Origin of the sequence: Colwellia chukchiensis (genome assembly GCF_002104455.1) — a bacterium.
In the GTDB taxonomy this organism is placed as follows: domain Bacteria; phylum Pseudomonadota; class Gammaproteobacteria; order Enterobacterales; family Alteromonadaceae; genus Cognaticolwellia; species Cognaticolwellia chukchiensis.
Window position 1 is genome coordinate 1 of record NZ_NBOC01000015.1, and the last position, 95310, is coordinate 95310.

A 95310-nucleotide genomic window follows, 5' to 3' on the forward strand; every position below is an offset into this window, starting at 1 on the left:
CATATTTTTGTGTGACATCATATTAAGCTGTTTTTTTGTTATGCACTTCCCGAAGAAAGGATAACTAGGTAAAATCAACATTAATGTGAGTGTCCACACAAATTGCATGATAACTAATTGTTAAAGATGCCTACTGACGTAGGTATGCCGATGCGTTCATGGATGAACGTTTTATTCGGCGCGAGCCAACAATCTCATTTGTTGCTAGACCGCTTGTTGCTTGAAGCTGGCTAATAGCCTTGCCTGAAGCGAGATGCGCATTCTACGCAACTCAGTTTTAATGTCAACGCTTTTTTGAAACTTTTTAAACATTCTTTTCAGAACATTTAAAACCCTTACTTTAAAACGTTAAGTTAACTAAATCAGCCGAAACCGTGCTAGATAACCTATTAAAACTGCCTCTTCGACTTGTCCCGAAGAAGTGGAGCGCATTTTAGAGATTTATCGCCCCGCGTCAACCGCTAAATGCAATTAAATTGCAAAAATGTGTTTGTTTGCTTTTTATTTAACCGGACGGTATTTTTATTGTGCTATCGACGATTGAAAAGCATACGCTCATGGCGAACAAAGACAGTTTAGACTCATAATAGTCCGCTAACACATTTTGTACACTCTTATGTTAACAGTATCAATAAGCTTCACTTTAAGGATGTTTACTTAGAGAAAATACTGCTTATGGTCATAATAAATACATTAGCGACATTTATCGCTACTTAACTGATTAAGCTAAATAAAGTATGCACTTATAGTTGCACATTGCAAAAAGGTGGGTAACATAGAATTGCAATTTCAGCTTTTAATACAATAATAATTAGGTATTCATTATGAAGTCTCCTCAAGCATTAACGCTAATTGTGGCGTTGATATTTTCTGTTGCTATTTATCTTTTAGCTAGCAGCAATATGTTCGAACTTACCAGTATCAGTGTTGCAGCTATCGCTTTTGTTTGTGCCTTTGTTGCTCCCTTAATTGGAAAAAGTGCACAAAACTCAAATGACTCGGACAGTAACGTTACTACGCTTTATGTAGGTAACTTGCCCTACCGAGCGAACGAAGCAGCGGTCAGAGAGCTATTTTCCGCTTATGGACAAGTCCAGTCTGTACGTTTAATGAAAGATAAACATACAGGTAAAAGGCGTGGTTTTGGCTTTGTTGAAATATCTGCATCTGATGCAGATAAAGCGATCGCATCATTAAATGACAGTGAATTTCAACAGCGAACATTAAAGGTTAGAGAGGCAAAAGAGCGACCTGAGCCTGCTGCCGTATCTGACTAATATATCCCATTTAGCCTATGGCTTTTAAAGCTCACGACGCAAATTGCTCGTGGGCTTATTAAACTCAACAATTAACTAAAATAGACGCCATGGCTTGTGTCTTTTTTACGTTCAGCGCTTTGCAGGCCGGCTGAAACAAAATTCTTCTAATATTTTGCTAGTATTTGGTAGACAAATAATCGACAGCCGCTAGAATCCACGCCAAATGATGAATTCACGATAGTCGCCAACAGCAAGGTATTTCAATGTTTAGTCACATCCACCCAGATAATTATCAACAACAGCTTGACGAAAAACAGCTCAGCATTGCCAACAACTTTGCGCAATTTGATCTACCCAGCATAGATGTATTTAGCTCTCCACCACTACATTATCGTCAACGCGCGGAATTTCGGGTCTGGCATCAAGGCGATGAGCTGTACTACATTATGTTCAACACTGAAACAAAAGAGAAGTTTAAAGTTGTTGACTTTCCCGTTGCAAGTACCTTAATTAATCAGTTTATGAGCGCACTGCTTGCTGATATCAAAGATAAACCTGTATTACGCCAACGCTTATTTCAAGTCGACTTTCTCTCAACGCTCAGTGGCGAAGTCTTGATCAGCCTGCTTTACCATAAACAGTTAGATGAACAGTGGATTGACCAGGCACAGCAACTAAAATCTCGTCTGTCTGCAATAGCAGCGGTTGATATTATCGGTCGAGCCCGCAAGCAAAAAGTGGTGCTGGATAAAGATTATGTCATGGAAGCTTTAACGGTGGCGGGCAAAACATTTCATTATCAACAAGTAGAAAATAGCTTTACGCAACCCAATGCCAAGGTAAATGAGAAAATGTTACTTTGGGCGCAACAAGCTACTAAAGCTACAGGGGGCGATTTAATTGAACTGTATTGTGGCAATGGCAACTTTAGTATTGCCTTAGCGGAAAATTTTGATCGGGTATTAGGCACAGAAATATCAAAAACCTCGGTTAGATCGGCGCAAATTAATATTGCAGCGAACCAACTAGAAAACGTTGATATTGTCAGAATGGCCAGTGAAGACTTTAGTCAGGCCATGAATGGTGAAAGAGTATTTCGTCGTTTAGAGGGCTTTGATCTTAGCAGTTATAATTATCAAACGGTTTTGGTGGATCCTCCACGCGCCGGTTTAGATCCTGAGAGCGTTGAGTTAGTCAGCCGCTTTGAACGAATAATCTATATTTCGTGTAACCCAGATACCCTAAAAGAGAACTTAGCTGAGCTGATTAAAAGCCATAAAATAGAGCACTTTGCCTTATTTGACCAATTTCCCTATACCCATCATGTCGAGGTTGGCGTTATTTTGTCTCGTCGTTAATATGCTTCGTCGTTGCGTCACCTCGATTATCATTACGCAAACTAAATTCATATGCCCCTCGAGCAATAAAGCGCAATTGCTTGATGGTGCGATCTGACAGCGCTACAAGGTCTTTTTTATCACAATCTAAGGCATCAGAGCCAGCGCTAAAAACGATAGTCACTGCAGCGTTGGCTTGCAAATAAGCCACCTCACCATCAAGCTTATTGGCTTGTTGTAAGTAATCACAAAGCTCTAAGGTGAAATAGCGAATTTCACGATTAACCGCAGCACGAAAAGCTGGGGAAGTGCCTGAACGCTCACGCAATAACAATCGAAAAATATTGCCGTTATTTTCGATAAACTCCATAAAGGTATGAACCGATATTTGGATCACTGAGCCGCCTTTTTCAATGCGTTGTCGGGCTTGACGCATTAATTGCCGCAAGGTTAAGCCAGCTTCATCCACTAAGGTGAGTCCCAGTTCATCCATATCAGAGAAGTGACGGTAAAATGAAGTTGGTGCTAGCCCTGCCACCTTTGCTACTTCGCGCAAACTTAAGCTCGAAAAGCTGCGCTCACTACTCAATTGCCCTAATGCCGCATCAATTAACTGACGACGAGTTTTTTCTTTTTGCAGTGCCCGAATGCCGCTCATCGCTCATTTACCTAATATCTTAACTTTTGCGCTGTCTTGGAGTGGCTATGATACCCAAAAATGTGAATATTACTAGCGCAATTGTGATCTGGGCCTTAACGAGTCAGTAGCATTTATATATTTTTTTATCTTGCTTTAAATGCGCATCAGCACTTGACTCAACTAAAAGGAAAGTTAAAATAGCGTACAAGTGTACACTGAAATAATCAGTGCCAAGACCTAAATGGAAGATTAATGAAAAAGCCCGCTATTCTTTGGTTAAATGTATTTGTATTTAGCATTACCTTTTTAATCGCTGCAATTGCAGTACCCTACCGCGCCTATACCCACGGCTTTGATACTACTGAAATTATTGCTGCAATTATATGCTTTATATACTGTGGCATGTCGATCACCGCAGGCTATCATCGTCTTTGGTCGCATAGAACCTATCAAGCACATTGGTCGCTCAGAATCATTTATGCGCTAGGCGGCGCATTTGCTCTACAAAATAGCGCCTTACATTGGTCTTCAGATCATCGTATACATCATAAACATGTTGATAAAAATCATGTTGATCCCTACTCCGCAAAAATGGGCTTTTGGCACTCTCATATCGGCTGGATGTTAAGGGATCACCAACCGGAGCGTTACCAAGATTATAGTAATGTTAGAGATTTACAAAAAGATGCGATTGTCATGTGGCAACATAAGCATTACTTGCTATTGACTATCTTAATGAACTTTGGTGTTCCTATACTGTTTGGTTTATGGCATGGCGATATGCTCAACAGCCTGTTGTTGCTTGGCGTGCTACGTTTAGTATTAAGCCATCACACCACTTTTTTTATTAATTCATTGGCGCATGTTTGGGGTAAACAAACTTATACCGATAAAAACACCGCCCGTGATAATGGATTTTTAGCATTTTTTACCTTTGGTGAGGGCTACCACAATTATCACCATATTTTTGAAAACGACTATCGCAATGGTATACGTTGGTGGCAGTTCGACCCGACGAAATGGTTTATTAAAGCGTGCCAGCACCTAAAGCTCACGTCAAAACTACGGGTTACACCAGAAGATAAAATTGAAAAGGCACGCCTATCTATGGTTTTATTGCGCAATCAGAAAAAAATTGCCGCACACCCCAATGCCGAGTTGCTACTGGAAAAATTGCAGCATGAATATGATGAATTGATCCACAAAGTGAACGAGTTTTATGCATTACGCAAAGCATTAATCGCCAGTAAACGCGATAAGTTAATTGCTGATGTAGAAAACTCCGACATCATGGCTCAATATCAAGAAATAAAAAGACGACTTGCTGAGCAACAACGCAGTTGGCAACATATGCTAGAAAATCTTGCATAAAAACAGTTACCTTAGATTTGATTCCTGCTAAAATTTTCCTAACCAAAGCAGGCAATAAAGGGTTTACCGTTGACTAAAAAAGCACAAGCTAACACCACGCAAGCAAATAGCGCGATTACTAGCTATGATTTCGACGCTATCATTATTGGCACCGGCCCGGGGGGGGAAGGTGCCGCCATGAATTTAGCTAAGCGCAATAAAAAAGTTGCCATCATAGAGCGTTACCACAATGTTGGCGGTGGCTGCACCCACTGGGGTACTATTCCTTCTAAAGCTTTGCGTCAATCGGTAAGCCAGCTCATTGACTATAATTCAAACCCATTATTTAATGCGGGACAAAATGCCAAGCAACTGACGTTTCAAGATATATTAAGTCATGCCTCGGCGGTTATTCGCAAGCAAGTCAATTTACGCAGCGGCTTTTATCATCGCAATGAAGTCGAGCACTTTTATGGTGAAGCTTCGTTTGTCAATGCCAATACCCTTCAGGTATTGCGCATTGATGGCTCTATTGACACCATTACCGCCAAACAAATCGTTATCGCCACGGGCTCGCGTCCATATCGTCCCGACAATATAGATTTTACACACTCTCGGGTTTACGACTCTGACAGTATTTTATCGTTAGAACATTCACCTCGTCATATTATTATTTATGGTGCGGGTGTCATTGGCAGTGAATACGCATCAATATTTCGTGGTTTAGGGGTTAAAGTTGACTTGATCAACACCCGTGATCGACTGTTATCATTTTTAGACGATGAAATGTCTGACTCGTTAAGTTATCACCTCTGGAATAACGGTGTTGTGATCCGTCACGGCGAGCAATTTGAGCGCGTCGAAACCAGCGACGATGCCGTGATCGTACATTTAGCGTCAGGGAAAAAAATGCGCGCTGATTGTTTATTGTTTGCAAATGGCCGCACCGGTAATACCGCTGACTTAAAGCTGGAAAATGCGGGCTTAGTGGCAGATGGTCGCGGACAACTTAAAGTCAATGAGTATTACCAAACCGATGTTGACAGTATATTTGCTGTCGGCGATGTCATTGGCTACCCCAGTTTAGCCAGTGCGGCATTTGACCAAGGGCGGATTTGTGCAAGTGCCATGCTTGACGGTACTGGCAAAAACAGATTAACCGTTGATATTCCGACCGGTATTTACACCATTCCCGAGATCAGCTCAGTAGGTAAAACCGAACAAGAGTTAACCGCTGCGAAAGTGCCTTACGAGGTAGGACGTGCGCAGTTTAAACACTTAGCTAGGGCGCAAATTTCTAATAACTTAGTTGGCTCATTAAAAATACTGTTTCATCGTGACAGTAAAGAAATTTTAGGCATTCATTGCTTTGGGGAAAATGCCGCGGAAATTATTCACATTGGTCAAGCCATCATGCAACAAACCAATGGCGGTAATACCATTGAATATTTTGTTGAAACCACCTTTAACTACCCAACCATGGCCGAGGCATTTAGGGTCGCAGCACTAAACGGTTTAAATCGCCTTTTTTAAATCAACACGCAGGAAAGCGAGAACGGCTTTCCCCTGAAAAATTAACCTGAAATGGCAACCATATGCGATATGTTTATCTCTTAGTCCTTAGCCTTTTTGTAGCCCCTATACAGGCACAAGAAAGTTACAGTATTTACTTAGTGCGACACGCCGAAAAGCAAACATTAGACCAAGATCCTAAATTAACCGAATGTGGTCAATTACGCGCATCACAACTGGCTAGCATGTTAGCTCAGGCAAATATTAAAAAAATTTATAGCACGCCATACCGGCGTACAGTAGCAACCGCAACGCCGCTTGCTAAACAGCAACAACTAATAATAAAGCACTATTCGCCTGCGAAACTTAATGAGTTTTCACAACAATTACTTGCACAGCAAGAGAATATCTTAGTGGTGGGGCATAGCAATACCACGCCGCAACTAGCAGCCTTACTCAGTGAGATAGAAGTAAAAGAGATAACCGAAAAACAATATCGTAATCTCTATCAAATTCAAGTAAGTGACGGTGGTAAAACATTGACCTTATTTACTCAGCCACTCACTTGCCCTTAATCTATTTTGTGTTTACATTTCATTTTTGTTTGCTTGATCACCAGGTGTGATCAGCTCGATATCTGTAATAGTAAACGGTGTCCCCCATTGCTGAATAGTCATAACATTTTTGACTTTGCCCTTAATGCGCACAATAGCACCGTGTTGGGCAAACTCTTTAGCCATGTTCATGGGTAATATCTTTTGTCCTGAATCGGTAATGATGCCGTAAAAGCCACCTTCTAAATTTAAGAACTGCACTCGACCACGTTGCCAGTTACTCATATCATCTTGTGCTTTGGTCATTTTATGGCCTTTTAATATTGCCTTAACTTGTTGCTCGCTGGCCTGTGCTGTGTTTGCCTCTGGCTGAGCAGTTTTCGTATCTGTTGCTTGTGTTGCATGGGCAGCGCTATTTTGTTCGCTATCATTAGTGCTACTACCACAGGCACTCAACCATAAGCTGATGACCAAGACATTCAAGCACTTATTATTTATCATCATGATAATATCCCTAATAATCAATTTCTGCTCCAAGCATACCTTATCGTTTAGCAATAAAATAGTAGTAAACAGAGCACTAAGTTAGAGCAATGCGTTAATCAAGTGCGTTACTGTTAGCGGCTCATATTTATCAATAAAACAGCGGAAAATAATTGCGGCATAAAAAAAGGAGCCTACGGCTCCTTTGTCATATTAACTTAGCCAAGATTGAGCTTGACTCGTGTCTGGCAGTTAATAGTGGCTTTTATTTATGAAAAGGCTTGCTTAAGCGATGTACTGACTCTATAAAGTGCTTGGCATGCTCAGGGTTAACATCTGGGTGTATACCATGTCCTAAGTTAAAGACATGGCCAGTACCACCTTCACCAAAACCCGTTAATATTTTTGACACTTCCTGCTCAATACGCGGCAGAGGCGCATACAGCATTGACGGATCCATATTTCCTTGTAGTGCTACTTTGTCGCCTACACGTGCTTTTGCGTTTTCAATATCAATAGTCCAATCAAGTCCTACTGCATCACAACCTGTCGCCGCAATATCTTCTAACCACATACCACCATTTTTGGTAAATAGCGTAACCGGTACTTGGCGGCCATCATGATGACGGGTTAAACCATCAACAATTTTTGCCATATACTGTAATGAGAACTCTTTATAATCACGTGGTGACAAAACACCACCCCAAGTATCGAATACCATCAATGACTGTGCGCCAGCAGCAACTTGGGCATTTAAGTATGAAATAACTGAGTCTGCCAGCTTATCTAATAATAAATGTAATGTTTGCGGATCAGAGAACATCATTTTCTTGATCTTGGTAAAGGCTTTCGAGCTACCGCCTTCAATCATGTAGGTTGCTAATGTCCATGGACTACCTGAAAAGCCAATAAGAGGCACATCACCATTCAAGGCTTTTTTTATGGTGCGTACGGCATTCATCACATATTGCAGTTCGCCTTCGGGATCTGGAATGCCGATTTTATCAATATCAGCTTTACAAGTGATTGGACGCTCAAACTTAGGGCCTTCACCGGTTTCAAAATAAAGCCCGAGTCCCATCGCATCAGGGATGGTTAAAATATCACTAAATAAAATGGCTGCATCAAGTGGAAAGCGACGTAATGGTTGAATTGTCACTTCACAAGCTAAATCAGCATCACGGCAAACCGACATAAAGTCGCCGGCATCTTTACGAACCTCACGATACTCAGGTAAATAACGGCCAGCTTGGCGCATCATCCACACAGGCGTATAATCAACAGGTTGGCGCAAAAGCGCACGCAAATACGTATCGTTCTTTAATTTAGTCATGAAAACTCTTCTCCGCTATAATATGCGCGCATTCTAACACTTCAAATTTTATTGTTCTATGTTCCAAATCAAATCTCGTGCTGCAAACAAGGATCTTATACTCTTTTACTAGAAGAAATCTGATAAATATCACTTTTACCTAAGCAGAATCGGTTGGTTGTTATTACGCATTCCTGTCATTGTCGTGACGCAACTATCAACATCCTCATTTTGCCACCAATGTGCAAAAACAAAATTATATTTAGTTTATTTGTATTTTTATTAAATTAAATTTTTCAACAACTGCGCGAGTAATGGCAGTAATTAATAAAAAATAGCATCACACTGGTACACCAGTTGCTGTTATTTATCTTGTGATTCGCCTCATCAAGACAACACATTAAGTGTTTAATAATTAATAACTTTATCACTTAGCTAAAAAAGGGAACATCAATAAAATAAATGCATATGATTTGCTGTTGCCCCCATAATAGCGCCCATTAACAATGCCTAGTATGAGAATGCACTTTATACGAAAAAATTCGTGGAATATATGCTCTATTAAAGTTGTTGCACAGAGAAAAACCCTTTGCTATAAATTGCTCTGAACTCGTGACAACAATAATAAAAAATAGAGAAATAACTAACAAGAAGCTAGTTTAACTAGACCATACAGCGAGCATTTCAAGCCTTACTTCGGTAAGGCTTTTTTATTGCCAAATGAAAAAGCTCAACAACTTTACCTACTGCTCTGCACAACTGGGTTTTAGTTTGCGATAACAAGCGTTAACTTTTAAACCCCTAATGCTAGACTTAAACGTCAGTTCATCAAAAGTTCCAACTGCTGAGCACTTTTAAGCTCCAACTTGCCTAACAGCCACTTAGCAACCACAATTTAACCATAAGCAGGCAAAGTTGAGGTGTAGATCATGGATAGTGTCGACGTGCTCGTAGTAGGTGCAGGTGTCGTGGGTTTAGCTATTGCTGCCAAGCTAAGTAAACACTATCCGCAGTTGCTAATTGTTGAGAAAAACCTCAGCTTCGGAGAAGAAACCAGTAGTCGTAATAGTGAGGTGATTCACGCTGGACTTTATTATCCTGAGCATAGCTTGAAAGCGCGGTTATGCGTTGAAGGTAAGCAGTTACTTTACCAATACTGCCAACAACGACATATCCCTCATAAAAAGCTTGGTAAATTACTGGTCGCTAATGGCAAAGCTGAAGAAGCCGCGCTAGCAAATATACTCAACCAAGCGCAGCGCAATGGTGTACATGACTTAATGTGGCAAACTCGTGCCCAACTCAAACGTTCAACCCCTGAGTTATCGGCTTCAATAGCGTTATTATCCCCTTCAACCGGTATTATTGACGTGCATAGCTATATGCAAAGTTTATTAGCAGAAATTGAATCGAATGGCGGCACATATGCATGTCAAAGCGAAGTGTACTCAGTACAAGCAAATCGTCAAGGCTTTACGGTGCAACTTCATAGCCAAGGGGAAGAAATAAGCATTCAGTGTGCGATATTAATTAACTGTGCCGGCTTGCATGCGACTCGCGTTGCAAAGACAATCGAGGCGATGCCAAGCCAATATATTCCAACCATACATTATTGTCGTGGTCACTATTTTAGTTATCACACTAAAAGTCCATTTCAGCAGTTAATTTACCCCATACCTTCAGCCAATGGTTTAGGTATCCATGCGTCACTCAACACGGCAGATCAGCTAAAGTTTGGTCCGGATACTCAATATATCAATCAGTTAGATTATCATGTTGACCTTGAGCTCAAGGCTAAATTTGTTGCCGCAATCCGCCAATATTTTCCAAACCTTGATGCCAGTAAATTGCAGCCAGATTACGCCGGCATTCGACCTAAATTACAAGCGGAAAATGAGGGTTTTAAAGACTTTCTCATTCAAGATAGTAACGAGCATGGTGTCAATGGCCTCATTAATTTATTTGGTATCGACTCGCCAGGACTAACGTCAAGCCTCGCGATTGCTCGCTATGTAGAGGGCTTAGTCTAGGGTCTGTTGATCTTTTAGGGTAAACATTTATTCAATGTAAAACGAATTTAATCGGACCGCGAGCTTTGAATAATCGTAAGGCTATTTAAAAGCGAGCAACAAAGCCTACGTTCGTTTTAAATGAAGCTAAAGGCGGCACTTGTTTGAAGTTTAAACGCCGTTATCATCTGTTCCTGTAGCGAGTAACACGTCACAAGCTCTGCCTTATCTAAATACCCAACAAGTCGCTGTCAAAATAATCTTACAAGGTCAACAGAACCTAAGATTTTATGACAATAAAAAACCAACCTCATGGGTTGGTTTTTAGCTTCGATTGTCTGTGGTAGCGCTTACTGATCGCCAACCTGCTCTGCCGCTTCAGGCTTTTGAATCTCTAACAATTCAATTTCAAACTCTAGCACTGAGTTACCCGGAATGCGCGGTGGATTGCCATTAGGTCCATAAGCAAGCTCTGATGGAATAGTAAATTTAAACTTAGAGCCCACTGGCATTAACTGTACACCTTCTGTCCAACCAGAGATAACGCGGTTTAAAGGAAATACCGCTGGCTGACCACGGTCATATGAACTATCAAAAGTTTCGCCATTTAAAAAAGTACCTTTATAATGCACTTTTACTGTGTCTGTCGCCGCCGGTTTTTCACCGTCAGCTGGGGTAATTATTTGATATTGAATACCTGACTCAGTAACTTGAACGCCATCTTTTTTTGCATTTTCAGCTAAATATTGCTGACCTTCTTTTAAACTAGCTTCTGCAGCCGCTGTTGCTTGTTCAGCTTGTTTCGCTTTCATTGCCTGATCTAGGTTCATCAATAGCGCTTGAATGTCTTCTTGTTCAATTTGAGACTTACCGGCCATACTGTCGGTAAAACCACGAATAATAAGCGACTTATCCAAGTTCAAGCCCATTTTATCGTGTTCTTCAAGGTTACGCTCCATATACATCCCAATTGAAGCACCTAAACCGTAGGCTTGCTTTTGTATTTCACTGTCAAGTACCACTGCCGCTTCTTCTTGCTTGGCCGATTCTTGACAACCCATGACTGATAATAGCGCGATAGCGACAACCGTCGGTTTAAAAAATTTCATCTACATCTCCGTTTGGCGACTCAGCCAGAAATTTTTGCTAAGTCATTTAAATATGTGTGAATTGTAAAACAATGCGGCTTATACTAACGATAAATGCCTTAAGAAAAAAGTATTAATATTTTGAGAAACACTAACCGCCCACTGATTAAAGCCAAGCTTTTGTTTTTATTGATTTTGCTCAGCGCTTGCCAACCTATAGCTCAACAACCTCTAGCAAGGTGGCAACATGCGGTTGAGGGGGCATATGCGGCCAATATCTCAAATGATGGCAAATATAGTGTTGTCTCGTCCATTCATCACGGCATCAGTTTGTGGGATATTGAAGCAAACGCACTAAAGTACAACTGGTCACAACAACAAAATAGTGCCGACAATTTAGTGCTCGCGGCAGATATTGCCGATAATAACAGCCACGCTTTAACAGCCAATCGCCATGAATTTTCGCTATGGAATATTGAAAATGGTCAATCAGAAGGCTTTTGGTCGATCACTGAGTCTACTATTCGTGATGTGGCGATCGCTAATAATGGTACATATATATTAATAGGCCAAAGTAACGGTAAAGTGGTGCATATAACACCAGGTACTGGTCGACGTTTGGAGTTTTTAGGTCACCAAGAAAAAATTAATGCCGTTGACATGTTGCCTAATGGCCGTGTCGCAATTTCTGGTGGCAATGACTTTGTGGCTTATGTTTGGGATACAGTGTCAGGGCAAGTGATTTATCGCTTTAATCATCCTAGCCGTATCACTATGGTCGCCTTAGATGCCAAAGGCCGCTATGCCTTTACTGCCGATAGTAAAAAAGCCGCCCATATATGGGATTTAAAAACAGGGCAACTGATCAGCAGCTTAAAATATAGCAACCGCCAAGAAGTGTTTAGTGCGGTGCAATTTTCACCCGACGGCAGCTTACTGCTTACCGGCGCGCCATCTCGTAAAGTGAGCGTATGGGCGATAGCCACAGGTGAACGTCTTACAAGTTGGCGGGTGACACCGCGGGAAGATATCCGACCCGCTGGCGCGGTTGTTTATAGTGTTGCTTTTAGAGATAATACTCAAGTGATCACCGAAAGCTCCTCAGGATATGCAGAATTATGGCAGGTAACTAACTAGTGCAATCAATTAAAGAATTAACACAAGCCATAGAAACGCTTGAAACCCGCAATGCCTTTCAAGATGATGTTATTGAACAGCTCAATCATGAGTTATCTATACATCAAGGCCAAATAGCTGAATTAAAACAACAAATCGCATTATTAGCCACACGAATTAAAGAAAGTACGCCCAATGAACAACAAAGCAAAGAAGAAGTCGAGCCACCGCCACCGCATTATTAAGCCAACTTAAAGCGAATGCGCGAAAAACGCATTGGTTTGAGTATCACACAATGATAAAAAACGCTCATGCAAAGCAACAACCATTAGCTATTACACGCTAACATGCACAGCTACTGCCTGCACCAAGCCTCTTTTGCTCACGACTTAGCTGTAACTAACTGGTTAACATATACTTTGCTCAGTAAAAAAATAAAAAATGCGTATCAGATAAATAAAATATTCCCGTGCGCAAATCAAGCTTTATGACTATGCTAAAGTACAAGTCATGACGAGTCTGAGGCGCACTAAATGCTACCAAGCAACGTTGATAAACTATTAAATCATCAATATGTTACCAACGATCCACTCCATCAGCTCTTTGATGCTGTCAAAGCCATTTCGGTGCAGGGTTACGATGAAGAGCGCCGTGTTATTTATTGGAATGAAGGCAGCACCTCGCTTTATGGCTATAGCAAGCAAGAAGCAAGCGGTAAAAAGCTTGAAGAATTAATCATTCCTGAGCCAATGCGCGACAAGGTTATTGCCGCTCATCACGACTGGATAACAAAAGGCATTGCTATTCCGGCAGCAGAGCTCTCTCTACGTCATAAAAATGGCCATGCAGTTGCTGTTTTTTCAAGCCATGTAATGTTTATCAATCAGCATAATGTCAAACAGATGTATTGCATTGATATTGACTTAACTGAGGTTAGGCAAGCGCAAGCACAGGCTCACTTTAAAGAGCAAATGCTAAAAACAATATTTGAAGCAATTCCAGATTTATTTTTCCTAATGAAACCTGATGGTACTATCTTAGATTACCATGCAAGCAATAAAAACACTCTCTACTTACCTGAGGCAGAATTTATTGGCAAACGTATGATGCAAGTACTTCCTACAGAAGTTGCCCGTAAGTTCCAGCGTCATATTGATATTGCCAAGTCGACACAACAAAAATCTATCATCAGTTTTGAGTATGAGCTGGCTATGCCTCAAGGCTTAGCCCACTTTGAAGCGCGTATTAACCACATCGAAAAATATCAACAAATCATGGTTATCATTCGCGATATTACTGAGCAGCATAAAACGGCAGAATTAATCAAACATCAAGCCTATTTTGATAGCTTAACCGACTTACCAAACCGTTTTTTGGCCTTAGACAGGCTTTCGCAGATTTTAATCAAAGCTGAGCGCAATAATGCCAAAGCTGCGGTGCTATTTCTTGACTTAGACGACTTTAAAAAAGTGAACGACTCACTTGGTCACGAAGTCGGCGATGCCATTTTAGTTGAGTCTGCGCGCCGGCTACAGCAAGTTCTGCGCAAAGAAGATACCGTTGGCCGCTTAGGGGGGGACGAATTTATTGTCTTATTGAAAGACTTCAACGCCAGTGAACATATTTTAGCTATTACGGAAAATATACTAAACGTCTTTAGAGCACCATTTAATATCAATGGCCGTGAGTTAGTATTGACGCTAAGTATCGGCGTCGCTACCTACCCTAATAACGGTAATAATGCCTCTGACTTATTGCGCAACGCGGATACCGCCATGTACCAAGCAAAAACACTAGGACGTAATACCTATTCATTTTTTACCAAAGCAATGAATACTCAGATGTTACGACGCTTTAAAGTTGAAGAACAATTGCATGGTGCACTCGAACGTGAAGAGTTTACCCTACATTATCAGCCACAAATTGAGGTGAAAACGGGTAAGATCATAGGGGCAGAAGCATTACTTCGTTGGCATAACCCTGCGCTGGGCCAAGTAACGCCAGATGAGTTTATTCCGATAGCAGAGCATTCAGGGCTTATCGTCGCGATTGGCAAGTATGTCTTTAATCAGGCTTTAAGCTTCTTAAAAACATGGCAAAGTCACACTGAAAAACCTTATACCATGGCAATTAACTTATCACCGCGGCAATTTCGCGACACTGAGTTACTAAACTTACTGCAAGATAGCCTTAATAAACTCAATATTGATGCTCAGCAAATCGAGTTGGAAATCACCGAAGGCTTATTGTTAGGCGACCAAACACACATTCAACAAGCTTTACAAACCATCAATGACTTAGGGTTTACGTTAGCAATGGATGATTTTGGCACCGGCTATTCTTCACTCAATTACCTGAGAAAATATCCGTTTAAAACCCTAAAAATTGATCGAAGTTTTATTCAAGGAATAGCCCTAAATACATCCGACTACAACCTAGTTAAAGCCACCATCGCCATGTCTCACAGTTTAGATTTAACCGTTATTGCTGAAGGGGTAGAAACACAACAACAGCTGGCCATATTAAGCAAGTTAGGTTGTAATACTGTACAAGGCTACTACTTTAGCAAGCCAATCCTAGCAGCTCAGTTACTTGAGCTTTCAACTCAACAAAGCGCAGAATAAACAAGCTTTTACCTGCACTAGCAATAAGTTAATAAAGCTATTGCCGACCATAAATGGCAGTTTGCCATGCTACTCTGGTTTAAAAATACCAATGACTTTCTCATTCGGCCTTACTTCCTGCACAACATGCTCTTCAGGTTGTGACATTTGTTCGCCGCAACTGACACAGGTAACTGTCTCGACGCCATTTTCTTTACTTAGCGCCATAGTATCCATGGCTTGACACTTAGGGCAAGTAGCCCCTGCTATAAATCGTTTTTTCACTGAATTACCTTGTAAAGTTTAAACTTGCCAGCAATTTTCATTGTTTTAGCAAGATATCGTGCCAGTTGCACTATTTTACCTTGAACTATCCCCTCAGGAAAAGCGACAATAGTGTCCAGCATTAAAAAGAGTAGCAATAAATGATCACAGCCACAGAGTTAACCTTAGCCCGAGGTGCGAAAACCCTCATAAAATCATCAAGTTTTACCATACACGCTAATCATAAGGTGGGGCTTGTTGGTGCCAACGGCTGTGGAAAGTCTTCATTATTTGCCAGCTTATTAGGTACCTTACCCGCTGATGGTGGCAATTTAACCTTGCCCAGTAGTTGGAAAATAGCCACGGTAAAGCAAGAAACACCGGCACTAGAGCAGTCGGCATTAGATTATGTTATCGATGGTGATGTTGAGTTTCGCCAGCTAGAAGCTAAATTAGCGCAAGCGCGCGCCGATGACAACGGCACGCTTGAAGCGACTATTATTAATCAAATAGATACCATTAACGGTTATAGCTTACCAGCCAGAGCAGGCGAATTACTGCACGGATTAGGCTTTTTACAAGCGCAACTTAGCAGCCCAGTAAAAGCATTTTCTGGCGGTTGGCGCATGCGCTTAAACTTAGCCCAAGCCTTGATCAGTCGCGCTGATTTATTATTGCTCGATGAGCCCACCAACCATTTAGATTTAGATGCGGTTATCTGGTTACAGCGTTGGCTAAAACGCTTCACCGGCACCTTGGTTTTGATCTCACACGATCGCGACTTTCTTGATGATGTCATTAATCAAATTCTGCACATTGAACAACAAAGTGCCAAACTCTATGCCGGTAACTATAGTGCCTTCGAACGCCAGCGCGCTGAGCATTTAGCCCAACAAGATGCACAATACCAAAAACAACAAAAAGAAGTTGCGCACTTGACTTCGTTTGTCGATCGCTTCCGCGCCAAAGCGAGTAAAGCCAAGCAAGCACAAAGTCGCTTAAAGCGGCTGCAAAAGCTGCCTGACCTAGCCCCTGCGCATGTTGATAGTCAATTTACTTTCAGTTTTGAGCAACCCGACACTTTGCCCTACCCTTTATTGTCGTTAACCGAAAGCCAGTGTGGTTATAGTCGTGACGCGATTATTTTACAAACCGTCAACCTGACCTTAGTCCCTGGTAGCCGTATTGGCTTATTGGGCCGCAATGGTGCGGGTAAATCGACACTGATAAAATCATTAGCCGGTGACTTAGCCTTGCTGCAAGGTGAACGTTATTGCGCACAAGAGCTTAAAATCGGTTACTTTTCGCAGCATCAACTCGAACAATTACATATGAGCAGCAGCGCTATTGAGCATATCACTCGTGCTAAACCAGCATTAACTGAATTACAAGCACGAAACTTTTTAGGGCGTTTTGGCTTTAGTGGTGACCAAGCCCTCGACAGCGTGAACACTATGTCGGGCGGAGAAAAAGCCCGCTTAGTTTTAGCCCTGATAGTATTAGAAAAGCCGCAATTACTTCTGCTAGATGAACCTACTAACCACCTAGATTTAGAAATGCGTCAAGCCTTGGTACTTGCACTACAAGACTTTGAAGGTGCCATTATTCTAATTGCCCACGACAGATATTTATTAGAGTCTTGTGTCGATGAATTTTATTTAGTCGCCAATGGTCAAGTCACCGACTTTGACGGTGATATCGACGACTATCAACACTGGTTGACTGATGAGAAAAAACTAAGCGTTAAAGCCAACAAAGTACTTAACGAACCTCAAGTGGATAAGAAACAGCAACGTAAAGCACAAGCCGAGTTACGCAAAAAAGCGTCTCCGCTGCGCAAACAGGCCGATAAATTTGAAAAACTGGTACAACAGTGCCAAGACGAGTTAACCGACGTTGAGGCTAAACTGGCTGATAGTGACATTTATCAAGCTGAGCACAAAACTAAACTGACCGAGTTACTCAAGCGCCAAGCTAAGCTTAAGCAAGATTTAGAGGTCAATGAAATACAATGGCTTGACCTTGAAGAGCAAATTGAAGCGATAATGTCACAAGCTTGTTAAATTTATTGCTACACTTAAGCTAACGTAGCTAAATGCTAGCCATTTTACATCGACACAAAAGGATAGGACATTATGATGAAAAAATTTGCCTTATTAACACTTAGCATTGCCCTATTTACACCAAGCTTTGCATACAGTGCCGATTTAGATCTGGGGATCTATGAGCTTAATCGCGGTGAGTTTAAAGCCGCAATTGCAGAATTTGAACCGCTAGTAGCCCAAGAGTATGCCCCCGCGCAATATCAAATGGGTATCATTTATTTAAATGGTTATGGCGTGATAAAAAATGAAAAAAAAGCGTTAGAGCTATTTAATTTAGCGGCCGCACAAAATTACCCCGATGCCCTGTTTCAGCTTTCTTTGCTATACAGTGCGGGTGATGTCGTTAAACAAGACTTGAAAACGGCTTATGCCTTAATGGAAAAGGCGGCTAATCAAGACTTACCACGAGCCCAATTTAACTTGGGCGTTATGCTTTATAATGGCGAAGGCGTAACGCGTAATTACTTACAGGCTTCACGTTGGTATCAAAAGGCGGCAGATCAAAACTATGCCTTAGCCCAATTTAACCTGGCCTTAATGTATTATGACGGCAAAGGCGTCGCTAAAAGCACAGAAATGTCTTATATCTGGAATATTATTGCCGCGAAAAATGGTTATCGTAAAGCTGAGCAAAGCCGTGATATGGATGAGCGAAATTTAAGTGTCGATCAAATTAAATCTGCACGTGAAAAAGCAGACGCGATTTATCGCAAAATAATTGAACAACGAGAGTTAAGAAACCGACGCTTATCTTAGTTTGCTTCTTGTTTAACTTAAATGACAAAGCCGCTTGGTTGAAAACGACCAAGCGGCTTTGTCAGTTTTTATGCCGTTGTATACGCCATAAACCACAACCGCCAGCCTGGGTACTTACATTGTGTATGCGCAGCGTTGCGTTATCGCCTTGTAAAGTGATCTAAATCAACATGCTGAGCAAGGTTATTATTTACAATGCTATCTAAATTATTGATTAATTCGCTACTATATTTGGAGTAAGTGATGAACATTGTAGATATGCTACTCAACGATCCGGTTGTTATATTTTCATTCGCTGGTTTAGCGATTTTATTAGGTATTTGTGCTTTTTATGTTTACTATTTTTGGGCTCGTATTAGTGAAGATGAAAAGTAACTCAGGGAGCAACTTACACCGTCTAGCTAACAAGCTTGGCAATTGTCTAACGGTTTAAGTGTGCCAGTGGGCATTGACTTGCATTAGGTGTACAATGCCCTTTTGTTTTGCTGCTAATAAGATCCTATGTTTACAAAAAGTACTTTCAGCCCGGCTTGGTGGCTGAAAAATGCTCACTGCCAAACCATAGCTGCTAAGTTTTTTCGCCGCCACCATACCATTAATACCACAACCGAAACTCTTGAGTTACCCGATGGTGACTTTATTGATTTAGCTTGGACTGAGCAAGTCAGCGCCGATTGTTCTCGCCCCATTGTTGCGGTTTTACATGGTCTAGAAGGCTCTAAAAATAGCCATTATGCTAAAGGCATGCTGTCGGCGATTAAGGCTCAAGGTTGGGTTGGTGTTTTGATGCATTTTAGAGGCTGCAGTGGCAGGCCTAATCGATTAGCAAAGTCATACCATAGTGGTCAAACTTGTGACGTGGATCATTTTAGTCAGTATCTTGCCACGCACTATCCCGCAGCAAAAAAAGCGATTGTCGGATTTTCATTAGGTGGTAACGTACTAACCCGCTATTTAGCTGAGCAAACTCAGCACATTTATCAGGCTGCTTGTGTTATTTGTGCGCCATTGGACTTATCCAGTTGTTGTGATCGTATTAATAGCGGCTTTTCAAGAGTTTACCAAAAATACCTGGTGGATATGCTCAAAGCTAGCACCCTGAAAAAAATTAATGCACAGTTAGTCAATCATATTGCGCCGCACCATTTACGCAAAATCCGCTCAATAAGAGAGTTTGATCAATTGGTTACAGCACCCGTGAATGGCTTTCGCGATGCTAACGATTATTATCAACAAGCCAGTGGCCGAGATGTACTACATCATATCCATGCCCCATGTTTAGTCATACATGCCAGTGACGATCCATTTTTATGTCATAAAAATATCACCGCCATCAATCAGTTACCGAAACAGATGACTTTTGAAGTCAGCTCGCGCGGCGGCCATGTGGGCTTTATAAGCGGCAAAAACCCGTTTAAGCCTACATATTGGCTTGAGCAACGCATACCAGAGTTTTTTGCGAGGTACTTATGATCATCCCACTTGAGCGCATTGACCATGAAACATTAATGGCCATTATTGAAAGCTTTGTATTAAGGGAAGGCACGGAATATGGCAGTGAAGATGTTACCTTAAGCGATAAAATTGCTGCGGTACATACCCAATTAAAGCAAGGCTCTGCGGTGTTAGTTTATTCTCAACTACATGAAACGGTCAATATTTTGCCCGCCGAACAGTTCATCGACGATAGCGCTGAAAACCCTTAAACAACAAAGGCACCCGTAGGTGCCAAGTTACATTTGCTTTATTGAACAAGCTAGCGGGTAAAAACAACTGAGAAGTTAACGGGCACGACATGATTAATGCTAGTTAACGACGCCAGTGCTTTTAACTTATTTATGCCTGCAACAATGCCAAAATCTAGCGCCTTAACAAATGCTGGCTTCAGGGTGTAGACTAAAAGCTTATTTTCGCTCAGCTTAATGACACTGACTTCTAATGCTAACGCTCGCTTTACGCCATGAAAGTCAAGCATACCATTGATGTTAACCGTTTGTGGCTCACCCAGTGTTAATCGTGCTATGAGTGAATTATCCAGTTGTGCGCTAAAGTTGGCGCTACTATATTTCTCTGTTTCAAATAAAAACGTTTTCATACGCTCATCACGGATCGGAATTAGCGTATTGACGCTAGCCAGATCAATACTAATATTGACTTGCGCTGTCTCATTAATCATCCCAGATATATTTGAAAAAAAGTGATTTTCAGCAATGTTGCCTTTTTTTACTGAACTAAAATTTAGTTGTGAGTTTTCCTTATCAAGCTGCCATGTTGCCATTGCAGGTACGCTGATAAATGTGGTCACTAACAAGGTAATTAAAAATAAAGCTGATTGGCGCATTATGCACTCCATAGTTTTGTCAGGCACGCACCTGAGTGTGATAATGAAATAGTCCTGCTCGCTATTCGTTAGCAGTTTAACCCGTAACACTAAGTGATTTTAACTCATTATGCCATTAATTGTGCGGCTTTGCATGGCATCAAATGCGCAGCACTGAGGGCTTTAGCCATCACCTTTTGTCAACGCGCGATAACTTACCTCAACTTAGGTTTAATAGGATGAATGAGAGCGCACACTATTGTGAGCGCTATGTCTGAGCTTATTACTTAAGTGATATCTTTGCGTGTTGCGCGGTGAGGAATAATAATATCACGCCATGGCAGTGCTTGGTTGCCTAACGATAAAAAGTCTGGTTGCATCAAAGTTTCACGCTGATTATAAGTTAACGGCTTAAATTCACTATCAATAATACGGCCGCCGGCTTGCTCAATAATGCAATGACTCGCGCCAGTGTCCCACTCACCCGTTGGTCCAACCCGCAAGTAGCAGTCAGCGCCCCCTTCGGCAATTAAGCAGTTTTTTAACGAGCAACTTCCCAAGGCAATATGCTCATAGTCATAATCAGCACTTAAATATTGCCCCATTAAGTTAATATCTTGGCGTCGACTAATCGCGACCTTGATACGGCGTTGACTATGATACTTAGCAACTTGAATTTTATGACTACCGCTATCGTTTTCTTTATATGCGCCCAAGTGGTTTTGTCCGTAGTAGGTTAAATGGTGATCAGGGGCGTGTATCACCCCTAAACTAGGCCAGCCATTTTCTACTAGGGCAACATTAACCGCAAAATCGCCACTACCCGCCATAAATTCTCCCGTACCATCGATGGGATCAAGCAGCCAGTAACGGGGCCAGTTCGCACGCTGGGCCAATGTTAACGCACCGACTTCTTCTGAAATGATAGGAATATCTGGCGTGAGCGTTTGCAACACGTCCATTAGCACATCATTAGCGGCAATATCAGCACTGGTTACCGGACTATTATCTGCTTTTATTTCCGCAGTGTAATTACCGTTTTTATAATATCGCGCCACTTCTTGGCCCGCTTTTTTGGCACTTTCAAGCGCAACAGACAGTAACATATCAGGGCTCATGCTGTTCCTCCTAAGTGATCTTTAACCATAAGCAAAGCCACTAAACTGCGGGCTTCGTTAAAGTCGTGCTGTTGCAATAATTGTTGATAATCTGCGACTCGCCAAGGTACGATCTCGAGTGCTTCAGGTTCATCACCTAGTAGTTTTTCATCGTAAAGGTCTTCGGCGAGAAAAATGGCCATTTTCGCATCAAAAAATGCCGGTGCCATGGCCACGCTATGTACTAAGGTTAAGCGATTAGCACCATAGCCGACTTCTTCTTTTAGCTCTCGGTTGGCGGCCTCTGCTGCACTTTCACCAGCATCAATTAAGCCTTTGGGAAATCCGAGCTCATAACTATGCGTGCCGGCGCAGTACTCCCGTACCAGTAGCATAGTCTCGCGATCTAACATAGGCACTATCATCACCGCCCCTCTGCCGGTGCCCGACATGCGCTCATACTCTCTTCTAACACCGTTGCTAAACGTTAAATCTATTTGTTCGATAGCAAATAAACGGCTTTTTGCCACTTGCTTGCGAGCGGTAATTTGCGGTAGTAGTTTCTTGCTTGTCATATTGCCCTTTATTGTAACAACTCAAATCAGCAATGGCTCAGTGCAAAGCTATGAATGGCTCATAATACAATAACACTGAATACATAGCATGATCTCTTGGGTATAATAATTACCATCATAACGCGAGCGCTATTATTCTGCTTACTATCACCTATTAAACGTCTTTCTTGGGGAAAAATCTATGCTAGATTGGTCAAATATTACTACTGTTTTAGTGGATATGGATGGCACTATACTCGATTTACATTATGACAATCACTTTTGGTCACAGCATTTACCACAACGCTATAGCGAACGTCATAACATAAGTTTAGCTGCCGCTAAGCAAGCGCTACTTAGTCACTATCAAAAAGTCGCTGGTACCCTCGATTGGTACTGCTTAGATTACTGGGCTGCACAAACGCAACTGCCCATTACCACGTTAAAGCGTGAAGTTCAGCATCTGATCCAATTACGCAGCGATGCTCATGACTTTCTAACCGCGCTCAAAAGAACCGGACGAGATGTGGTATTGGTGACTAATGCACATCCAGAAAGTTTGTCATTAAAAATTGAGCGTACACAATTAGATAAATACTTTCACACCCTGTATTCTACGCACGAGTTTGGTGTCACTAAAGAGTCTCAAGCGCTGTGGCACCAACTGCAAAAAAAGCATGGTTTTAATAAAGCACAAACGTTGTTTATCGATGACAGTGTCACCATTCTTGACGCTGCCAAACAATTTGGCATTAAACACTTACTTGCCGTAGCCAATCCCGATAGTAAAAAAGCGCAACAAGAGATCCATAACTACCCCGCGATAAGCAACTATGCTGACTTACTTAGTGACATTACCAATAGCCAACTAACTTAGACCTAGGCCAACATTAAGGAGCAACATTAGCACTAGTTTTTTAAGCGATATCGTCCTTGCTTGTCGGCCTGACCTAAAAAACTTAAGGCCGCTTTTAATGGCTCCGGAAACTTATCACCTGGTGTTAAATAACCACTGCCAGAAAAGTGCTGCAACGATTTTATCTGAGCTCGATAGCTTAAGCCTAAGTTATTGTTAGGTTCAATTTCGGCTACCAGCTCGCCTTGCTGGCAGCTTAATACTGCAGCTAAATCACCAAGCGCTACTTGCTCGTCTAGCGCGGTAATCTTGGCGTTTTGCCAATGCAAACTACCTTGCAATGTTTGACACAAAGGTGTTCCCATTACATAACGAGTGAGACTCAATTGCAGTTGCTCATGGGCAACAACATCTATGGCTAAATTTAATCGACTACTCACAACATTTGCGGCTAGGTTAACTTGCCCATCTTCAATGGTGATATCTGACCACAGGCCTTTAATGGCAAACTGACCTTCTGGCCCTGGCACGAGTGCGTCACCAAAGTGAACCTCAAATTTAGGATCTAGCATCAATACCGAGACAAGTGACAAGGCGGTATGCACCCGCTCTATCACAACACCGTCAATGTAGACTTGGTCAACTTTCGCGCGCCAAATAGTGCCCTCAAGCCCAGAAATTGATATATTTTTAGGGAGTTTAACTTGGGTTAGTAACCAATTTGCCGGGAGCAAAGCAATGACAAAAATACTGTACATGAGCAGAAAAATTGCAGGGTAGGCAAACTTCTTTTTCATTAATTTTTTCCTAATTGTAATCGGCGTACTCGTACCACACCCGGTTGCTCGGTAAGGCTTAAGTCGATATTTTTCACGAGTAACCCCTCTCGAGCAGCTAATTGCTCTAACCAAGACAGTAATGAGTTAAACGCTATTTCATTAATCCAAACTTGCAGGTCTTCACCTTGCGGTTGCATACGGGTAATAGTGATGTTATTAACTCGCGATGTGCGGGTAATAATACTCGATAAACTCGCGCCCGATTTGACCTTGTTGCTGCGCATAGCCACTTGGTAGTCATCAGTTTTTTCTTCAACCCAATTCAGCAAAGCTTGCTGACGCGCCACCTTCGCCTTAGTGCGTGCTATGTTTTCATTTAACGGCTGCCAAATTAGCCCGTAAAAAATAAATACGCCAATCACCGCTGACATGGCCATGACTAAGCGTTGTTCACGAAGGTTTAATTGTTGCCACCAAGTTTTCATGAGCGCCCCCTAGATGATGTATCGGTAATACTAAATGAGCCAGATATTTGCTCACCTTGGTTATTTTGAGCACCTAATGATACATTTAGACCTGCCTTTTCCAGCGCGACTTTAAGTTTTTCAAAATATTGATAACCTTTGGCTAGCGCCTGCATGCGTACTTCTTGACGTTTACCATCAAATTTTAAAGTTTGTGGTTTCAGCTCAGGTACACTTGCTAATGCTGGCTCGAGTTTAACCAATAGCGGCAAAAATCCGGCATGGCTATCTCCGGTGCCTAATTCCGCTAGCTTCTGTCGCAGCTGTGACTTAACGGTTGCAACGCGCACCCGTTTAGTGTTTGGAAACGTGCTTTGATAACGCGCAATAATTTTTTCTTCAAGCACGGTAGCCTGGTTCGCTAATTGATAAAGCTCGACACTTTTTGCGGCAACGTTAAGCAGCAAAGCAACGCCACACATTGCCGCTACCCATAACCAATTTTTACTCACTTGTGAGCGTTTTTCTTTCACTTGAAACTCACCTTGTAGCAAATTAAAGTGCCGCGAATAGTGCGTCGCTAAAATGGCTAATGGCAACTCTTCAGGTAGGTATTCTACGGGTAATGCTGTTGGTACTTGCGGCAATGGCGAATATGATAACAGCGGGTGTTCTGTCTTATGGCTCTCAGTTAAATACTTAGCGACAATAGGCCAGGCATTTTCTTCAAAAGCCATGACCTGCCATTGTCCCAACCTCAGTAACACTTGCTCACCAAGCATCACCGCACTGCTTTTTCCAGTCTCAAAGGGCAATGCTAAAGCATCAGGAATCATAATTTTGCAAAAAATGCCGGCGTCTGCCAACCATTGTCGCCACAAAACCAGTTGCTCTCGCGCCGTGGCGGCAACAAAACAATTATGCTCTTGCTGATCAGCTTTGTGGTCACTGAAGGCGAAAAAAAGTTGTTCTACATCTTGAGCTAACTCTTCTTCAAGCATATAAGGTGCGGCTAAGCGCATCGCGCGTTGTGATGAACTGGGCACCTTTAGGCGTTTAATAGCAACATCACTGGCGGGCACAAATACCACCACGTCACGCGACATAGACTGTGCGGTTAACTGTGTTAACGCGGCGGCATTTGCTAACTCGCCGCTAGCAATAATTTCGTGTTCTCCGTTGCTTTTGATCAGCCAATGAATTTTATGTTCAGCTTGACTGCCTAAACGGATAAATAAGGTTTCACCCATTACTCTCGTCCTATGGTGCGAGTGATCACACCGATATTATTTTTATTGTCTACTTTCATAATGGTATTTAAAGCAAAATAGCTATTATTAAAACTTGCCATTGTTTTGAGCTTAAAGTACTCACTTTGCACAACAAATTGTTGTTTTTTTTCTGGTGTTATTTTCGCTTTACTAAACACAGGTAATTCAAAAAACTCATCTACACTAGCAAATCCTTGCTCTGGTCGCTCCGACAATGCTTGTATCACTTCATTTTGACTTATCCCTAACAGGGCTACAAGTACTTCGGGCTTATCCGTTGCGATCGTGTTCAGGTTTATTTTATGAATATTGCTATTGGGAATAACGCAAACATGTGCTTTTAGCGCCTCGATAACGGCAACATTAAAGTGCTCGATAACGCGCAATTCACTTATGCTAGCGAGGTAATTATTGGCCGGCAAGTAAGGAAATTCTTTCGCGGCGTAGTCGTTGTCTTCTGCACCACCTGAGCCAGTAATACTCGTATTGGCATCTAGCCAGTCAATGAGTGCATCCGCCATATATTCTGCTTCAAAGCTGCCAATACCTTCAATATTAAGTGCAATAATCAATTCTTCAAATGCACTACGCACGGGTGTTTTTTTGCTACCTTGGTTATTAGCTTCTTCAGAGGCAATTCGCAGTGCATTTAAGTTTAAGCAACTGTGTAAATCGGTTATTTCGCCGGTAATTTCGCCATAATCAACGGGAAAGCTTGTTTCCCCTTGTGCCCACATCTGCCCTAAATGAGTAACGTCGGTATTATCAGTAAGCGACTGTCTTAGTACGTTTTTTGCAAACGCTTCGGCACCCATCGCATACCAATAAGCTTGTTGGTTTGACGCAATATTACTGGTGCGCTGCATTTGCAGTTGCAAGCTCGCCGTCATTTGGGTGGCTAAAATCGCAATCAAGGCCACAATCAACATGACAGTAATTAATGCCACACCCTGCTGCTGATTAAAATTGCACTTACTCATCGTCATCATCCTGAGTAGGCAACTGATCGCCAGCCACTAAAAATTGCCGACGTATGACGCCATAGTCTTGGGTATCAAGCTCTATAGCAATGGCGGTTGGTAGGCTGTTTTCTTGCAACGTATTTTGCCACTTTTTACCATCATAAAACTCAAAGTCGACTTTTTCTACTTGACTAATCAATGGCCGCACTTTCGGTGCTTCACCAACCACGGCGTCAACAAAATTAAAATGTACTCGCTGTAAAACATTATCATTGAGCTGATAAACCACAGCTTGCATTTCACTGCGCGGCAACAACAAACCTGGATTAGTCCAACCATGCCGAACAAAGCCTAGCCCCTGTTCATAGCTAGAATAACGCTCATTATTGGTATGTAAAAAACTGTCTAGTGGTGCTTCACCTTGCAAGCGCACGCTGCGTCGTGCAATTTGTAGTAGATCACGCTCAATGATCAAGAAGCCACGTTGCAATTCGTTAATGCGCTCAGTGCGCGCTTTGCTGACACTATCACTGCTGAGCACAGTTTGAAATATACTGAAACTTGCCATGCTGATCACAGAAAATATTGCCACGGCAATCAGTACTTCTAATAGCGTAAAACCACGCGTTTGCACTCTGTAAGCGCTTGACAATGCACAAGCTTCACCTAGCAAAAGCTGCGTTTTGTTCATGACTTTGGCTTCGATAAGTAGGTCATTAAACTAGATAATGGTGCCGAGCTTTTTTCATCTAAACGCACCTCCATAACAATTGCACGCAGGTCGTTATCGGTTGTTTTTAGCACTTTTTGTTGCCATAACCACTCTTGACCTGCTAACTCCACTTTGCCTTTCTTATTATTTTTGGGTGGCCAAGCTTGGTCTAGCTTTGCGGCGACTAATTGGTTTGACGCCACCCAATTAGCAATGACTTTGCTTTCTAGGTAACCTAAGTTGCGTACGTTAGTGTCGGTAGTTGCTAAAATCGCAACGCCAGCAATAGAAAACACCGCCATGGCCAGCATCACCTCTATTAAAGTGAAGCCCTTATTCGAGCGACGTTGATTTAATTTAACGCGAGCTAGCATTAACTATCGGTCCTTCTATTGTTAATGGCGTACTGTAGATACCTGAGACTTTATAACTGATATCCTCTTCATGGCCCATTGCAAATTCTGCCAAAGAAAACGTTAAACTAAACGGCGTAATATCCCCGCCGGAGAGGATATAAATTTGTGGGATAAGTTTTTTCTCAGCGTCTTCTCTAAACTCATCGTCCTCAGCTTGAGTATTTAATAACGAGCTATCAAATAATAAGGGCTCATCAATGGGTAAATCATCAAGTTGCAAGTGTAATGTTATCGCTTCAGGTAGGGTAAAAGGGTCAAATAAGGGCTTGTCTGCCACTTTTGCCCACTGCACGCCATTATAGCCGAGAAATTGATAGCTATTTTCATCGATAAATACGCCTAGTTCGATGTTATTTAATAAGCCATATTCCGCTGCCACTTCAAAGACCTGTGCAAAGCGGGCACTCGTTTGCGCCAACTGCTGCTCGGGTTTTGAACTTGAAAACGAAAACTGCACCGCTGACAGCATAACGCCAATCAACAAAATCACCAACATGACCTCAATTAAGGTAAAGCCTGTTGCGAGGTAGCGTTTGGCACTAATCGTGCGGGCAATGTTTGTCGTTTTCACTGGCATAACAATAACGTTACCTGGCTATTGATAATCAGCTAGATTCCAATTACCGATATCATCATCAGTGCCGGCTTCACCATCGGGTCCCATTGAAAACACATCCATGGCGCCATGTTCACCTGGGTTCAATAGTTGATATTCATTACCCCAAGGATCATTAGGTAAACGCTTAACATAGCCCCCTTCAGGGAATCGACGCGGTAAGGGTTCAATGTCGGTTTCACTAACAAGCGCCTCTAAGCCTTGTTCAGTGCTTGGGTACTTATAATTATCCATTTTATACATACTAAGTGATGTTTCTAAGGCGTTGATATCTGACACGGCTTTTTGTAGGTTAGCCCGCTCTTGACTACCCATAAGGTTGGGTACCACCATACTGGCTAAGATACCCAAAATAACAATCACCACCATTACTTCTAACAGGGTAAACCCTCGACTACTAGTTACTGCTTTCATTTCTAACTTCCTATTAACGTATTTAACTGGAGAATGGGCTGTAAAATGGCCATCACGATAAATAATACAATCCCCGCCATCACTACCATCAGCGCTGGCTCAAAGGCTTTGAGTGAAACATTGACGATCGCTTCAAACTCACGATCTTGGTTATCTGCGGCACGGCCTAACATGTGTTCAAGTTGACCACTTTTTTCACCACTGGCGATCATGTGCAACATCATCGGCGGAAACAATTTAGTTTGCTCTAGTGAAACGCGCAAACTTGCCCCCTCGCGCACTTTATCGGCTGCGGCTTTTATACTGTCTCGAATATAAAGATTATCAAGCACTTCTCCTGATATTTTCATACTTTCTAGCAAGGGTACGGCACTGGCAGTTAAAATACTTAAGGTGCGAGCAAACCTCGCGGTATTGATACTTTTCGCCACTTTCCCCAAACCCGGCATTGCTAAAAAACGTTGATGATAGGCAAACCTAAATCGATCTTTTTTTAACAACTGCGACCAAATCAACATCAATAGTGCCACTATCATTACTATCACTAAACCGTAAGCACGCAAAAAATCACTACTGGCGATGAGAAACTTAGTGGTTGCCGGTAAATTAGCCCCCATATGCTCAAACTGACCGACAATTTTCGGCACTACCGCAGTCAATAAAATGGCAATAACACTGGTCGCCACGACTGTCATAATAATGGGATAGACTAAGGCTTGGATCAGCTGTGAGCGCAATTGTTGTCGTTGCTCAGTATAATCTGCTAAGCGATCTAACACTTTATCAAGGTGCCCTGATTTTTCACCGGCCGCCACCATAGCGCGAAACAAACGATTAAACACGTGCGGAAATTCTGCCATGCTTTCTGCCAAGCCATAACCTTCGGTAACTTTAGTGCGCACCGCCATCACCATACTCTTAATAGCATTTTTCTCGCATTGCTCTGCTACCGCCATTAACGACTCTTCAATCGGCAAACCAGACTCTACTAAGGTGGCAAGCTGTCGGGTGATCAAGGCTAACTCAGCCGCTGATATTTTTTTGCGACGAGTAAAGATAGCGTGCTGCTTAGTATCTTGCTTTTTTTGCAAACAAGGGGTTACTGCCAACGGCATTAAGCCCTGCTCACGCAGTAAGTTTCTTACATGGCGGGGCGTATCGCCTTCAATCACGCCTTTTTTAGTTTTGCCGCGGCTATCTACGGCCTGATAATCAAATGCTGCCATAATTTACAGTTTACTTTCACCTTAGGTTGCCGCTAACTTAATCTTCACGAGTCACACGCAAGACTTCTTCAATGGTGGTTTCACCGCGCATAACTTTATCAAAACCATCGCGGCGGATACTTGGCGTAGACTGGCGAATGTACTTTTCAATGGTTTGTTCACCTTTACCGTTATGGATTAATTCTCTGACATTATCGTCGACCACGATCAACTCGTGAATACCTGTGCGGCCACGATAACCTTTAAAGTTGCACTCTTCACACCCGACGGCTCGATAGATATGATGCTGCTCGCCTTGTGGCAGCTGCAGTAACTCTCGTTCCTGTGGTGAAGGTGGACAAGCCTCCCGACAGTGTGGACATAAAGTGCGCACTAAGCGTTGCGCTAATACGCCGAGCAAACTCGACGATAACAAAAATGGTTCAACGCCCATATCTTCCATGCGCGTGATAGCACCTGCTGCGGTATTAGTATGTAAGGTTGATAACACTAGGTGGCCAGTTAAACTGGCTTGTACGCCAATTTGCGCAGTTTCTAGGTCGCGTATTTCCCCCACCATTACCACATCGGGATCTTGTCGAAGTATCGCCCGTAGACCTCGAGCAAAAGTCATGTCAACTTTAGTGTTAACTTGCGTTTGTCCTATACCTTCAATGGCATATTCAATCGGGTCTTCTACTGTCAGTATATTACGCTCTTTGCTGTCAATTTGACTTAAACCCGCGTACAAAGTGGTACTTTTACCTGAGCCTGTTGGCCCGGTTACCAACACGATACCATGAGGCTTATCTATCAGTTGTGAAAAGCGCTCTCGGTTGCCATCTGTCATGCCTAAGTCTTGTAAATCCAGTCGTGTTGAGTTTTTATCCAACAAGCGTAATACCACGCGTTCACCATGCCCAGTTGGCATAGTTGATACCCGCACGTCTACCGCACGACCAGCAATTCGTAACGAAATACGACCGTCTTGTGGGATGCGCTTTTCGGCAATATCAAGTTTTGCCATTACCTTAATGCGTGATACTAACAAGGAAGCTAGTTTACGATTTGGCTTGAGCACTTCACGCAAGATACCATCAACCCGAAAACGGATTTGCAGCGCTTGTTCAAAGGTTTCTATATGAATATCAGACGCATTTTCTTTGATGGCTTCACTTAACATGGCATTGATTAATTTAATAATCGGGGCGTCATCTTCGTTTTCTAATAAGTCTTCTGTTTCTGTCATTTCATCAGCGAGCGAATATAAATCCACTTCATTGCCAATGTCTTCCATCATTTGCTGCGCCTCTGACGAGTCACGTTGGTAAGTAATGGTTAACAGTTGCTCAAACTCATCTACACTTTTCACTTGGATGTCAAAAGGTGCTTTTAGTACCCGGCGCACTTCCAATAATATATCGGCGCTCAGTGACTCTGTACACACTAGGCTTAATTCGTGCTCTTGATGTTGTACCAACACACTGTGACGCTTAGCAAAACTAAAAGGTAAGCGAAAACGCACGTTTGCTGCCGCCAAGGCTTCTTGTGCCGGCGCGTCATTAGCAGCAGCGCTTTCACTAGCGGCTACAAACGCTTGGCTTTGTGAATCAATGTCTGTCATGGCTATTGCTTTTCATCCGACGATTTTGTTTGTTCGCGCTTTTGCATATAATCATCAAACGTTGGCGGTAAGGACAATTGATCGTTCCATTTCGGCAAAATAGGTAACTTTTCATCTGACATTAATTCTAAGCCGGCCGCTTTCTTTTCAATTTCAAGTGCACGGATAAAGTTATACTTTTCCTTACTTAAATCATTCATTAATTTGCCATCGCGTACGATAGTCGGTCGCAAAAACACCATCAAGTTACGTTTACGTTTGGTGTTACTGGTGGATTTAAATAAATGGCCAAGTAATGGTATATCGCCTAAAAGCGGCACTTTTTGCACACTTTCTTGCACGTCTTCATCAATCAAACCGCCTAAAATTACGGTTGCGCCATCGTCGGCCATGACGGTGGTTTTGATTTCACGTTTATTGATAGAAATATCAACGCCAGTGGCACCGCTGACCGACGAGACTTCTTGCTCTATGGTTAACTGCACGCCACTGCCTTCATTAATCTGCGGCGTGACTTTTAACTTAATACCGATTTCTTGACGATCAACGGTTTGGAACGGATTACTGTTATTGCTGCCCGTGGACGAGCCGGTAATAATAGGCACCTCTTGACCGACAATAAAGTAGGCTTCTTCATTATCCAGCGTGGTAATGCTTGGCGTTGATAATAAATTAGAGTTGGTATCTGAGCTTACCGCCTGCACAATGGCGCCCCAGTCATTTTTTACGATACCAAACATAGTACCGCTAACCGAGCCAAGCACTTGTGCTAATAAGCTATAATCACCTTTGATGTCGGGTTGGTCTGGATTAACCGTTACCGCACCATTTTCTGAGGTTACCGTTGAGCCCTTAGTACCAGGTGTTGAGCGCGCCGCTTCTGCTGCCACGCCTACCGCACCTATTGGCGCGATACCGTTGTTAAACTGGGTTACTGCGCCATCTTCGTGATACCATTGTACGCCTAAATTTACACCGTCACCTTCAAAAACCTCCACTATTATGGCTTCAATCAGGACTTGTGCGCGGCGTATATCCAGTTGACGAATAACCGCCTCTAATGAACGCAACATATCTGGTTGAGCGGTGATCACTAAAGTGTTGGTGTCTTCGTGGGCATCAATACTGACATTACGGCTTTTATTTTTTCTCGACGACGTGGTGCTGCTTGCGCTGTCTGCTTCAATCGACTCGCTGACCCCTTGTAGCACCTTGACCATGTCTTCAGACTTAGCGTACTTTAGATGATAAACACGGGTATTACCGTTGGTTTCAAGCTCGCTGTCTAAACGAGAGACTAGGCGTGCAACGCGCTGACGAGCTTTTATTTCACCACTGACAATCACACTATTCGTACGTTCATCTGCGACAATTTTTGGGATCAAAAACGTTGGTGTGCCTGAGCCTTTACCTTGGCTGGAATTATTCATGGCTTCAATAATGCGTACCATTTCACCTGCTGAAGCATACTCTAGGCTAATGATTTGCACGTCTTGGTCGCCGGCTTTATCAACACGCTCTATAATTTGAACTAAACGATTCACCACCGCCGCGGTACCGGTCAGCATAATGACATTTGCTGGGTCATAGTTAACCACGTTACCGCCACCAGCTTGATCCGATAACTGTCGTAACAAGGGCGTCAGTTCACGCACAGTGACGTTTTTAACTTCCACCACCCGAGTAACCATTTCGTCGCCTGCGCCAGGATTTTCGTCACCAACTACGGGAATAGATGACGTTTTCGCATCTTTATTGCGAATAATCTTAACAACATTGTTGTCCATTTCTACCGCAGAAAAACCATACACTTCTAATACGTTTAAAAAGAATTGATAATATTGTTTTTCGCTTAACAAGTCGTAACTGCGCACATTGACTTTGCCACGCACGTTGGGATCAACGATCATGGTTTTTTTCAGATTTTTGCCCACGATATTAATAAATTCTGCAATTTCAGTGCCTTTGAAATTAGGCGAATATTCCGCAGCATGGCTTTGGCTAGCCAACAAAACACTATTAAGTAAAACTGCCGTAACAACCCCAGTCAAGCGACGCTTGTACCAAGGTGCGCTAAGTAATTGGCGCATGTATGATTCCTTTTATTCTAATTATCTATACTGAAGAGTATTTCTGTCAGGGTACCACTGCGATTAAGTAACAGTGAAACTTCTCGTTGTTCTTTTAATGATTTTAGCGCTTGGGCAGCCTCTCGTGGTGCCGTTAAATCATAACCATTCATTTGCGTCGCTATATCGCCAGATTTTAGACCCGCACTTTTGAAAAATTCAGGATCTTTACCCGGCATGAGTCGATAGCCAATAATTTTGCCATTTTCTCGCCGCGGCGATATTTTAAGATAATCGGTGATCTTGCCTGGGTCACTGTTTAATGTTTTGCGCAATGATTTGGTTGTTTGGGTTAGCGCTTTATTGTTTCTTTGATCTATAACTTGTGCTGCCGATGCAGCTAAGTTGAGAGGCGTCGATGCTTGCTCACTGTTGTTACGGCCTTTAATCCGCAATGGCTTAACATTTTTATCAAATTTCAAGCCTTCAAACATCAAGGTTTCAAATCGCCCCGAGACTTTTAAAATTACCCTATCGTTATATACGCTTTCTAGCACTGCTCGTGTGCCCTTGATGTTTTCACCTATGCTGTAGGTTTCTTGTTTGCCGGCACTTTCTATAATGGCACCAGCCGTCGCTTGGTCGTTGCTGGCGACAACACCACTTAAAATTAATTTTAGCCGTGTTTCAGGGGCATCTTCAATAACAACTTGCTCTACTTTCGGGGCTTGCTTTTGATTATAACGGCCAAAAAGATTAAGTGCTTGTATGGCGCCTACACTGATGTCTTTTGCTTGCGTTTGGGTATGTGATTGTGCGCGATGCTGATTTTGCGCCAGTTTGCTATTAGGTTCAGATAAACCAAACCAAGTTAATTGCGCACACAAATAAGCAATATAGCTCAAAAGTAGCAACATAATGATCTGTGTTATGCGTTGCTGAGGCAGTTTTGCTAGAGGTTCGAGCGCTCTTGAAAAATTATTCGATAATGTCATTTATTGTATTTTGTTAATTATCTGTGAATGCCAAGTCACTTCGATGATACTTGACCCGAGGCTTGGCAACAAGACGTCATATTATTTTTTAACTATAATTAGTAAACAAATTTTTCCAACTGGCAAATAGCCATTCGCTATGATAACTTGCGCGGATTTTATCATTTGGCGAACAACAATCGTTATTACACACTAATAGCAAGACCGAATTTTGTTATTATTTCAGCTATGTCAGCAATAGCTCAGCTAGAACGTAGACGATATTTATAACACTAACATCCACCGTAAAAGAAAGAGAAAACCCTAAATGGCAAAGGCAAATAATACTGAAGCAGTTGCAACTACACGGCTAGATAAGTGGTTATGGGCGGCACGATTTTATAAAACTCGTGCGATTGCAAAACAGATGATCGATGGCGGCAAAGTATTTTATAATGGTCAACGCAGTAAATCAGGTAAAGCGGTTGCAATAGGCGATCGTATTATCGTTCGACAAGGCTATGAAGAGAAACAAGTCATCGTAGTTGCGTTAGCAGATAAACGTAGAGATGCAACCTTTGCCCAAAGCCTTTATCAAGAAACGCCCGAGAGCATAGCAACGCGGGAAAAAAACAGCCTAGCTCGCAAACAGGGGATTTTACTGAACCCCGCCAGTGATACTAAGCCCGACAAAAAGCAACGCCGACAAATTCGGCATTTAAAAGAAAGGATTTAACCAGTGACCATGCAAAAAGATACCTTACACCGCTATTTATTTGACAACCTGCATGCGCGTGGCGAGTTGGTGAATTTACAACAAACCTTCCAAGACATTATAGCGCCACACGACTACCCCGAGGCAGTGCAAAAGTTATTGGGAGAGTTAGTGGCTGCCACTTGTTTACTCACCGCGACATTAAAGTTTGAAGGTGAAATAGCCGTGCAGTTGCAGGGCGATGGCCCGATTGGTTATATGGCCGTTAATGGTAATCATCTTCAACAAATGCGTGGTATTGCGCGACTGACTGCCGACACCCAAGCAACATCATTGAAAGGCTTAATTGGTGCCGGCAATATGGTTATTACGATACGCCCAGCTAATGGCGAGCCGTATCAAGGCGTGGTCGCTTTAGAGCAAGATACTATTGCCGACTGTTTGGCACATTATTTTGAAGTGTCTGAGCAAATACCGACTAAAATTTGGCTGTATTGTGATCAAGATGTTTCACAAATCGCAGGCACCTTAATTCAGTTATTACCTGATAGTGAAGATAAAGCACAACAACAAGCCGATTTTGACCATTTATGCCAACTCACCAATACCATAAAAAGTGATGAAATTTTCTCGTTAGATAGCGAAACATTATTGTATCGCTTATATCACCAAGAAGAAGTTCGACTGTTTGAGCCGCAAGCTGTGAGCTATAAGTGCAGTTGCTCTGAAGAAAAGTGTTTAAGTGCTATTTCTCAAATAGCGGCAAGTGAACTTGAAGCGATTATTGCAGAACAAGGGAGTGTTGACATGACCTGCGACTATTGCCTGTCAACATATCAATTTAAACGCCCGCAACTTGAGGCCTTTATTAATAATAAAACACATTAACACTACCGGTTTAAAACTTCTCTTAATCAATACTGAGCCAAGGCTTGTTACTATTAATGCAAACCTTGGCACAGTGTTAGCACCGCATATTGAGCCGCCACTTATGGCCATACAGTCAGCGCAGCAATAGCGTTTAAAAAGCCAAAAATAACGAAAACAATTAATACTCAGCGGGTAAATTTGGTGCAACTTACACCATAGCCAAACCTTACCGCTATTGGCTTAGGTCGATCTAAACGACTAAAACAGCAACTAGCTAGCGTCATTAAATGCTTTAACTTCACGTTTTCTTCCAAAGCTTGAGTACAAAGCTGCCTGCCTTTGTAAAGACAAATGTCCACTTTAAACACGTCGATAAAATTTTTCGCAATGCTTCATTGATATGATATTTACATTATTTTTACATATGCTATGTTTAAGCGTCGCATGATTGCGTATCTCATTTTATAAAGTCATTTAAATACTTGATAAAAAAGATTTTATTCAATAAAAGTAATAATCAGCACAAATAACGTGCATCCAGGGGAGGTTCTTTGTGAATAACAAAGTAACAATTGCTGTTTCTACAGCGCTATTAACAATGGCTACTATGCAAGCATCCGCTAGCACTGCGCCAACACAATATTCGGCTGAATCCTTAAAGTCAGCCACTGCCATCTCAATCAACAAAGGGGGCAAATATAACAACGCACAAACGAAAAAATTTCGTGTCGAAAAAAATTTAGCAGATGGGACTTATACCTATATTGTTCGCCTTAAAGATCAACCCATCGCGACCTATGACGGCTCTATTGCTGGTTTAGCCGCTACTAACCCTCAAATTGCAAAAAAATCTTTATTTCAATCGTTAGCGAAGAGTCAAAAAACATCGCAGCAAATCCGCAAAGAGCTTCGCTTAGATCTTAACGCCCCAGATGCTGTTGCCTATGCAAAATATTTGGAAAGCAAGCAACAAAGCTTTCTTACCAAAGCCACTAGCAAGCTAGGCAGTAATGTCGACGTTGTTTATAAGTATAAAAATGCCTTTAACGGCATGGCTCTTCGTCTTACACAAGATGAAGCACAAGCCTTGTCTAAACTTGCCGATGTCGCCTATGTTGAACGCGAGCGCATGCAACATTTAGATACCGATACAGGTCCAATTCATATTGGCGCTACTCAAGTTTGGGATGGTGAAGGCCAAAGCGCAGTTAACATGGGTGAAGGCGTTATTATTGGTGTTGTAGATACTGGTATAAACTCAGATCACGCATCCTTTGCTGATATCGGTGCTGATGGTTACGATCATACCAACCCTTGGGGTGCTGGTGTTTATGTTGGTGACTGTGCCGGTGATTACGCATCTATGTGTAACGATAAACTTATCGGTGTCCGTTCTTATGCCTCTGTCGTAGATAACTATGACGATGCTGATATTTTTGGCGATACCCCACCAGCTAAAAATGGTGAAGACTACAATGGACATGGTTCACATACCGCGGGTACTTCTGGTGGTAATATTTTACGCGACGTACCGCTACTTGATGCCGAAACTGGCAAACTAGAAGGCGATGGTGTTAATACCACAGGTTTTGAATTTGGACAGATTTCTGGTGTTGCCCCTCATGCCAACATTGTTGCTTATCAAATTTGTCATCCAGGTGATAGTGGTGATACTTATTCTGGCTGTCCAGGTGCCGCAATTATTGCCGCGTTAGAAGACGCAGTATCTGACGGTGTCGACGTTATAAACTATTCTATTAGTGGTGGTGGCGATCCTTGGGCCAGCTCTACAGAGCAAGCATTTTTATCTGCGCAAGAAGCTGGTATTTTCTCATCAGTTTCCGCTGGTAACGGCGGCCCTGACGCCTTTACAACGGCAAAAAGTGCGCCTTGGTATACCGTTGTAGGTGCATCTACGCACGGCCGTGAAGTAGCTTTTGAAAAAGAAATTGGTAACTTTACAGGCGGTGACAGTGAGTTAGCTGCTATTGAAGGCAACAGTGCCTCAGGTGGTATTACCGCTAGTATAGTATGGGCTGGTGACTACACCAATGCGAATGACCCAGAAGGCGACCCTGCGCAATGTTTAGAGCCATTCCCTGAAGGTACTTTTGATGGCGAAATTGTCGTATGTGATCGTGGCGCTATCGCCCGTGTGCAAAAAGCAATTAACGTTGCTGACGGTGGTGCAGGTGGCTTTGTACTTGCCAATATCGATGGTGGCGCTAATTCTGTTGCTAATGACGTTTATGTCATCCCTGGCATACATATCGATAACGCAAATGGTAACGCTTTACGCACTTGGTTAGCCTCTGGTACAGACCATATGGCGACCATTACCGCTGCCGAAGGTGAATTGAAAATAGGCCAAGCCGATGATATGGCTGACTTTTCGTCTCGCGGCCCCAACGGTTATGTTGCTGATATCATGACACCATCGGTTACTGCGCCGGGTGTTTCTATTTATGCAGCTTATGCCGACCAACATTTTGGTCGTGACGGTACAACGCCAGCACCAAGCGATTTTGCCTTCTTGCAAGGTACATCTATGTCAGCGCCCCATGTTGCCGGTGCTGCGGCAGTATTAAAATCTGCCCATCCAACTTGGACACCTGATAACATTCGTTCTGCGTTAATGTTGACTGCTGTTACTGATGTTCGTAAAGAAGATGGTGTTACGCCTGCTGATGTATTTGATATGGGTGCAGGTAGCATTCGTGTTAATTTAGCACACCAAACTGGCTTAGTGATGAACGAAACTGCAGCTAATTATACTGCGGCTAACCCAGAAATCGGTGGTGACCCTAAAACCCTAAACATTCCTTCAGTATCTAACGCTAACTGTGTTGGTTTATGTGACTGGACTCGTACCGTAACGGCAACGGCTGCAGGTACATGGACAGTTGAAGGTGCTGCTATCTCTGATGGTCTTATCATCACAGCAACACCAGAAACCTTTACATTAGCAGAAGGTGAAAGCCAAACCATCACCATTAATGTTGATGCAGTAGCGGCTGAAAGCAATGCATGGGCCTTTGGTCATGTAGTGATGACATCTGCCGAGCACCCAACAGCGCGAATCCCTGTCAGTGTGCAAGCATCAAATGGTAATATTCCGAATAAAGTATCTTTCACAGCCAACCGTGACCAAGACAGTTTCTTAATTGAAGATGTTATGGCAGTAGAAATTACTGAGTTTACCAGTCGCTCTTATGGTTTAACTAAAGCAACACAAACCACAGCAACACTTGCTGTTGATAGCAATAACAGTGATGCTTATGATGACTTAAGCGATGGTATTAATGTTACCCTTCATACAGTTCCAGAAGGCGCAAAACGTTTTGTTGCTGAAATCTTAACCTCTGAATCGCCAGATTTAGATTTACGTGTTGGTATTGATAGCAACGGTGATGGTATTCCTCAAGAAGATGAAGAAATTGCCATTAGCGCTTCAGGCACAGCATTAGAGAAAATTGATTTAATGGAGCCAGAAGCGGGTAGCTATTGGGTAAGCGTGCAAAACTGGGCAGCTTCTGAAGAAGGTGCTGAGGATGCATACACTCTAGCAACCGCTATCGTTGACGGTGAAGCAGGTGATAACCTATCTGTTGAAGCTGATTCAGCCATTGCTGCGTTAACTGAGTTTGACCTTCGCTTTAACTGGTCATTAGACCAAGATGCTAGCCAAGGAGATATTTACTACGGCGCTATTGACTTAGGTACAAGCTTTGAAAACGCTGGTAACCTAGGTTTAGTGGCTGTAGAAGTAGCTCGCGGTATGGACGATGTGACTATCTCTAGCAATGCCGATGCGTATATGGAGCGTAAAGATCGCATTGATTACGAAGTCAGCGTGATGGCTAACTTAGCCCCAGGCGATCGTACTTACACAGTAAAAGCAACTGTGCCGGCTGGTATGAGGCTTGATGAAGCTTCAGTAACAGGTAATGCTGAAATTGTTGGCAATGAAATTACTTGGACAGTAGTACAAGAGTCGCTATTTGGTGCTGAGCCATTCTACACGAAAACAACTAATGCAGATGATGCTACCTGTGCTTTACCAGACTTTGGTCAAGGTGGAACTTACCTAGATTTAGCGGGTTTTGGTTTGACACCTGATGAGTCGTTTTCTGGCGATACACAAACCGCAAGCTATGGCGTGCCGGCAAACTTTTTAGGTACTTTATATAACTCGGTTAATATCACTGATGACGGTTTCATTTACTTTAGCGGTGCGCATGGTTCAAGCCCTTGGGTTAACCAACTACTGCCAAACGCTGCAGAAGCCAATAATCTAATTGCACCATTCTGGCGTGACTTTGAAGTTGTAGCCTCTGCCACGTCAGGTGTTACAGTTGCAACCGCTGGTCCTGGTACAACTATCATCGAATTTGACGATATGAGACATTATAACTTCCATAATGGTGACCCTAGTATCTCTGATACTGTCGACTTCGAAGTTGTCTTTGATAACAATACAGGTGATATTAAATTTGCTTACGATAATGTCGAGCATGTTTATGGTGAGGTACTGGGTGTTACCGTTGGTTTAGAAAATGCCACTGGTACTTCAGGTCGTACTGATATCTATGCACAGTCTCCATATTCAGGTGGCGAGTCTGGTTCTGTTGGCAGTATTGATGATATTACCTCTGGTTTAATCATTTGTTATGCATTAACACCAGTTGCTACGGATCCAACCGTAATGACGTTCTCAACAGAAATTGTTGAAACCTTTAAAGGGGGTCCAGCAAACGTTGTACTTACTCATAGTACTGACGCATATAATACCGTCGAAGTGGTTAATGCCACCAGTGTAGCAATTCAAGTTGAAGGTGCGCCTACCGCCGTTATTTCTGGTAACTCTGCGGTGACTGAGGAAGCAAACGTAACCTTAGACGGTTCTGCATCTTCAGATCCAAACGGTGACGCACTAACCTTTACTTGGGTACAGCTTTCAGGTACTCCGGTTAGCTTCAATGCAAGTGCAGAAACAATCAACTTTACGGCACCAAAAGTGTCAAAAGATGAAACGATTTCTTTCCAACTAACCGTGGATGACGGTAACGGCAACAAAGACTCAACAGTTGCTTCTGTCTCTATTGTTAATAAGAAAGAAAGTGGTTCGTTTGGTTGGTTAATGTTACTACTAACACCTATGTTATTTACTCGCCGTAAAAAAGCGTAATGTAATAATCAAGGTTGATAGTTAAAAACCGATAAAAACTTTAAAGCCATCAACATTAGTTGATGGCTTTTTTTTGCAACTTTAACAAGTGGTTTACGGTTTATTTTGCACTATCTATGAAGGTATTTAGCGTTTGAGTAAGATACCCAACAGGGCTTCAGGCTAACACGACAGGGTATTAATAATAGGCAGCAATATTGACTAAGTGCTTGGCTTGGCCAACTGGCCGCTGTTGTTCACTGTTAATTAATGTTGTTCCATACATAAATCAGGCATCAGTAGCCCTATAGCTTTTATCATTACGAACTGGTGAACTCAGCAGCAATGACTAGGTTGGATTAAAAGATAAACCAGTTTTAGCAAACGAAAACAACGACACTCTCCCAGAATGACAAGGCTTAGACCAAAAAAAACAGCGCTGAACACTCAGCCCTGTTTTTATTAACAAGTCTACCCTAACTAATGCTAGCGGTTAAAAATGAATGGTGGTACCTAAGAATACGCCATCAAATTCAATATTGGTATATAAGTCGCTTAAGTCTTCAAGCTCTAGCTTTACGGCACGATAACCAGCGTTAATATTGACATCAACCGCTAAGTTATCAATGAGTTCATAACTTACCCCAACCTCATAATCATATAAGGTGTGAGAATCAAAAGATAAAAAGTTACCTTGAGCGTATAGATTTAAACCGGTTAAGGGTAGACCTACATTGGTGGCAACATATAACATTGGCACAATTTCAGTCACCTCTAGCGTCCCTGATTGCGTTACAGGCCCTGAGTCTAAGTTAACTGTCGCTGCTACGGTAATGTCACCATCAAAATCTCTACCGGTTAAACCAAAGTCAAATGAGAGTAAGTCATTATCAAACAATTCGTAATACAAGGTGTAATCTACATAACTTATATTAAAGTCAGCATTGACCATACTGCCTTCTCGAAACGTTTCACCTTCAAATTCAAAGTCATTTGCCAAGGTTGTTTCGCCTTCGGTCTCTAACGACGTCGATGCTATCTTAATATTAGGAATGATAGGTAAAGGGTGCTCAAACGCTAAGAAAAAGCTATTTTGCTTTTTATCCGCCAAATTAAAATCAATTTGCGAACTGCTTTCACCAAACACTCCTGAAGCTTGATTATCCCAAACCTGTCCTCCAAGGTAGATACCTAAAGCATCGGCTTGAACGTTAGTAGATAAAATCGAAGCGAATGTTACTGCTAGTGCTATTTTTTTCATACTTTATTACCCTTGACTCAATAAGTCGTTAAGATCGATTAAAGCGGCATTTGCACGCGAAATATAATTGGCCATCACTAGTGAATGGTTAGCTAGCATACCAAAACCGTCCCCATTTAAAACCATTGGGCTCCATATTGGCTCTTGGCTTGCTTCTAGCTCGCGCATTATTTGCTGCACACTTACCTTAGCATTTTTCTTTGCTAATACATCATTAAAATCTATTTCTATCGCTTTTAAAAAGTGCAGTAACGCCCAGCATGCACCGCGCGCTTCATAAAATTCATTATCGATTTGCCACCAGCTGGTTTTTAATTGCATGCTATTGGCACTTGAAGTGGATTGTTGCGCTACACTATCGCCCGCCAACTCGATATTCATTTGCTCTCGGCCCACACTAGCGCTTAAACGTTGCGAGTAACTGCCAAGACGCTTCGTTACCTCTTGTATCCAAGCGCGTAAGTTATCCGCACGCGCATAAAACTGTGCCGACTGATTATTTACTTGGGTCAGTGCTGTACGGTATTGATAAAGCTCATTAATTGCCTTTTGATACGCTCCTTCGGCGCTCGGCATTACCCAGCTGGTGTGATCTATATTAAATTGTGGCTGTGCAATTTTTAAGTTGTTATTTTCAGCAGACTGCGACTGTGAACGACTAAAGTCTTGTCGCATCACTAACGCCATACCACGCACCATTTCTAAGACGCCAAACTCCCATGACGGAATATTATCTAAAAATACTGACGGAGGCAGAGCGTCATTTGACAAGTAACCACCGGGTTTATTAAGCAAGGTTTCAGTTACACGGATTAAGGCGGTCGTTGTGGTGTAACCGACTACTGGTGCGACACCGTCTGCATTAGCGGCTGCGGTCACTTCGGCGCGAATATCAAGCTCAGCGGGCTCAAAGCTCCAATAAACGCCCAATAAATACATTGCCAAAAAAAATGCAAAAATCGCTGAAATTACCGTTTTTGTTGAAATATTTACACTCATAACAAACTCCTAATGATGGTGATGCTTTTTTTGCTTCAGGCCTTTAATACTATATGTTACATCAACGCTAGTTTGATCATCAAAATGTAGCGTTATTGTCATCTGTTGTTGTGCTGTTAGCGACTGTTTTAGGTCAAATATCATTAAGTGCAAGCCTGATGGCTGAAATTGCACACTATCATTGGCTAAAATATCAACAAAGCGGAGTTGACGCATCCGCATCAGGCCGTCAACCATAGTATGTTGGTGAATTTCAATGCGATCACTAACGTCACTCGTCGCAGCAACTAAACGCCGATTGCTATTACTAAGGTTTTTAATTGTCATGTACGCTGATGAAATCGAGGTGCCAGGGATGCTCTCCCTAGCATAGCTATTCTCAACCTTAATCTGAGCGTTTTGACTGGCATTAGCTGCGCAAAATAATAAATTTGATACGATTAATACCAATAAAAATATAATCCTCATCTGCCGCTATACATCCCTATTTATCCATATTATGATTTGTCTTCACTATTGTAACTAAGCTTGAGCAAAATGGATAACTTAATTATATCAAATGAAGACAATGGCGTGCTTGTCATTACCATCAACCGATTCGATAAAAAAAATGCTTTAAACAATGACATGTATCTTGAATTATGTCGCTTGTTTACCTTAGCTAACGAGCGTGCCGATATACGCTGCGTACTCATACAAGGTGATGCAAAATGCTTTTGTGCTGGTAACGATTTACATGACTTTATTAAATGTAGTGAAAGTGGTGATTTAGCCGCTTTTGACCTAGTAAAAGCGCTTGCCAACCTAGAAAAACCTTTAGTTGCTGCGGTTGCAGGTCCGGCTGTTGGTATAGGCACTACTTTATTGCTACATTGTGACATGGTTTATGCTGCCGACAATGCTAAATTTAAACTCCCGTTCACTCAATTAGGATTAAGCCCTGAAGCCGGCTCTAGTTTATTACTACCTTTGCGTATCGGTCATAATCGCGCCTTTGAGTTACTGGTATTAGGTAAAATGTTTAGTGCTGAGCAGGCTCTCAACTATGGCTTAATTAATGAAATTTGCCCTGCAGATGAATTGCTAAGCACTGCCCTAAGTACTGCACAGGCAATTGCCAAACTACCTCTTGATTCTCTTTTGACTAGCCGCAAGTTAATGAAAGCTCATAGTCAAGCCTTGTTGCCACAAGTACTAGAAAATGAAGCAGAGCAATTCAAGCGTTTAGTCAATACCGACGAATGCAAAACAATTTTAGCCAGCTTTTTTAAATAGCATCTTTAACACTGCGCTTCCTGAACACTGAAGACAAATTATCTTCAGTGTTTGGCTGTATTTCGCCTTGCGCACTCTTATATAGTGAGCCGCGATAGCTTGTGCTTTGCCTGTTAATAACAAGCAACTTATTGGGGCTGCTCTTTTTCTCTGATCAGTAACCAAACAGCCCCTACCACCAACAAAATAGGCCAAAATGCGCCAACAAATAACAGCGCCCCGCCACCTAACACTAACAAGGCAACAAAAATTAGCGAGCCAAATACACTCATGACAATGGCTAGTGCCACCAAAACCAGTAACACCACAACTAACGCCGTAAGACTAATTGCTTGCAATGGCGCTATTAACTGCTCCCCCATGTAAATGTCAACGTCAAACCACTCGATAACGCTAATTCCTAGCACATAGGTAAGAAACAAGGTCGCGAAAATAGCCAAACACAAGGCTTTAAAAAATGACATAGAAACCCCTCACACTCAGTGCTAATTGATCATTACTTTTTGTTGATATTGCGTTCGCATCACGAGCCTAGCCTTTAACTGGCATTAATAGGCTAGCTACTATATAAGCAACGCCAGTCGCCACCGGAAACATCAAAAGTGCTGCTATAGCAGCCACGCGCACCGCTAACCGTGGAAATTGATAATGCTTGGCAATACCTGCACAAACTCCCGTTAATTTTTTATGACGCGTATCTTTTGCTAACGTTTTTTGAACTGAATACTCTCGATTAAAACTCATAACCTACTCCTAAAACCTACCAGACCATGCTGATGCTTAATTACACTATGCATGGCTAAATTTAAGCTACCAGGTAGTGACTCATGCATGGCAGCACAGTCACTACCTATTAACCATACAGTCAGACGAGCTTTAGCCATTCGCCGCTTTTTCTTTCATTTGAGCTAACTCTTGCTCTATGTGCTCGTCTACTTCTAAGGCACGAAATTGACTATCTAAGTCTTGCGATTCAGTCATATCAAATGCCTCAACCTGCGCTTCCACACGATCAATTTTTGCTTGGTAGCGGGCAAATTTATTCATTGCCTCATCAATATTATGCACTGCTGCTTTTTCTCGCACTTTTAGGCGCACAGTAGCTGATTGTTGGCGCATAAATAAGGCTTCTTGCTTACGTTTTGCCTCACTTAGCTTACTTTGCAAACGCTGACTATCTTGCTGTATTGCGGTTAAGTATTCGTCCAGCTGCGTTAGCACTTGCTGTATATCTTGTAGTTTTTGCCCACAAGTATGCTTTTCTTGTAAGGCAGATTTTGCTAAATCTTCCCGATCTCTACTTAAAGCAAGCTCGGCTTTTTGTTGCCAATGCTGAATACGCTTTTCTAAATCTCGAATATTACGCATCAGCGACTTTTTTTCAGCAATTTGTTTTGCTGCGGTAGAGCGCACCTCGACTAAGGTTTCTTCCATCTCTTGAATAATTAACTTGAGCATTTTCTCTGGTTGCTCTGCTTTATCTAACATGGCATTGATATTGGCGTTAATAATGTCGGTGAATCTTGAAAACATACCCATAATTTTGCTCCTAAAGTTTTTTTGCGCTTTGTGGCTTAGTTGTTATTGATTGAGGCGTAGTTGTTAGTGCTACTAGTGCTTGCGTTTTCACTGTACTGTAGCGCATTGAAAAGCGTTGCAGCTCATCATTAATTGAATTAGATAGTGTCGCCGCTAAGTTTTGTGCCACTATCTGCCCTTGTTTGTGCATACTTGCTGCTAAGTGCTGCTCTAAACTGTTTTGCTGCGCTTTCGCCGGTAAAGCCGACAACATTGCTAAAGACAACACAACCGCACCCAAACGTGTTTTATTCAATAATAGTTTCATTACATATATCCTTATGTCAGTAACATGAAAGCGACGTCAGCATCACTTCATGAAAGTATCTAAGCTGACTATTACAAGTGCTGTGCCAATTCACCCACACAAGATAAACAGTTGTTATGTAAGGATTTATTTTATTTTCAGATATCTAAGGCATTTTAGGACATAATATGTCAGGCGATTATTTGGTCAAATTTGTCACTCATTTTAGTGAATTTGACCAGTGGCGAATAACAAGGTTTATACGGCGAGAATTACCGCGAAGTGAATTGATATTTGCTATCAGGTAAGCGATGGTCAAAGCGACAAGAAAACCATGCCGCCAATCTGCTTCCTATTCTAATAGCAAGTTGTGTTAGTCAGTTACGACGTCTGTTTCTGCAAGCGCCCCCCACTCACTCCAAGAGCCATCATAGACACGCACAGCGTTATGACCAGAAAGCTCAGCCGCTAAAGCTAAAATACAAGCGGTAACACCAGAGCCACAACTCATGATCATTGGCTTATTTTTCCTATTGAGTGCAGTAAAAATTTGCGCTAACTCGGCACGCGGCTTTAATAGCCCCTGCCTGAATAGCTCGGTATAAGGTAAGTTTTTAGCATTAGGCATATGACCGCTGCGCACACCAGCTCTAGGCTCGGCTTCTTTACCACTAAACCGAGCTTGGCCTCGGGCATCAAGAATTAACTCTTGTTGGCTAAGCGTTTGTGCTTGCACCTCTTGCCAATGACAAAAATAGTCGGCTTGTGGATGTGCCTCAAAGTCTCCTGTGACAATTTTTGGCTCAGTTTCAACCGCGAGTGGCTTTTTTAACTTGATCCAATACGGCAGACCACCATCTAATACCGCAATATTTTTATGACCCATCGCCTTGAACATGTACCAAGCACGGGCCGCCGAAAATAGCCCTAAATCATCGTAGACCACAATTTGACTTCGTTGATTAATTCCTAATGCTTGCGCGGCATGTTCAAATTGCGCGGCAGTGGGCATGGTATGAGGATAATTGTTAGATAAATCTGAAAAGTGCTGATTTAAATCAAACCGGCGCGCCTTGGCGATACGGTGTTTTGGCCAGCTATAGGTTGCCGGCGCCATATTACCAACAGGTGGAATACTCGCATCTAAAACAACCAGATCTGGACTATCTAATATGGCGTGTAAATCGATGCAAGAAATTAATTGTTGAAAGTGACTCATAGCTTGTAACTCACAATGACATGATATAGCAAAGCTAACTAAGTTTAGAATAAAAGTACAGACTTGCGCCGCAAGGGCTAGTTTTAAATGATAGGAAAAGGCAAAGCGCTAATGCGTAAATATGGTGGCAAAACTGCTCATTTAGCGAAAAACATGAATTAGCTAAACATAATCGAAACAATCACGTTAAAAAATTTCTAATGTGATGAGTGCAATGCACTTTGGCTTTTTTCAATTAATGCCACAATTAACGATGTAGCAAGCAAACAAATACCAGGTAACATAAACAACGCAAATAACATGGCTAAGCTGGGCATTTTATCATTCCTTTTTTTGACAACGCATTGAGCAATATAGTTTTAGTGCTATTAAGTAAGTTGCAAAAAACTTAACAAAGGTTGTGCCAAGATCTAATAAAAAACATAAAACATTGTTTATATTAATAATTTAGTTTTTAAAATAATAAAGACGAGCACAGCTAATTTTTTAGCCTAATTGGAATATGGTTATATTTACTAAAAGATAGTGAATTTAACAGAAAAAAGCACGACTAAGTTTTGTATAAAAACAAGTAGTTGAGCTCGTTGCTAGCAACGCAGTCATTTAAAAAATATTGCAGCAGGTATTATCAATTACCGTCCAGCACTAACACTACACCTTAGCGGCTAGCACAGCGCTAGACATTCTATATTGACTCTACTTCGGGGTTGAGTTGAAGCACTTTAGCAAAGGCCTGCTGTAGCACTTCACCGCCAACATTTTTTCCGTTGGCATTTTCACTCAAGTACCGGCGAAACTGCTTAGCTCCGGCTAGGCCATTGCACAAACCTAACATATGCCTTGCCACATGCCAGGCGCGGCCACCGCTGGCAACATGCTGGTCGATATAACTCGCCATTTCATTTATCAGCTTTTGTCGAGTTTTTACCTCAACATCGGCCTGCCAAATCTCATTGTCGGCATGCGCCAGCAGATAGGGGTTTTGATAAATTTCACGGCCGATCATGACACCATCAATATACTGCAAGTGCTCATGTGTTTGGGCATAAGAGCTAATACCGCCATTAATGGAAATAGCTAACTGCGAAAAGTCTCGTTTAAGTTGATAGACCCTGTGATAATCTAGCGGCGGTATATCACGATTTTGTTTCGGACTTAGGCCACTGAGCCACGCTTTTCGGGCATGAACAATAAAGTGTTGGCACCCAGCAGCGCTGACTGTCGTTAAAAACTGCTGTAAAAACTCATAACTGTCTAAGTCATCAATACCAATACGCGACTTTACCGTCACCGGAATATTAGTGGCGTTTTGCATACTGGCAACACACTCTGCCACCAGCTCCGGCTCAGCCATTAAGCAGGCACCAAACCTGCCATTTTGCACGCGATCTGATGGGCAGCCAACATTGATATTTACTTCATCGTAGCCGTGTTGCTCAGCAATTTTTGCACACTCAGTCATCGCATGTACATCACTACCGCCAAGCTGTAAAACTAAGGGGTGCTCTTGTTCGTTGTAGGCTAAATAATTGCCTTTACCATGCAAAATAGCCCCCGTGGTAACCATTTCAGTATATAAAACAGTGTGTTTAGACATCAGGCGGTATAAATAACGACAATGCCGATCAGTCCAATCTAGCATGGGAGCAATGGAGAGCTTATGAGAAATCATATAGTTAACGAAAAAACCTTGGTCTTAAGCATGCGCAGCGAATAAAAGTACGCGGCAAAATTTTGCGCAATTATACGAGGTTTAACATCACAAAACAAAAATAAAAGCGCTCAGCAAACTGTCGCTGCTTGTGTTGCTTTATTCCGGTGATTATTAAACCTTACGTTGTTTAGCAAGACCATAAAATCACCACATTTTTAAGTCTTTGTTTACAATGCTTTCACTACGCTAATTGCGCCGCGTATTTGCCCTAGCTCGTAGCCAGTGGCAACATCCGCTGGATAGCGCTCGCTTAAACGCTTTTTTACCTGCTCAGGTATCGACTTACCGTGACAGGCTAAGCAAACCTCTGCAACCGCTTGTGCTTTCATAAAACGATAATTACCATCAATAATTTCAGCATATTCTAACGATACTGGAGACTCCCCGTTTGCTTGCCTAACGTTAAAGCGCTCAAGTACCGCTCTTTCAAAGTCATCTGGCTTAGCCTTAGCGTTTCTTGGTTTTAAACTTACCCGCTTAACCTGCCAGCCAGAACTGGTACTTAATTCATTTGCTATCCGCGGCGCGGTCTGAGCACACACATTGATGGCGTGTACTAAGCCACCACTTTGAATGCCTTGCATAAGTTGCGGCTTTAGCGCTCCGGCAAAACGCTTAACAAGTTGCTTAGCTTGCAGGTTTAAGTCAGTGTCACTTTGCACATTAGTGGCAAATACAGGCGAGGAAAATAGCACTAATATTATTGCCAGAAAAAATTGTGAGCTTTGCATCATATAACACCTCTGTTGAGCATTAAGGTTAACCACATTATCCGCTGAGCTACCTTATGATAATTACCCTTGGGTTTTAAAACGGTTTACGGTTTCTTTTTCGGTAAATATTTATAGCCATTGATCATGGCTGATACTAGCGCCGTTTTTTCGCGCCGCTCAGCCACAATGACCCCCACTATATGTAAAAATATGAGCAAAATTAAACTATAAAAACCATACACATGGGCGGTAATAAAAGGTTGGCGTAACTGACGCATTGCTTGATAGGCCTCGGCATCAACGTTGACCTTTGAGTAGGGTTTAATGGCGGCAATATTTTCCTTATCGATGGCGATACGCTCAATAAAATATTGACCAAATGGTGGATAATAAATATCAGTACCGGCAATTACCAGTCCGGAAAGCAACTGCACTGTCATCATCACTAACAACGCAAATACCATTAATTTACCAGCCGGATTATGGCCTTTATAGGCCTTATTTTTCTGCTGTTTAAATTCAATCAACTGCTGGACAAAACCTTGAGTAAAGGGTAAAACTCTACGCCACCTTGCATCGGGCTGACCAATAAAGCCTAATAGCAAGCGAAATATTAAGTTTAAAGCAAAAACATAGCCCACGCAGACATGCAAAGTTTTTAATAAGACTTTACCGTCTGAACTTAGCCCCAATAACTTGCTATTTAAAATCATCAGACCAAGTGCTATCAGTAACATAATCACGATAACATTTAGCCAGTGAAATAGCCTGATACTGCGACTGTATACAAACACTTGCTCTCGTTTCATTGTCATATTGACCTCTCAGTTTAGCCAGTTACTAAAAGTTACAATGCAACTTTAGGTATTAACGCTGATGGCTTAAAGTTAATAACGCAGCCGTTAGGCGTGGGCACAAGTAACAAAGTAAGCGCTAATATATTCCTATTATCCCCATTATTTAACGTAAGCATTTGCGCTAGAACAATGATTGAAATTAAATTTAATCTATAGTGAACAAGATTCGAACCTTGATGTGCTATGACTGTCGGCACCAGTTATTACCGAATTGACAAAACTAGATATTCATCATCAGCTTTTACGCTTATTTAATCATTAGACATAAGTGAGTTCTGTAAATTGGCATCAATATTTTTTTGCATAGTACATATGCCTATTGCCTATAGATATGACTGATAAAGTGGAGTTTTATGAGAGATAAATCGATCGCGATCATTTTGCTTATCATTATGTTTTTAAATTTTTTTGACGTGCTCACCGATATTGCCTTGGGTGTGCCGCTTTGGCATATTTTTTCTGAAAGCCTGATTGTCTTGATATCTGGCATCGGCGCTTACTTTTTAATTAACGATATACGCACACGCACTGCAGATATAAGCCGATTAAAACAAGCGATAGTAGACTACGACGATAAATTTAGTCATATTTCTGAAGAAATGAAAAACGCCCGTCACCAATACAGCAACGTTATTCATAAACAATTTTTAAAATGGTCGCTTACCCCCAGTGAGCAAGAAGTGGCGATGTTAATGCTCAAAGGCCTGAGTTTTAAAGAGATCAGCGCCGTTAGAAATACCAAAGAAAAAACCGTACGACAGCAAGCCTCTACCATATATCATAAATCTAATCTTGAGGGACGGCATGAATTGGCAGCATGGTTTTTAGAGGACTTTATGCGCTAACTTGCACTCCAACACAGCAATGACTTTTTTCGGTATGCATTCAACAAATATAAAAATATATAAACCACTACCTTATGACGCAAGTTCAACGTTATGCGCATGTACTTGCCGGCTTTACCAGCGCCAATGGTTTATAAGTAACCCTGTCACTAACACATGCATACTGCTAATTAACCGGATAAAGCGATAAAAACTAGCGTAACTTTCAACAAATCAGTTATTATGGCTGATATCGTCACTAATTATTGAGTTAGTGAGATTTACTTTTTGCCAATATGTGTGCAAAATCGAATGCCTAATTAAAAAAAAGCTTTTTTGGAAAACATTCATGAATGTAGAGTTTATTAACCCGTTTTTGTCTTCAATGCTTAACGTAATGTCCACCATGGCGCAAATGGAATTAACGCCTGAAAAGCCACGCTTAAAAAAGAATGAAGTTGCACAAGGCGATGTTTCTGGCTTAATTGGAATGGTTAGTGAACAAACCAAAGGCTCTTTGTCTATTACCTTTGAAGGTAAGTTAGCGTTAGCGACCATGAAAAACATGGTGGGTGAAGGCCCAGATGAGATCAACGAAGAAATTACCGACTTAGTCGGTGAAATTACCAATATGGTTACCGGTGGCGCGAAACGCATGCTCAGTGAGAAAGGTTTTGAGTTTGACATGGCAACACCTATGGTGGTCTCTGGGACAAAGCACACAATTACCCATAAAGCAGATGGCCCAATTGTCATCATTCCACTCGCGTCTAAATTTGGTAAAGCCTATATTGAGTTTAGCTTTGACAAATAATTGTATAGTTTTACGCTAACTAGCCTCGTTTATACGGGGCTTTTTTATATTCGCTTGCCAGCACATGATGTGCTGTTAATTTGTACGGTAGGTAATCTTAGGAGTTAACAATGTGGCAACAAACACAAATATCATTACCACCCTATCGCCGTGGCTTTCATTTGATCAGTGACGACATTCAACACGCCTTAGCAACACTTGCACCGGTGCAATGTGGTGTGTTGCACATTTTTATCAAGCACAGTTCTGCCTCATTAACAATTAATGAAAATGCCGATGCCACGGTTCGTGCTGACATGGAGCAACATTTCAACCACTATGTACCGGAAAACGCCCCTTATTATCGCCATACCTATGAAGGCCCTGACGATATGCCTGCACATATTAAAGCTAGCACCCTAGGTAGTAGTGTCAGTGTGCCAATCACCCAAGGCAAATTGAATTTAGGTCAATGGCAAGGTATTTATCTGGGTGAACACAGAGAGCATGGCGGTTCGAGAACACTGGTGCTAACCCTGATGGCGGGGTAGAACTTACTGCGCCAATTGTACTTTGACTCGGCGAGATATATTACACAATAGCTCGTAAGGTATACTGGTGGCCGCTTGTGCAATTTCTTCTATGTTTAATCCTTTACCCCATAATGTCGCAATGTCGCCAATTTTATCGGTACTGTGCTGACCTAAGTCTACCGTTATCATGTCCATTGAAACTCGCCCTATCAGCGGCACGCGTCGGCCATTAAGTAACACCGGCGTACCATTTTGTGCATGGCGAGGATAACCATCTCCGTAGCCTATCGCAATGACACCTACGGTGGTTTTTTGTTTGCTCACCCAAGCGCCACCATAACCAACCGCTTCACCAGCGGCGATCTCGCGCACGGCAATCAAACTTGATTGCAAAGTCATCACCGGCTTAACGCCATCTATTGTCTCGGCCTGCGGCAGAGGTGAAACACCATAAAGTAATAAACCCGGTCTTATCCATTGATAATGACTTTCTGGCCAACATAAAACGGCGGCAGAATTGGCCAAGCTTTTTTCTAACTTGCTATCAGCACAAAGTGCGTCGAATAGAGCCATTTGTTTAGGGGTTGTGCTTGCAGTTTTATCGTCAGCGCAGCCTAAATGACTCATTAACACCAGAGATTTTTGCACATTGGGTGATTGGCTTAACGCCTGATAAAACTGTGAAAATTGCTCAGGATTAATCCCCAGCCTATGCATGCCAGTATCAATTTTCAACCACACTTTTAGTGGTTGCTCAAGCTTAGCATTGAGTATTGCGCTAAGTTGTTGCTGATTGTGTATAACAGTCGCAAAGTTGTTAGCCGCGAGGATGGCTATATCGCTATCGGCAAAGAAACCTTCAAGTAAAACAATTGGTTGTACTATACCAGCGGCTCTCAGTGCTAAGGCTTCATCAATACGGGCAACGCCAAAGGCATCAGCATTGGGCAATGCCTTGGCGATACGCTCTAAACCATGGCCATAGCCATTGGCTTTTAATACCGCTAACACTTTGGCTTTCGGGGCAAGCGTTTTAATAGTTTGGTAATTATGCGTTAATGCGGATAAATCGATAATTGCTGTTGCTGTGTGCAATGCCATGACAGTTTAATCTTCATCCAAAACATGCGGACCCGCGTAGTTGTCAAATCGCGAGTATTGACCTTGGAATGTCAAAGGCACTCGACCAATCGGCCCGTTACGTTGTTTCCCTATAATAATTTCGGCCATGCCTTTATACTCTGAGTCGTCGTGATAGACCTCATCACGATAAATAAACATGATCAAATCAGCATCTTGCTCAATAGATCCTGACTCACGCAAATCCGAGTTAACTGGCCGTTTATCGGCGCGTTGCTCCAAGCCACGGTTAAGCTGTGACAGCGCCACTACAGGCACTTCTAACTCTTTCGCTAAGGCTTTTAATGACCGCGAAATTTCAGCAATTTCTAAGGTTCTGTTATCGGCAAATTGTGGCGCTCGCATCAATTGTAGGTAATCGATCATGATCAAGCTGATACCGCCATGATCGCGTGCTATGCGTCGAGCACGCGAGCGTACGTCTGTGGGTGTAAGCCCTGCGGCATCGTCAATAAACATTTTTCCTTTTTCTATCAACAACCCCATGGTGGATGATAAACGCGCCCAATCTTCATCTTCTAATTGGCCGGTACGGATTTTTGTTTGATCAATACGCCCCAGCGAGGCCAGCATCCGCATCATGATCTGTTCAGAGGGCATCTCTAAACTAAAGATTAATGCCGGTTTGTCTTCCGTCATGGCGGCATTTTCCGCCAAGTTCATGGCAAAGGTAGTTTTACCCATGGAAGGTCGCCCAGCCACTATGATTAAATCAGACTTTTGAAAACCTGCGGTCATTTTATCTAAATCAGCGAAGCCACTGGAAACGCCAGTAACACCATTGGTGGGTGAGGCGCATAGTTTTTCAATGCGATCAACAGTCTTTTCCAATACCGAGCTGATATTCTCAGGTCCTTCTGATTTATTGGCACGTTGTTCAGCAATAGCAAACACTTTGGTTTCGGCAAAGTCGAGTAAATCAACACTGGTGCGCCCTTGGGGATCATAACCGGCTTCGGCAATTTCATTGGCAACACTGATCATTTCACGCGTTACCGCCCGCTCACGCACAATATCGGCATAGGCACTAATATTGGCGGCGCTGGGTGTGTTTTTCATCATTTCAGCTAGATAAACAAAGCCACCAGCATCATCAAGCTTTTGATCGTTTTCAAGCGCTTCTGATAACGTGATCAAATCAACCGGCTCACCCAATTCGATTAATGCGCCTATGGTTTCAAAGGTAATACGATGTGAGCGACTATAAAAGTCTTGGGCAACAACGCGTTCGCCAACGCGATCCCAAGCTTCATTATCTAGCAATAAGCCACCAAGCACGGATTGTTCCGCTTCTAGCGAATGTGGCGGCACTTTTAATTCATCGATTTTTTTATCTTTAGAAAATGACTTATTGTTACTAAACTTGGCAGGCTTACGATCGGCCATATCACACCTTAAATGCTTGGCGATAATCTCTACTTAACGATAGCTAACGGGTAGCGTCAAGTGATATAAATTATTCGAAAATAAAGAGCGTTAATGTAGCAGAATTTGCGGTTAAGCAAAATGCTCAAGTGAAAAGAAATCGCGATTTATTAACTTCACTGACACTTGATTAAAACAAGTTACTTTTAGTGGCGACAAAACACACCTTTCACAAGTAGCATAGCTTTGATGTCTGCAAGGTACTCGATAACATCGACAGACATCAAACCTAGTGCGAACGCTTAAGCGGTTTTATTTTATTTTTATACGTCCACTGACCGTACTTGCCTGCACCGCAGCGCTGGCGTTGCCAGTGTCAAACGATAATTTTGAGCTAGGACCGTATTTCGCGCGCGTTGCTTTTGCTGATGTCAATTGATTAATGATATTACCGCCCGCATTGGCTTTTAATTGAAAACTCGCTTGCACGGCATTATTAAATGTTAACGCTAAATCACCACTAACACTGGACATCTTTATTAAGCCATGCTCGTTTAGCGATAACTCACCCTCAAACTCACCGCTGACCGTTGAGGCTATAAGCTCATCTACCGCTGCTAAGGCTAGCTCAATATCGCCAGACACTGAGTGCGCTGACACTTCTTGTGCGCTGGAGTCGGCATTAATACTGCCGCTAACGGTTTTCAAGTGTAAACGACCACTGGAGTTTTTATCATCGATATCACCACTTACCGAAGAAATACGTACTTTACCCGCTAGGTTTTTACTGACAACATTGCCACTGACGGTCACTAATTCGCTATGTAACGTCAGATCGCTCGCCTCAATATCACCACTGACAGTTTGTACTTCACTGCCTTGGGTAAAGTTGCTAATTTTTACGTCAGAAGAGACGCCCTTAAAGCGAACTTTTACATGCTTAGGGATAGTTACGGTCAAGTCAGAGCCGGAATCGCCCCAATCATTATGACTACCGCGCGGTAACTCAACCTTAATCATGATCCGCGAGCCAACTTTTTCAAAGGTTAACCCCTCGGCTTTATCATCGAGCTCCCCGGTAACTATTACTTCATCAGCGTTGTTGCCAATAAGCGTTACTTCACCGCGCAAGTTTTCTATGCTGACAATATTTGCACCTGTCAATGGCAACGTTTGATTAACCTGCTCGCCCGCGATACTTGGCGTAGCTACACTCAACAATATTATGGGTAATAATTTACTTAAATTTGCCATTTTAACCTCGACTCTTTTACCTACTAACATTTAAATACTCTGCCACTGCGGGCTATATAGCTGCGTTAATAATTCTAGCTCTTGCTGCTGTGTCCAACGTAATAAGTTTAATAAATCGCTATTGTTGGGGTCTTCAACCAAGGCCTGACTTATGGTTTTTTGTGCAGAATTGAGCTTGATCAACTCGGTTTGCATCGCCACAGGTAGCTGCTTAATATCCGGCATGCCAAAACTGACCAACATGCGGTGTTTTTGTTGCTGAAAGTCTTGTTGCATAACTGTTGCTATATTATCTGCGCTATTTAACTGGGCAGAGTTTGGGCTGATTGCAAGCCAAGTAAGCAACACAGCTGCGACTATCGACGCCGCCCAGGCAGTGGGCATAAAAACGCGACCTGTGTTTTGTGTTTTTGCTTCCGGCACTTGTTCATTGATGGCTTTCTCAATACCCGGCCATAAGTCGCGCGCTGGTAATATTTCTTTGGCTAGTTGCGCAATTTCATCTTCTAGCATTACTGCGGGTTGTTTAGGTATTCTTGTTTCTTTACTCATGGTCTACTCACTTAGCGACGCTTGTAACAAATTTCTAGCTCTGTGATATTGGGCTTTACTGGTGCCAACTGCCATATCTAACATGTTGGCAATCTCTTCATGGCGATAACCCTCAATAGCAAACAGTACAAACACTAACCTAGCTCGTTCTGGTAGCTGTTGAATTTTACTGTCTAGATAATGCCCTGTATCTGGCATCTCAACCAAGGTATCTTCAAGCACTTGTTCCTCAATACTAAATATACGTTGTAGCCAGCTTTTGTTCTTTCGAATATGATTTAATACAATATGAGTCGCGACACTATGTAACCAAGTGGAAAATTTACTTTCGCCAGCAAAGTTACTAATTTTTTGCCATAACTGCACAAACACTTCCTGGCAGGCATCTTCAGCACTGTCTTTGTCTGCCATCATTCGCCAACACAACGCATAAATACGTCGATAATATTTTTCATAAAGTGCATAAAACGCCTTTTGATCGCCTTGCTGCGCTTGCGCTATCCATTGCGACTCTAGATCTAAGCTCGCTGGCTCAACTTCTTCAATAATTTTTAACTTATCCAAAAAGTAAACTCTCATTGTTTACGTCATTATTAGGTTAGTCGCAGTATGGAGCAAAAGGGTTTAAAGCGCAGGAAAAATATTTAACTTTTGCTCTCAGCGCTGCTACTGAACTTTCAATTTATGGCGCTGCTGAAATGTCGCATCAACAAGTGTTTGTGATGGGCAACGTAATGCTTATAAGCGAGGGTTGGTCATAATGAGGGCAAAAAAAAACGCCCAAGGGCGTTTTTTCTTCTGGTTTAATAGCAGAATTACTTCTTGCTAAGAGCGCCAAAACGCTTGTTGAATTTATCAACACGACCACCAGTCTCAGCAGCTTTTTGCTTACCAGTGTAGAATGGGTGACATTCTGAACATACGTCTAAGTGTAAGTCTTTACCTACAGTTGAACGTGTTGTAATAACGTTACCACAAGAACAAGTTGCCTTGAACTCTACATAATTTGGATGAATACCGTCTTTCATGGGAAACCTCTGTTAAGGCCGCATCGCCACTTGATCAGTCATTATTACCGTCAAGCACCATACGAGTTAAAAATAATGGAGGCGAATATTAAAGCATAGCGCGCACCATAGCAATAAAAAATGCTAAAAAGTAAGCAATAAGGCTAAAAATACCAGCGCGGCGATTTTCTCGCTTGGCATTACTAAAGTTCACAGTAAAATAGCATTAATATTGAATTTTAAATGACGGTTCTTTTTGGCAGATTTAGCAAACAACACCTATGTACAAGTGGCGATTCCTGTTCCTATGCGTCAGTTGTTTACCTATCGGGTGCCAACAGAATTAACCACCCCTGCGCTACGCTTAGGTGAACGTGTGATTGTCCCGTTTGGCGCTCGCCATGTCGTCGCCATCGTGTTATCAATCGATAGCCACAGTGAGTACGCAGCTGAAAAACTCAAATCAATCTTAAGTCGAGTCAACGACAACTTTCACTTTTCTCCCGAGCTCATCGACTTTATTCGCCGCTGTAGCGAGTATTATCACCACCCTATTGGTGATGTTTTTCAACAAGCGTTGCCAGTCTTGTTGCGACAAATAAAGCAACCAAGCATTGACCTGCCACCCGTTTGGAAAGCCTCAGACAATATCACTACTGCAGAGCAAGCCGCGAGCGCCAAACGCTCGCCAAAACAGGCTGAGCTACTGGCGATTATTCAACAGCGCGATGGAATTACTTGGTCTGAGTTATTAACTCTTGGCTTTAATAAGAGCCAACTTAAGGCCTTGGAAAAAAAAGCGTTTATTTACAGTCAAGCCAGCGAGGTTAGCCGTTTTAGTTGGCAAAATCACTACTTACAACACAGCAATCGCTTGTCATTATCACCTGAGCAAGCGCTTATTGTGGCAACCGTGAAAGAATTAGCTAACCAGTTTGCATGCCATTTAATTGATGGCGTTACCGGTAGCGGTAAAACCGAAGTTTACTTACAAGCTATGGAACAGGCCTTAGCACAAGATCAGCAAGTTTTGGTGTTAGTTCCTGAAATTGGCTTAACGCCGCAAACGTTAAGCCGCTTTGAACAGCGTTTTCATGTGCCAATTAGCTTGCATCATTCTGGCCTTAACGATAAAGAACGCTTACAAACTTGGTTGGCGGCACAACGAGGTAGCGCCGCCATTATCATTGGCACACGCTCAGCAGTTTTTTCACCACTGACTAATTTAGGGTTGATCATTGTTGATGAAGAGCATGACGCTTCATTTAAGCAACAAGACAGTTTTCGCTACCATGCCCGTGATATGGCTATTCTTCGGGCCAGACAATTGAATATCCCTATCCTTCTTGGCAGCGCCACTCCAAGCTTTGAGTCACTGCACAATGGCCGTGTCGGCAAATACCATTACCACCAATTACGCAAACGCGCCGGCAATGCCACTATGGCAAAAATCAGTGTCATCGATATCGCCCAACAACAGATGCAATACGGTTTGTCGGGCACGTTAAAGCACGCCATTGTCAGCACTTTAGCGCGTGGTGAACAAGCACTTATTTTTCTTAATCGTCGTGGCTATGCGCCCGCGATCAATTGCCAGGAATGTCATTGGCTTGCAGACTGTCAGCGTTGCAATAAACCGTATACCTTACATCAAAGTCAGGGCTTACTGATCTGTCATCATTGTGCAAGTCAAAAGCGCATTCCTGCGCAGTGTCCAAGTTGCGGTAGCGTTCGGATCAAACCGTTAGGACAGGGTACCGAGCAACTAGAAGAAAAAATTTCCGAGCTTTTTCCCGACTATTCCACCGTGCGTATCGACCGCGATAGCACGCGTAAGAAAGGCGCATTAGCAAAACTATTAACCCAGATTAATAACAAAGAACACCAACTTCTGATCGGCACGCAAATGCTCGCCAAAGGTCATCATTTTCCAAATGTGACGCTGGTGGCAATACTCGATGTTGATGGCGCTTTATTTAGTTATGACTTTCGTGCCGCCGAGCATATGGCACAGCTGTTAGTGCAAGTGTCAGGGCGCGCAGGCCGAGCCAGTAAACCGGGCAAAGTCTTAGTGCAAACCCGCTTTCCAGAACATCCATTATTACAAGATCTAGTCAATAATGGTTATCAACACTTTGCCACACAAGCTTTAAATGAACGACAACAAGCCTTGTTGCCACCGTTTAGTTTTCAAGCCCTGTTTCGCGCCGAAGCAAACTACCCCTCCTATCCCGAAAAGTTTTTGCGCTCACTAGCAGAAACACAATGTCTGGGGTGTCAATTCGCAGGCCCCGTGCCCGCAGCAATGGAAAAAAAGGCAGGTAAATACCGTTTTCACCTGATTTTACAAGCAAAGTCGCGTAAACAATTACACCAAGCGGTTTTTCAGCTTATACACACCAGTACCAACAATGAGTGGCAGTCGAAAGTAAGATGGTCAGTTGATATTGATCCCATTGATCTGACTTGGTAGTCCTGATCGCAGCTAATGTCAAAATGACATTGACTGCCTCTTAAGCACCTAACTAAGCTGTAAAAATAAAGTACTTTCAGTTGATGCTATTTTTTTACCAGTTGGTTAGAATTGGCGAAAGTCTTCTAGTTTAAGTTTTCCATGGCACATCAAGATTACGTTTCCCGTTCACGCGCAAAAAACAACAAAAAAAGTCCGTATAAAAAAACACCTGAGCCCGCCCCTAGTAGCTCTTTAAAAGTAAAATTAATCAGCGCTTTTTTAGTGCTCGCGATTCCAAGCTTTGCTTATCTTTTGTGGAGTATCAAAGATCAAGAGCCTGCGGCAATTACCACACCACAGCAAAGCCCAAAACCGCAAAAAACCCAAGAATTGCCCAAGCCTCCTGAAGAAAAGTGGCGCTATGTTGATGATCTAAAAAGTAAACAAGTAGAAGTTGGAGAGTATGAGGTAGTGCAAAAAGGCCCTTATCGCATGCAATGCGGCTCATTTAGAACCCGAAAGCAAGCGGAGTCATTAAAAGCAAAAATTGCCTTTACTGGCCTAGTGGCACAAATTGATAGCGCCAAAGGCACAAGCTCTACTTGGTATAAAGTGTACCTTGGCCCGTATGATAAAAAGCGCAGTGCGGAAAAAGATCGCCACAAATTAAAAAATAACGCCATACACGGCTGCAAAATTTGGGGTTGGAATTAATAACCGCGTAAAAATCTTGACGTCACTTATGCGAGCTAATTTTGTTTAGCTATTTCATAAGTGACTGTAACAAAAGTTAAAACCTGCGACGGTTTAGCAAAAATAACGCCAGCAAGCGATTGTGTCTCAGTTCGTAAACCCTGTTCTGGTGATAATTCTCTTAACTCCCTTGAAAAAGCCGCAGTCACACCTTATCTAAACTACATAAAACAAGCCAACTATCTCGGTCGGCAAGATGTAAGAGGTTAATTGTGACTACGATTGTTTCAGTCAGACGCGATGGCAAAGTTGCCATCGGTGGTGATGGTCAAGTATCGCTTGGCAATACAGTAATGAAAGGTAACGCGCGTAAAGTGCGTCGTTTATACAATGACAAGGTACTGGCCGGTTTTGCCGGTGGTACGGCAGATGCCTTTACCTTATTTGAGCGTTTTGAAAGCAAGCTTGAAATTCATCAAGGCCATTTAACAAAAGCCGCGGTTGAACTTGCCAAAGACTGGCGTAGCGACCGGGCCTTGCGAAAGTTAGAAGCGCTACTCGCGGTAGCCGATGAAAGCGCGTCTTTGATCATTACCGGTAATGGTGATGTTATTCAGCCAGAGCATGACTTAATTGCCATCGGCAGTGGTGGTAACTTTGCCCAATCTGCCGCCACCGCCCTGTTAGAGAACACAGAGCTTTCTGCAAAAGAAATTGTTGAAAAATCATTAAAAATTGCTGGCGATATTTGTGTATTTACCAACCAGCACCATGTCATTGATGAGCTATAAGCGCCAATTTGTAAGGAATTAATATGTCAAATATGACACCCCGTGAAATCGTTCATGAACTTGATAACCATATTGTTGGCCAAAGCGAAGCCAAACGCGCCGTAGCCATTGCCCTTAGAAACCGCTGGCGCCGAATGCAACTCAATGACGAGCTGCGCACAGAAGTGACCCCTAAAAACATTTTGATGATAGGTCCAACTGGTGTGGGTAAAACCGAAATTGCCCGCCGTTTAGCGAAACTTGCCAATGCCCCCTTTATAAAAGTTGAAGCGACTAAGTTTACCGAAGTCGGTTATGTTGGCAAAGAAGTCGAAACCATAATTCGCGATCTTGCCGACATGGCAATCAAAATGACCAAAGAGCAAGAAATGGCGCGCGTAAAACATTTAGCTGAAGAAGCGGCTGAAGAGCGTATTCTAGACGTTTTATTACCACCACCACGCGATGGTTTTGGTAATGATACCAGCGCCGATAACAGTACCACGCGACAAGTTTTTCGTAAGAAGCTGCGCGAAGGTCAACTCGATGATAAAGAAATTGAGCTAGATTTAGCTGCCCCGCAAATGGGCGTTGAAATCATGGCACCACCAGGCATGGAAGACATGACCTCGCAATTGCAAAACATGTTTCAAAGCATGTCTAGCGACAAAACCAAGAAGCGTAAATTAAAGATTAAAGACGCCTTTAAAGCGCTGCAAGAAGAAGAAGCAGCCAAAATTGTTAATCAAGACGATATCAAAGAAAAAGCCCTACATGCAGTGGAGCAAAACGGTATTGTTTTTATTGATGAAATTGACAAAATTTGTAAACGCGGTGATAGCTCAGGACCGGATGTTTCGCGAGAAGGTGTACAACGAGATTTATTACCCTTAGTTGAAGGCTCTACTGTCAGCACCAAACACGGTATGGTCAAAACAGATCATATTTTGTTTATCGCCTCAGGGGCTTTTCAAATGGCTAAACCTTCTGATTTAATTCCTGAGTTACAAGGCCGATTGCCGATCAGAGTCGAGTTAAAAGCACTAACCACTGAAGACTTTGTGCGTATTTTAACAGAGCCAAACGCGTCATTAACCGAGCAATATATTGCCTTACTCGCCACTGAAGGGGTTGATATTTCTTTTAGTGACGATGGTATTCAAGCCATTGCCAATGCCGCTTGGCAAGTTAACGAAAGCACGGAAAATATTGGCGCTCGCCGCTTACACACCATGATGGAGCGTTTAATCGAAGAGCTGTCATTTACTGCTAACGACAGGGCCGGTGAAAGCATTGTCATTAATGCTGAGTTTGTCGCAAATATTTTGTCTGAATTAGTTAAAGACGAAGATTTAAGCCGCTTTATTTTATAATGAAACTCTCTGAGGCTTTGGAGTAAACATGAGTGATATTAAGCGTTTTATTATCGACCAAGCAGCAGCAAATTTGGCGCTGCAATTTGACGATGACAACCCGCAACGCGAAACTAACTTTACGTTAAGTTTTGAGTATTTACGCGTGTTTGCTCCAACCGATGACAAAGGTCAATCAAGCCGCTTTCCGCCGGCGGTTTATCATAAAAAGCAAGTACAACTGTTAAAAATAGAGTCAGTCGCAAAGCACGGTTACCGGTTGCTATTTGATGATGGCTATAGTGGCATCTATAGCCCTGACTACTTGCTAATGTTAGCAACACAATTTCAGCAACATTGGCAGCAATACCTAAACAGTACCAGCAACGCCATCAATAGCCGCGAGGCAACCATTGCCATAAAAGAAGTTAAGTAAGCCGCTTACAACGACTTGTTAGCGCTTTAATAAGCGCCTATTTTCGTATCAAGTATTTAGTAAATGCCTGCTCACTAATAGGCTTGCTAACAAAATAACCTTGTACCGCATCACAGCCAATATTGCGCAACAGTTGCAGTTGCTCTTTGCTTTCAACACCTTCTGCTAATACTCGTTTACCTAAACCATGTGATAGCTCAACCATAGTTTTCACTATGGTTAAGTCGGAGTCGTTGCTCGCGACATCTTGGATAAAGCTGCGATCTATTTTAATTTTATCTATCGGTAAGCGCCGCAAATACGCTAACGATGAATAGCCGGTGCCAAAATCATCAATCGACACTTTGATGCCCATATTTTGTAACACGACCATGGTTTTCATCACTAATTCAATATCTGTGATGACAACATTTTCCGTGACTTCAAACTCAAGGTAAATAGGCGGTATTTGATATTTAACCAGCAGCCTTTGAATATTACTAATGAAATTAGGCGCTTGAAATTCGACCGCGGTAATATTAATGGCTAACGGTACGCGGCGTTGATACGTTTGATACCACTTCTGCATAGTCTGGCAGGTTTTTTCCAAAATATAATTATCAAGTTCGCTAAACAGGTTTAAGGCATCAATGTCATCAAAAAATAGCCCTGGCATCAATAAACCTTGCTCAGGGTGCTGCCAACGCACTAATACTTCTGCACTTTCTAGGCGATTGGTTTTTAAGTTTAACTGTGGCTGAAAATGCAATATAAATTCTGCATTTGCTAGGGCACGGCGCATTTCTTTTTTCCATTGTCAACAAATGCCGGCCTTGTGCTTGCATGCCGTCTTTGAACTTAACGGTTTGTAAATGGTGGCTTTCTGCTTGAAATAATGCCAAGTTGGCTTTTTGCAATAAGTCATCAGCGTTGTCTGCATCAGTAGGGTACTCGCAATAGCCCACACAACATTGTAAATGTACGTCATGTTGATTCGCTTGGTAAGCCTGAGCAATGAGCGCGTGTAAATGCTCTGCCGCCATGACTTGCTGCTGCTCGTTATTAAAATCAATGACATACATAAATGAATCACCACTTAAGCGCCCTACCACTTTTGGTTTCAATATACTTTGATTAAGGCGACGGGCAATTTCTTCTAAAATAAAGTCTCCAGCTTTTAAACCATAGGTGTCATTAACAAACTTAAATCTTTGAATATCAAGTAAATATACACAAAGCTTTTTATTGGTTTGCTGCGCTAGCTTCATTTCATTTGAGAGTTTCTCTAACACTTGCTCTCGGTTTAATACCCCCGTTAGCATGTCATGCTTACCTAAGTATTTTGCTCTGTTGATAGCGGTCGCCGCGATGTTTCTTTCTGCGCCTTGCATCCAAATCAACAACACAAAACCAAGCGCAGTATTGAGACCAATATCAATATAGACTAAGTGTTGTGTCAGGTAACGAAACCAGTCGTCTGTTAAATAAACTATCGAGGCAAAGGAGTAGGCACCATAACGTAGCCCTGCTATCAGGCAGTAAACGTATAAAATCCGCCCTGAAAAGTGTCTAATATTGGCAAAATATAAATAGCAACCCGCTGCTATAAAACCAGCGCCAAAAATAAACGCCGCTAAACTTTCTCGTAAATAAAAGCGATTAAATACACTGTCACTATTAAAACCGTATATTAGTGTAGCGCCAACGCCAAGTATGACAGCGGCAACTGTATTAATGACCAACAGTCGTGACGAAATTTTTTCTTGTTGACTGGCACTATAAATACCCAAGATTAGAAACACAAAATGTAAGTAATGACTCACTTGGCGCAGCAACTCAAAACTAATATCAAGCAAACTTCCTACCGTTTGCTCGGTAAACATATGTTGCCCTGCTAATGCTAATTGATTCACCGCTAAGGCAGATAAGCTCAATAACCAGTACTTCAAGTACTGACGGACTAGGCCGCGATAATAGAAAAAAAAGAGCAGGGCAAGCAGGCTAAAAACAAGCGTCTCTACAGAATACACTATGCTTAAATTAGCGGCCTGTTCAAGCATGCAGAAAACTCATATGGAAAGACAATAACAATATTAAATAATGTTTCTTGGTTAATTACAAGCAACTGCGCTACCTATATTTATTTAACAACTATAATAGCTTAGCAGTTGTGCCTGTGTTTACAGGCGTTATACTAGAGAAGATAAGCCGCTACGAGGAAACTTCTATGGAATATAATACGTCAGAGTTATGTGATATCTACACTGATTTAATCGATGTACTTGAGCCTGTATTTAGTAATTACGGAGGCCGAAGCTCGTTTGGCGGCAAAGTTGTGACCGTGAAGTGCTTTGAAAACAATGGTCTGATTGCCGAGCTAGCTAATACCGACGGTACAGGTAAAGTCATGGTTATAGACGGTGGTGGCTCAACACGACGCGCACTAATCGATATTAATATCGCCGAACTAGCAAGCAAAAATAATTGGGAAGGCATTATTTGCTATGGTAGCGTGCGCGATGTTGATGCTTTAGAAGACACTGACCTAGGTATTCAAGGCTTATTATCGATTCCTGTAGCAGCTAGCGATAGCAGTTTAGGGGAAAGTGATGTCGCGATAAATTTTGCCGGTGTAACCTTTTTACCTGACGATCATATTTATGCCGACAACACTGGCATTATTTTATCCCCAGACCCCCTAGATATCGACTAATCGTTTAACTCGTTCGGGTATTGCGCTTGCCATGCTGCTAACCAGCGTGGCAAATTTTTTGACGTGATACCAGCACCATAATGCTGGCCTTGTGCGTACTCACCTCCCATACTGATAAAGGTTTGCTCTGCCGCCAAACTATTAATATTGCTACCCACTAAAGGAATGGTCATTTTTCTGGTAAGCGTGATTAAAGCATTGATAATGGCTTTATCCGGAGCCCCCGCAACAGCTTGCGACAAGGTACTGCAGTCAATTTTGATGCCATTAATAGCCAGTCGGCGTATGTAGCGCAGTGCTTGGTGACTACCAGAAAAGTCATCGATAATAATTTGTACACCGAGCGACTTGAGTTGATCAATGGCGGCTTTCGCTTGCGGTGACGACATCAATAAAATAGCTTCGTTAACTTCCACGGCTAAGAGACGACAGTCAAGCTGATAGCGCTCTGCGGTTTGCTCGATATAATCTATCAAAACTGGCTCTAGCAAACTTTCAGCCGTTAATTTTATTGCCACAGGTAAGGCACAATCTAAATCTTGCAACTGCCTTAAGCTATCAAATGCCTGGGTAACCATTTGCCGACTGAGCGTAAACACATCTCCACTATATGCGGCAAGGGCCATTATCTCTGCAAAACCTAACGTATTATTTTTATCTTGCTGCCAAAACAGCTGCAACTCAAAGCCACTTAACTGCTTTGCTTTTAACTCTATTTGTGGTTGTAGGCACCAATACAAACTTTGCTGCGCAATTGCAGCTTTTAATTGTGTCACTTTCAGGAGTTGCTGCTGACTATAAGCCGCTAGCTCTTGATTGAAAAAGTTTACCTGTTGCTGCTGACTATCGGCTTGTAGTAACGCATCTTCTGCAAACGCAATTATTTCACTAGCATTACTATTACCTTGGTCGACATAAGCAACCCCAAAAGCGAGTTTAAACACCAAAGAAAAACTTTGAAAACTCATCGGTCCTGGCACTGCCCGTGCTAACTCTTGGCAGAACTGTTCAACAACAAGTTCATGGCTGTGCTTATTACCCTGCAAATCCATCACTACTAAAAAGTGTAGACCCTGTAAACGTGCCATTCGTACCGCCGGCTCAGTGTTTGCAAAATTTAATAACCTTTTCTGCGTAACAAGCGACTTCTGCAAACTATAGGCTAACTGCAACAAAAGCATATCTGAATTATGATGGCCTAACTCGGCATTAAGTTGCTGAAAATTAATAGGTTTAAATACAATAACGGCATATTGAGCAGAGCTTTGGCGATTTATGCACTGCTGAAAATAAGACAAGGCATATTGGTAATGAGGCAGATTAGTGGCGGGATCAACGCCAAGAGGTTCGTTAATAACGCTAGACAAGGCTTTAACAGATTGGCGAGTTTGCGCTCGGGTGTTAACTACCTGCCGACAGGCCGCGGCAATGAGTAAGGTATAGCTAAGCACAGCCACAATAACAAGCCAGTAGATAGACCCCTTAGCGAGCAAACTAACATAGACGCTAATTGCCAATAGCAGGTGTGCCACCAGCAATATATTGCCGCTAATCTTGATTTTCTCATGAGTGGTTGCTGTTTTCCAAACATAAAACATCATGAGCACGAGCTGCAAAACAACAAATATTAGCCACGCTATGTTCAAAGGTACTATTGAGGTATAAAGCAGGCAAGCAAAAAGTACTAACAGCAAAATAAAGCTCGTATTCTTTATCCATTGTTGCACTTTTGTCACGACGGTTTGTGCTTGGCACAACAGCTGCAAAGACCAGTAACAGCTAGTTTGTAAAAATATCACACTGAGCAATAGGCTTAGCGGCAAGTACTCTGTAGACTCCCTACTCACTACATAAAGTAAGCTCAGCAAACTTAACGTCAGCAGTAGAGGTAAGTATTGGCGATAGATTACCGTGGACTGGCCGACCACCACAATCAACAGCACAGGTAAGCTTAACCCTAAAATAAATGCGATAGTTAACTCAATAAAACTAAAAGGCGTACTCATCGCCAGCGCGGGAAACGCCATAAAGTAACTACTAACGCTAATCGTAACCCAAAAACATAACGACAAACGCACTGCTTGATTGGTAACCATGTGATACTCCAAAACCATAGTATAGATTAAGACTATGCGCTGGCTCTGACTTTGTACAGTAACCGACTCCGCTTAGTGGCATAAAAAAACAGTGCCAACTTAGCGTGGGCACTGTTTTATGGTAGTGAAAATTTTACAACGTTTAAATAACGATGTTACCTGCTTGCATCAGCTGACGCAGCGGGTTAACGCCATATTGATAACAAAGCTCTGCGGGTTGTTGAATATCCCAACAGGCAATATCGGCATCATACCCCACGGCGAGCTGTCCTTTGCTGTCAGCTAAGCCTAAGGCTTTAGCACCATGACAGGTTACGGCTGCTAACGCTTCTGCTGGCGTCAATCGAAATAGCGTACAGGCCATGTTGAGCATCAATTGAATTGAGCAAATGGGTGATGAACCTGGGTTAGCGTCTGTGGCAATGGCCATGCTTACGCCGTGCTGGCGTAATAAATCAATTGGCGGCAGCTGTGTTTCTCGTAAAAAGTAAAACGCGCCGGGTAGCAATACCGCCGTCATATTCGCCGCTTTCATGGCTTTAACGCCTGCTTCATCTAAAAATTCAATATGATCTGAAGACAACGCTTGGTATTGCGCCGCTAACGCTGTGCCCCCTAAATTAGATAACTGCTCTGCATGAACTTTCACGGCTATATTGTGCGCCTTGGCTGCGGCAAACACTTTTTCAGTTTGCGCTAAATTAAAGCCAATGCCTTCACAGAATACATCCACGGCGTCTGCCAAATTTTGCGCGGCAATTTTTGGCATCATCTCATGACACACTAAATCAATATAGGCATCTGCGCGGCCTTGATATTCAACTGGCAAGGCGTGAGCGCCTAAAAAGGTTTTTTGCACTGTCACAGGTAATGCTTGTGATAATTGCTGCGCTACTTTGAGCATTTTAATTTCGTTTTCGGTATCCAAACCATAGCCAGATTTAACTTCAATACTGGTCACACCTTGCTGATGTAAAGTGTTTAGCCGTTTTAAGGCACTAGCAAATAACTCAGCTTCACTGGCAGCGCGGGTCGCTGTAACTGTGGCAACAATACCACCACCAGCATTGGCAATTTCTTCATAGCTTTTGCCTTCAAGACGCATTTCAAATTCATTGGCGCGATTGCCGCCATACACTATATGGGTATGACAATCGATTAAGCCCGGCGTCAACCAAGCCCCCTGACCGTCAATAACCTTAACTGTATTAGCATCATAACTTGGTAAATCAGCCATAGCGCCGAGCCAAGCTATTTTGCCATCGGCAACGGCCAGTGCGCCATTTTCAATACTGGCATAGCCATCGGCGCCTTGAGTCATGGTCGCTAAATTGACATCCGTCCATAGCGTTTGCCAAGTGTTGGTATTTATCGACATAGTAATTCCAAAGTATCTATTGATAACTCGCATTTATGAGCGCGCATGCACGCAAACACAGGAGTCAATACAGGTTGCTGTTGGCGTAACTTTAGCTGATCGTAAAATAACTAGCAAGCTTGTATATACAACTATTGACCTAAAAGAAAAAAAGTGAGATTGTATATACAAGTTAAAGTTTCCTTTGCGTATTATCCAATATTAGGCACAACAATGACATCAGTAAAAACCGCCAAATATAAAGTCATTAAACAATATATTTGTGAAATGATAGAGTCAGGACACTGGCCAGAGCACAGTAAAGTGCCATCAGAAAATGAATTGTCAGAGCAGTTTTCGGTCAGCCGCATGACGGCGCGTCGTGCCTTACAAGAATTGACCGATCAAGGCTTGTTATTGCGCTCGCAAGGCTCAGGTACATTTGTGGCTACTTTCAAGTCGCAATCTTCACTGTTAGAGATTCGCAATATCGCTGATGAAATTCAGGATCGTGGTCACCATTATCATGCCCAGCAATTGCAGCTAAAAACGGTGCAAGTCACGGAAGAGATGGCGATATTACTCGCCCTAGATGTTGGTTATTACGCCTATTTTTCCAGTGTACTGCACTTTGAGAACAATAGCCCCATTCAATTAGAACAGCGCTATGTTAACCCGAAACTGGTCAGCAATTATTTGCGCCAAGACTTTACCCAAATTACCCCGCATGAATACTTATCAGCAGAAGCGCCACTCACCGAAGCAACCCACGAAGTTGAAGCCATTCTTGCCAAACCACAGGTGTGTGAACTATTAAATATTACACACAACACACCTTGTTTACAGGTTAAACGCCGCACTTGGTCAAGCCAAGGTGTGGTCAGCTTAGCCATTTTGACGGCACCCGGTAATAAATACCGTTTAGGTAGCCACTTAGTTTTTTAAAGTAGGAGCGTTCGTATGACGTTTAAATATGGTATCGACCATCTAGATCTTGATACGGTCAATGACATTGCTAATGGCACAATCAAAGCAGAACTTTGCCAAGCCGCAATCGATAAAATTAACACCAGTCGTCAAAGAGTTGAAAAAATGGCGGCGTCTGATAAAGCCGTTTATGGCATTAATACCGGCTTTGGCCCGCTATGTGATACCCAAATCACGCCGGATGAAACCAATTTATTGCAAAAAAATTTACTGATCACCCACGCTGTTGGTGTTGGTGAGCCAATAGCCAAAGCCATTTCCAAGCTAATGCTGATCACGAAAGTGCATGCCTTAAGTAAAGGTTTTTCAGGTATTCGCTTAGCAACCGTTGAAAGAATGCTAACTTTTCTTGAGCTCGACCTTATTCCTGTCGTGCCTGAGCAAGGCTCAGTCGGGGCATCTGGTGATTTAGCCCCTCTTTCACATTTATTTTTACCATTACTCGGTTTAGGTGAGTTTTGGCAAGGTGACAACATTGTTTCTGCCGAGCAAGCACTAAAAGAACATGGTTTAGCACCAATGGAGCTACATGCCAAAGAAGGCTTAGCCTTAATTAATGGCACACAGTTTATCTTATCTCATGCCATCACCGGCCTGACCAAAATGCGTTATTTATTAGACTTAGCAGATTTGACCGGTGCCATGAGCATTGAAGGTATGCAAGGCAGTCAATCACCGTTTCGAGCCGAGCTACATGACACGCGCCCTTTCCCTGGCAGTATTGAGGTAGCCAGCCGGATGCGACAATTTTTTGCCAATTCAGAAAACATGGCTTCACATACCAACTGCGATCGCGTACAAGACCCCTATTCGCTTAGATGCATACCACAAGTGCACGGCGCTTCTCGTCACGCGTATCAGCATTTAAAAGATCTGGCTGAGATTGAAATGAACTCAGTGACCGATAACCCTATTGTCATCAGCAGCGAAGAGGCAATTTCAGGTGGCAACTTCCACGGCCAACCGCTAGCCATGGTGCTTGACTATGCCTCGATAGCCGCAGCAGAGTTAGGTAATATCGCCGATCGCCGTTGTTACTTATTACTCGAAGGTTTACACGGTTTGCCACGTTTATTAACGGCATCTGGCGGCTTAAACTCCGGCATGATGATCCCGCAATACACCACAGCCGCGTTAGTGACTGAAAATAAATCACTTTGTTTCCCGCCATCGGCTGACAGTGTCCCAACCTCGATGGGTCAAGAAGATCACGTGTCAATGGGCAGTATTTCGAGCCGACAGTTTAATCAAATTTTAGGCAACTTAGAGAAAATCTTAGCGATCGAATTAATGTATGCTGCACAAGCGATTGACTTTAGACGCCCAAATAAATGCTCAGACATTATTGAGCAAAATTTTGCCTTGATCCGCACCAAAGTAGCAAAACTTGAAGATGACAGACTTTTAAAGCCTGATATTGATGCCATGATCGCGTTAGTGAGATCGCAAGCCTTTACTGTCAGCTTTGCCGCATAACCGGAGCCTAAACTATGGATACAGCAATGAACCCTCAACAACTCGCGCTTTTTCAAGCCAGTATCAAGCAAGGTATTCCCAGTGTATTACCAAGTGCGAAACCTTACCCGGCTGATGCTAACCGCGCGCCAAAACGAAAAGATATTTTAACGCGCGAAGAAAAGCAATTAGCGATACGCAATGCCTTACGCTACTTTCCAAGCGAGTGGCACCAAGAACTCGCCACTGAATTTGCCCAAGAGCTTACTGACTTTGGCCGTATTTATATGTACCGCTTTAAGCCAAGTTATCATTTACAAGCGCGCTCGATTGCTGACTACCCAGCAAAGTGTCAACAAGCGGCCGCTATTATGTTAATGGTCGATAATAACTTAGACCCTGCGGTTGCTCAGCACCCCGAAGAGTTAATTACTTATGGCGGTAATGGTGCTGTGTTTCAAAACTGGGCGCAATACCTATTAACCATGAAGTACTTAAGTGAGATGGCAAGCGATCAAACGCTACATTTATACTCAGGTCATCCGATGGGCTTATTTCCTTCATCTGTTGATGCACCACGCGTTGTGGTGACTAATGGTATGATGATCCCTAATTATTCGCAGCCCGATGACTGGGAAAAATTCAATGCCTTAGGGGTAACCCAATACGGCCAAATGACAGCGGGCTCGTTTATGTACATTGGCCCTCAAGGCATAGTCCATGGCACTACCATTACCGTGATGAATGCATTTCGTAAAGTGCTTAAACAAGGCGAAAACCCTAAAGGTAAGATATTCCTGACTGCCGGCTTAGGCGGTATGAGTGGCGCGCAACCAAAAGCGGGCAACATTGCCAATTGTGTTACCGTCTGTGCAGAAGTTAATGCTAAAGCCGCAATTAAACGCCACCAACAAGGTTGGGTGGATGAACTCATTGATAACATGGATGAGCTCATCGCCCGTGTCAAAGCTGCACAAGCGCATGAAGAAGTGGTCTCGATTGCCTATATTGGCAACATTGTTGATGTTTGGGAGCACTTTTATCAGCACGACATCTATGTACACTTAGGCTCAGATCAAACCTCATTACATAATCCTTGGTCGGGCGGTTATTACCCGGTTGATATCAGCTATGAAGAGTCGAATCGTTTAATTCGTGAACAGCCAGATGTCTTTAAAGAAAAAGTACAAGCAACATTAAAACGCCATGCTGATGCCGTTAACAAGCACACAGCTCGTGGTACTTACTTCTTTGATTATGGTAATGCCTTCCTATTAGAAGCTTCACGCGCTGGCGGTGATGTCATGGCCGAAAATGGCGTTGACTTTAAATACCCGTCTTACGTGCAAGATATTCTCGGCCCTATGTGTTTCGACTATGGTTTTGGTCCATTTCGTTGGGTTTGTGCCTCTGGTAAACCTGAAGACTTAGATAAAACTGATGCTATTGCCGCACGCGTACTGAAAAAAATCATGCAAGAGTCACCGGCAGAAATTCAGCAACAAATGCAAGACAACATCACCTGGATTGAAGACGCCAAGCAAAATAAACTCGTGGTTGGCTCGCAAGCCCGTATTTTATATGCCGATGCGCAAGGCCGGATGGAAATAGCCAAAGCCTTTAATGATGCCATCAACAACGGTGAAATTGGCCCAGTAGTGCTTGGTCGAGATCACCACGATGTTAGTGGCACTGACTCACCGTTTCGTGAAACCTCTAACATTTATGACGGTAGCCGATTTACCGCGGATATGGCAATTCACAATGTTATTGGTGATAGCTTTCGCGGCGCAACTTGGGTCTCTATCCATAATGGTGGTGGCGTTGGTTGGGGTGAAGTGGTTAATGGCGGTTTCGGCATGTTACTTGACGGCAGTGAAGCGGCTGAGCGCCGTTTAAAGTCGATGTTATTGTTTGATGTTAATAATGGTATTGCCCGTCGCAGTTGGGCGCGTAATGAAGAAGCTAATTTTGCCATTAAACGTGAAATGGCAAGAACGCCGAAACTAAAAGTCACCTTAGCGAACGTAGTTGAAGATGATATTTTAACTCGCTTATCGTTATAAAGGCTTTGGCTTGGCGCTAGCTTGTGAAGCGTGCACTCAAGCTAATTAAAAAACCGGCGGATGCCGGTTTTTTGTCTTTAAGCTAACTTAGCCTCAATTCAAGCTAAGCTATTTTACGCAATAATGATTATTGTGCATTGCGCAGCGCTGCTATACGCTCGTCTAGCGGCGGGTGACTGGCAAAGAGGCTGAGCATTTTTGATTTATTATTAATACCAAACGCTAGCATAGTGCCATCAAGTTGGCTTTCTTGGCTGCGTTTTAACTTCTCTAATGCGCCTATCATGGCTGACCTTCCTGCTAACTGTGCGCCACCAATATCGGCGCGGTATTCACGTTTTCTTGAAAACCAAGCCACAATAATACTAGCCAACACGCCTAAAATCATTTCTAACACTAAAACCACACCAAAGTAGGCAAATGTGCCTAAACCGCCTTGGTTGTTATTACCACGCGTGGCGTTATCAATAACACCGGCAATTAAGCGCGCTAAGAAAATTACAAAGGTATTTACCACCCCTTGTATCAAGGTTAACGTCACCATATCGCCATTGGCAATATGACTGATCTCATGGCCAATTACCGCTTCAGCTTCGGTTTGACTCATGTTGTCTAATAAGCCGGTACTGATAGCAACTAAAGCATTATTTCGATTGGCACCTGTGGCAAACGCGTTCATATCTGGCGATTGGTATAACGCTACTTCCGGCATACCAATGCCAGCTTGCTTAGCGTATCGCTGTACGGTGGCCAATAACCATTGCTCAGTATTGTTGCGTGGTTGTTCAATAACATAAGCACCAACTGAGCGTTTCGCCAGCCACTTCGACATCAATAATGAGATAAAAGCGCCACCAAAACCAAACACACAGGCCAGCATTAATAGCCCGCCTAGCCCTTGCCGATCAATACCAAACGCTGTCATAAGCATACTTAAAGTCACGCTAAGTACGAGCATGATGGCTAAGTTGGTCAATAAGAATAAAGCGATTCTTTGCATTTTTTTCATTCCAAAATAAAAACACCTAAAGACATAATATGTCCAATTATCGCCAAAACAAGCGCGAAACGAAAATATTTAACTTACCAGTGCCAGAATTGGCTAAGCTTGAGTTAAGGCATAAAACTTTCGATAACTCAACTAACATTCGTTGGCTGTATTGGCTCAACATAAGCATAGCCAACATCTTAAGCTAAAGCATTGCACTGAATTATCGACTAAACGCATTGCTCGCTTGACATAATATGTCTTGCTTGCTACTTTCATCTGACCTTTGTTAATGTTTAGTTAACAATTGCGCATCATAGAGGTGGTAATGGACTACATATTATTTTTTGAAACCTGGATTATCTTGGCTATTTTCTTTGCCTGTTTAGAGATTTTTGTCCCTGGCGGTATTTTACTTAACTTAGGCATCGCATCCTTGCTAGTTGCCATTGGCGTACAACAACAAATTCTTGATACTTGGGCGCTAACCTTAACCACCTGGTTCATACTTGCCTCGGGACTGCTAGTGGTGGTTTATTTTGTCACTGAGCGATTTTTCCCGAGTAACAAAATCATCGAAAATGTTTATGAAGAGCTCGATATCTACGGAAAGCAGGTGCTAGTAACAGAGCAAATAGGTCCAGGTACAAAAGCCGGCCGAGTCGAATTTCAAGGCACTACTTGGTCAGCGCTTGGTGATGGCTCGGTTATTCCCGCCGGCAGCCAGGCCGCTATTGTCTGTAAAGAAAACATCTCGTTAGTGGTTGAGCCTTGCAAGTAGCATCAGGCAACTACCACTAGCCCGCTTTTATTTTTTAATCGGAGAATAACTATGTTAGCAAGTGTTACCTTTGCTTTGCTGGTGTTGCTCTTTATTGTCGTCAAGTTAGTTTTGATTGTACAAATGAAAGAGTTATGCGTCATTGAACGCCTTGGCAAGTTTCGTGCAGTATTGCAACCGGGATTACATTTTTTGATCCCTTTTATTGATCGCGTGGCTTATCGCCATGAAACCCGTGAACAAGTGCTTGATATCCCGGCACAAAGCTGTATTTCTCGCGATAATATTCAAATTAATGTTGATGGCTTGGTTTACATTCAAGTGATGGATGGTGCTAAAGCCAGCTACGGTATTGAAGACTATCGCCGTGCTAGTATCAATTTGGCGCAAACCACCATGCGTTCAGAGATTGGTAAGCTCAACCTAAGTCAAACGTTTTCTGAACGTGACACCTTAAATGAAACCATAGTACGCGAAATAGATAAAGCCTCTGATCCCTGGGGCATCAAGGTATTACGCTATGAGGTACGCAATATCACCCCGTCTGAAAATGTCATTCACACCTTAGAAAAACAAATGGAAGCTGAGCGACAAAAGCGCGCAGAAATTACTTTGGCTGAAGCGGAAAAAGCATCAACCATTAACCTCTCTGAAGGGGAGCGCCAAGAAGCCATTAATTTGTCTGAAGGCGATAAACAGAAACAAATTAACGAAGCACACGGGCGCGCACAAGAAATAGCCATCTTAACGCAAGCGTCGGCAGAAGGTATTAACCTGATCGCAAAAGCCGCGGCACTGCCCAGTGGTGACCAAGCAATAAAAATGCGCTTGCTAGAACAATTTATTGCCCAAACCAGTGATATTTTAACAACCGCTGATGTCTCTATTGTGCCCAGCGATGTGGCAAAACTTGAAGGCTTTTTTCAAGGCATGGAGAAAGTAACAGAAAATATTCAAGGAGCTAAATCATGATCGCACTTGATGCAAACACCGTAGAACTTGCGGTATTAGCGGTATGGGCATTTATTTTTTTATTTTTAGCGGTAAAGTTTTTCCAAGCCATTTGTTTAGTGCCCACTAAATCTGCCTATGTGGTTGAGCGCTTAGGAAAATATCGCTGCACCTTAGATGCCGGATTTCATTTGCTGTTACCATTTATTGACCGTGTCGCTTTTATTCAAGACTTAAAAGAAGAAACCATTGAAGTACCGCCACAAGAGTGTTTCTCTAAAGATGAAGTTAATGTCGAAGTCGATGGTGTTATTTACATTCAAGTCATCGATGCGGTAAAAGCCAGTTATGGCATTACCGATTATCGCTTCGCCGCCATGCAGCTTGCCCAAACCACCACCCGCTCAGTGATAGGGACACTGGAGCTGGATCGCACCTTTGAAGAGCGTGATATTATCAGTGCCAAAGTCGTAGAGGTACTTGATAAAGCAGGCGAAAGCTGGGGTATTAGGGTACACAGGTACGAGATTAAAAACATAACCCCCCCGATCACAGTGCGCAACGCTATGGAAATGCAGGTGAATGCTGAACGCGAACGCCGAGCAATTTTGGCAAAAAGTTTAGGTGATAAAGCTAGTCGCATTAATCGTTCAGAAGGACACATGACTGAGCTGATTAATTTATCAGAAGGTGAAAAACAGCGTCGCATTAATTCCGCACAAGGTAAAGCAGCAGAAATACTCGCCATTGCCGAAGCGACCAGTGATTCGATCCGTAAATTAGCACAAGCCATCGAGCAACCGGGCGGTCAACAAGCGCTTGATATGCAACTAAGTGAACAATACTTACAACAAATGAAAGGCTTAGCACAGGATTCAACAAAAGTGATTTTACCTGCCAATTTACTCGACTTTAAACAGTGGTTAGCCACAGCAGGCATTCATAATAAATCTTAATTAACTTTGCTAAAAACGGCCGTTTAACGGTCGTTTAACGGTCGTTTAACGGTCGTTTTTTTTAGACTAAATCATGACAAAGATAATTGAAGCGGCAAGTAAAACCGAACAGCTTAGCCATACTTTATCCGCTGTTTTTACCCTTTGCTTATGATGCAGTTTTCGCAGTTTTGTCACTAGTAAATAAAAAGCTGTGGTTAGCAAGGCGATTAGCAAATGCACAGTTATGGTCAAGGGTTGGCTATTTTCTTGCCAAAGAAATACTGGGCCACTGTAATTGACAAAAAATAAATTTAACAAAGAGACATGTGCCCATAACACGACAAACATTAGCGCAACTTTATATTGATACAGTGCTTTTAGTATTTTTTTAATTTCGCGCCATGCCATATTTTTACCTCAATGTATTCACAGCAAAAGTGGTATTGATAAATTTAACTCTAACTCAGAGTGATTTGGACTTTGCTTGATGTTCGCATTTTTGTAAGTCGTGGTTATCCTTTCGCAGCCCAGGCTAATAAGTCGTCATAGCAATATTGATAAGCCAAGCCTTGGCGAAGTTTAGTACCTAACACTTGTTTGCCACTGTCATGGTCTGTGGCTTGTTCAAATTGTGGTGTTGCTAAGCCCAACGCCTTTGCGGCCGCTTGATAATACTGCTGACGGCTGGCATTAGTTGCACTGACCACATTATAAACATCAAAGCCATGTTCACTGCTTTTGGTCAGTAACAACTTAATAATGTTGACCACATCGCGTTGGTGTACCAAATTCACTGCTGCCTCAGCATTTTTAAATAGCCGCTGATGCTGTAAAAATTTACCTGGGTGTCGATTAGGCCCCACTAAACCCGCTAATCTAAGTACATCAACTCGGCCAGAGAATAGCTGTAAGGCTTGTTCTGCCGCCGCCAATATCGCTACTTTTTCAGCCGCTAAATTGAGTGTCGATGTTTCGGCCACCTGACCTTCCAGGCCATTATAAATAGCGGTAGAGTTTAAGAAAATAATATGCTTTGTTTGCCCAAGCTCAGCGAGCTTCACCAATTGCTGGATTTTTAACGGGTAGTCTAACCGGCCTTTTTTCAACTGTGGCGGAATGGCGATCACCAACACTTGATGATTAAAGAAATCTGGCGTCACACTAGCAAGTGCTGCATTGCTTGCGATACTGGCATCATTAACGGCAATAGGTAATACCAACCGCTGGGCGGGAATCTTTAACTGCTTAAGCTTTGCCAACGTTGTTGGCGACTGATAACTTGCCAGCACGGCAATATCATCTGCTAATAAGGCTTTTGCCAACGCCTGCCCCAACCAACCACACCCTATGATACTGACACTCATGTCTTTTTCTCCATACTGCTATAACACTAGCAACTTGCTAGACGTTAGTTTTCAACCGCCTTTTGATGGCTTTTAATTGACTTAACCACCTGACGCGCCAAAGCATTTGGGATAGGAATGGATAAATTATATTGTAATATTTTCCAGCCATGCTCGGTGTTGATTAAGACGCCACTGCCACGGCAACGACCATAATTTTTGTTCTCAAGTAATTCATCAAAAAATGCGATATCACTAACTTGAGATTTTGTGATGTGCCGCTCAATAGTATGGTACAACCAACCTCGGCCTTGACTAAAATAGGGTTTAACAAAAGCAGCAAATTCACTTTTAGTCCAACGTTCGCTGCTATCTGTGCCTAAATAAATAGCGTCATCTGCCAACAATGCCATGTACCGCTCATAGTGAGCCTCTGCCGCGGCTTGATGAAAGTTATCCAGTAGCAAGTCCAATTCAGTATTCGCCTTTGCTAAGCCACTTACCAATAAGCAAACTAAAATAAACTTATACATACTGCCTCCTTTACGCATCAGTCACAATTTTTAATTAGCCAAGTCGCGAGCGTTCATTAAACTTATCATTGAGCAATTGCGACATAACTACCATTAAATATGGCAACCACATTATCACCACAACACACTTCTACTGCAATGTTAAAACGCGCGTTTTTACCTTGAGTTAAAGACGAGGCATCACCAGTAACTAAATCGACCGCGGTACGAGCATTGGCTACTCCTGCGAGTGGAGCTATATAACGTATATCGCCTTTTGCTAATACAATATCGGCCTGCAGTGCTTTGCGCTGTAGTGCAAAATACACCCACGCCCAGCCAGTGAGGGTTGCCAGCGTATAAATACTGCCGGCAAACATAGTATTGTGTAGGTTTTTGTTGATACTGGGCTCACAATTGGTCAGCAATGTTTGCTGATCAAAATAACAAATATTAATATTCATGACTTGGCTCAACGGAATAGTTTGATGCCAAATTTGCTGCAGGCTTTCAGCCTTCTGCGCCAAATGCTGAGCTGGCTTGTTAAGCTGCTTTGTCATTTTATCATGACGGATTTCACTATATAACGTATGTGAGTAGCCTTGGTTGACATACCCTAACTGCTGATAAAATTGTACTGCGTTATCGCGGGCATTAAGTGTAAGTGTTGTCGCCCCCATTTGTGCCGCTAACAGCTCTAACGCCTGCACCAGCAATTTACCCAGTCCCTGACCTTGTTTCGACTCTTTTATCGCCATATAGCGAATTACCGCCTGATCTTGACTACACTTATGTAAACGCCCAACACCCAGTATGTTATCGCTATCATCCACCAACACACGGTGATAAGACTGTGCTTCTAAGTCATCTTTTTCACTGCCCATTGGTTGCTGCCAAGGCTGACGGAGCATTTGCCAACGTAGCTGATAATATTGCGCTAGTTCGCTTGAATTTTTTGGGGCTCTGCATTGGACCATATTTTTTAACTCTTTATCGACGTCATTGTTGCTATAGGATGTAAATCACCCGTGAAACTTACTCGACATGTTAATCAAGGGCAACTAGTCTACCTGAGTAATAGCGCCGACCAAATATGCATTAGTGAAAATAATTGTTATCGCTGGCTAGCTTTTGAACAGGTGATACAAAGCATCATGCTGTTGCGACAGCCTAGCAAACTGACGTTACCGCATCATTATGCCGCGTTAATGCCTCTTCTCTTTTTTAAGCCAAATACTGTTGTTGAGTTTGGTCTTGGTGGGGGTAACTTAACGCGATTTCTTCGTGCTTTACAGCCAAGCATAAACATAGCAAGTGTTGAATTATCGTCGCATGTCATTGCCTGTTTTCAAAAGTACTTTAACCCTCAACAACAATCGCACAAAATCCATCATAGCGATGCGCTGAGCTATTTACAGCAACAAGGGGGAGCTAACCAAGAGCCAGACTGGTTAATTTGTGATGTTTATCAACATCATGCATATAACTTCAAAGATAGGCTCGCGTTACTGTCTGCATTGGTTGATAACTTAGCAATTAATGGTTGCTTAACCATAAACTTACCTGATCTGGACAATGATGAAATAAACCTGTGTTTAACCATATTGCGACAATTGCAAACTCACCATCAAATCATCTATTTTCATGTGCCACGCTACCTGAATGTGATCATTCATTTACTGCCTAATACTTGGTGTATTAATTTCTTACCAAAACACCCCAAATTAAGCTTTTTATCGCCATCGCAATACCAGCGTTGGCGATACTTTTTTAATTACCATATCAAAGCTGGTTAAGCTATGAACAAGCTACCTGCGCTTAAACTTGCAAGTTAATGGTCACCGGTCCATCGTTTGTTAAGCTCACTTGCATATCAGCACCAAACACCCCTGTTGGCACCGTAAACCCTAATACGCGTAATTGCTGACAAAAAAATTGATAAAGCTGTTCGCTCATTTGCGGTGACGCAGCACTGGTAAAGCTGGGTCGCATGCCTTTTGAGGTGTTGGCAGCTAATGTAAATTGCGAAACCACTAATATGTCACCTGCTACTTGTTTGACATTTAAATTCATTTTACCTTCTTCATCGGCAAAAATGCGGTAACCTGCGACCCGTTCCGCTAACCGTTTCGCTTTTGCTTCGGTGTCGTCAGGCTCTACAGCCAACAGCACCAGCAACCCTTGCTTTATTTCACCTACCATCTTATTTTCTACCCTGACACTGGCGTGCGATACTCTTTGCATTAATGCGATCATTTACTGGTTTCTACCCTGTTCTTGAATAAAAGTTGCCATAGTATCTGCTGCTTGACAAAATCCATCAACAGTTTGTGTTTCAAAGCCACTATGTCCGGCTTGTGGTAATATTTGTAAACGTGCATTTTGCCATGCTTGTACTAATCTATCAGCCTGCTGTGGCTGACAACCCATATCGTAACGTCCATGCAGAATAATGGCCGGAATAGCTTTGATCAGTTGTAAATTGCTGAGAATATAATTGCCGTCAATAAAACAGTTATTAACAAAGTAATGACTCGATATTTTTGCCATACAGAGTGCTTGATGGGGATCGTCGATTTGTTGAATATCAATATTGTGATGCTCAATACTTGACAGCCTTAGCTCCCATAAACACCAAGCTTTACTGGCAGCAATTGCCGCAACTTCATTACTACCCGTTAACGCTTGATAGTAGTTCGTTAAAATATTGTCCGTACTTGGGTTTGTGTTTGCGGGGAGCTGCTTAATAAACTCACGGTAATATTCTGGGAAAAAACCTGCAGCGCCGCTCTGACTATATAACCAGTCAAGTTCACTTGCCGTGCCAAGAAAAACACCGCGCAATATAAAACCTAATACCGTTTCTGGCTGCTGTAAGCCATAGAGTAAGGCTAAGGTCGTTCCCCAAGAGCCACCACAAACTAACCACTGGGCAATATTTAAATGTTGACGAATACGTGAAAGATCATGGAGAAGATGCGTGGTGGTATTATGCTGTAGACTTGGTGAAGGCTTTGAGCGACCACAACCGCGCTGATCAAACAGTATGATGCGATATATATCAGGATCAAATAAACATCTGTGTTTTTCACTTGCCCCAGCGCCTGGGCCACCATGCAAATAAATAACTGCTATCCCATTCGGGTTCCCTGATTGCTCAAGGTACACTTGATGACCATCTCCTACATCAAGCCATTCTTGCTGGTAAGGCATAATATTAGGAAAAAGCAGTCGTGACATCGTTCTATCCTTTGCAAATTGAATATCTTCAGTTTAGTTCGCTGCTTGCTAAATAGCGATATTCATTTCCTGGCAAGTATGGCTAGGGTATGTTGAGCTTTTAGGGTTAAAATTTATTCAATTTAAAACGGATTTAATCGCGGCGCGAGCTCTGATTAAGAGTTGTACTATTTAAAATAGCGAGCAACAAAGCGTACCGTCATATGCTCTGCCTTGTTTAAATACCCAACAAGTTGCGATAAACGTAACCTCGAAAGGTCAACAGACCCGAGTGTTATTCAACCTTTTTTGCCAACGTATCAACTTTGCGTTGCTGGTCGAAATCTTCTAAAGAGACGGTGAACAATGCGCCTATAAGCACAACTAGCCAACTTAAATACACCCAAAGAAACAAAATAGGAACGCTGGATAACGCGCCATAAATTGCTTGATAAGACGGAAGCTGTGTAACGTAAATTGCAAAACACTTTTTGGCAATTTCAAACAGTATAGCTGCGAGGGTTGCACCAGTGAGCGCAAATTTAACCGGAATAACCTTATTTGGCACTACCATATATAAAATGAAAAACGCTGTAATAGAAGCCACTAATGGCAGGCCACGCACCAAAATATTGGTAACGCCGAGCAAGTCGTAGTCCCCTAGCGATACCAAAGAAATAATATACGAGCTGATAACTATACTACTACCTACTAGTACAGGGCCTAAGGTTAGTACCATCCAATACATAGAAAATGATGTAATAACTCGGCGCTTTTCATCAACCCGCCATAATTTATTTAAACACTTATCGATAGCTGAAATGAGCATCATGGCAAAAATAAATAAGGCCGTGATCGCCACCGCTGACATCTTTGAAGCGTTTTTAACAAAACCACTAATATGTTGCTGTACGACATCACCCGAGGCTGGCACAAAGTTTTGATAGACAAAATTTTCGATGATGGTTCTTATGTCTGCGAAAATGGGAAAGGCAGTCATGACAGATAACATCACCACTATTAAAGGTACCAACGACATTAAAGTTACATAAGACAAGTAGCCGGCAGTCACGTGAATACGCTCTGTTTTAAAGTTATTAATAACTAACGAGAAAAAAGCTAGTGTCTGCTCAACAAAAGGGTGCTGTAATAGTTTTTCGAATGTAATACGCATAACGGTGCTGCAATGAAACCATAACCTAATGATAAGGCAATGTTGAATATAACGGTAGTCGTAATCTGAATATTTTATCTTTTTGAAAGTTATAGGTTTTATATAACTGTGAATAGGTTTTGTGAGTAACGACTTAGTGTTGTTAGAAAATTAATCGCTTTACGCTAAGTGCATTTATTTTGCTATTTAGATAAATAGCTAACTTTGCCTACGACTTGGCCCGCATAGTTGTTAAATTAGGTCTGCTCAAACGAAATTTTTGCAAACAGATCTTCGGACAAATCGGTCTGATGATTAATTTCTGCTAGCAACATAGATAGTTGCTTGATTTGTTCATGGCCAGCACAGCCCGCTTCAAATAAATGTGTTAAGTGCTGCAATGTTTTTAATTGCTCTGGTGACATTAAAAAATTATTCCGTTCACGAGTTATTGTTATTTTTTAAAGGCAAATTATCTTGATGGGCGTTATTGCGCGAAAATGCTATTACTGAGCTAGGCTTTGTTTCGCGATCTTGATTAATAAATTCTTCATATAATGCATGTAACTCATGTTGCTCTATCAGCTTAGCGTTATTTGCAACGGCCTTTTCAAATAAACAATTTAACCTTGCCAGTTTATTAACATTCATAAGCACAGCCCTCCTAGCCTTTGTTGCTATATAGTATAGAGGTATATCAATGGTTACCTAGTAACTAATACGCCTAATTTACACTGCCACTGAATGTCTAAAGTAGTCGTTTAACTACATACCTTATCTTTTACTATAGCAATGACTCAGCATTGTAAAAGATCAGCCAACGCTTATTATCGCTTTATATTACTTGCCCCTAAAAACAGTGCCAAACAAAACAAATAAACATTTGATTTTAAATAGTTATTTTTATTTAGGCTTTATTACTGCTATAAAACAGTGCGACTTTTTAAGACATGTCTTACATAAACGGTCAGCAATACGGACAAAAAAAAGCCAAACGAGTTACCCCGAATGGCTTTTTCATTATTCAATTTAGCGATTATTTAGCGGCACGACCTTCACGCTTACGATCGCTTTCTTTTAAAAACTTTTTCCGAATACGAATATTATCTGGCGTTACCTCAACTAGCTCATCGTTATCGATAAACTCAAGTGCTTGCTCTAACGACATAATAATTGGCGGCGTTAAGGTTTGTGCTTCATCTGCACCTGAAGAACGCACGTTAGTCAGTTGCTTACCTTTTAACGCATTCACGGTTAGGTCATTGTCTCGGCTATGAATACCTATCACTTGACCTTCATAAATATCAACACCATGACCAATTAACATACGGCCACGAGATTGTAGATTGAAGATAGCGTTAGTTAAGGCTTTACCTGTTGCATTGGCGATCATAACACCATTTTTACGCTGGCCAATTTCGCCACCTTTATGAGGGCCGTATTCAAAGAAGGTGTGGTAAATCAAACCCGTGCCTGAGGTAATGGTCATAAACTCTGTTTGGAAGCCAATCAAACCACGGCTAGGCATAATAAAGTCCATACGAATGCGGCCTGTGCCGTCTGGCGCCATATCCGTTAATTCTGCTTTACGCACGCCCATTCTTTCCATAATGGGGCCTTGGTGTTGCTCTTCCACATCAATCGTTACGGTTTCATACGGCTCTTGTAATTCACCATTAATTTCGCGAATAATAACCTCTGGGCGTGACACAGCCAGCTCGTAACCTTCGCGACGCATGTTTTCAATTAAAATACCTAGGTGTAACTCACCTCGGCCGGATACTTTAAATTTATCAGCGTCTTCTAGCTGCTCAACACGAAGGGCAACGTTATGTATTAGCTCTTTTTCTAGGCGATCTTTGATATTGCGAGAAGTAACATATTTGCCTTCTTTACCACAAAATGGTGAGGTGTTAACCTGAAAGGTCATGTTAATTGTTGGCTCATCAACCGACAATGCTGGTAAACTTTCAACTTCAGTTGGGCAACAAATTGTATCTGATATCTTTAATTCACCTAAACCTGTGATAGCAATAATATCACCAGCAAAGCCTTCTTCTATATCAAGACGCTCTAACCCTAAGTAACCAAATACTTTACCTACTTTCGCATTGTGAACATTACCGTTCGCTAGCTTGATGGTCACTTGCTGGTTAGGTTTAACGCTACCGCGGGTAATACGACCAACACCAATGACTCCTAAATATGAACTGTAATCAAGCTGAGAAATTTGCATTTGAAATGGTCCATCGGGATCCGCAGTCGGCGATGGCACTTCATTGAGAATAGTATCAAACAATGGCGTCATATCAGTGCCTGTGCTGCCTTCTTCAAGCGTTGCCCAGCCATTTATCGCCGAAGCATAAACCACTTTAAAATCTAACTGCTCATCGGTAGCACCTAAATTATCAAAAAGTTCAAATACTTGATCCATCACCCAGTCTGGACGCGAGCCTGGTTTGTCTACTTTATTGATAACGACAATTGGCTTTAAACCTTGCGCGAAGGCTTTTTTGGTTACAAAACGCGTTTGGGGCATCGGGCCTTCTTGTGCGTCAACAATCAGTAAAACTGAGTCTACCATTGACATCACGCGCTCTACTTCACCACCAAAATCAGCATGGCCTGGTGTATCTACGATATTGACGCGATAGCCGTTCCAGTTAATAGCCGTGTTTTTAGCTAAGATAGTGATACCACGTTCTCTTTCTATTTCATTAGAGTCCATAGTGCGCTCTTCTAAACCGCCACGGGCGTCAAGCGTTCCGGACTGCTCTAATAATTTATCGACTAAAGTGGTTTTTCCGTGGTCAACGTGAGCAATAATTGCCACATTTCTTAATTTTTCTAACACAGGCGTTACTCGCTGTTACTATCGTTTAGAGCTGTTATTGGCAGATTAACGGATAGGGCTATAATTGGGCGCGTATTGTACAGGATGAACGGTAATAAATACACTAAAGAGTTAATATTTGGCCAATAAAAATATTCCCTTAACGGTTTATTTTGATTAGCAGTTGCAGTTATTGTTGGATAATAAGCAGCGTCATAGCACTTAATATAATCAGGTCACTATTGCGGTTAATTTTTTAACATTGAACTATACTCCATTGAAAGTTCATAAGCCTTTAATGAAGATAAAAAGCAATACTTGCGTAACCAAAACAAAATTCTTATTTAACAATCCATAGTAAGTTTTTAAGAAGAAGCATAATAATCTAACCCAATTGTAAAAAATACTGACGTTGATTATCAACTGCTCTTAACTAATAATTTATCACAGATGTGACGGGCTCTAATAATTTACTTTTTAGCGCAAAACGTTTACAAACGCTAAAATGCCCCTTCATATTAACGGCTACAGCGTTATTAGTGTCTACGGCGTTGCAGCTAATGATAATGACTCGCTACCATTTTTCCTTTCTAACACACGCTTATTGTCGCTATAAGTCTATACATACGCTTGCTATACTCAACAAGCTATGCTCAAAAACTCACTATTCATTTTTATTAATACATAGTAATGCACCAAATAGCAGCAAGCTATGCACTACATTAGTGCGCAGCATCTTAGCGAGAAAGATTAAAGCCTTGTATATCAATAACTTTAACTTTGGCATAGTATTAGCTTACACAGACGCAACAAAAATTAATTTTAGCATTAATAAAATAACTACACTGGAGACTTTCAATGTCAAACGCTGTTTTAGATTTAATTAAAGAACATGATGTCAAGTTTGTTGATTTACGTTTTACTGATTCAAAAGGTAAAGAGCAGCACGTTTCAATTCCACATCATCAAGTAAACGAAGACTTTTTTGAAGATGGAAAAATGTTTGACGGTTCTTCAATTGAAGGATGGAAAGGCATTGACGAGTCTGACATGGTGATGATGCCGGTAGCTGAATCTGCAGTGCTTGACCCGTTTGCTGAAGCCGTTACCTTAAATATCCGTTGTGATATTCTCGAACCTTCAACCATGCAAGGCTATAGCCGTGACCCTCGCTCTGTGGCGAAGCGCGCTGAAGACTATATGCGCAGCACAGGTATAGCAGATACGGTTTTAATTGGTCCAGAGCCTGAGTTTTTTGTTTTTGACGATGTTCGCTTCCATACTGATATGGCGGGCTCATTTTATAAAATAGATGATAAAGAAGCCTCTTGGAATTCAGGTACTGAGTACCAAGAAGGTAATATGGGACATCGTCCAGGTGTTAAAGGTGGCTATTTCCCAACATCACCAGTGGATTCATCTCAAGATTTACGCTCGGCCATGTGTCTAGTAATGGAAGAGATGGGCTTAGTGGTTGAAGCACATCACCATGAGGTAGCCACTGCCGGCCAAAACGAGATAGCGTGTCGTTTTAATACTATGGTGTTAAAAGCTGACGAAGTGCAGGTATATAAGTATGTAGTTCATAATGTTGCGCATGCTTACGGTAAAACCGCAACCTTTATGCCTAAGCCGTTAGTCGGTGACAATGGCTCTGGTATGCATGTTCACCAGTCATTAGCTAAAGATGGTGTTAACTTGTTTGCTGGCGACAAGTATGGCGGTTTATCTGAAATGGCATTGTACTATATAGGTGGTATTATTAAGCACGCCAAAGCCTTGAATGCGTTTACTAACCCTTCTACAAACTCATATAAGCGTTTAGTACCTCACTTTGAAGCTCCGGTTATGTTGGCTTATTCTGCCCGTAACCGCTCAGCATCTATTCGTATTCCAATTGTACCTTCACCCAAAGCGATGCGTATTGAAGCGCGATTCCCTGATCCTGCTGCCAACCCTTATTTAGCATTCTCTGCGTTATTGATGGCTGGACTTGATGGTATTAAAAATAAGATTCACCCTGGTGATGCTATGGATAAAGATCTCTATGATCTTCCTGCTGAGGAAGCAGCGGCAATTCCACAAGTGGCAACATCATTAGAAGATGCGCTTGACGCATTAGAAAATGACATGGATTTCTTAACAGAAGGTGGTGTTATGGATAAAGACATGATCGAAGCCTACATAAACATAAAACGTAAAGAGGTGGAGTTATTGAACCAAACAACTCACCCTGTTGAGTTTGATATGTACTACAGTGTCTAGTTAACTTAAGTAAATAGTTTAAAAAAAGCTCACCAAGGTGAGCTTTTTTTGTGGTACATTTGTTCATATTTGGATAGATTAACATTACACCTACGGAACAGGACTATAGCTTTTGATGAACTTGGCACGCTTTTGCATTTTTTTTGTATTGCTCACGCAAGCTATTACAGTGTTTGCAAATTCCGCGAAAATATATGTATGGCGTAATGAGCAAGGTGTGCTTGTCTTCTCTGATAGCCCTAAGCCCGGCGCAGAAGAAGTCGATGTTAAAGAAACCAATACCGCCAAATCTTCGGTAGACACTTCAATCTTAGATATAAAGCCAAAAGCCATCACCAATGACTATCAAGTCGAAGTCGTTCAACCTCAAAATAATGCCACAGTTAGAGACAATACCGGCTCGGTTTATGTTTCTGGGCGTATTAAGCCGATATTTAAACGAGGTTTAAAGATACAACTTTATTTAGATGATGAGGCATACGATAAACCGCAAACTCATTCTATGTTTGTACTAAGAAATATAGATCGTGGTGAACATCAAATAAAAATGAGCTTGATTGATGATAAAGGCAAGATTATTGCAACATCTCCTTCAGTAACGTTTTATATGCATAGAGTCTCAGTTAATAAAGCAAATTAGCTAGTTTAAAGTGCATATCCTGCAATATTTATTTACACTCGTTACTTAGCGCACCAATTTAGTGCAAGGAAAAGTAATGGCTAATCACCGAGTTAATTTAAAACAGATAAAATTACATTATCAACATGCCCTACCAAACCAAATGGTCACGGCTGTGGTGGTTTTAGATCATAATTTACGCATTTGCTACGTCAACCCTGCTGCTGAAGCGTTATTGGTAAAAAGCTTTAACAAGTTATACCGACTGACCATAGCGCAAGTTTTTTACAACACTCCTATTAATACTCGTCGATTAGAGCAATTGCTAACCACAGGGCAAGAATTTAGTGATAGTGATGTCACCATTGAGTTTTTTGATCATCGTCAGATCACAGTCGAGATCACAGCATCTTCGGTGACCTTTGAGCAATGCCCCCATATTCTTTTAGAATTCAAGCAAATTGATCAGCAAAAACAAATCAGTGATGAAGCGTTTCAACAGCAACAATGGGAGTCGGCACGCGATCTTATCCGTGGCTTAGCCCATGAAATTAAAAATCCATTAGGTGGCCTGCGCGGCGCGGCTCAACTACTCGACAAAGAACTGAATATTGAGCAGCGAGAGTATACTGCAATGATTATCGAACAAGCAGATCGGTTAACCGACTTGGTAGATCGATTATTAGGGCCAAACCAACTACCGATCATGAAAACTCAAAACATTCATATCGTACTGGAAAAAGTGTTTAAGTTAACCCAGTTTGACAACCCAAAAAATATCACCTTAGTACGCGACTATGACCCGTCAATTCCTGAAATAACTTTTGATCAAGATAAGCTACAACAAACCCTGATCAATATTGTTCATAACGCCATGCAAGTTTTGCAAAACCAACATAGCATCACATTGAAGACCCGCGCTGCAAACAATAAAACAATCAATGGCAAACGCATTAAACTCTGTGCCCAGATCAGTATCATTGACGACGGCCCCGGAATCCCTGAGCATATCCAAAGCACATTATTTTATCCTATGGTCTCGGGTAGAGCTGCAGGTACAGGCCTAGGGCTCTCTATCTGCCAAACTATTATTCATCAACACCAAGGTAAGCTATATTGCAAAAGCCGACCTGGTCGCACGGAATTTACCATATTATTACCTTTTAACAGCGAGAATTAGTAATGCACAGTGAGCAAGTTTGGATAGTCGATGATGATAGCTCAATCAGGTGGGTATTAGAAAAAGCATTTTCTAACGCCAATATTAGCGTTGCAACATTTCATAACCCAGAAGACTTGTTAACCGCTCTATCGCATGAGCAACCAGAAGTTATTATCTCTGACATTCGCATGCCGACAATGGATGGTATGACGCTATTAAACCAAGTTAATAAACAATTCCCCCATATTCCCATTATCATTATGACTGCGCATTCCGATTTAGATAGTGCCGTCAACGCCTATCAGGGCGGCGCATTTGAATATCTACCCAAGCCATTTGATATCGACGACGCTATTACACTTACCAATAAAGCGCTAACCCATGCACAAGAATTAAAGTCGACTAAACCATTAATCCCTCCCTTAGTTGAAGACGTTGGCATTATCGGCGCAGCACCGTCAATGCAAGAAGTCTTCCGCGCTATTGGCCGACTTTCACGGTCAAGTATTAGCGTATTAATAAATGGTGAGTCTGGTACGGGTAAAGAGCTAGTCGCGCATGCGCTTCATATTCATAGTCCGCGTGCCACTGCACCTTTTATCCCATTAAATATGGCAGCTATTCCAAAAGATCTCATCGAATCTGAGCTATTTGGTCACGAAAAAGGCGCATTTACGGGCGCTAATGCAGTGCGCCAAGGACGCTTTGAACAAGCACACAAAGGTACACTTTTCTTAGATGAAATAGGCGATATGCCGCTTGATATTCAAACACGGCTATTGCGAGTGCTTGCAGACGGACAGTTTTATCGTGTTGGTGGCCATGCCCCGATTAAAGTCGACGTAAGAATCATTGCTGCCACCCATCAAAACCTCGACGGGCAAGTCACGAGTGGCGACTTTCGTGAAGACTTGTTTCATCGCCTTAATGTGATCCGTATCCAAATACCCAGCTTAAGAGAGCGTAAAGAAGATATAGCACAACTAACTCAACACTTTCTAGAAAAAGCAGCGACTGAATTAAGTGTTGAATGTAAAACTTTACACCCTAAAACGCTATCTTATCTCGAGCAGTGTGAATGGCCAGGTAATGTTCGGCAACTCGAAAACTTATGCCGTTTTCTCACGGTTATGGCGAGCGGTAATGAAATATTACTGGCAGACTTACCAAATGATTTTACTGAAAAGACTAATGAGAGCCTGCCAGCAATAGATGCTAGTTGGCAAGAGCAGCTGGCGGCTTGGGTAGATCATGAACTCTCATCAGACCGAAAAAACATTAATGACTTAGTGATACCTAATGTTGAAAAAATATTACTAGAGCGGGCTTTAGCTCATACACAAGGACATAAACAAGAGGCAGCTAAGCGCTTAGGCTGGGGCAGAAACACCTTAACCAGAAAATTAAAAGAGCTTAAACTTTGAGTTAATTAGGCTCTTTCAATTGTAAACGCTACGACATTTTCAATATGCTTAGTCGACGTAGCGAGCATGATAAGACGATCGACTCCTAACGCTACCCCAGCACAATCTGGTAGTCCGTGAGCAAGCGCAGCAATAAAGTTCTGGTCAATTTTTCGCTGGGGTTTAGCTAATTTTGTTCTAATTAAATTATCCTGCTCAAAGCGCTGTTGCTGTTGCTTAGCGTCTGTTAGCTCATGAAAGCCATTCGCTAATTCAATACCCTTAAAGTAACATTCAAATCGCTCAGCCACTCGGCTATCTTTAGTGCTAATTTTTGCGAGTGATGCTTGGCTAGCGGGGAAATCATAAACAAAACATGGCACCTTAGAGCCAATTTTAGGCTCAATTAACTCCGCCATAACAAATTGTAATAGGGTGTCTAGGCTTTCTTCATCTTGTAACCAGTCACTTAATTTATTGTGCTCACGGATAAGCGTAAGCAGTTGCTTTTTGTTAGTTTGCAACGGGTCGATTTTGGTTTCTCTAAGAAAAAGCGCTTGATAGCTTATATATTCGACTTGCTGGCAGCCGAGAATTAGTCTTAACAAATCAGCAACTTCATGCATCAATTGCCGATGATCAAAACCAAGCCGGTACCACTCTAACATAGTAAACTCTGGGTTATGATAACGCCCGTGTTGCTCATGTCGAAATGCTTTACAAATCTGATAGCAACATCCATAGCCGCTAGCTAAAAGTCGTTTCATGGCAAACTCTGGGGACGTTTGCGCATATAGTGTTATAGACTCATCACAATGACTATCCTCAGAATAGTGATACTGACTCGTAAAGGCATCTAAATGAGCATCCGTGACCGTTGCATGAGATAGTATTGGTGTCTCTACTTCAACAACATTGTTAGCGGCAAAAAAGGCTCTAATTTGAGTTAATATTTTCGCTCTTTGTTTAGCCTGCTGCCAACTCATACTCGCTTGCCATGCCATTAATTAGCTCTCCATCAAAATAGTAAATCTAGCCATAATGTAAACGAAAAAAGCCCTTGTCAAAAGACAAGGGCTTGGAAAGTGTGTCTGATAATGTCCTACTCTCACATGGGAACTCCCACACTACCATCGGCGCTAACACGTTTCACTGCTGAGTTCGGAATGGGATCAGGTGGGACCATGTTGCTATTGTCATCAGACAAAAAACGTTATGACTTAATTAACTTAAAAATTAGCTAAATCATAAGGTTTTAGACAAAAACCCGCAGCGTCAGCTGCGGGTTTCTTTTAATAGAAGCCTAGCGATGTCCAGCTTCGCTCTCACATGGGCTTTCTCAGTGACATAAGCCACACTACCATCGGCGCTTCTTGACTTTACTAAACTAAATAGAAGCCTAGCGATGTCCTACTCTCACATGGGAACTCCCACACTACCATCGGCGCTACTGCGTTTCACTGCTGAGTTCGGAATGGGATCAGATGGTTCCACAGTGCTATTGTCGCTAGACAAAATTTTCTTGTTAAATATCACACTGACGTCATTGCTACAATCGCTTCGATACTCATTGACGAACGTCAACTCCGTTTCTCGCTCATTTGCGGCTTTGTCACTGTTCATTTACTTTCGTAAATACACTTAACAAGTTACAATCTTGAAAGCTTTTAATGAGTGATAAATACATTTTAATCTCTTATTCACACGATATGTACGTGATAGTTCTTTTCAGAATCTTGTCAAACCTTGACTGAGGTAAATCGCTTAGTAACGACGTAATTCAAACTGACGTGTAGGGTTTCTACACGAGGTTTTCATTACTCAGTTAGTAAGTGATGTTAACCAGTCAATACAAAACCACTTGGGTGTTGTATGGTTAAGCCTCACGGGTAATTAGTATTGGTTAGCTCAATGCCTCGCAGCACTTCCACACCCAACCTATCAACGTTGTAGTCTCCAACGACCCTTTAGGGAGCTTAA

Annotated in this window: 92 protein-coding genes and 3 rRNA genes; 39 read left to right on the forward strand and 56 right to left on the reverse strand. The window is 42.3% G+C overall.

Annotated elements, in window-relative coordinates:
• The first annotated feature begins 824 nt into the window (after window positions 1-824).
• Both B6K83_RS14265 and trmA read left to right on the forward strand, forming a co-directional pair.
• A complete protein-coding gene (locus B6K83_RS14265) occupies window positions 825-1277 on the forward strand; it encodes an RNA recognition motif domain-containing protein (protein WP_085285603.1) in 453 nt (150 codons plus the stop codon).
• Between the two features lie 245 nt (window positions 1278-1522).
• A complete protein-coding gene (gene trmA, locus B6K83_RS14270; protein ID WP_085285604.1) occupies window positions 1523-2617 on the forward strand; it encodes a tRNA (uridine(54)-C5)-methyltransferase TrmA in 1095 nt (364 codons plus the stop codon).
• Here trmA and fabR read toward each other — a convergent pair.
• Window positions 2598-3254, reverse strand: a complete 657-nt coding sequence (fabR, locus tag B6K83_RS14275) for an HTH-type transcriptional repressor FabR (protein WP_085285605.1) — start codon at window positions 3252-3254, stop codon at window positions 2598-2600. The two genes, trmA and fabR, sit on opposite strands and share 20 nt — an antisense overlap.
• 234 nt (window positions 3255-3488) lie before the next feature.
• On the opposite strand from fabR, the gene B6K83_RS14280 reads away from it, so the two are divergent.
• The 3 genes from B6K83_RS14280 to B6K83_RS14290 all read left to right on the forward strand — a co-directional run bounded on the left by B6K83_RS14280 (window position 3489) and on the right by B6K83_RS14290 (window position 6673).
• Window positions 3489-4607 (forward strand): fatty acid desaturase, encoded by a 1119-nt coding sequence (locus B6K83_RS14280; RefSeq protein ID WP_085285606.1) that lies wholly within the window; start codon window positions 3489-3491, stop codon window positions 4605-4607.
• A gap of 69 nt (window positions 4608-4676) precedes the next feature.
• Window positions 4677-6119, forward strand: coding sequence for a Si-specific NAD(P)(+) transhydrogenase (sthA, locus tag B6K83_RS14285; RefSeq protein WP_085285607.1), 1443 nt, complete (start codon window positions 4677-4679; stop codon window positions 6117-6119).
• Between the two features lie 62 nt (window positions 6120-6181).
• Window positions 6182-6673, forward strand: a complete 492-nt coding sequence (locus tag B6K83_RS14290) for a SixA phosphatase family protein (RefSeq protein WP_085285608.1) — start codon at window positions 6182-6184, stop codon at window positions 6671-6673.
• A gap of 12 nt (window positions 6674-6685) precedes the next feature.
• Here the strand turns inward: B6K83_RS14290 and B6K83_RS14295 are convergent, their stop codons facing one another.
• Complete coding sequence (locus B6K83_RS14295; protein ID WP_085285609.1) at window positions 6686-7156, reverse strand: hypothetical protein; 471 nt, start codon at window positions 7154-7156, stop codon at window positions 6686-6688.
• A 244-nt stretch (window positions 7157-7400) separates the two neighbouring features.
• Entirely contained in the window at window positions 7401-8468 is a 1068-nt protein-coding gene (gene hemE / locus B6K83_RS14300; protein WP_085285610.1) for a uroporphyrinogen decarboxylase, read from the reverse strand.
• Window positions 8469-9376: 908 nt separating this feature from the next.
• Between hemE and B6K83_RS14305 the strand changes: the two genes are divergently transcribed.
• The gene (locus tag B6K83_RS14305; RefSeq protein ID WP_085285611.1) at window positions 9377-10477 is read left to right on the forward strand and encodes an NAD(P)/FAD-dependent oxidoreductase; all 1101 of its coding nucleotides are present in this window, start codon (window positions 9377-9379) and stop codon (window positions 10475-10477) included.
• 329 nt (window positions 10478-10806) lie between these two features.
• On the opposite strand, the gene B6K83_RS14310 is transcribed toward B6K83_RS14305, so the two are convergent.
• A complete protein-coding gene (locus B6K83_RS14310) occupies window positions 10807-11565 on the reverse strand; it encodes an FKBP-type peptidyl-prolyl cis-trans isomerase (RefSeq protein ID WP_085285612.1) in 759 nt (252 codons plus the stop codon).
• A gap of 120 nt (window positions 11566-11685) precedes the next feature.
• Between B6K83_RS14310 and B6K83_RS14315 the strand changes: the two genes are divergently transcribed.
• The 3 genes from B6K83_RS14315 to B6K83_RS14325 all read left to right on the forward strand — a co-directional run bounded on the left by B6K83_RS14315 (window position 11686) and on the right by B6K83_RS14325 (window position 15284).
• Complete coding sequence (locus B6K83_RS14315) at window positions 11686-12681, forward strand: WD40 repeat domain-containing protein (RefSeq protein WP_233144031.1); 996 nt, start codon at window positions 11686-11688, stop codon at window positions 12679-12681.
• Window positions 12681-12905 carry a SlyX family protein gene (locus B6K83_RS14320; protein ID WP_233144033.1) on the forward strand — a complete coding sequence of 75 codons (225 nt, stop codon included), beginning with the start codon at window positions 12681-12683 and terminating at the stop codon, window positions 12903-12905. The genes B6K83_RS14315 and B6K83_RS14320 overlap by 1 nt, the downstream gene beginning before the upstream one ends.
• Before the next feature lie 288 nt (window positions 12906-13193).
• The gene (locus B6K83_RS14325; protein WP_085285613.1) at window positions 13194-15284 is read left to right on the forward strand and encodes a sensor domain-containing protein; all 2091 of its coding nucleotides are present in this window, start codon (window positions 13194-13196) and stop codon (window positions 15282-15284) included.
• Window positions 15285-15353: 69 nt separating this feature from the next.
• On the opposite strand, the gene B6K83_RS14330 is transcribed toward B6K83_RS14325, so the two are convergent.
• Window positions 15354-15548 (reverse strand): YheV family putative zinc ribbon protein, encoded by a 195-nt coding sequence (locus tag B6K83_RS14330; RefSeq protein ID WP_085285614.1) that lies wholly within the window; start codon window positions 15546-15548, stop codon window positions 15354-15356.
• 140 nt (window positions 15549-15688) lie between these two features.
• Between B6K83_RS14330 and B6K83_RS14335 the strand changes: the two genes are divergently transcribed.
• The 5 genes from B6K83_RS14335 (at window position 15689) to B6K83_RS14350 (ending at window position 20094) form a co-directional block, all read left to right on the forward strand.
• A complete protein-coding gene (locus tag B6K83_RS14335; RefSeq protein ID WP_085285615.1) occupies window positions 15689-17590 on the forward strand; it encodes an ATP-binding cassette domain-containing protein in 1902 nt (633 codons plus the stop codon).
• Window positions 17591-17662: 72 nt separating this feature from the next.
• Window positions 17663-18388 (forward strand): tetratricopeptide repeat protein, encoded by a 726-nt coding sequence (locus B6K83_RS14340; protein WP_085285616.1) that lies wholly within the window; start codon window positions 17663-17665, stop codon window positions 18386-18388.
• A gap of 243 nt (window positions 18389-18631) precedes the next feature.
• The gene (locus tag B6K83_RS18220; protein WP_139175588.1) at window positions 18632-18763 is read left to right on the forward strand and encodes a DUF3149 domain-containing protein; all 132 of its coding nucleotides are present in this window, start codon (window positions 18632-18634) and stop codon (window positions 18761-18763) included.
• Window positions 18764-18889: 126 nt separating this feature from the next.
• Complete coding sequence (locus B6K83_RS14345) at window positions 18890-19861, forward strand: hydrolase (RefSeq protein WP_085285617.1); 972 nt, start codon at window positions 18890-18892, stop codon at window positions 19859-19861.
• Complete coding sequence (locus B6K83_RS14350; protein ID WP_085285618.1) at window positions 19858-20094, forward strand: YheU family protein; 237 nt, start codon at window positions 19858-19860, stop codon at window positions 20092-20094. Before B6K83_RS14345 ends, B6K83_RS14350 begins: the two co-directional genes overlap by 4 nt.
• A 50-nt stretch (window positions 20095-20144) precedes the next feature.
• Here the strand turns inward: B6K83_RS14350 and B6K83_RS14355 are convergent, their stop codons facing one another.
• The 3 genes from B6K83_RS14355 to nudE form a co-directional block, all read right to left on the reverse strand.
• A complete protein-coding gene (locus B6K83_RS14355; RefSeq protein ID WP_158088362.1) occupies window positions 20145-20729 on the reverse strand; it encodes a YceI family protein in 585 nt (194 codons plus the stop codon).
• Window positions 20730-20995: 266 nt separating this feature from the next.
• Window positions 20996-21826 carry a 3'(2'),5'-bisphosphate nucleotidase CysQ gene (gene cysQ, locus B6K83_RS14360; protein WP_175474838.1) on the reverse strand — a complete coding sequence of 277 codons (831 nt, stop codon included), beginning with the start codon at window positions 21824-21826 and terminating at the stop codon, window positions 20996-20998.
• Entirely contained in the window at window positions 21823-22380 is a 558-nt protein-coding gene (gene nudE, locus B6K83_RS14365; protein WP_085285620.1) for an ADP compounds hydrolase NudE, read from the reverse strand. The genes cysQ and nudE overlap by 4 nt, the downstream gene beginning before the upstream one ends.
• Window positions 22381-22561: 181 nt before the next feature.
• On the opposite strand from nudE, the gene yrfG reads away from it, so the two are divergent.
• Complete coding sequence (yrfG, locus tag B6K83_RS14370; RefSeq protein ID WP_085285621.1) at window positions 22562-23236, forward strand: GMP/IMP nucleotidase; 675 nt, start codon at window positions 22562-22564, stop codon at window positions 23234-23236.
• Between the two features lie 32 nt (window positions 23237-23268).
• Here yrfG and B6K83_RS14375 read toward each other — a convergent pair whose 3' ends face one another.
• From B6K83_RS14375 to gspC, 12 genes are read right to left on the reverse strand one after another with little or no spacing between them, the layout of a single operon-like run.
• Window positions 23269-24012, reverse strand: a complete 744-nt coding sequence (locus B6K83_RS14375) for a type II secretion system protein N (RefSeq protein ID WP_085285622.1) — start codon at window positions 24010-24012, stop codon at window positions 23269-23271.
• On the reverse strand, window positions 24012-24479 hold the full coding sequence (gene gspM, locus B6K83_RS14380; RefSeq protein ID WP_085285623.1) for a type II secretion system protein GspM: 468 nt from the start codon (window positions 24477-24479) through the stop codon (window positions 24012-24014). Before gspM ends, B6K83_RS14375 begins: the two co-directional genes overlap by 1 nt.
• Entirely contained in the window at window positions 24476-25708 is a 1233-nt protein-coding gene (gene gspL, locus B6K83_RS14385; RefSeq protein ID WP_085285624.1) for a type II secretion system protein GspL, read from the reverse strand. Before gspL ends, gspM begins: the two co-directional genes overlap by 4 nt.
• Window positions 25708-26709 carry a type II secretion system minor pseudopilin GspK gene (gspK, locus tag B6K83_RS14390; protein WP_233144035.1) on the reverse strand — a complete coding sequence of 334 codons (1002 nt, stop codon included), beginning with the start codon at window positions 26707-26709 and terminating at the stop codon, window positions 25708-25710. The genes gspL and gspK overlap by 1 nt, the downstream gene beginning before the upstream one ends.
• Window positions 26702-27382 (reverse strand): type II secretion system minor pseudopilin GspJ, encoded by a 681-nt coding sequence (gene gspJ / locus B6K83_RS14395; RefSeq protein WP_085285626.1) that lies wholly within the window; start codon window positions 27380-27382, stop codon window positions 26702-26704. Before gspJ ends, gspK begins: the two co-directional genes overlap by 8 nt.
• Complete coding sequence (gspI, locus tag B6K83_RS14400; protein WP_085285627.1) at window positions 27379-27777, reverse strand: type II secretion system minor pseudopilin GspI; 399 nt, start codon at window positions 27775-27777, stop codon at window positions 27379-27381. Before gspI ends, gspJ begins: the two co-directional genes overlap by 4 nt.
• Window positions 27761-28396 carry a type II secretion system minor pseudopilin GspH gene (gspH, locus tag B6K83_RS14405; RefSeq protein ID WP_085285628.1) on the reverse strand — a complete coding sequence of 212 codons (636 nt, stop codon included), beginning with the start codon at window positions 28394-28396 and terminating at the stop codon, window positions 27761-27763. Before gspH ends, gspI begins: the two co-directional genes overlap by 17 nt.
• An 18-nt stretch (window positions 28397-28414) precedes the next feature.
• Complete coding sequence (gene gspG, locus B6K83_RS14410) at window positions 28415-28849, reverse strand: type II secretion system major pseudopilin GspG (RefSeq protein ID WP_085285629.1); 435 nt, start codon at window positions 28847-28849, stop codon at window positions 28415-28417.
• 2 nt (window positions 28850-28851) lie between these two features.
• Window positions 28852-30075 carry a type II secretion system inner membrane protein GspF gene (gene gspF, locus B6K83_RS14415; protein WP_085285630.1) on the reverse strand — a complete coding sequence of 408 codons (1224 nt, stop codon included), beginning with the start codon at window positions 30073-30075 and terminating at the stop codon, window positions 28852-28854.
• Window positions 30076-30112: 37 nt separating this feature from the next.
• Window positions 30113-31678 (reverse strand): type II secretion system ATPase GspE, encoded by a 1566-nt coding sequence (gene gspE, locus B6K83_RS14420; RefSeq protein ID WP_085285631.1) that lies wholly within the window; start codon window positions 31676-31678, stop codon window positions 30113-30115.
• A 2-nt stretch (window positions 31679-31680) separates the two neighbouring features.
• Window positions 31681-33768 (reverse strand): type II secretion system secretin GspD, encoded by a 2088-nt coding sequence (gene gspD / locus B6K83_RS14425; protein ID WP_085285632.1) that lies wholly within the window; start codon window positions 33766-33768, stop codon window positions 31681-31683.
• A gap of 17 nt (window positions 33769-33785) precedes the next feature.
• Window positions 33786-34742 (reverse strand): type II secretion system protein GspC, encoded by a 957-nt coding sequence (gene gspC, locus B6K83_RS14430; RefSeq protein WP_085285633.1) that lies wholly within the window; start codon window positions 34740-34742, stop codon window positions 33786-33788.
• 307 nt (window positions 34743-35049) lie between these two features.
• Here gspC and hslR point away from each other — a divergent pair, with 307 nt between their 5' ends.
• From hslR to B6K83_RS14445, 3 genes are all read left to right on the forward strand, one after another.
• A complete protein-coding gene (hslR, locus tag B6K83_RS14435) occupies window positions 35050-35457 on the forward strand; it encodes a ribosome-associated heat shock protein Hsp15 (protein WP_085285634.1) in 408 nt (135 codons plus the stop codon).
• A 9-nt stretch (window positions 35458-35466) separates the two neighbouring features.
• Window positions 35467-36324, forward strand: a complete 858-nt coding sequence (gene hslO / locus B6K83_RS14440) for an Hsp33 family molecular chaperone HslO (RefSeq protein ID WP_085285687.1) — start codon at window positions 35467-35469, stop codon at window positions 36322-36324.
• Window positions 36325-36859: 535 nt separating this feature from the next.
• Window positions 36860-41494: a S8 family serine peptidase gene (locus B6K83_RS14445; RefSeq protein WP_085285635.1), complete on the forward strand. Its 4635-nt coding sequence runs from the start codon at window positions 36860-36862 to the stop codon at window positions 41492-41494.
• Window positions 41495-41966: 472 nt separating this feature from the next.
• Here B6K83_RS14445 and B6K83_RS14450 read toward each other — a convergent pair whose 3' ends face one another.
• From B6K83_RS14450 to B6K83_RS14460, 3 genes are read right to left on the reverse strand one after another with little or no spacing between them, the layout of a single operon-like run.
• Complete coding sequence (locus B6K83_RS14450) at window positions 41967-42734, reverse strand: TIGR04219 family outer membrane beta-barrel protein (protein WP_085285636.1); 768 nt, start codon at window positions 42732-42734, stop codon at window positions 41967-41969.
• A gap of 6 nt (window positions 42735-42740) precedes the next feature.
• Window positions 42741-43733, reverse strand: a complete 993-nt coding sequence (locus B6K83_RS14455) for a DUF2333 family protein (protein ID WP_085285637.1) — start codon at window positions 43731-43733, stop codon at window positions 42741-42743.
• Between the two features lie 9 nt (window positions 43734-43742).
• On the reverse strand, window positions 43743-44201 hold the full coding sequence (locus B6K83_RS14460) for a copper chaperone PCu(A)C (protein ID WP_085285638.1): 459 nt from the start codon (window positions 44199-44201) through the stop codon (window positions 43743-43745).
• Window positions 44202-44270: 69 nt separating this feature from the next.
• Between B6K83_RS14460 and B6K83_RS14465 the strand changes: the two genes are divergently transcribed.
• Window positions 44271-45008, forward strand: a complete 738-nt coding sequence (locus B6K83_RS14465) for an enoyl-CoA hydratase (protein WP_085285639.1) — start codon at window positions 44271-44273, stop codon at window positions 45006-45008.
• A 128-nt stretch (window positions 45009-45136) separates the two neighbouring features.
• Here the strand turns inward: B6K83_RS14465 and B6K83_RS14470 are convergent, their stop codons facing one another.
• From B6K83_RS14470 to B6K83_RS14505, 8 genes are all read right to left on the reverse strand, one after another.
• Window positions 45137-45472, reverse strand: a complete 336-nt coding sequence (locus B6K83_RS14470) for a hypothetical protein (protein WP_085285640.1) — start codon at window positions 45470-45472, stop codon at window positions 45137-45139.
• Between the two features lie 67 nt (window positions 45473-45539).
• The gene (locus B6K83_RS14475; protein WP_085285641.1) at window positions 45540-45752 is read right to left on the reverse strand and encodes a PspC domain-containing protein; all 213 of its coding nucleotides are present in this window, start codon (window positions 45750-45752) and stop codon (window positions 45540-45542) included.
• A gap of 132 nt (window positions 45753-45884) precedes the next feature.
• Window positions 45885-46547 (reverse strand): phage shock protein PspA, encoded by a 663-nt coding sequence (gene pspA, locus B6K83_RS14480; RefSeq protein WP_085285642.1) that lies wholly within the window; start codon window positions 46545-46547, stop codon window positions 45885-45887.
• A 10-nt stretch (window positions 46548-46557) separates the two neighbouring features.
• The gene (locus tag B6K83_RS14485) at window positions 46558-46854 is read right to left on the reverse strand and encodes a hypothetical protein (RefSeq protein WP_085285643.1); all 297 of its coding nucleotides are present in this window, start codon (window positions 46852-46854) and stop codon (window positions 46558-46560) included.
• A 352-nt stretch (window positions 46855-47206) separates the two neighbouring features.
• The gene (locus B6K83_RS14490) at window positions 47207-48052 is read right to left on the reverse strand and encodes a sulfurtransferase (RefSeq protein ID WP_085285644.1); all 846 of its coding nucleotides are present in this window, start codon (window positions 48050-48052) and stop codon (window positions 47207-47209) included.
• Between the two features lie 685 nt (window positions 48053-48737).
• Window positions 48738-49724 (reverse strand): tRNA dihydrouridine(20/20a) synthase DusA, encoded by a 987-nt coding sequence (gene dusA, locus B6K83_RS14495; protein WP_198951694.1) that lies wholly within the window; start codon window positions 49722-49724, stop codon window positions 48738-48740.
• Window positions 49725-49933: 209 nt separating this feature from the next.
• Window positions 49934-50500 (reverse strand): Tll0287-like domain-containing protein, encoded by a 567-nt coding sequence (locus tag B6K83_RS14500; RefSeq protein WP_085285645.1) that lies wholly within the window; start codon window positions 50498-50500, stop codon window positions 49934-49936.
• Between the two features lie 83 nt (window positions 50501-50583).
• Complete coding sequence (locus tag B6K83_RS14505) at window positions 50584-51294, reverse strand: cytochrome b/b6 domain-containing protein (RefSeq protein ID WP_085285646.1); 711 nt, start codon at window positions 51292-51294, stop codon at window positions 50584-50586.
• Between the two features lie 395 nt (window positions 51295-51689).
• On the opposite strand from B6K83_RS14505, the gene B6K83_RS14510 reads away from it, so the two are divergent.
• From B6K83_RS14510 to B6K83_RS14520, 3 genes are all read left to right on the forward strand, one after another.
• On the forward strand, window positions 51690-52181 hold the full coding sequence (locus B6K83_RS14510; RefSeq protein WP_085285647.1) for a helix-turn-helix transcriptional regulator: 492 nt from the start codon (window positions 51690-51692) through the stop codon (window positions 52179-52181).
• 328 nt (window positions 52182-52509) lie between these two features.
• Window positions 52510-52974 (forward strand): chemotaxis protein CheX, encoded by a 465-nt coding sequence (locus tag B6K83_RS14515; RefSeq protein ID WP_085285648.1) that lies wholly within the window; start codon window positions 52510-52512, stop codon window positions 52972-52974.
• Between the two features lie 110 nt (window positions 52975-53084).
• Window positions 53085-53504: a secondary thiamine-phosphate synthase enzyme YjbQ gene (locus tag B6K83_RS14520; protein ID WP_085285649.1), complete on the forward strand. Its 420-nt coding sequence runs from the start codon at window positions 53085-53087 to the stop codon at window positions 53502-53504.
• A gap of 3 nt (window positions 53505-53507) precedes the next feature.
• Here B6K83_RS14520 and alr read toward each other — a convergent pair whose 3' ends face one another.
• The 6 genes from alr to rpmE form a co-directional block, all read right to left on the reverse strand.
• The gene (gene alr, locus B6K83_RS14525) at window positions 53508-54581 is read right to left on the reverse strand and encodes an alanine racemase (protein ID WP_198951695.1); all 1074 of its coding nucleotides are present in this window, start codon (window positions 54579-54581) and stop codon (window positions 53508-53510) included.
• 12 nt (window positions 54582-54593) lie between these two features.
• Entirely contained in the window at window positions 54594-56012 is a 1419-nt protein-coding gene (dnaB, locus tag B6K83_RS14530; protein ID WP_085285651.1) for a replicative DNA helicase, read from the reverse strand.
• 291 nt (window positions 56013-56303) lie between these two features.
• Window positions 56304-57275 (reverse strand): DUF4097 family beta strand repeat-containing protein, encoded by a 972-nt coding sequence (locus tag B6K83_RS14535; protein ID WP_085285652.1) that lies wholly within the window; start codon window positions 57273-57275, stop codon window positions 56304-56306.
• Window positions 57276-57797 (reverse strand): hypothetical protein, encoded by a 522-nt coding sequence (locus B6K83_RS14540; protein ID WP_085285653.1) that lies wholly within the window; start codon window positions 57795-57797, stop codon window positions 57276-57278. It lies immediately after the preceding gene.
• 3 nt (window positions 57798-57800) lie between these two features.
• Complete coding sequence (locus tag B6K83_RS14545; protein ID WP_233144041.1) at window positions 57801-58361, reverse strand: RNA polymerase sigma factor; 561 nt, start codon at window positions 58359-58361, stop codon at window positions 57801-57803.
• A gap of 251 nt (window positions 58362-58612) precedes the next feature.
• A complete protein-coding gene (rpmE, locus tag B6K83_RS14550; RefSeq protein ID WP_077286181.1) occupies window positions 58613-58825 on the reverse strand; it encodes a 50S ribosomal protein L31 in 213 nt (70 codons plus the stop codon).
• Between the two features lie 235 nt (window positions 58826-59060).
• Between rpmE and priA the strand changes: the two genes are divergently transcribed.
• The 5 genes from priA (at window position 59061) to B6K83_RS14575 (ending at window position 64510) form a co-directional block, all read left to right on the forward strand.
• Complete coding sequence (gene priA, locus B6K83_RS14555; RefSeq protein WP_233144042.1) at window positions 59061-61277, forward strand: primosomal protein N'; 2217 nt, start codon at window positions 59061-59063, stop codon at window positions 61275-61277.
• A gap of 141 nt (window positions 61278-61418) precedes the next feature.
• On the forward strand, window positions 61419-61973 hold the full coding sequence (locus B6K83_RS14560; protein WP_085285655.1) for an SPOR domain-containing protein: 555 nt from the start codon (window positions 61419-61421) through the stop codon (window positions 61971-61973).
• A 251-nt stretch (window positions 61974-62224) separates the two neighbouring features.
• Window positions 62225-62743 carry an ATP-dependent protease subunit HslV gene (gene hslV / locus B6K83_RS14565; RefSeq protein ID WP_085285656.1) on the forward strand — a complete coding sequence of 173 codons (519 nt, stop codon included), beginning with the start codon at window positions 62225-62227 and terminating at the stop codon, window positions 62741-62743.
• Between the two features lie 23 nt (window positions 62744-62766).
• Window positions 62767-64095: an HslU--HslV peptidase ATPase subunit gene (gene hslU / locus B6K83_RS14570; RefSeq protein ID WP_085285657.1), complete on the forward strand. Its 1329-nt coding sequence runs from the start codon at window positions 62767-62769 to the stop codon at window positions 64093-64095.
• Between the two features lie 28 nt (window positions 64096-64123).
• On the forward strand, window positions 64124-64510 hold the full coding sequence (locus B6K83_RS14575; protein WP_085285658.1) for a gamma-butyrobetaine hydroxylase-like domain-containing protein: 387 nt from the start codon (window positions 64124-64126) through the stop codon (window positions 64508-64510).
• A gap of 37 nt (window positions 64511-64547) precedes the next feature.
• Here the strand turns inward: B6K83_RS14575 and B6K83_RS14580 are convergent, their stop codons facing one another.
• Together B6K83_RS14580 and B6K83_RS14585 are read right to left on the reverse strand one after the other, a co-directional pair.
• On the reverse strand, window positions 64548-65291 hold the full coding sequence (locus tag B6K83_RS14580; protein ID WP_085285659.1) for a putative bifunctional diguanylate cyclase/phosphodiesterase: 744 nt from the start codon (window positions 65289-65291) through the stop codon (window positions 64548-64550).
• Window positions 65179-66549, reverse strand: coding sequence for a GGDEF domain-containing protein (locus B6K83_RS14585; RefSeq protein ID WP_085285660.1), 1371 nt, complete (start codon window positions 66547-66549; stop codon window positions 65179-65181). Before B6K83_RS14585 ends, B6K83_RS14580 begins: the two co-directional genes overlap by 113 nt.
• A gap of 167 nt (window positions 66550-66716) precedes the next feature.
• On the opposite strand from B6K83_RS14585, the gene rraA reads away from it, so the two are divergent.
• A complete protein-coding gene (gene rraA / locus B6K83_RS14590; RefSeq protein WP_085285661.1) occupies window positions 66717-67202 on the forward strand; it encodes a ribonuclease E activity regulator RraA in 486 nt (161 codons plus the stop codon).
• Here the strand turns inward: rraA and B6K83_RS14595 are convergent.
• Together B6K83_RS14595 and hutI are read right to left on the reverse strand one after the other, a co-directional pair.
• Entirely contained in the window at window positions 67199-69298 is a 2100-nt protein-coding gene (locus B6K83_RS14595; RefSeq protein WP_158088364.1) for an EAL domain-containing protein, read from the reverse strand. The two genes, rraA and B6K83_RS14595, sit on opposite strands and share 4 nt — an antisense overlap.
• Window positions 69299-69440: 142 nt before the next feature.
• Window positions 69441-70676, reverse strand: a complete 1236-nt coding sequence (hutI, locus tag B6K83_RS14600) for an imidazolonepropionase (RefSeq protein ID WP_085285663.1) — start codon at window positions 70674-70676, stop codon at window positions 69441-69443.
• A gap of 213 nt (window positions 70677-70889) precedes the next feature.
• Between hutI and hutC the strand changes: the two genes are divergently transcribed.
• The 3 genes from hutC to B6K83_RS14615 are packed head-to-tail and all read left to right on the forward strand — an operon-like array spanning window position 70890 to window position 75163.
• Complete coding sequence (gene hutC / locus B6K83_RS14605) at window positions 70890-71600, forward strand: histidine utilization repressor (protein ID WP_085285664.1); 711 nt, start codon at window positions 70890-70892, stop codon at window positions 71598-71600.
• A 15-nt stretch (window positions 71601-71615) separates the two neighbouring features.
• Window positions 71616-73118 carry a histidine ammonia-lyase gene (gene hutH / locus B6K83_RS14610; RefSeq protein ID WP_085285665.1) on the forward strand — a complete coding sequence of 501 codons (1503 nt, stop codon included), beginning with the start codon at window positions 71616-71618 and terminating at the stop codon, window positions 73116-73118.
• Window positions 73119-73132: 14 nt separating this feature from the next.
• On the forward strand, window positions 73133-75163 hold the full coding sequence (locus tag B6K83_RS14615) for a urocanate hydratase (RefSeq protein WP_085285666.1): 2031 nt from the start codon (window positions 73133-73135) through the stop codon (window positions 75161-75163).
• Window positions 75164-75290: 127 nt separating this feature from the next.
• Here the strand turns inward: B6K83_RS14615 and htpX are convergent, their stop codons facing one another.
• Window positions 75291-76163: a protease HtpX gene (htpX, locus tag B6K83_RS14620; protein WP_085285690.1), complete on the reverse strand. Its 873-nt coding sequence runs from the start codon at window positions 76161-76163 to the stop codon at window positions 75291-75293.
• Between the two features lie 316 nt (window positions 76164-76479).
• Here htpX and B6K83_RS14625 point away from each other — a divergent pair, with 316 nt between their 5' ends.
• The 3 genes from B6K83_RS14625 to B6K83_RS14635 are packed head-to-tail and all read left to right on the forward strand — an operon-like array spanning window position 76480 to window position 78839.
• On the forward strand, window positions 76480-76932 hold the full coding sequence (locus B6K83_RS14625) for an NfeD family protein (RefSeq protein WP_085285667.1): 453 nt from the start codon (window positions 76480-76482) through the stop codon (window positions 76930-76932).
• Between the two features lie 51 nt (window positions 76933-76983).
• A complete protein-coding gene (locus B6K83_RS14630; protein ID WP_085285668.1) occupies window positions 76984-77904 on the forward strand; it encodes an SPFH domain-containing protein in 921 nt (306 codons plus the stop codon).
• Window positions 77901-78839: an SPFH domain-containing protein gene (locus tag B6K83_RS14635; protein ID WP_092251439.1), complete on the forward strand. Its 939-nt coding sequence runs from the start codon at window positions 77901-77903 to the stop codon at window positions 78837-78839. The genes B6K83_RS14630 and B6K83_RS14635 overlap by 4 nt, the downstream gene beginning before the upstream one ends.
• Before the next feature lie 66 nt (window positions 78840-78905).
• Here B6K83_RS14635 and B6K83_RS14640 read toward each other — a convergent pair whose 3' ends face one another.
• The 4 genes from B6K83_RS14640 to B6K83_RS14655 form a co-directional block, all read right to left on the reverse strand.
• Window positions 78906-79229 carry a hypothetical protein gene (locus tag B6K83_RS14640; protein ID WP_085285670.1) on the reverse strand — a complete coding sequence of 108 codons (324 nt, stop codon included), beginning with the start codon at window positions 79227-79229 and terminating at the stop codon, window positions 78906-78908.
• A gap of 104 nt (window positions 79230-79333) precedes the next feature.
• A complete protein-coding gene (locus B6K83_RS14645; RefSeq protein ID WP_085285671.1) occupies window positions 79334-80185 on the reverse strand; it encodes a Rossmann-fold NAD(P)-binding domain-containing protein in 852 nt (283 codons plus the stop codon).
• A 44-nt stretch (window positions 80186-80229) separates the two neighbouring features.
• Complete coding sequence (locus tag B6K83_RS14650; protein ID WP_085285672.1) at window positions 80230-80697, reverse strand: nuclear transport factor 2 family protein; 468 nt, start codon at window positions 80695-80697, stop codon at window positions 80230-80232.
• A gap of 65 nt (window positions 80698-80762) precedes the next feature.
• A complete protein-coding gene (locus tag B6K83_RS14655) occupies window positions 80763-81653 on the reverse strand; it encodes a bifunctional GNAT family N-acetyltransferase/hotdog fold thioesterase (RefSeq protein ID WP_085285673.1) in 891 nt (296 codons plus the stop codon).
• A 51-nt stretch (window positions 81654-81704) separates the two neighbouring features.
• Here B6K83_RS14655 and B6K83_RS14660 point away from each other — a divergent pair, with 51 nt between their 5' ends.
• Window positions 81705-82472 (forward strand): spermidine synthase, encoded by a 768-nt coding sequence (locus B6K83_RS14660; protein ID WP_085285674.1) that lies wholly within the window; start codon window positions 81705-81707, stop codon window positions 82470-82472.
• A 22-nt stretch (window positions 82473-82494) separates the two neighbouring features.
• Here B6K83_RS14660 and dtd read toward each other — a convergent pair whose 3' ends face one another.
• The 6 genes from dtd to typA form a co-directional block, all read right to left on the reverse strand.
• Entirely contained in the window at window positions 82495-82932 is a 438-nt protein-coding gene (gene dtd / locus B6K83_RS14665; RefSeq protein ID WP_085285675.1) for a D-aminoacyl-tRNA deacylase, read from the reverse strand.
• Complete coding sequence (gene pip / locus B6K83_RS14670) at window positions 82933-83916, reverse strand: prolyl aminopeptidase (RefSeq protein WP_085285676.1); 984 nt, start codon at window positions 83914-83916, stop codon at window positions 82933-82935. It lies immediately after the preceding gene.
• Between the two features lie 274 nt (window positions 83917-84190).
• Window positions 84191-85069, reverse strand: coding sequence for a virulence factor BrkB family protein (locus B6K83_RS14675; protein WP_085285677.1), 879 nt, complete (start codon window positions 85067-85069; stop codon window positions 84191-84193).
• A gap of 236 nt (window positions 85070-85305) precedes the next feature.
• Window positions 85306-85473, reverse strand: coding sequence for a hypothetical protein (locus B6K83_RS18350; protein ID WP_158088365.1), 168 nt, complete (start codon window positions 85471-85473; stop codon window positions 85306-85308).
• Between the two features lie 16 nt (window positions 85474-85489).
• Window positions 85490-85699, reverse strand: a complete 210-nt coding sequence (locus B6K83_RS14680; RefSeq protein ID WP_085285678.1) for a hypothetical protein — start codon at window positions 85697-85699, stop codon at window positions 85490-85492.
• 385 nt (window positions 85700-86084) lie between these two features.
• Window positions 86085-87902 carry a translational GTPase TypA gene (typA, locus tag B6K83_RS14685; RefSeq protein ID WP_085285679.1) on the reverse strand — a complete coding sequence of 606 codons (1818 nt, stop codon included), beginning with the start codon at window positions 87900-87902 and terminating at the stop codon, window positions 86085-86087.
• An 837-nt stretch (window positions 87903-88739) separates the two neighbouring features.
• Between typA and glnA the strand changes: the two genes are divergently transcribed.
• The 4 genes from glnA to glnG all read left to right on the forward strand — a co-directional run bounded on the left by glnA (window position 88740) and on the right by glnG (window position 93351).
• Window positions 88740-90146 carry a glutamate--ammonia ligase gene (gene glnA, locus B6K83_RS14690; RefSeq protein ID WP_085285680.1) on the forward strand — a complete coding sequence of 469 codons (1407 nt, stop codon included), beginning with the start codon at window positions 88740-88742 and terminating at the stop codon, window positions 90144-90146.
• A 169-nt stretch (window positions 90147-90315) separates the two neighbouring features.
• A complete protein-coding gene (locus tag B6K83_RS14695) occupies window positions 90316-90786 on the forward strand; it encodes a DUF4124 domain-containing protein (protein WP_233144045.1) in 471 nt (156 codons plus the stop codon).
• 76 nt (window positions 90787-90862) lie between these two features.
• Window positions 90863-91945 (forward strand): nitrogen regulation protein NR(II), encoded by a 1083-nt coding sequence (gene glnL / locus B6K83_RS14700; protein WP_085285681.1) that lies wholly within the window; start codon window positions 90863-90865, stop codon window positions 91943-91945.
• Between the two features lie 2 nt (window positions 91946-91947).
• Window positions 91948-93351 carry a nitrogen regulation protein NR(I) gene (gene glnG, locus B6K83_RS14705; protein ID WP_085285682.1) on the forward strand — a complete coding sequence of 468 codons (1404 nt, stop codon included), beginning with the start codon at window positions 91948-91950 and terminating at the stop codon, window positions 93349-93351.
• 5 nt (window positions 93352-93356) lie between these two features.
• Here glnG and epmA read toward each other — a convergent pair whose 3' ends face one another.
• The 4 genes from epmA to B6K83_RS14725 all read right to left on the reverse strand — a co-directional run.
• Window positions 93357-94334 carry an elongation factor P--(R)-beta-lysine ligase gene (gene epmA, locus B6K83_RS14710; RefSeq protein WP_085285683.1) on the reverse strand — a complete coding sequence of 326 codons (978 nt, stop codon included), beginning with the start codon at window positions 94332-94334 and terminating at the stop codon, window positions 93357-93359.
• 85 nt (window positions 94335-94419) lie between these two features.
• Window positions 94420-94534: ribosomal RNA gene (rrf, locus tag B6K83_RS14715) — 5S ribosomal RNA — on the reverse strand.
• Between the two features lie 193 nt (window positions 94535-94727).
• Window positions 94728-94842: ribosomal RNA gene (rrf, locus tag B6K83_RS14720) — 5S ribosomal RNA — on the reverse strand.
• Between the two features lie 360 nt (window positions 94843-95202).
• Window positions 95203-95310, reverse strand: a 23S ribosomal RNA gene (locus tag B6K83_RS14725); the annotation flags it as partial.

Coding starts and splice junctions, on each gene's coding strand:
- B6K83_RS14475 (WP_085285641.1), bottom strand. CDS start 45,752: ATGAGTTTTAATCGAGAGTATTCAGTTCAAAAAACGTTAGCAAAAGAT.
- B6K83_RS14450 (WP_085285636.1), bottom strand. CDS start 42,734: ATGAAAAAAATAGCACTAGCAGTAACATTCGCTTCGATTTTATCTACT.
- gspM (WP_085285623.1), bottom strand. CDS start 24,479: ATGAAAACTTGGTGGCAACAATTAAACCTTCGTGAACAACGCTTAGTC.
- B6K83_RS14595 (WP_158088364.1), bottom strand. CDS start 69,298: ATGGTTACCAATCAAGCAGTGCGTTTGTCGTTATGTTTTTGGGTTACG.
- B6K83_RS14485 (WP_085285643.1), bottom strand. CDS start 46,854: ATGAAACTATTATTGAATAAAACACGTTTGGGTGCGGTTGTGTTGTCT.
- dusA (WP_198951694.1), bottom strand. CDS start 49,724: ATGATTTCTCATAAGCTCTCCATTGCTCCCATGCTAGATTGGACTGAT.
- B6K83_RS18220 (WP_139175588.1), top strand. CDS start 18,632: ATGAACATTGTAGATATGCTACTCAACGATCCGGTTGTTATATTTTCA.
- B6K83_RS14510 (WP_085285647.1), top strand. CDS start 51,690: ATGAGAGATAAATCGATCGCGATCATTTTGCTTATCATTATGTTTTTA.
- B6K83_RS14325 (WP_085285613.1), top strand. CDS start 13,194: ATGCTACCAAGCAACGTTGATAAACTATTAAATCATCAATATGTTACC.
- B6K83_RS14340 (WP_085285616.1), top strand. CDS start 17,663: ATGATGAAAAAATTTGCCTTATTAACACTTAGCATTGCCCTATTTACA.
- B6K83_RS14675 (WP_085285677.1), bottom strand. CDS start 85,069: ATGCGTATTACATTCGAAAAACTATTACAGCACCCTTTTGTTGAGCAG.
- B6K83_RS14515 (WP_085285648.1), top strand. CDS start 52,510: ATGAATGTAGAGTTTATTAACCCGTTTTTGTCTTCAATGCTTAACGTA.
- B6K83_RS14680 (WP_085285678.1), bottom strand. CDS start 85,699: ATGAATGTTAATAAACTGGCAAGGTTAAATTGTTTATTTGAAAAGGCC.
- hemE (WP_085285610.1), bottom strand. CDS start 8,468: ATGACTAAATTAAAGAACGATACGTATTTGCGTGCGCTTTTGCGCCAA.
- gspE (WP_085285631.1), bottom strand. CDS start 31,678: ATGACAGACATTGATTCACAAAGCCAAGCGTTTGTAGCCGCTAGTGAA.
- B6K83_RS14645 (WP_085285671.1), bottom strand. CDS start 80,185: ATGAGTGTCAGTATCATAGGGTGTGGTTGGTTGGGGCAGGCGTTGGCA.
- B6K83_RS14345 (WP_085285617.1), top strand. CDS start 18,890: ATGTTTACAAAAAGTACTTTCAGCCCGGCTTGGTGGCTGAAAAATGCT.
- gspD (WP_085285632.1), bottom strand. CDS start 33,768: ATGCGCCAATTACTTAGCGCACCTTGGTACAAGCGTCGCTTGACTGGG.
- gspH (WP_085285628.1), bottom strand. CDS start 28,396: ATGCCAGTGAAAACGACAAACATTGCCCGCACGATTAGTGCCAAACGC.
- hutC (WP_085285664.1), top strand. CDS start 70,890: ATGACATCAGTAAAAACCGCCAAATATAAAGTCATTAAACAATATATT.
- B6K83_RS14575 (WP_085285658.1), top strand. CDS start 64,124: ATGAGTGATATTAAGCGTTTTATTATCGACCAAGCAGCAGCAAATTTG.
- gspI (WP_085285627.1), bottom strand. CDS start 27,777: ATGCTAGCTCGCGTTAAATTAAATCAACGTCGCTCGAATAAGGGCTTC.
- B6K83_RS14535 (WP_085285652.1), bottom strand. CDS start 57,275: ATGTTAGTAGGTAAAAGAGTCGAGGTTAAAATGGCAAATTTAAGTAAA.
- gspL (WP_085285624.1), bottom strand. CDS start 25,708: ATGGGTGAAACCTTATTTATCCGTTTAGGCAGTCAAGCTGAACATAAA.
- trmA (WP_085285604.1), top strand. CDS start 1,523: ATGTTTAGTCACATCCACCCAGATAATTATCAACAACAGCTTGACGAA.
- glnG (WP_085285682.1), top strand. CDS start 91,948: ATGCACAGTGAGCAAGTTTGGATAGTCGATGATGATAGCTCAATCAGG.
- dnaB (WP_085285651.1), bottom strand. CDS start 56,012: ATGGCCGATCGTAAGCCTGCCAAGTTTAGTAACAATAAGTCATTTTCT.
- hslR (WP_085285634.1), top strand. CDS start 35,050: ATGGCAAAGGCAAATAATACTGAAGCAGTTGCAACTACACGGCTAGAT.
- B6K83_RS14470 (WP_085285640.1), bottom strand. CDS start 45,472: ATGTCATTTTTTAAAGCCTTGTGTTTGGCTATTTTCGCGACCTTGTTT.
- B6K83_RS14640 (WP_085285670.1), bottom strand. CDS start 79,229: ATGGCATGGCGCGAAATTAAAAAAATACTAAAAGCACTGTATCAATAT.
- glnA (WP_085285680.1), top strand. CDS start 88,740: ATGTCAAACGCTGTTTTAGATTTAATTAAAGAACATGATGTCAAGTTT.
- hslO (WP_085285687.1), top strand. CDS start 35,467: ATGCAAAAAGATACCTTACACCGCTATTTATTTGACAACCTGCATGCG.
- B6K83_RS14585 (WP_085285660.1), bottom strand. CDS start 66,549: ATGCTTGAACAGGCCGCTAATTTAAGCATAGTGTATTCTGTAGAGACG.
- rraA (WP_085285661.1), top strand. CDS start 66,717: ATGGAATATAATACGTCAGAGTTATGTGATATCTACACTGATTTAATC.
- B6K83_RS14540 (WP_085285653.1), bottom strand. CDS start 57,797: ATGAGTAAAGAAACAAGAATACCTAAACAACCCGCAGTAATGCTAGAA.
- hutI (WP_085285663.1), bottom strand. CDS start 70,676: ATGTCGATAAATACCAACACTTGGCAAACGCTATGGACGGATGTCAAT.
- B6K83_RS14310 (WP_085285612.1), bottom strand. CDS start 11,565: ATGAAATTTTTTAAACCGACGGTTGTCGCTATCGCGCTATTATCAGTC.
- rpmE (WP_077286181.1), bottom strand. CDS start 58,825: ATGAAAGACGGTATTCATCCAAATTATGTAGAGTTCAAGGCAACTTGT.
- B6K83_RS14490 (WP_085285644.1), bottom strand. CDS start 48,052: ATGAGTCACTTTCAACAATTAATTTCTTGCATCGATTTACACGCCATA.
- B6K83_RS14625 (WP_085285667.1), top strand. CDS start 76,480: ATGGACTACATATTATTTTTTGAAACCTGGATTATCTTGGCTATTTTC.
- B6K83_RS14615 (WP_085285666.1), top strand. CDS start 73,133: ATGGATACAGCAATGAACCCTCAACAACTCGCGCTTTTTCAAGCCAGT.
- dtd (WP_085285675.1), bottom strand. CDS start 82,932: ATGATCGCATTAATGCAAAGAGTATCGCACGCCAGTGTCAGGGTAGAA.
- hutH (WP_085285665.1), top strand. CDS start 71,616: ATGACGTTTAAATATGGTATCGACCATCTAGATCTTGATACGGTCAAT.
- B6K83_RS14520 (WP_085285649.1), top strand. CDS start 53,085: ATGTGGCAACAAACACAAATATCATTACCACCCTATCGCCGTGGCTTT.
- B6K83_RS14265 (WP_085285603.1), top strand. CDS start 825: ATGAAGTCTCCTCAAGCATTAACGCTAATTGTGGCGTTGATATTTTCT.
- B6K83_RS14560 (WP_085285655.1), top strand. CDS start 61,419: ATGGCACATCAAGATTACGTTTCCCGTTCACGCGCAAAAAACAACAAA.
- B6K83_RS14455 (WP_085285637.1), bottom strand. CDS start 43,733: ATGAGTGTAAATATTTCAACAAAAACGGTAATTTCAGCGATTTTTGCA.
- hslU (WP_085285657.1), top strand. CDS start 62,767: ATGTCAAATATGACACCCCGTGAAATCGTTCATGAACTTGATAACCAT.
- B6K83_RS14305 (WP_085285611.1), top strand. CDS start 9,377: ATGGATAGTGTCGACGTGCTCGTAGTAGGTGCAGGTGTCGTGGGTTTA.
- nudE (WP_085285620.1), bottom strand. CDS start 22,380: ATGACAAGCAAGAAACTACTACCGCAAATTACCGCTCGCAAGCAAGTG.
- htpX (WP_085285690.1), bottom strand. CDS start 76,163: ATGCAAAGAATCGCTTTATTCTTATTGACCAACTTAGCCATCATGCTC.
- gspF (WP_085285630.1), bottom strand. CDS start 30,075: ATGGCAGCATTTGATTATCAGGCCGTAGATAGCCGCGGCAAAACTAAA.
- B6K83_RS14580 (WP_085285659.1), bottom strand. CDS start 65,291: ATGCGCCGTGCCCTAGCAAATGCAGAATTTATATTGCATTTTCAGCCA.
- gspG (WP_085285629.1), bottom strand. CDS start 28,849: ATGAAAGCAGTAACTAGTAGTCGAGGGTTTACCCTGTTAGAAGTAATG.
- B6K83_RS14460 (WP_085285638.1), bottom strand. CDS start 44,201: ATGAGGATTATATTTTTATTGGTATTAATCGTATCAAATTTATTATTT.
- B6K83_RS14505 (WP_085285646.1), bottom strand. CDS start 51,294: ATGACAATGAAACGAGAGCAAGTGTTTGTATACAGTCGCAGTATCAGG.
- B6K83_RS14355 (WP_158088362.1), bottom strand. CDS start 20,729: ATGCGCCAATCAGCTTTATTTTTAATTACCTTGTTAGTGACCACATTT.
- gspJ (WP_085285626.1), bottom strand. CDS start 27,382: ATGAACAAAACGCAGCTTTTGCTAGGTGAAGCTTGTGCATTGTCAAGC.
- B6K83_RS14375 (WP_085285622.1), bottom strand. CDS start 24,012: ATGAAAAAGAAGTTTGCCTACCCTGCAATTTTTCTGCTCATGTACAGT.
- gspK (WP_233144035.1), bottom strand. CDS start 26,709: ATGAGTAAGTGCAATTTTAATCAGCAGCAGGGTGTGGCATTAATTACT.
- gspC (WP_085285633.1), bottom strand. CDS start 34,742: ATGACATTATCGAATAATTTTTCAAGAGCGCTCGAACCTCTAGCAAAA.
- B6K83_RS14335 (WP_085285615.1), top strand. CDS start 15,689: ATGATCACAGCCACAGAGTTAACCTTAGCCCGAGGTGCGAAAACCCTC.
- B6K83_RS14280 (WP_085285606.1), top strand. CDS start 3,489: ATGAAAAAGCCCGCTATTCTTTGGTTAAATGTATTTGTATTTAGCATT.
- B6K83_RS14290 (WP_085285608.1), top strand. CDS start 6,182: ATGCGATATGTTTATCTCTTAGTCCTTAGCCTTTTTGTAGCCCCTATA.
- glnL (WP_085285681.1), top strand. CDS start 90,863: ATGGCTAATCACCGAGTTAATTTAAAACAGATAAAATTACATTATCAA.
- B6K83_RS14630 (WP_085285668.1), top strand. CDS start 76,984: ATGTTAGCAAGTGTTACCTTTGCTTTGCTGGTGTTGCTCTTTATTGTC.
- fabR (WP_085285605.1), bottom strand. CDS start 3,254: ATGAGCGGCATTCGGGCACTGCAAAAAGAAAAAACTCGTCGTCAGTTA.
- yrfG (WP_085285621.1), top strand. CDS start 22,562: ATGCTAGATTGGTCAAATATTACTACTGTTTTAGTGGATATGGATGGC.
- pip (WP_085285676.1), bottom strand. CDS start 83,916: ATGTCACGACTGCTTTTTCCTAATATTATGCCTTACCAGCAAGAATGG.
- B6K83_RS14500 (WP_085285645.1), bottom strand. CDS start 50,500: ATGATGCAAAGCTCACAATTTTTTCTGGCAATAATATTAGTGCTATTT.
- B6K83_RS14655 (WP_085285673.1), bottom strand. CDS start 81,653: ATGGTCCAATGCAGAGCCCCAAAAAATTCAAGCGAACTAGCGCAATAT.
- epmA (WP_085285683.1), bottom strand. CDS start 94,334: ATGGCATGGCAAGCGAGTATGAGTTGGCAGCAGGCTAAACAAAGAGCG.
- B6K83_RS14635 (WP_092251439.1), top strand. CDS start 77,901: ATGATCGCACTTGATGCAAACACCGTAGAACTTGCGGTATTAGCGGTA.
- B6K83_RS14465 (WP_085285639.1), top strand. CDS start 44,271: ATGGATAACTTAATTATATCAAATGAAGACAATGGCGTGCTTGTCATT.
- pspA (WP_085285642.1), bottom strand. CDS start 46,547: ATGGGTATGTTTTCAAGATTCACCGACATTATTAACGCCAATATCAAT.
- B6K83_RS14350 (WP_085285618.1), top strand. CDS start 19,858: ATGATCATCCCACTTGAGCGCATTGACCATGAAACATTAATGGCCATT.
- B6K83_RS18350 (WP_158088365.1), bottom strand. CDS start 85,473: ATGTCACCAGAGCAATTAAAAACATTGCAGCACTTAACACATTTATTT.
- cysQ (WP_175474838.1), bottom strand. CDS start 21,826: ATGAGCCCTGATATGTTACTGTCTGTTGCGCTTGAAAGTGCCAAAAAA.
- B6K83_RS14650 (WP_085285672.1), bottom strand. CDS start 80,697: ATGTATAAGTTTATTTTAGTTTGCTTATTGGTAAGTGGCTTAGCAAAG.
- B6K83_RS14295 (WP_085285609.1), bottom strand. CDS start 7,156: ATGATGATAAATAATAAGTGCTTGAATGTCTTGGTCATCAGCTTATGG.